Origin of the sequence: Paractinoplanes durhamensis (assembly GCF_016862175.1) — a bacterium.
Taxonomy (GTDB): domain Bacteria; phylum Actinomycetota; class Actinomycetes; order Mycobacteriales; family Micromonosporaceae; genus Actinoplanes; species Actinoplanes durhamensis.
In genome coordinates this window covers 1-114,315 of the sequence record NZ_BOML01000014.1, presented here as the reverse complement: position 1 = coordinate 114,315, position 114,315 = coordinate 1, and the positions used below count along the sequence as shown (strand labels likewise).

The window sequence follows — 114,315 nt, the reverse complement described above, 5'->3', positions numbered from 1 at the left end:
CGGCGGTGAGCTCCGCACGCGCCCTCGCCCACCCCTTGTCGGTGAGATCATGAAAGATCGCCTGACGAGCCCCTTTTCGCCACGTGATCAGCTTCTCGTCACTCAATTGATCACGGTCAGCCTTCTTGATCGTCAATCCATAGCGGTTTTGAAGATCGGGATTGGATGCCTCGGAAACGTGGATCATGAGTGCAATCAAGGCTTGGCGGGCTGATGCGCTGAGGGCGTGTGCCATGGAAAGCATCATGGCCGGTGCGCAGCGATATCGCGAGAGTCAACATGGCAATTGACTGCGCACTCCGAAGCGGGTATTGCTATCTGTCATTCATGATCAGATAGGCCGAAAATCTAGGATGATCGCCGTTAGCTTGTGCATGCGTACGGCCGGCCACACTGTTGCGAGGATCAACAGGCCCTGACCTATGCGGGCCGGTGCTGCTTGATCATGCTGGATTGCGGGCAGCGTGCCGACGTAAGGCGCTGGGTACACCCGGACTTACTGCGTCAGGAGTGGCCTCGGCTACGTCGAGGGTTCACCTCCCGGATCACGCGCCGCTGGGAGCAGCGGCTGCCCGGCCTGGCTCCCTCCGCCTGACCTGATCGAGCGCGCTGTCCGCGAGTAGTCTCCAGCTCGTGTCCAGCAAGTCCGAGCGGCGGGCAGCGAACGCGGTCGTCGCGGAGTATCACGAAGCCGAGCTGGCGAGCCTTGTCGCCCGTGTCGGTGTGGCCGTCGATGGGTTCCGGGCCGGTGAGCTTGATGCCTTCGATGTCGATCGGGTTCTGTTCCAATATTCGCGGGCGGCTAAGGAACTGTGGAAGTTCTGCAATTTGGGCCATGTGGAGATTGCGGCGCGGATGATCCGGGAGCAGCCTCTGCACGACTGGTGGGAGCGTGGGGCTCCGCGGGAGCGGTGACCTCCGAAGGCTGACGTCGGCTATCGGACGAGGCCTATGTCGTAGGCGAGGATTACGGCCTGCACCCGGTTTCGCAGATTCAGTTTGGCCAGGACGCTGCCTACGTGGGTCTTGACCGTCGCGTCCGATACGACCAGTTGTTCGGCGATCTCGGTGTTCGAGAGGCCGGCTGCCACTGCCCGCAGCACCTCGCGTTCGCGGGGAGTCAGCTGGTCGAGGATCGCCTGGACGCGGCCCGCTGAGGGGTCGGGCAGATGGGTGGCGTAGGCATTGAGCAGGCTTCGGGTTATTCGCGGGGAGACGACCGCATCGCCGTTGGCCACTGCTCGGATGGCGCGGGCCAACTCGTCCACCGGGACGTCCTTGAGGACGAAACCGCTCGCGCCGGCCCGTAACGCCGCGAATGCGTACTCGTCGAGGTCGAAGGTGGTCAGGATGAGCACTCGGGCGGCCGGGTCGCTGGCCATTATCCGGCGGGTGGCCTCGATCCCGTCGACCCCGGGCATGCGGACGTCCATGAGGGTCACGTCCGGGCGTAGTTCGGTGGCCAGCCGGACGGCCTCGGCGCCGTCCGGTGCCTCGCCGACGATGTCGATGTCATCGGTCTCCTCGAGAATCATCCGGAACCCGGTGCGGATGAGAGTCTGGTCGTCGACCAGGAGCAGCCGGATCGTCATCGAGCGCGCCCGCCCGCCGCGACCTCGATCGGCAGGGCCAGTTCGGCGCGGACCCGCCATCCGCCACGGGGATCGGGCCCCGCGCTGATGGTGCCGGCGTAGACCGCGGCCCGTTCACGCATACCGGCGAGACCGCTGCCGCCGGGACCGCTGCCGGCGAGGTCATCGTGGGCGAGCCTGGAGGCGGCCGGATCGTGGCCTTGGCCGACGTGCGGTGGGCCCGCTGAGGGCGCTCCGTCGTCGTGCACGTCGACGGTCACCGATCCTGGCTCGTAGGTGATAACGACGCTGACCTGGTGGGGACTCCGGGCGTGTTTCAGCGTGTTGGTCAGGGCCTCCTGCACGATGCGGTAGACCGTCAACTCGGCTCCGGGTGGCATCTCGGTGGGCGCGCCGGTGACGGCCGACGCCACGGTCAAACCGGTCGACCGGACATGTTCGAGCAGCTCGTCGAGCTGGGCGAGGCCGGGCTGCGGGTGGCGGTCGTCGGATGCTTGCAGGACGTTGAGCAGGCCGCGCATCTCGGTCAGGGCCTGGCGGCCGGTGGCCGACACCTGGCGCATCGCCTCGTCGGCCCGCTCCGGTTCGGTGGCCTGTTTGCGGACGGCGCCCTCGGACAGCGTCACCATGACGGCCAGGCTGTGGGCGACCACGTCGTGCATCTCGCGGGCGATGCGGGTCCGTTCGGCGGCCGCGGCGATCACCGCCTGCTGGTCGCGTTCGCGTTCGAGCTGGGCCGCCCGCTCGGTGAGGGCGCGCAGGGCGTCGGCCCGGTGCCGTGCGTTGGCCCCGAGCAGCATTACGGCGGCGATCGGGCCGGCCAACAACACGAACGTGCCGGCCCACGAACCGGTCCCGGCCCACGACCCGATCTCCGGCCAGCGCACGGCGGCCAGCAGGGCACCCACCTCGACCACGCCACCCGCGGCGATCGCCACCCGCATCGGATAGCGGCTCGCCACCGTGTACAGGTAGATCAGCAGGGCCAGGTCGGCCGCCAGCCGCGCCCCGGCCAGCCACTGGCCGAACGCCACGACTACGGCGAAGGCGAAGACCGAGAGCGGAAAGCGCCGCCGCTGGATGAGCGGGCCCGCGAGAAGAACGCTGAACACTACGTACGTTCCGACCCGCGGATTGGCGTGCGTGGCGTGGTAGTAGAGCTGCGGCAGCGTCACGACGGCGACGACCACCGCCAGCGTGACATCGACCGCCGTGGCGTGGCGGCCGGGCGCGGGGGAGCGCGGGCCGTCCGAGAACCAGGCAAGCGTCATAGCGGCCAGCCTAGGCAGGAGGCCACCACCACACCTCCGACCTGATGCCGACCTTCGTCTCATCCTTTAGTCGCAGAACCCCGGCAAGAAGACCATCACGAGGACCGAAGCCCTGAAACCCTGATTTCCGTACGCTCGAATTCATGCCATTCGAAACGAGCCCCGCCTATGATCGCGTACTGGCCGACGACCGGAATTATCACATCGTATTTCTCGTGGTCGGCGGCCTGTTCACCGTACTCCTAATTCTCTTTTCCGTATTTTGCTGGTGGCGATTAAAACGGGCACCGAAACGAACCTTCGAGCGGCGGACCTTTCTCTGGTTCGGAGTCGCGGGCGTGACCTTTAGCCTGTTCATGGTCGTGGCCTTGTGGGCGAACGTGACCAGCGTGGTCAACCCGCGGCAGACCCTTTCCGGAACGAAATTCTCCCCGGTCGGCCAGGCGTGGCTGGATGCCGGCAGCGCCCAGCTCTCACCCGCGCTCCAGCAGGCCATCGACGAGCGTCTGGCGTGGCAGCGCCCCAAGGCCGTCATCTGCGCCATCCTGCTCGTGGCCGTCGTGACGTTGGCCGTGTACCTGTGGCGAGCGCTGATCCGCCGGCCAAGAGGGCGCCTCATGCTGGCGGCCGGCATCCTGTCCGCCGCGGCCTCCGTGCTGCTGATGCTGATGGTCATCGGCAACACGGAGGGAGCGCTGGCCCCGCTCACCCTGACCGTCATCTACGGATGATCTAGCGCTATTGCGCCTCCTGGAGCGTTCGCAGCCGGCCGATCGCCCCGTGGGCGGCGTGGAAGACCTCAGGCCGCGGATGGTCGTACGCTGGACTTTCCATCGACGAAGGAGAATGTATGAAGCGGCGCGGATTCGTCACTTTGCCTGCTCTCGCTCTCGCATCGAGCCAGCTTCCGGCACTCGCGGGCGCAGCCGAGGCGGGCGCAGCCGAGGCGGGCGCAGCCGAGGCAGCCGAGGCCGCCGGGTTCCAGGCCGTTCCGGTCGAGGCTGCCGGGTTCGAAGGACCGTCCGTCGTCGACGGCAATCTGCCGGTCTTCGCCGACCAGCTGTCGGCGGAACTCGAGTTTCCGCTGGCGTGGACCGGACGCCGGCATGGCAGCTTCGGCGCCTGGAAACGGCAGGCCCGGGCAAAGGTCGAGGAGTTGCTGTGGCAGCCCCCGGACCGGAGCCCGTTCGACGTCGAGATCGTCGATGAGCAGGTCCGCGACGGTTACCGGCAGCGCCAGTTGCTGTTCAACGTCACCCGGCACAGTCGGGTGCGGGCGTCGATGCTCGTTCCGGACGGGCCCGGCCCCTTCCCGTCCGCGCTGCTGCTGCACGACCACGGCGCCAAGTTCGACATCGGCAAGGAGAAGCTGATCGAGCCGTGGTACGACGACACCCGCCTGGTGTCGGCGCGTGCCTGGTCGGCGAAATACTTCAGCGGACGGTTCGTCGGCAACGAACTGGCCGCCCGCGGCTATGCGGTTCTCGCCGTGGACGCGCTCGGCTGGGGTGATCGCGGCGGCCTCGCCTATGACGGGCAACAGGCGCTGGCCAGTAACTTCTTCAACCTCGGCTCGTCGCTGGCGGGCCTGGTGGCCCGCGAGGACGCCCGCGCCGCGGCCATGCTGGCCACCCTGCCCGAGGTCGACGAGCGGCGGATCGCGGCGGTCGGCTTCTCCATGGGTGGCTACCGCGCCTGGCAGGTGGCCGCCCTGTCGGACGACATCGCGGCGACGGTCGCAGCGTGCTGGATGACCGGGCTCAAGGAGATGATGGTGCCGGGCAACAACACGCTGCGCGGCCAGTCGGCGTTCTACATGCTTCATCCGGGCCTCTACCGCCACCTCGACATCCCGGACGTCGCCGGCATCGCCGCGCCCCGGCCGATGATGCTGATGGACGGCGCGGACGACCCGCTCTTCACCCCGGCCGGGGTCGGTGTCGCCTACGACAAGATGCGCGCGGTCTGGGACTCGCAGCGCGCCGGCGACCGCCTCAGCACCAAGATCTGGCCCGGCCTGGGCCACGTCTTCGTGCGGGAGATGCAGGACGACGCCTTCGCCTGGCTGGACCGCTGGCTGCAACGCTGACCAGGACACCGGAAATCAGCTCAGGTCAGAAGCGGAACTTGTGCCGGGCGCTGCGCCGATTCACCCAGGCCGGCAGCTCATCCAGCTTGTCGCGCTGGGACAGCTGCCCGTCCGGCTCATGGCCCTGGGTGAAACTTCGCATCGTCACGACAAAACCCTGGACCAGGCGGTCCTCGCGCAGGTCGCGGTACGTGGCCTCGACCATCACGTGGCCGCCGTCGGCCCGCACCAGCGAGCAGAACACCACGCCATCACCGGAGTCGCGGAAGGCCTGACGCAGCTGGGCGCGGTCGCCCGGATCCACCAGGTCGTCGAGGGTGGCCAGCGGCGGAAGGTCGTCGATGCCGAGCAGCTCGCGCAGCGAAGGACTGGCGTACCGGATCCGCCGGTCCTCCTCGATCACCACCATGATGTCCGCGCTCTTGCGGATCACCGCCCGCAGATAGAGATCACTGTCGCGGCGGCCGACCGCCTCCACCAGGCAGATACGGTCGAGCGCGAGCGCCGCCTGACCGGCCAGCACCTCGAGGGTGTCGCGAGTGGCGGTGAGGGTGTCCCGGCGACCCACCAGGATCAGGGCTCCGCCGCCGGGCCGGGCGACCGCGAACGGTTCCAGCCGGAGCGGACAGACCAGGGTGGCGTCGTCCTGGTCCGTGGCCCCGACCCACCAACTGCGGGACGAGACGCCGGGTGGCGTGTCGAGCGCGAGCTGCCGGTCATCTACCGCGAAAACGGCGCTGCGAATGGCTTCCGGCGGCATGAGCTGGGCGATCGCGGCCCGGACGGCCTGATCGACGGCCGGGATGTCGGCGGCGGCGACCAGCGCGGCGCTCGCCTGCCGCAGGCCGCGCTCACGCGCCAAGGCCTGGCTGTTCAGGGTCACCGCGTCGGTCAGTCGCGTGATGGTCAGCAGAAGGGTGATCGCGCCGGCCGCGGCGATCACCACGCCGTCGCCGACCTCGCCGAGGGCCGCCTCGAACAGCAGAACGACCGGCGGCGTGGCCACCGAGATGCCCAGCAGTGCCGTCCAGCGCCCGCGCCACGGGCTCGGCCGCGGCGCTGCGGGCTCGGTCAGCCGGACCATCGACGGATGCAGCGCGGCGGCGCCCCAGGCCAGGTAGAGCACCACGAACCCGGACTCACTGAGCCGGCCGGGCCACAAAGGCTGCACGATGTCACTGACCAGAACACCCACCGCTCCGATGACCAGCAGCACGGCCGAGAGGTTGCGGCCCACGGCCACCAGCATGCGGGCGACAACGGCGAGAAGAAGCAAGGCCCCGATGACGTACGCCGCGGAGACGTCCCCGATCTGGCCCGCGTCACCGGCCACGAGCACCCAGACCACCAGCAGGGCCGAGCACGCGAACGCGAGCAGGTCGATGAGTCGTGCCCGGTCGACGAGAATCGCACCGGCCCGGGTCAGCCGCAGCAGACTCCAGGCGACCAGCACGAACATCACGTAGAAGAAGGCATCGGCCACGTCGGCGCGACCGATGGCGGTCGACACGTCACCGGCGCCGCTCGCCAGGATGGCGCCGGCGAGCAGCAGCCAGGGTCCGATCCGCCGGGGCCGGTGACGCCGGACGCCGTAGACGATGGCGGCCGCGCTCCCGATTCCCAGCACAATCCATTCGGCGGCCCGCAGCACGCCTACTTAGTACCAGCGGCGTCGCTATGTGTCCACGGCCTTATATACGGAGCGCTACCACTTGTCCCATCTGTACCCAATCAGGGTCAGCAAATCGCACCTATAGTGGAGTCGGGTGCGGGGCCCGGCCGTGCCGTTCGATCCATGGTCTTGACTGTTCCGGCAAAGCGCGTAAATGTCGCTCCGTGACCTCTTTCCGCCGTAAGTTGATCAAGTGACCCTTTCCCGACGTTCGTTCATCGGCGTGGCGGCTGCGGCCGGCGCTGTTCTGACCGGCACTCCGGCGCAGGCCTCGTACGGGAAGCCGGTCGTGCGGCCCGCCGCGCTCAAGCCCGGCGACCGGGTCCGGGTGGTCGCGCCGGCCGGGGTGCCCGACACCCGGCTCGCCCGCGGCATCGAGATCCTGAAGAGCTTCGGCCTGGTCGTCGAGGAGGGCGAACACCTCTACGACAAGTACGGCTACCTGGCCGGCACCGACGAAGCCCGGCTCGCCGACCTCAACGCGGCAGTGCGCGATCCGGGCGTACGCGGGATCTTCGCGGCCCGCGGCGGCTACGGCACCCAGCGCATCATCGACGGCCTGGACCTGGCCGCGGTCCGCCGTGACCCGCGGGTGTTCGTGGGTTTCAGCGACCTGACCGTGCTCAGCGGCCGCTTGTGGACCGCCACCCGGCTGGTCAGCTTCTACGGCCCGATGGTCAACTGGACCGACTCGCGAACCGGCCCGGCCGAGGCCGAGTCGCTGCGCCGGGCGGTGATGACCACCGACCCGATCGTGCTGACCCGCGACCCGGCCGAGCCGAGCTCCGCCGTCACGGTCCCCGGCACCGCCACCGGCACGCTGCTGGGTGGCAACCTGACCATGCTCCAGGCCAGTGTGAACACCCCTGACCTGCCCGATCTGCGCGGCGCGATCCTCCTCTTCGAGGACACCGACGAGGGCCCTTACAGCTACGACCGCATGCTGACCCACCTGCGCCGCACCGGTGTGCTGAAGGGGATCGCCGGCGTGGCGATCGGCCAGTTCACCAACGCCCCGGTGACGGCGGGCCAGTGGACGGCGGCACAGGCCGTCCAGGACCGCCTCGGCGACCTGGGCGTTCCGGTGCTGGGCGGCCTGCGCATCGGCCACGGCGTCGGCCAGCTGACGATCCCGCTCGGCACCCGGGCCACCATCGACGTCACCGCCGGCACCCTGACGGTGCAGGCGGGCGTCAAGTAGCGGACCGCCGAGCTCGCTGACCCTGACCGTGATCTACGGCTGAGCGGTGAGGGCGCGCTCGTCCGCCTCGTGGAAGACCAGGCCGTCGTCCGTGCAGTCGATCACCGTGATCTGGCCGGGGTGCAGGTCGTCGAGGAGGATGCGTTCGGCCAGGACGTCCTCCACCTCGCGCTGGATCGTGCGGCGCAGTGGGCGGGCGCCCATCGCCGGGTCGAAACCTCTTGCCGCCAGGTGGCGGCGGGCCTCGGCGGTCACCTCGATGCCCATGCCTCGGTCGCGTAGCCGCAGGTCGAGGCGGGCCAGCAGGACGTCGACGATGGACAGCACATCCGTCTCGGTCAGCCGGGGGAACACCACCGTGTCGTCGATGCGGTTGAGGAACTCCGGGCGGAAGTGCTGCTTCAGCGCGTCGTGGACCTTAGCGGCCATCCGGTCCTCGCCCTCGCCGGCCGTCTGGAAGCCGAGGGACACCGCCTTGGCCGCGTCGCGCGTGCCGAGGTTGGTGGTCAGGATGATGACCGTGTTCTTGAAGTCCACGATCCGGCCCTGGCCGTCGGTCAGCCGGCCGTCCTCCAGGATCTGCAGCAGCGTGTTGAAGACGTCCGGGTGGGCCTTCTCGATCTCGTCGAACAGCACCACCGAGAAAGGCTTGCGGCGCACCTTCTCCGTCAGCTGGCCGCCCTCGTCGTAGCCGACGTAGCCGGGAGGAGCACCGACCAGCCGCGACACCATGTGCCGGTCGTGGAACTCGGACATGTCCAGCTGGATCAGCGCGTCTTCCGAGCCGAACAGGAACTCGGCGAGCGCCTTGGACAGCTCGGTCTTACCGACACCGGACGGACCGGCGAAGATGAACGAGCCGGACGGGCGCTTCGGGTCCTTCAAACCGGCCCGGGTCCGCCGGATCGCACGAGAGACGGCGCGCACCGCCGTTTCCTGGCCGATGATCCGTTTGTGCAGTTCGTCCTCCATGAGCAGGAGCCTCGTCGTCTCCTTCGCGGTCAGCCGCTGCACCGGGATGCCGGTCCAGGTCGCCAGCACCTCGGCGATCTGCTCGCCGCCGATCTCCCGGTCACCGCCCGGCCTGATGTGCGCCCACGCGCCGGCCTCGTCGATCAGGTCGATCGCCTTGTCCGGCAGGAAACGGTCGGCGACATACCGATCGGCCAGGCTCACCGCGGCGGCGAGAGCCTTATCGGTGTACGACACGTGATGGTGCTCCTCGTACCGTTTCCGCAGGCCGCGCAGGATCTCGACGGCCTCGGCCGACGTCGGCTCGCCGATCTGGACCGGCTGGAAACGGCGGGCGAGCGCGGCGTCCTTCTCGAAATACTTGCGATATTCGGCCGTGGTGGTGGCGCCGATCGTCTGCAGCTCGCCGCGGGCCAGCATCGGCTTCAGGATCGAGGCCGCGTCGATCGCGCCCTCGGCCGCGCCCGCGCCGACCAGGCTGTGGATCTCGTCGATGAACAGGATGACGTCGCCGCGGGTGCGGCACTCCTTGACCACCTTCTTGAGGCGCTCCTCGAAGTCGCCCCGGTAGCGGGAACCGGCCACCAGCGACGCCAGGTCGAGCGTGTAGACCTGCTTGGTGCGCAGCGGCTCGGGCACCTCACCGGCCACGATCCGCCGGCACAGCCCGTCGACCACGGCGGTCTTGCCGACGCCGGGCTCGCCGACCAGCACCGGATTGTTCTTCGTGCGGCAGGACAGCACCACCACGATCCGCTCGATCTCCCGGTCCCGCCCGACCACCGGGTCGAGGCGGCCGTCGCGGGCACGCTGGGTGAGATTCTCGCCGTACTGATCAAGCAGGGCCGAACTTGCCGGCGGCCCGGCGGCCAGCGACGGATGCCCGGACAGAAAGGCAAGGACCTTTTCCCGTACGACCCGGGGGTCGGCACCCAGGGTGACCAGGATCTGCGCCGTCGCACTCGCGGTGTCCCGGACCAGCCCGAGCAGGATGTGCTCCGGGCCGATGTGGTGGTGACCCAGTTTGAGCGCTTCGCGCAGGGCCAGCTCGAGAACGTTCTTGGCGGCCGGGTCGAACGGCACGTGCAGCCCCGGCTGCTCGGCGTCCGCGCCGATCTCCGCCTCGACCCGCAGCCGGGCGGCCTCCAGGGTCACCCCGAGCGCGGCCAGCGCCTGGGCGGCCACGCCGTCGGTCTCCCGGATCAGCCCGAGCAGCAGGTGTTCGCAGCCGATGTAGTGATGATCGAGAAGCCGGGCCTCTTCCTGAGCCAGGACGACAACCCGGCGGGCCTGGTCGGTGAACCGTTCGAACACGACACTCACGTCCCTCGCGGCGAGGCCCCACGCACCCCACCCGGTCGGCGCGCGCGGGCGCTCGCAAGGGTGGTGTGCGCTGAGTCAGAGCCTCTTGGCGTCGACGCGGGCCCGCGTGGGGGGCTCGCACGCTCGTGCAGGCGCGGCTGCCCCCTCAAGCTACCCCGAAAGACCCTACGATGGCGGCAGGGAGGTGCCGCCATGACCGACGCCGAACGCCGCCGCCAGGCCAACGACCGTGCCCGCCGGCGTGCCATCCGGGCCCTCGCCGCCCAGCTCGGAGTGCCTTATTCGGTCGCCGCGCGACTGATCGCCGACCCGCACCGAGCCCTCGTGTTCGCCCACCGCGAACAACGTCCGTTCCACGCCCGGGTGCAGGACACCCGGGACGCCGCGGCGCCTCCGCTGGGCCGCGCCGCCCACCTGGTGGCCCGGTTCCCGCGCCTGCACACCGCGGTCGGCCGGCTCTACGACGGCCGCGACCGGCAGACCGTGCTGGCCATGCTGTTCGCGGTGGTCGCGCACGAGTCGCCGGCCCGGCTGCCCGCCGCCGAGGAGCTGGCGTGGGTGGCTGAGCTCGGTGAGGAGACCGCGGTCGACATCACCTGCGCGGCGCTCGACCGGGCCGCCCGGTCGCTGCTCGACGGCGACCCGTGGCGGCTGTGGACCAGGGTCGAGGCCGCCCTGGACGCGAGCGGGCCGATCGCTCTCGGTCAGGAGTTGCGCACGGTGAGTCTCCGGGGGTCGCTGCCGGGTGCCCGGCAGACCCTCGACGCGGTGCTGCTGGCGGCGCATCGCCTCAAAGCGCCGGGGGCGCCGATCACCCTCGGCGGACGCACGGCCACGGTGGTCGGGGCACGCTGGCCGGAGAGCGGACCCCCATGTGCGTACGAGGTACGCGTCGACGGTGACCCACGACTCCACGTCGTCGACCTCGGCCAGGAGCAGCAACCGGCCGGGGTTTAACCCGGTCCTGGTAGCCTCCGCCTTGATCAGAAGCTGAGCTTTGCAGGAGGAATTCGTGTCGGACATCTACGGCGTCCAGATCGCCGATCTGCAGGGCAAGCCGCTCGACCTCGGGCAGTTCCGGGGCAACGCCACCCTGATCGTCAACGTCGCCTCGCGGTGCGGGCTCACCCCGCAGTACGCGGTGCTGGAGCAGATCCACGAGCAGTACGCCGGGCGCGGGTTCAGCGTGGTCGGCGTGCCGTGCAACCAGTTCGGCGGGCAGGAGCCGGGCACCGCCGAGGAGATCGAGGAGTTCTGCAGCACCACCTACGGCGTCACCTTCCCGATGACCGAGAAGGTCGAGGTCAACGGGGACGAGCGGCACCCGCTCTACCAGGCGCTGACCGGCGAGCCCGACGCCGACGGCTACACCGGCGACATCCGGTGGAACTTCGAGAAGTTCCTGATCGGCCCGGACGGCGAGGTGGCCGCCCGGTTCGGCCCGCGGACCGCGCCGGACGCCCCCGAGGTCGTCGCCGCCATCGAAACGGCGCTCACGCGCTGACCCCGCTACCGCCGGCTGAGGTTGCGGTGGGGGTTGCAGAAATCTGCAATCTCGGCCGGCGAGGTTCCGTTCGTCGCATGTGGATGGTGTTCTGAGCGGGTGTGGCCCGGGGGTGGCCGTACCGATTCAGGGGAGCGACATGCGAATGTTCAGGACAGGTCTCGCACTGCTGGCCGCGGCCGTCGTGGGTCTGGCGCTAGTGCCCGGGCCGGCGACCGCCAGTCCGACGGCCTCGCCTTCGCCGTCCAGCACCCCGATCACGATCCCGGCGGGCGCGGTGAGCTGGATCCCCGCCACCTGCGCGACCGGATCGATCGACCCGGTCACCGTGGATCAGAGCCACTACCTGCTGATGACCCACATGACGATCTGCTCGACGTACTACGCGCCCCTCCGGTACGCGCTGGCGGTGTTCCGCCCCGGCCGGACCGCATCGGTCGTGGGGCGCAACCAGCTCCTGGCCTACGCCCCCGCCGGCCCGTCCGATCGGATGGCCGACGTCCGCGTGACGGCATCGGAAACGGTGTTCGGGTTGTGCATCATGCGGGACCTGTCCACCCGGACCGCCTGTGTCCGGGTGGACATCGCCGCCGACGGCACGGCCGTCAGCGCACCGATCGCGCCCGACGACCCCCTGGTCGCCCAGCCGGTGACCTACACCGACGTGGACATCTTTCCGCCGGACAACTACTGCGCGACGTGCGTGGCCTTCCCCTGACGCCGGTGCCGGCCACCCGGCCCGAGTAATGCCGGGCGGCCTCGGCTGCGGTGGTGGGGTTCCCACCGCGTACATCCGGAAAGATCGCCGAAGCCGGCGGCGCCGCAGGAGGCCGTGACCCGACGCTTGATCGCCGCTTTTTGTCGGAGGGGTCCGCTACATTGCGCGCATGACGTCGGGGGAGGTCGCTCTCTTTCGGGAGCTCGTCGCGGCCAGTCGCAACGGGACGGTGGTCGACGGGCCGCGGGTGATCGACGCGGCCGTGCTGCGGCGGGCGATGCTGCACCCGCCCGGGCCGGATGATCATCCGACCGGGCAGCTGCACCTGCAGGGCGTGACCGTCGACGGCGACCTCGACCTGCGCGGCTCCACCCTGGGCGTGCAGCTCACCCTGATCGAGTGCGAGGTGCAGGGCGGCCTCAACCTGCTCGAGGCGTCGCTGCCCGGCCTGCAGCTCGACCGCACCACCGCGGCCTGGGTCGACGCCGCCAACTGCGTGATCACCCTCGAGGTGTGGTTGAAGGAGTCGTCGTTCCGGGCCGGCGTCGACTTCACCGACGCCCGCGTCGGCGGCTCGGTGCACCTCGACGGTTCCACGTTCGGGCCTGACCATCGCACCGACGCCATCTCGGTCATTCCCGCGGGCTGCCCCGTGCGGATGCGGCGGGTGACCATCGGCGGGATGCTGAGCGCGCCGCGGATCGACTGTCAGGGCATGTTCGACCTGGCCAACTCCCGGATCGGCGGTGATTTCGAGCTCGACAGTGCCCGGCTGGCCGCGCCCGGCGCCGAGGGTCCGGTGCCGGGCACCGCGCTGAACGCGCCGGAGCTGCGGGTCGGCGGCTCGATCAGCGCCGACCGGCGGCACGAGCGGGCGCGGCGCTCCATCGTGCACGCGGAGGTTGTTTCCCGGCCGGTCGGCTCCGACCGCACCAATGATGACCTGCTCGACGTTACCGGCCGCCTGTACCTGCCGGGCGTGGTGATCGGCGGGATGGTCGACCTCAGCGCGGGGCGGCTCACCGCCGTCGAGCCGCCTTCTGCATCGCAGCTGGCCGGTGGGCCCAGTGGGGACGCCAAATTTGATCCGGCGGCGATCATCGTGCTCGATCGAGCCGAGATTCGCGGCAATGTGGAGTTCGATGCCGGGTTCACCGCTCGTGGCAGCGTCCGGCTGTCCGGTGCGGAGATCGGTGGTGACCTGCGCTTCGACCGGGCGTCGCTGGGGCGGCCGGGGGAGGCGTATGCGGTGGTCGCCAACGGTGCCGTCGTCCGTGGGCATGTCACCGCGGCGGATGCCACCGTCCTCGGGGAGATCTGCCTGCAGGATGCCCGGATCCAGCACAGCGTTCTCGTGCAGCGGGCCGTCCTGACGACACCCGGCGGCAACGCGCTCAACCTGCACCGGGCCAAGGTCGGCGGCACCATCGACTGCGGCGAGGTGACCGCCCGCGGGTCGCTGCGCCTGGCCGATGTGACCGCCGGGTCGGTGTTCGTGTCCGGTGCCTCGCTCAGCGCGCCCTGCAGCACCGACCAGCGGATCTATCGGTCCGGGGCGCGGGGGTTCGACCCGGTGCTCAACCTGATCGGCGCGGAGATCACCGGCACCGTGCGGGGCAATCCGGCCGGCCGGCCCTTCTCCGCTCAGGGGGTGGTGGCGCTGCGCGGGTCGCGGATCTCCCGGTCGGTGCAGTTCATCCAGGCGACGATCGTCACCGACGAGGGCCTGGCCCTGGATCTGTCCGCGATGAGCTGCTCCGACCTCTACCTTCCCGGCCTCGACGCGATCGGCGGGGTCCGCTTCAGCGACTCGCGGATCGCCGGCGACGCCGACCTGAGTCGCTGCTACCTGCGCTGGAACGCGGCGGCGGTGGAGACCCAGCGTGCCGGTGGGCGGCCGGAGCCCTCGGTCGACGGGGGAGCGGCGGAGATCGGCGGGGACCTGTGGTTCGACGAAGCCCGCACCGAAGGATTGATCCGGCTGCGGCGGACGGTGGTGAGCCGGTCGGTCGGGCTCAAGGACATCGCGATCGGCGCCGAGAACTCGGTGATCGACGAGGCGCCCGCCCCTCGCCGACGCCGTCGCCGCCGGCAGGCCGATGATCCGCCCGACCCCGGCATGCTCGTCCTCGACCTGGCCGGCCTGCGGACCCCCGACCTGGTGGTGGCCCCCGGCCGACCGCTGCGCGGCAACGTCGACATGTCCCGCGCGGTGGTCATCTCGTTCACCGACAACGACAACCTGTGGCGGGCCACCCACCTCGACCTGTACGGCCTCGAATATCAGGTGCACATCGACCTGGACGCTCGCCCCGGCACCGCCGACTGGCACACCCAGATCCGCCGCTTCGAAAGCACGAAGATCCTGCCGCCACCGTCCACCCTGCGCACCGACGTGGCCCTGCCGACCGGCCAGCTCGCCCAGCCCTACCTGCAGCTGGCGGCCATCTACCGGGCGACGGGCGCGGATGCGGTGGCCCGCCGCATCCTTTACGAGATGCGCAAACGCGAGTGGGCGCAGCGGACTGCACCGCCCACGCCGCGTGGCCGCCGCTGGCTGCTGACGGTGGCCGGCTTCCTCTACCGCGTCACGGTGGGCTACGGCTACCGGTTGCAGCTCGCGCTGTACTGGCTGATGGGCCTGTGGCTGACCGGCTTCCTGGTGTTCGGTTTCCTGGTGCCGGCTTCACGCCCGCTCCCGCAGCCGGTAGTCGACGATCGCGGCTACACGAGCGAGTGCGTGGTGCGGCCGGAGGCCGACCCGGTCTCCGACCAACCAGGCTATTGCGGCCGTTACTCACCGGCGCTCTACTCGATGGACCTGTTGATCCCGGTCGTCGACCTCGGCCAGAAGTCGTCATGGCACTACCGCAACGAGGGCTTGCAGCTCGTCGCCGACTTCTTGCAGGTGGCGGGTTGGATTCTCGCCACTGCCGCGGCAACCGCCGCACTCGGTCTCGTCGGCCGGGGCGACACCGAACGCCGCTGAGCACCCACCTGACGCGTCGAGAGGAACCGAAGCCCGATGGACTCCGCCGCCGGCCGTCGCAGGACCGAGTCGCCGTTCGAGGATCTGCCGCCGGGAGTGTCCTGGGTGTCGCGCTTGGACGGCGTCCCGTTCAATTCAGCGATCGCCTGGTCGTGTGACGGCCGATGGCTCGGCTCCTACGGGGTTCGTGGGTGCCGCATCTGGCCGATCGATACGACGTCCGATGTCCATCGCCCCGGGCTGGCGATCGGTGACGACGGAAAGGGGCGCCGGGCCCTGGATTGGTCGCCCACCGATCCGGACTTCTTGGTCCAGGTCGACTCGGACAGGGTGATCGGGTGGCGGGTCGGCGATGACGGCGTCAGCGCCACCCCTACGTGGGCGATCGAGGCCACCACCGCGTACTCGCTGAGCTTCGCACCGGATGGCGAGAGCCTTGCGCTTGTCGGCGGTGACGGCATGCTCCGCCTCTACAGCACGGAAGACGGCAGCCCGGTGTCGGCCCGCCCGCTCAAATTCGTGTCCAAGGCGATGAACTGGTCGCCGACCGGAAATCACATCCATGCCTATCGATTTATGGGACCTGGCGTGCTCATCTCGACCGGTGGTGCGGAGCGGGAGTTGATCGAGCTCGACAAGCCGGACATCCGCACCACCACAGGCGAATGGTCGCCGGACGGCAGTTACCTCGCCGCCGGGGACAACGACCGGACGATCAAGATCTGGAACTCCGACGGTGTCCTGCAGGCGGTGCTGGAGGGGCACGACGACATCATCCTGTCGCTCACGTTCTCGCGCGACGGCCGGCTCATGTATTCGCTGGCCGCAGACGACACGACCCGGTGCTGGCGGACCGACAACTGGAACTGCGTCGCCGTCCTGCGGCTTCGGGCCGGCCTCAACCCCAACGGGAACTGGACCACCCAGGGTCTCGCGCATTCGCCCGCGCGCGGCGTTCTGGCCTGGCGCTCCAACTTCGGGGATTTCGTCGATCTGCTCACTGTCGACCCCGAGCGTCTTCTGGCCGCCGCTTCGTCGTCGCGCACCTACGCGAACGCCAAGGTCCTGCTGGTCGGCGACACCGGCGTCGGGAAGTCCGGGCTGGGCCTGGTGCTCAGCGGCGAGGCATACCGGGCCACCGACTCCACCCATGCCCGGAAGGTGTTCACCTTCGACGAGCGCGAGGTCGAGCTGCCGGACGGCACCGAGCGGCGCGAGATCCTGCTCTGGGACCTGGCCGGACAGCCCGGCTACCGCCTCATCCACCAGCTCCACCTGGCCGAGGCCGCGGCCGCCCTGATCGTCTTCGACGCCCGCAGCGAGGCCGACCCGTTCGGTGCGGTGCGCTACTGGATGCGTGCCCTCCGGCAGTGCCGGGCCAACCTGCCCGGCAGCCCTGCGACACCGGCCATCCTGGTCGCCGCCCGGGTCGATCGCGGCGGCATCCCGGTCAGCCGGGAGCGGGTCGAGGCCCTCCGCGCCGAGCTCGGCATGATCGGCTACTACGAGACCAGCGCCCGCGAGGGCTGGAACGTCGACGAGCTGGCCGAGGCGGTGCGTGCGTCGATCAACTGGGACGAGCTGCCACGGTCGATCTCCAGCGAGCTCTTCGAGACGATCAAACGGTTCCTGATCGAGGAGAAGGACAGCGACCGGGTCCTGGCCTCGGCCGGCGACCTCTTCCGGGACTTCGGCCGGCAGCACCCGTCGCTCGCGGCCGACACCGGCCTGCGGGCCAGTTTCGACACCTGCATCCGGCTCCTCGAAGGGGCCGACCTGGTGCGGCGCTTCAGCTTCGGCGAGTTCGTGCTGCTGCGGCCCGAGCTGCTCGACGCGCACGCCTCCGCGCTCATCGACGCCGCCCGCGGCCAGCCCGACGGCCTCGGCTATCTGTCCTGGGAGGACGCCATCGCCGGCCGGTTCCGGCGCCCGGAAGAGGGGCGGCTCACCGGCTCCGACGAGGAACTGCTGCTCATCGCGACCGTCGAGGAGCTGCTCCGGCACGACCTCGCCCTCCGCGAGATGACCGACGGCAGCGTCGACCTGATCTTCCCCAGCCAGTTCACCAACGAACGCGAGGCCCCGGCCGACACCAAGGCCGACGTCATCCTGCGCTTCGAGGGTTCCGTCTCGACGGTGTACGCCACTCTCGCCGTCCGGTTGTCCCACGTGGCCGCCTACCAGCGCGACGAGATGTGGCGCAACGCCAGCACCTACCGCGCCAAGGTGGGCGGCGTCTGCGGCCTGCGGGTGCGCGAGCCCGAGGACGGCCTGGGGGAGCTGACCGTCTTCTTCGACGACGCCACCAGCGAGGAGACCCGCTTCACCTTCGAGGACTACGTCCAGGCGCACGTCACCGCCCACGCCCTGCCCGGCACGGTCCAGCGCGAACGGGTCTTCACCTGCCCGGGCTGCTCCTACCGCCTCGACGCTGAGCTCGTCCGCCGCAAGCTGAGCCGGGCGGCCGAGTCGATGATCTGCCCCGACTGCGAACAGGAGCGGATCCTGCTGCTCGACCGGGAGGACCGCCTCGGCCAGCAGGCCCGGCAGTCGGTCGAGCAGATGAACGAGAGCGCCGACCAGGGCCGCGACCGGGCGGCGGCCACCGCCACGATCCGGGGCAAGGAGACGACCAGCGACTACGACGTGTTCCTGTCCTTCAACTCGGCGGACCGGCCGGCCGTCAGCGGCATCGCCGAGGGCCTGCGCGTCGCCGGCCTGCTGCCCTGGGTGGACGCGCATGCGCTGGTCGGCGGCGACGAGTGGCAGGCGGAGCTGGCCGCCCAGATCCGCCGGGTGCGCACCGCCGTGGTGATCCTCGGCCGGCACGGCCTGGGCCGCTGGCAGCGCCTGGAGACCGAGGCGATCGTCGACGAGCACACCCGCCGGCCGTCGCTCACGGTCATCCCGGTCCTGTTGGCCGGCACCCCGGCCGACCTGGAGCTGCCGCCGTTCGTGGGCCGCTGGCACGCGGTCGACTTCCGCGAGGCCTGGCCCCCACCCTTCGAACGTCTGGTCCAGGCCATCACCGGACGGCCCCGGCAATGACCGTCTACGGCATGGGCCGGGCCCCTGAATACGAGATCGATCCTTCGGTTGCCTGGCAGGGACGCCTGCCGGCGCCCGGCGGAGCCGAATCCGGGATGGAATGTGCCTGGTCGTGCGACGGCCGACGGATCCTGCTGCGCGGGGACGGTCCCCTGCTTACCGGGGGCGGTTGCGAGGTGTGGGCGGCCGACGGCAGAGACTGGAAGCAGGAGTGGCCCTGGCGGAGCTCCTTCTCCCGGCGGATCCTGTCGGTCGCGTGGTCCCCGACGGATCCGGACGTGTTCGCGGTCCTCCTGCCGGACGTGGTTCAGATGTATCGGCTGTCCGCCGGAGGAGACCCGTCCGCCCGGGATGCCGCCAAGCCCGTCTGGGAATGGAACGTGTGGGGGTTTACGCGCACCGAGGGGCAGCAGCCGCAGGCCTTGACGTTCACGCCGGACGGGCGCCGGATCGCGGTCCTCGACGGAACGAGCACCTTCCGCATGCTGTCCGTCGATGACGGCCGGGAGGGCACGTCGCTGTGGGTCCGGCACCCGGCGACCAGCGTGCGCTGGGCGCCGGTCGGTGACCGGTTCGTGATCCAGGGTGACGACGGCACCTACCTGGGCGGCGGGGATTCCTCCAAGCGGTCCAAGTTGATCTCCACCGCCGGTTCGGCCACGCCCCTCGCCTGGTCCCCGGACGGGAAGATGCTGTGCAGGGCTGACCCGAGAACCCTTCTCCTGCGGATCTGGGACGTGGACGGCCGGCTCCTCGTCGAGTTGGAAGGGATGCTCGCGTCCGGCTCGGTGAGCTTTTCGGCCGACGGGCGGTTCCTCTACGCTCTCGGCGCGTACAGCGTGTGCTGCTGGCGGACCGACACCTGGCAGCGGATCATCGGCGACCTGATCACCACCCCCTCCCGGCTGGACGGCGACCGGCTCGCCGTGTCGCCCGGCGGGTCGCACCTGGCGCTGTGGGATCAGGATCGGCGCGGATTCGACCTGTACGCGGTGGACGCGGACCGGCTGCTGCGCGGCTCCCAGCCCGCCGCCCGCACCTATCGCAACGCCAAGGTGGTGCTGGTCGGCGAGACCGGGGTCGGCAAGTCGGGCCTCGGCCTGGTGCTCAGCAACCAGGCGTACCGGCCGACCGATTCCACCCACGCCCGCCAGGTCTTCACCTTCGAGGAGACCGAGGTGGAGCTGCCCGACGGCGGCGCCGAACGGCGGGAGACCCTGTTGTGGGATATGGCCGGCCAGTCCGGCTACCGGCTGATCCATCAGCTGCACCTGGCCGAGGCGGCCGCCGCCCTGGTCGTCTTCGACGCGCGCAGCGAGACCGACCCGTTCGCCGGCGTCCGATATTGGGCGCGGGCCCTGCGCCAGCAGTCCGCCGCGCCGGCCATGCTCGTCGCGGCCCGCACCGATCGGGGCGGCATCGCGGCCGGCGACAAGCGGATCACCGCGATCTGCGAGGAACTCGGCCTGAGCCGGTACTTCGAGACCAGCGCCCGCGAGGGCTGGCAGATCCCGGAGCTGGCCGAGGCGATGCGGGCCGCGATCGACTGGGATTCGCTGCCGCTCTCGGTGTCCACCGAGCTGTTCGAGACGATCAAGCAGTTCCTGCTGGAGGAGCGGGACGGCCAGCGGATCCTGGCCACCGCCGGCGACCTGTACCGCGACTTCCGGCGGCACCACGCATCGCTGACCGACGGCCCGGAACTGCGGCTGAGTTTCGACGCCTGCGTCCGCCTGCTCGAGCTGCGGGACCTGGTCCGCCGCCTCTCCTTCGGCGGTTTCGTGCTGCTCCGGCCGGAGATGCTGGACTTCTACGCGTCGGCGCTGATCGACGAGGCACGTGCCCAGCCCGACGGTCTCGGCTATCTCGCCGAGCGGCGGGCGCTCGCCGGTGACTTCCCGATGCCGCAGGAAGACCGGCTGCCATCCGACGAGGAGCGGCTGCTGCTCATCGCGGTCGTCGAGGAGATGCTCCGGCACGATCTGGCGCTGCGGGAATCCACCGAGGCCGGCGTCGACCTGGTCTTCCCGTCCCAGTTGACCGCCGACCGCCCGACCGAGGGTGACCCGGACGCGGCCGACGTGGTGTTCCAGTTCGACGGCGCGGTACCCGCCATCTACGCGACGCTCGCCGTGCGGTTGTCCCGTGTCACGGCGTACTCCTCGAAGGAGAAGTGGCGCAACGGCAGCACCTACTGGGCCAAGGCCGGCGGGGTGTGCGGCGTCCGGGTCGTGCAGGCCGAGGAGGGACGCGGCGAGTTGACCGTCTTCTACGACGGCGATGCCAGCGAGGAGACCCGCTTCCTGTTCGAGGACTACGTCCATACCCACCTCATGGCCCGTGCGCTGGACGGATCGGTGCGCCGGGAGCGGCTCTTCACCTGCCCGCGGTGTTCCTACCGGGTCGACCCGGCGGTGGTGCGGCGCCGGCTCGAGCGCGGCGCCATCGACGTGCTGTGCACGGACTGCGAGCAGGTGCGGATCGTGCTGCTGGACCGCAAGGACCGGCTCGCGCACGCGGCCGCGGTGCGGGACATGAACGCGAGCGCCGACGCCGGCCGGGACGCCGCCGCCAACACCGCGACGATCCGCGGCAAGCTGGTCACCCAGGACTACGACGTGTTCCTGTCGTACAACTCGGCCGACCGGGAGGTGGTCGGCGCGGTCGCCGAGCGGCTGCGGGCGGCGGGCGTGCTCGCCTGGATCGACCAGGCCGGGTTCGCCGCCGGGGACCGCTGGCGGGACCTTCTCGAGGAGCAGATCGCCCGGGTCCGGGCGGGCGCGGTCTTCCTCGGCCCGCACGGTCTGGGGCGGTGGCAGAAGCTCGAGGAGCAGGCCCTGATCGACGAGTCCACCCGGCGCGGCCTGCGGATCATCCCGGTGCTGCTGCCCGGGCTGCCGCTGGGCAGCGAACCCCGCGGCTTCCTCGGCCAGTGGCAGGCCGCCGACTTCCGGGTCGCCGAGCCGGACCCGTTCACCCGGCTGCTGGAAGGCATCAAGGAGTAGGCCGGCCCGGTCCGGCGTAGGGTCGAAACATGACATCCGCGATCGATCTGCATGGGGCTCCGCACGTGGAGCGCTACCTCGAGACCAACGGGGAGGACGGGTTCCACTGGCGTAACGGGACCACCATCCTGATCCTCTTCACCACCGGGCGTAAGTCCGGGGAGCAGCGCTCGCATGCGCTGATCTTCCGGGAGTTCGAAGGGGCCTACCTCGTCGTCGCGTCCAAGGGTGGGGCGCCGGAGCCGCCGGCCTGGTTCGTCAACCTCTCCGCCGACCCCAACGTCGAGGTGCAGATCAAGGGCGACCGGTTCAAGGCCACCGCCCGGGTCGCCACCCCGGCGGAGAAACCCGCCATGTGGGCGACGATGACCGAGGCGTGGCCCGACTACGACACCTACCAGACGAAGACCGATCGGGAAATCCCGGTCGTCGTGCTGGAACGTGCCTAGGGTTCAGGAACCGCTGAGCGGTACGACGTCGGGGGCGCCGAGCCGGGCGGCGTCGGCGGTCTCGTCGTCGGGCTGCTCCTGGGAGCTTCGCTCCGCCTTGACCCGCAGGTGGTAACGCTCCACCTCGCGGGCGGTCTGCTCGGAGGTCCAGCCGAGCACGCCGGCCATCAGCGACGCGGCCACCGGTGCCGCGGCGACGCCGCGGTCGAAGGTTTCGATCGAGATCCGGGTACGCCTCGTGAGCATGTCCTCCAGGTGGCGGGCGCCCTCGTGGTCGGCGCCGTAGACGATCTCGGCCCGTAGGTAGTCCTCGGCGCCGTCCAGCGGCCCGGCCAGCGAGGGGTCGGCCCGGATCAGGTCGAGGACCTCGGTGACCAGCGTTCCGTAGCGACCCAGCAGGTGTTCGACGCGGGCGACGTGCAGGCCGGACTCGGTGGCCAGCACACGGCGGCGGTTCCAGAGTGCGGCGAATCCGTCCGCGCCCAGCAGCGGCACGTCGTGGGTGCACGACGGCGGGACCGAGCGGCCCAGCCCGTGCACGCAGGCGTCGACCGCGTCGCGGGCCATCACCCGGTACGTCGTGTATTTGCCGCCGGCCACCACGACCAGGCCGGGAACGGGACTGGCGACCGTGTGCTCCCGGGAGAGTTTCGAGGTCGACTCCGATTCGCCGGAGAGCAGCGGCCGCAGCCCGGCATAGACGCCCTGGACATCGGCCCTCGACAGCGGCGTGGTCAGCACCGTGTTGACGTGTTCGAGCAGGTAGTCGATGTCGGTGCTGGACGCGGCCGGGTGCGCCTTGTCGAGGGTCCAGTCGGTGTCGGTGGTGCCGATGATCCAGTGCCGGCCCCACGGGATGACGAACAGGACGCTCTTCTCGGTCCGCAGGATCAGCCCGGTCCGGGACTGGATGCGGTCCCGCGGCACGACCAGGTGGATGCCCTTGGAGGCGCGCACGTGGAACTGGCCGCGCTCGCCGATCAGGGCCTGGGTGTCGTCGGTCCACACACCCGTCGCATTGATCACCTGCTGGGCGCGTACCTCAAAGGTTTGATCGTGTTCCAGATCGTGCACCCGCACGCCGGTGACGCGCTCGCCTTCCCTCAAAAAGCCGATGACTTGGGTACGCGAGGCGACGTGCGCGCCGTAAGCGGCGGCCGTCCGGGCCAGGAACATGGTGTGCCGCGCGTCGTCCACCTGAGCGTCGTAATACTGCAACGCCCCGACCAGCGCCTCCTTCTTCAGCGCCGGGCATTCGCGCAGCGCCCCCCGGCGGGTCAGGTTGCGATGGTGGGGGAGCCCGCCGCCGAGCGCCATCGTGTCGTAGAGCGTGACGCCGCTGCCCGCGTAGACCCGTTCCCAGCCGTGGTGCAGCAGTGGGTAGAGGAAGCGCACCGGCCGGACCAGGTGCGGCGCGAGCCGGGTCAGCAGCAGGCCCCGCTCCCGCAGCGCCTCCCGGACCAGCCCGAAGTCGAGCATCTCCAGGTAGCGCAGCCCGCCGTGGATCAGCTTGCTGGAGCGGCTCGACGTGCCGGACGCGAAGTCGCGCGCCTCGACCAGGCCGACCGAGAGACCGCGGGTGGTGGCGTCGAGCGCGCAGCCCGCGCCGACGACGCCACCACCGACGACCAGGACGTCGAGCTCGGCGCCGGCCAGCGCGGCCAGCGCCGAGTCACGATAGTGCGGGGAAAGGGCGGTCATCAGTCCACGTCCACCCAGTCGAGCGTGCGCTCGACCGCTTTCTTCCATCGGCCGTAGCCCTCTTCGCGCTGTTCCGCGGTCCAGGACGGCTGCCAGCGCTGCGATTCGTTCCAGTTGTCGCGCAGTTCCTCGGTCGACTTCCAGAAGCCGACCGCGAGCCCGGCCGCGTACGCGGCGCCGAGCGCGGTCGTCTCGGCCACCACCGGCCGGCTGACCGGCACGCCGAGGATGTCGGCCTGAAGTTGCATGCAAAGCGCGTTCTGGGTGATGCCGCCGTCGACCTTGAGCACGTCGAGGGTGACCCCGGAGTCCTGGGCCATCGCGTCGGCGACGTCGCGGGACTGGTAGCAGATCGCTTCGAGGGTGGCCCGGGCGATGTGCGCGTCGGTGTTGAACCGGGACAGCCCGACGATGGCGCCGCGGGCGTCGGAGCGCCAGTAGGGGGCGAACAGCCCGGAGAACGCGGGCACGAAGTAGACGCCGCCGCTGTCCGGCACCGATGCGGCCAGGGCTTCGCTGTCGGCCGCCGTCTTGATGACGTGGAGCTGGTCGCGCAGCCACTGCACGGCCGAGCCGGTCACCGCGACCGAGCCCTCCAGGGCGTAGACCGGGGCGGCGTTGCCGAACTGGTAGCAGACCGTCGTCAACAGGCCGTTCTCCGAGCGGACCAGCTCGGTGCCGGTGTTGAGCAGCATGAAGTTGCCGGTGCCGTAGGTGTTCTTGGCCTCGCCGGGGGCGAAGCACACCTGGCCGAACATGGCGGCCTGCTGGTCGCCGAGGTCACCGGTGAGCGGTACCTCACCGCCGAGCGGCCCGGGCCAGCGGGCCACGCCGTAGGTGTTCGGGTCGGACGACGGCCGGATCTCCGGCAGCATCGACCGCGGGATGTCGAAGAAGCTCAGCAGTTCGTCGTCCCACTGCAGAGATTCAAGATCCATCAGCATCGTACGGCTGGCATTGGTCACGTCGGTGACGTGGTTTCCGCCGTCGACGCCGCCGGTCATGTTCCACAGCAGCCAGCTGTCGGTGTTGCCGAAGATGGCATCGCCGCGCTCGGCCGCCGCCCGCACCCCGTCGACGTTCTCCAGAATCCACTGGATCTTGCCGCCGGAGAAGTAGGTGGCCGGCGGCAGGCCGGCCTTGCGCCGGATCACGTCGCCGCGGCCGTCCCGGTCGAGGGCGGAGGCGATCCGGTCGGTGCGGGTGTCCTGCCAGACGATCGCGTTGTAGTAGGGCCGCCCGGTCTTGCGGTCCCAGACCACCGCGGTCTCCCGCTGGTTGGTGATGCCGAGCGCGGCCAGGTCGCTGGCCTGCAGGTTCGCCTTCTGCATGCCGGTCCGCACCACCGTGGTGGTCCGCTCCAGAATCTCCACGGGGTTGTGCTCGACCCAGCCGGCCTGCGGCAGGATCTGCTCGTGCTCCAGCTGGTGGCGGGCCACCTCGTTGCCGCCGTGATCGAAGATCATGAAGCGGGTGCTGGTCGTGCCCTGGTCGACGGCGCCGACGAAGTCAGCCACGGGTTGCCTCCATAGAATCGCGCGGTGTCGGGATCTCGCCCGGCTCCTGCGGTGCGTCGGACGGCAGGAACCGCCCGATCAGGACCTGGTACAGACCGGCGCCCAGCACGCCACCGATGACCGGCGCGACGATCGGTATCCAGAAATAGAGATAGCCGGTCTGGTCGCGCATCGCACCGCCGTACCCGGTGAGGAAGCTGGCGAGTCGCGGGCCGAAGTCGCGGGCCGGGTTGATCGCGTACCCGGCGTTGGTGCCCCACGCCATCCCGATCGCGACGACGAGCAGGCCGATGACCACCGGCGCCAGGTTGGACAGCGGGGCGGTGTTGGCCGAGTCGGTGATGGCCAGGATCAGGAACAGCAGGATCGCGGTGCCGATGATCTGGTCGCGGAAGGCGCCCCAGTGGCCGACGTCGAGGGTGCCGTTGCCGGGCAGGGTGGAGAACACGCCCTGCGTCTTGATCGTCAGGCCGGGGTCGGCCGCGTGCAGGACCTCGGTGTAGTTCCAGCGCACGATCAGGGCGGCGACGAACGCCCCGAGGAACTGCGCGATCGCGTACGGGGCGACCTTGCGCCACTCGAAGCCCTTGAAGACGGCGAGCGCGACGGTGACCGCCGGGTTGAGGTGCGCGCCGCTGATCCGGGCGGCCACGTAGACGCCGAGCGTCACGCCCAGGCCCCAGGACCAGGCGATGCTGTCGTGGTCGCCGATGCCGGCGCCGGCCACCTGCGCGACGACGCCCACCCCGAAGAGAATGAGGATCATGGTTCCGGCGAACTCGGCGGCCATTTCGCCGACCAGTCCCGGAATCCTGAGACGTTCTGCCATGTGCCCTCCTTGACGAAGTGCCCTCCTTGGCGAATGTCAGGGACGCTAGGTAGCGGTTCGGGCACCGGCAATGACGGCCGTTCGGCATTACCGAACATTGATCACGGTCAGCGTTCGCGTGGTGGCATAGAGTCGGTAACGTGCCCGCAACAGTGCAGTCGATCGAACGGGCGGCCGCGATCCTGCGCTTGCTGGGCGGAGGGTCGCGGCACCTGCCGCTGGGCGAGATCGCCCACTCGCTCGACCTGGCCAAGGGCACCACCCACGGCATCCTGCGCACCCTGCAGCACGTCGGCTTCGTCGAGCAGGACCGCGTCTCCGGGCACTACCAGCTCGGCGCCGGCCTGGTCCGGCCCGGCGCCGGCTACCTCGATCCCAACGAGTTGCGCTCGCACGCGATCAACTGGGCCGACCCGCTCGCCGCCCGCACCGGCGAGGCGGTCCGGGTCGGCACCGTCCTGGACGGACGGGTGCTCGTCGTGCACCACGTGTTCCGGCCCGACGACACCTTCCAGACCCTCGACGTCGGAACGCTGCTGCCGATCCACGCGACGGCGCTCGGCAAGGTGCTCCTCGCGTACCGGTCGGCCGGGGTCGCGCCGCCGGCCGACCTGGACCGATTCACCCGCCGCACCGTCCGCACCCCGCACGGCCTGGCCGCCGAGGTCGTCCGGGTCCGCGACGCCGGCTGGGGCTACGAGGTCGAGGAGATGACACCCGGCAACGCGTCGGTGGCCGCGCCGATCCGCGGCCCCGGCGGCCTGGTCGTCGGCGCCGTCGGCACCAGCGGCCTGGTCGAGCGGATCTGCGACCGCCGCTACCACCCGCACCCGCACCTTGTCGCCCTCGTCCGCGAGACGGCCCGGGCCATCTCCCGGGAACTGGGAGACGGCCGCCACTGATCCTGCCGGGAGAGACCATGACCGAGCGCTACGTCGTCGCCATCGACCAGGGCACCACCTCCACCCGGTGCATCGTCTTCGACCGTCGCGGCCGGCTCGTCTCCCTGGCCCAGCAGGAGCACAAGCAGTATTTTCCGCGGCCGGGCTGGGTCGAGCACGACGCCGCCGAGATCTGGCGCAACGTCGAACGGCTCGCCCCCGATGCCCTGCGCCGGGCCGGCATCACCGAGAGCCAGGTCGCCGCGGTCGGCATCGCCAACCAGCGGGAGACCACCCTGCTCTGGGAACGCGACACCGGCACCCCGGTCGGCCACGCGATCGTCTGGCAGGACACCAGGACCGACCAGCTGGTCCAGGATCTGCTCGGAAAGGAGGGGGCGAAACAGGTCGAGCACGACTCGGCGCTGCCGATGGCCACCTACTTCTCCGGCCCGCGCCTGCGCTGGATGCTCGATCACCACCCCGGGCTGCGCGAACGGGCCGAGCGCGGCGAGATCCTGTTCGGCACGATGGAGACCTGGCTGATCTGGAAGCTCACCGGTGGCCTGCACGTCACCGACGTCACCAACGCCAGCCGGACCATGCTGCTGGACGTGCACAGCCTCGACTGGTCGCCGGCCGCCCTCGCCTTCTTCGGCGTCCCGCGGGCCATGCTGCCCGAGGTGCGGCCGTCGGTCGGCGTCTTCGGGACGGCGGTGGCGGCCTTTCCGGGTGTACGCATCGGGGCCGCGCTCGGCGATCAGCAGGCCGCGCTCTTCGGGCAGACGTGTTTCGCGCCCGGCGAGGCCAAATGCACGTACGGAACCGGAAGTTTCCTGCTGTTGAACACCGGCGGTGAGCTGGTGCGATCGACCCACGGGCTGCTCAGCACGGTCGCCTATCAGATGGAAGGGGGACCACCGGCGTACGCGCTGGAAGGGTCGATCGCGATCACCGGATCGCTCGTGCAGTGGTTTCGCGACCAGCTCGAACTCATCGCCACCGCCCCGGAGATCGAGACCCTGGCCCGCACCGTCGCCGACAACGGCGGCTGCTACATCGTCCCGGCCTTCTCCGGCCTGTACGCCCCGTACTGGCGTAGCGAGGCGCGCGGAGTCATCGTGGGGCTCACGTCGTACATCACCAAGGGTCATCTGGCCCGGGCGGTGCTGGAGGCGACCGCCTGGCAGACCCGCGAGGTCCTGGATGCGATGAACCTCGACTCCGGCCTGGACCTCGCCGTCCTGCGGGTGGACGGCGGGATGACCGCCGACAACCTGCTCATGCAGTTCCTGGCCGACGTGCTCGACGTGCCGGTGGTCCGGCCGCTCGCGGCCGAGACGGTGTCGCTCGGCGCGGCCTACGCGGCCGGCCTGGCGGTGGGTTACTGGCCCGACCTGGAGGGCCTGCGCCAGAACTGGCACCGGGCCGCGCAATGGCTGCCGGCCATGGACCCGGCCGTCCGCACCGCCGAGTACGGCAACTGGCGGCGCGCGGTCGAGCGGACGTTCGACTGGACCCGGCAGTCCTGAGACGCGCGAAAGGCCGCGTCCGCAGGCGGGCGCGGCCTTTCGGGAAGGGCTAGCCCTTGACGCTGCCGGCCAGCAGGCCGCGCACGAAGAAGCGCTGCAGCAGCAGGAACACCGTCACCGGGACGATGATCGAGACGAAGGCACCCGCCGAGAGGAGTTGCCAGGCTGTGCCTCGCGTACCGCTCAGGTTGGCCAGTTGCAGGGTGATCGGTGCTACCTCGTTGCCGCCGCCCGCGAAGACCAGCGCGACCAGCAGGTCGTTCCAGGTCCACAGGAACTGGAAGATGCCGAATGCCGCCAGTGCGGGGGTGAGCAGCGGCAGCATCACTCTGAAGAAGATCGATACATGGCCGGCGCCATCGATCCGGGCCGCCTCGATGAGGGTGGCCGGAATCTCCTGCATGAAGTTGTGCAGCAGGTAGATGGCGAGCGGCAGGGCGAACGTCGAGTGGGCCAGCCACAGCGTCCAGAACGTGCCGGTCAGGTGCACCTTGACGAAGATCTCGAGAATCGGGATCAGGGTGACCTGCAGCGGCACGATCTGCAGCGCGAAGATGGCCAGGAACAGGAAGTTCTTGCCCTTGAAGTTGATCCAGGCGAAGGCGTAGGCGGACAGCGACGCCAGCGCGAGGGGGATCAGCACCGCGGGGATGCAGATCACCAGCGAGTTGATGAAGTAGTCGCCGAGGTTGACGCCGCCGTCCTGGCCGAACACCGCCTTGTAGTTCTCCATCGTGACCTGCGGGTCACTGAAGAACGTCCACCAGCCGGTGCGCTTGATCGCCCGCTCCGGCCGGAACGAGGAGACCAGCAGGCCGAACGTGGGCAGCGTCCACAGGACCGCGATGATGATCGCGGCCAGCGACGCCCACGGCGAGCTGAGCTTCTTCTTGGCGATCGAGGCGGCGGTCTCCGGCTTGGGCTTCAGGTCCGGGCCGGTCGTCAGCGGAGTAACGGTGCTCATCATGCCTCCGACGATTGACGGACCTGGCGGATGTTGTACGCCACGATCGGGACGACCAGGATGAACAGCAGCACCGCGAGCGCGGCACCGAGACCCTGGTTGTCGGCCCGGAACGTCTGGCTGTAGAACTCGTTCGCCACGACGTTGGTCTTGAACTGGCCGCCGGTCATGGTGCGGACGATGTCGAAGACCTTCAGCGTGCCGATACCGATGGTGGTGAGCACGACCACGACGGTCGGGCGCACGCTCGGCAGCGTGATGTTCTTGAACATGGTCCACGGGTTGACGCCATCGAGCCGCGCGGCCTCGATGATGTCGTCCGGGATCGCCTTGATGGCCGCCGAAAGGATGGTCATGGCGAAGCCGGCCTGGATCCAGATCATCACGATGATCAGGAGGAACGTATTGAGTGGTGACTCGATCAGCAGCTGGACCGGCTTACCGCCGAGCCAGACGATGACCTGGTTGATCAGGCCGATCTGCTTCACGTTGCCCTGGTCGGGGCGGTACTCGTACATGAACTTCCAGATGACCGACGCCGCCACGAACGAGATCGACATCGGCAGGAAGATCAATGCCTTGGCGATCGACTCGAACGGGGACCGGTCCACCAGGATGGCGTAGAGGAGGCCGATCGCGGTGGCCACGAATGGCGTCAGGACCACCCAGAACACCGTGTTGCGCAGGACGGTGAGCTCGTCCTTGTCACTGAAGATGGTCTTGTAGTTGTCGAACCCGATGAAGCCCTTGCCGGCCGCGTCGAAGAACGACTCGTAGATGGTGCGCAGGCCCGGGTAGACCAGGCCGACGAGCAGCAGCAGCACGGCGGGCGCGAGGTAGAGATACCCCACCCATTTGTCGCCACGCTTACCGCGGCCGAGCCGGCCGGCGATGAAGAGAATGACGCCCATGATGGCGGCGAACAGCAGGAGTGCCGCGAGCATCTGTAACAGCTTGCCTGGGGTGGTGGAGGCGGCATTGAACACGCGACCCGAACCTCCTTCGTGCTTTCTTTCAGAGGAGAGAGAGGCTAGGGCCGGCCGGGAGATTTCGCCTCCCGACCGGCCCCGATGGAGCTTTTAGATCCTTTTGACTACTTCGGCCAGGCCTTTTCGATGTTGTCCACCGTGGTCTTGGTGTCCTGGCCGGTGATCCAGTTGGTCGCCTGCTTCCAGAACGCGTCCGAACCGACCGCTGCGGGCATCTGGTCGGAACCGTCGAACCGGAACTGCGTGGCGGGGTCGAGCAAGATCGTAGCCGCCAGCTTGTCGATCGGGTTCGTCAAGTTGTTCGGGTCGAGACCCTTGTTGGCGGAGACCCAGCCGCTGGACAGCTTGGCCTTGGTGTTGGCCCAGGTGTCCGAGGACAGGTAGGTCTGGAACGCCTTGACCTCGGGACGGTCCGCGAACGCGACGACGAACTCGCCACCGCCGAGAACCGGCTTGGTGGTGGCGTCCTTGCCGGGCAGGTAGAACGCGAAGACGTCGCCGTCCTCGGCCACCTTGGTCTTCTTGTCGAAGTTGGCCGCGTAGAAGCTGGCCTGGCGGTGCATGAAGCAGGTGCCTTCGGTGATCGGCAGGCCGGCGTCCTGGAACGTCGTGGTGGCGATGCTCTTCACGTCGCCGAGGCCGCCGTTGACGTACTTGTCGTTCTTCAGGTACGCACCGACGGCGTCAAGCGCGGCCGTGGGCTCGGCGCTGTTGAACGCGATCTGGTGGTTGACCCACTTGTCGTACTCCTCCGGCCCGTAAAGGCGGAGCATGAAGTCTTCCATCCAGTCGGTGATCGGCCAGCCCGTGGCGTCGCCGGAGGCGATGCCCGCGCACCACGGCTTGGCACCGGTGGCCGCGATCTTGTCGCTCAGCGCCTTGAGCTCGTCGAGCGTGGTGGGCACCGTGTAGCCGGCGTCCTTGAAGTCGCTCGGCGAATACCACACCAGGGACTTCACCGACGCGCCCAGCGGAGCACCGTAGAACTTGCCGTCGACCGTGGTGTAGGCCTTCCAGTCCTTGCCCCAGAACTTGTCGACATTGGCCGACACCTCGTCCGGCGCCACGACCGCCTTGCCGGTGGCCACGAGCTGCTTGACCAGGCCGGGCTGCGGCACGATCGCGAGGTCCGGCGGGTTGCCGGCCTTGGCGCGGACCAGGATCTGGGTCTCGAAGGACTTGTCACCCTCGTACTTGACCGTGGCACCGGTGCAGGTCTCGAAGGGCTTGTACGAGTTGATGTGCGGAGTGTCCTCTGGGGTGACGATTCCGGTGTAGATGGAGATCGTCTTGCCCTTGATGTCTCCGAACTTGGTGTATGGCGAACAGTCGATCGCCGACGCCGAGGCATCGGTCGACGTGTCGCTGTCGGAGTCGTCGCCGCCGCAAGCAGCCAGGCCGAAAACCAGCCCGGCGCTCAGCGTACCGGCGAGCACGGCCCGAAAACGCGGGCTCGTAGGTTGACCGAACATACCGCTCCCTATGTCAAATCGCGCCTCCGACGTCCGAAGACGTCGCCGTCCGAAGCGCTACTTGGCTCACAGTCAAGAGGTAACCGGGACGTTGCGCAATGATTTCCGCTTGATCGACTCGGTAACGATACGGCAGCGGTGTCCCGATCACCTTAACCGGTTAAGGGAGAACCGCTGGTCACGCCCCCAAAGCCCCGCAACCGACCCTAGTCGCAAAGCGGCCGCCCCGCGCGGATATCTGGGATATCCGGTGGGACGGCCGGTGTGTCTTGCCGAAATCGGGCTTACCCGGCGATTGCCAAGTATTTGTATCCGAGGCGGCCCATCCGCTCGGCATCCAGCACGTGCCGGCCGTCGAGCAGGATCGGCGTGCGCATCAGGCCGACGTACTTGCTCCAGTCGAGTTCCAGGTACTGCGCCCACTCGGTGACCAGCACGACCGCGTCGCAGTCGTCGAAAAGCTGGTCCACCGTCTCGCACAGGTAGGGCGCCAGGTCGGGCTGCTCCCGCTGGAAGCGCTCGCCGGCCACCGGGTCGTGCAGCCGCACCCGGGCACCCCGGGCGAGCAGCAGGCCGGCGATGTCCAGGGCGGGGGAGTCGCGCAGGTCGTCGGTGTTGGGCTTGAACGCGATGCCGAGCAGGCCGATCTTGCGGCCCTTGAGGATGCGCAGCTCGTCCTGGAGGCGCTCGACGGCGATCAGCCGCTGCCGTTCGTTGACCTCGCGGGCGGCCTGCACGATCGGCATCGAGTAGTTGTATTCCGCCGCGGTGGCGATCAGGGCCTTGGTGTCCTTGCCGAAGCAGGAGCCACCCCAGCCGACGCCGGCCTGCAGGAAGCGGGAGCCGATCCGCTGGTCGAGGCCCATGCCCCGGGTGACCTCGGTGATGTCGGCGCCGACCTTGGCGGCCAGCTGGCCGATCTCGTTCGCATAGCTGATCTTGAGGGCGAGGAAGGCGTTCGCCGCGTACTTGATCAGCTCGGCCGAGGCCAGGTCGGTGGAGACCAGCGGGACCGCGCCGATGTCGTCCGGCCGCGGCGAGAAGCTCGGCGCGGTGAACGTCTGGTTGATGATCGGCCGGTAGAGCTGGTTGAGCACCTCGAGGCTGCGCGGATTGTCCGACCCGATCACGATCCGGTCGGGGAAGAGGGTGTCGTGGATGGCATTGCCCTCGCGCAGGAACTCGGGATTCGACGCCACCGAGAATTCGCAGCTCACCGGGCGGTCCTCGCGTTGCGCGAACGACTCCCGCAGAATCGCGTCCACCCAGTTCCCGCTGCCGATCGGCACGGTCGACTTGTTCACCACGACGGTGAAGGTGTGATCGAGATTGCGCGCCACGCTCTCCGCCGCCGAGCGCAGATAACGCAGGTCGGGGCTGCCGTCGGCGGCCGACGGGGTCTGCACCGCGACGAACACCACGTCGGCGCCGGGGACCGCCTCGGCGTAGCTGGTGGTGAAGCTCAAGTTGCCGGCGGCCTCGGCGAGCAGGTCATCCATGCCCGGCTCGTAGATGGGGCAACGGCCCCCGGTGAGCATGTCGACCTTCTGCTGATCCAGATCGACGCAGGTCACCTGGTGTCCGAGGAAGGCGAGGCTGACACCGGTGGTCAGCCCGACATAGCCCGTGCCGACAACACAAACCTTCATGAAACGCTCCTCCGTCACCGGCAGTCGCCGGCGCTTGTTACCCGCCTGCGGGCCTTGGGGACTCGGCGTCGCTGCGGCAATCAAGGGCAGATGATACACAGCGCGGAAAACGCGCAGCGGTGGCTGAAGTGGCGATCTGGTTGACGGAAAGTATTCGCGCCATTTCGTGGCGTTGCTGAACGTTTTAAGCGATTGAGCCGAGTCAATTGACTGCGGTTAGTGCGCGAATTCCGAGTAAATGGCGGGCGGCCGCCGGGGTGGCGTCGGGGCTGCCGGGTGGCCGGGCGGGCGCGGGGGTCGGCGGGCGTGCCTCTATATCCACGATTGTCAACTAAACGTTTCCAGGGCTTGACAGGGATATGTCGGGGACCGGACGCTGCTGGGAGCGCTCCCATGTGCACGTACGTCTATGGAAGGTGCCGGATGAGAAGACTGGCCATCGGGGCAACGGTTGCCGCCCTGTTAGCCGGGGCGGTGGCGGTCGCCCTGGCCCAGCCCAACTCCGCGTCGGCGGCCGCGGCCGACCCGTACAACTGGAAGAACGTCCGGATCGATGGTGGCGGCTTCGTCCCGGCCGTCGTCTTCAACCCGGGCGAGAAGAACCTGATCTACGCCCGCACCGACATCGGTGGCGCCTACCGATGGAACGAGACCGGCCAGAGCTGGACACCGCTGCTCGACTGGGTCGGCCAGAACAACTGGGGTTACAACGGCGTGCTGTCCATCGCCCCCGACCCGGTCGACACCAACCGGGTCTACGCGGCGGTCGGCATGTACACCAACGACTGGGATCCGAACAACGGCGCCATCCTGCGTTCGTCGGACAAGGGCAACACCTGGCAGATCACCACGCTGCCGTTCAAGAACGGCGGCAACATGCCCGGCCGTGGCGTCGGCGAGCGGCTCGCCGTCGACCCGAACAACAACAAGAACGTGTACTTCGCGGCCGAGGGCGGCAACGGTCTCTACCGCAGCACCGACTACGGCGTCACGTTCAGCAAGGTCACCGCGTTCCCGAACGCCGGCAACTACGTGCAGGACGCGGCCGACACCAACAACTACCTCAACCAGAACCAGGGTCTGAGCTGGGTCACCTTCGGTGCCGCCAACCGGATCTTCGTGGGCGTCGGGGACAAGGCCAACCCGGTCTACACCTCCGCCGACGGCGGGACCACCTGGACGAGGATCGCCGGCCAGCCGACCGGCTACCTGGCCCACAAGGGTGTCGTGCAGGGCGACTACCTCTACATCTCCACGAGCGACACCGGTGGCCCGTACGACGGAGCAGCCGGACAAGTCTGGAAATATCAGATCAGTACTGGCACGTGGACGGACATCACGCCAACGCCGGCGGCAGACGCCTACTACGGCTACAGCGGCCTCACGGTGGATCAACAAAAACCCGGCACGCTGATGGTCGCCACCCAGATCTCCTGGTGGCCGGACGCGATCTTCTTCCGCAGCACCGACTACGGCGCCACCTGGACCCGGGCCTGGGACTGGACGAGCTACCCCAGCATGTCCAAGCGCTACACGATCGACATCTCGGCCAACCCGTGGCTGGACTTCAACACCAACCCGCAGCCGCCGGAGGCCACGCCGAAGCTCGGCTGGATGAACGAAACGCTGGCCATCGACCCGTACAACTCCAGCCGGCTGTTCTACGGCACCGGCGCCACCGTCTACAGCTCGTCGAACCTGACCAACTGGGACAGCGGCTCCACCATCACGATCAAACCGCTGGCCAAGGGCCTCGAAGAGACCGCCGTGCTCGACCTGGCCGCCCCGCCGTCCGGTGCGCCGCTGGTCAGCGCGCTCGGTGACATCGGCGGTTTCTACCACGCGTCGCTGGACGCGGTGCAGCCCAACTTCCACGACACCCCGAGCCTGGGCAGCAACACCAGTCTCGACTTCGCCGAACTCACGCCCACGGTGTTCGCGCGGGTCGGAAACGCCGACGCGGCCCCCCACATCGGGATCAGCTCCGACGGCGGGAAAAACTGGTACCAGGGCCAGGAACCGTCCGGGGTGACCGGCGGCGGAACGATCGCGGTCGGTGCCGACGCCGGCTACATGGTCTGGTCGCCGCAGGGAACCGGGGTCTACTACTCGACCACCCGTGGCAGCTCGTGGACCGCATCCAGCGGCCTGCCGGCCGGCGCGATCGTCGAGTCGGACCGGGTCAACCCCAAGACCTTCTATGCGTACGCCGCGGGGAAGTTCTACACCAGCAAGGACGGCGGCGCGACGTTCACCGCGTCGTCGGTGTCGTTGCCCACCACCGGCCGGCTGCACCTCAAGGCCGTTCCGGGCACCGAGGGTGAGGTCTGGGTCGCGGGCGAGAGCGGACTGTTCAAGTCCACCGACTCCGGGTCCACCTTCACCAAGGTCGCCACGGTGACCTCGGGTATCAACGTCGCCTTCGGCAAGGCCGCCCCGGGCCAGAGCCACAAGGCGATCTTCCTGGTCGGCACGGTCGACGGCGTCACCGGCGTCTTCCGCTCCGACGACGCGGCCGGCTCCTGGGTCCGGATCAACGACGACGCGCACCAGTACGGCAACGCCGGTGACGCGCTCGCCGGTGACCCGAACGTCTTCGGCCGCGTCTACCTGGGCACCAACGGCCGCGGGATCTTGTACGCGGACCGTACGACGACCGCAACCACGGCGCCGACGACCAGCCCGACGACGAGCAGCCCGGCTACGACCAGCCCGACGACGAGTCCCACGACGAGTCCGACCACTGGTCCGACGACGGGCCCGACCACGAGCCCGACGCCGGGCACGGCCGGCTGCACCGCCACCTACAAGGTCACCGGTCAGTGGAGCGGTGGCTTCCAGGGTGAGGTGAGCGTCCAGAACACCGGCAGCAGCGCCACCAAGAGCTGGACGGTCGGCTGGACCTTCACCGGCGGCCAGACCGTCTCGCAGGTCTGGAACGGCACCGGCACCCAGTCCGGTACCGCGGTCAAGGTCGTCAACGCCTCCTACAACGGCACGATCGCCGCGAACGGCACCACCACGTTCGGCTTCCTGGCGAGCTCGGTCGGCACCACCAACCCGGTTCCCTCCCCGATCACCTGCTCGGCGACCAGCTGAGCCGCTCCCCAACCCCCACGAAAGGAACTCCCGTGCTCCCACGAGAGAGACGTCTGAGGCGCCTGCGCCGAGGACTCGCCATCGCCGGCACCACCGTCCTCGGTGCCGGCGTGGCCCTGGCGGCGGGTGTCCCCGCACATGCCGCAGCCGGCTGCACCATCGTCTACAAGGTGCAGAGCCAGTGGTCCGGCGGGTTCACCGGCGACATCCAGATCACCAACTCCGGTGACCCGGTCAGCAGCTGGAAGCTCGAGTACGACTTCCCGGACGCGTCGCAGAAGGTGGCGCAGGGCTGGAACGGCACGTACGCCCAGAGCGGCGCGCACGTCACGGTGACCAACGCCAGCTGGAACGGCAGCATCGGCACCAACGCGACCGTCGGTACCGGCTTCAACGGCACGTTCACCTCGGCCAACCCGGTGCCCACCGCGTTCAGCCTGAACGGGACCGCCTGCAACGGCGCCGTCGCGGCGCCGACCGTGGCGATCTCGTCGCCGGCCTCGAACACCCGCTACACCGCGCCGGCCTCGATCCCGATCGCGGCCACCGCCACCGCGGCGACCGGGCAGACGATCAGCAAGGTCGAGTTCTACCACGACGGCCTGCTGCTCAACACCGACACCGCGGCGCCGTACGCGTACACCTGGGCCGGCGTGCCGACCCAGACCGCCGCCTACCACCTGCAGGCGATCGCGTACGACGGCACCGGTGCCAAGAGCAACACGGCCGACGTGCCGGTCTTCGTCGACGCCAGCACCGCGCCGGCGATCGTCGCCGACGCCACCAGCGTCACGGTGGCACCCGGCGCGAGCTCGACCTACAAGCTGGCGCTCTCGTCGGCCCCGACCGCGAACGTCACGGTCGCGGTCGCCCGCAGCGCCGGGGTCACCACGGTGTCGGCCACGCCGGCGTCGCTGACCTTCACGCCGTCGAACTGGAGCACCGGCCAGACCGTCACGGTTGCCGCCACCAGTGCCGCCGCCAGCGGTACGAACGCCACCTTCTCGGCCACCGCGACCGGCTACACGGCCGCCACCGTGGTCGCGAACGTGGTGACCGCGGGTGCGGTCGACGCCCGGTTCACCCAGCTCTACAACGACATCAAGAACTCGGCGAACGGCTACTTCAGCCCCGAGGGCGTGCCCTACCACTCGATCGAGACACTGATCGACGAGGCGCCCGACCAGGGTCACGAGACCACGTCCGAGGCGTTCAGCTACTGGCTGTGGCTGGAGGCCGAGCACGGCTCGACCACCGAGGACTGGGCGCCGTTCAACGCGGCCTGGTCGACGATGGAGAAGTACATCATCCCGTCGCACGCCGACCAGCCCACCAACGCCAACTACAACGCGGCGAAGCCGGCCACCTACGCGGCCGAGTACCCGCTGCCGTCGCAGTACCCGTCGGCCCTCGACACCAGCGTCTCGGTCGGTAGCGACCCGCTGGCCGCCGAGCTGAAGAGCGCCTACGGCACCGACGACATCTACGGCATGCACTGGCTGCTGGACGTCGACAACGTCTACGGCTTCGGGCACTGCGGTGACAAGACCACCCGGGTCGCCTACATCAACACCTTCCAGCGCGGGGCGCAGGAGTCGACGTGGGAGACCGTCCCGCAGCCGTCCTGCGACACGTTCACGGCCGGTGGACCGAACGGCTACCTGGACCTGTTCACCAAGGACTCGAGCTACGCCAAGCAGTGGAAGTACACCAACGCGCCGGACGCGGACTCGCGCGCGGTGCAGGCGGCGTACTGGGCGTACACCTGGGCCACCCAGCAGGGCAAGGCCTCGCAGATCTCCACCGCGGTGGCGAATGCCGCCAAGATGGGTGACTACCTGCGCTACTCCTTCTACGACAAGTACTTCAAGCAGCCCGGTTGCACCTCGACCAGCTGCGCGGCGGGCACCGGCAAGAACGCCTCCAACAACCTGATGTCCTGGTACTACGCCTGGGGTGGCGCGACCGACACCAACGCCGGCTGGGCGTGGCGGATCGGTTCCAGCACCAGCCACTTCGGCTACCAGAACCCGATGGCCGCCTACATCATGTCCAACGTCAGTGCCTTCGCGCCGAAGTCGGCGACCGGCAAGGCGGACTGGCAGACCAGCCTGAACCGGCAGCTCGAGTTCTACCAGTGGCTGCAGTCGTCCGAGGGTGCCATCGCCGGTGGTGCCACCAACAGCTGGAACGGCAACTACTCGGCCCCGCCGTCCGGTACCCCGACGTTCTACGGCCTGTCCTACGTCGAGGCCCCGGTCTACGCCGACCCGCCGTCCAACCAGTGGTTCGGCATGCAGACCTGGTCCCTGGAGCGGCTGGCCGAGTACTACTACACGACCGGTGACGCCAAGGCCAAGTCGGTGCTGGACAAGTGGGTCCCGTGGGCCCTGGCCAACTCCACCATCAGCGCCACCAGCTTCTCCATCCCGTCGGACATGTCCTGGTCCGGCAAGCCCAACACCTGGAACCCGTCCAGCCCGACCGCGAACACCGGCCTGCACGTGACGGTGACCAGCAAGGGTCAGGACCTCGGGGTGGCCGGTTCGTTCGCGAAGCTGCTGACCTACTACGCCGCCAAGTCCGGGGACACCGCGTCGAAGACGGCCGCGAAGAACCTGCTCGACGCGATCTGGACGAAGAAGGACGCGAAGGGCGTCTCGGTCACCGAGACCCGGGCCGACTACAACCGCTTCGACGACGTCTACAACGCCTCCACCGGTCAGGGCCTCTACATCCCGCCGGGCTGGAGCGGCAAGATGCCGAACGGCGACGTGATCGAGCCGGGCAAGTCCTTCCTGGACATCCGCTCCTTCTACAAGAACGACCCGGACTTCCCGAAGGTCCAGGCGTACCTGAACGGCGGGGCGGCCCCGACGTTCAACTACCACCGCTTCTGGGCTCAGGTCGACGTCGCCACCGGCTACGCCGACTTCGCCCGCCTGTTCCCGAACGGCTGAGAGGAGGAACCATGAGAAGAAAGAGACTTATGGCGTACGCGGCGGCCGCACTGATGGCCGTTGCCGGCGGAGCGTTCGCGCTGACGGGAAGCGCCGCAGCCCACGGCACGATGATGACGCCGGGCAGCCGGACATGGCTCTGCTACCAGGACGGCAAGACCGCCACTGGCGAGATCGTGCCGAAGAACGCGGCCTGCGCGGCCGCGATCGCCAAGAGCGGCGTCACCGCGATGTACAACTGGTTCGCCGTGCTCCGGTCCGATGGGGCCGGCCGGGTGTCCGGCTTCCTGCCGGACGGCGAGCTGTGCAGCGGCGGGACCGGTGGGCCGTACGACTTCACCGGTTTCAACCTGGCCCGTACCGACTGGCCCAAGACCCACCTGACGGCGGGTAAGACGATCGAGATCGACTACAACGACTGGGCCAAGCACCCGGGCACGTTCTCGCTCTACATCACCAAGGACGGCTACGACCCGACCAAGCCCCTGGCCTGGAGCGATCTCGAGCCGACGCCGTTCAACCAGTCGACCAACCCGCCCGCCGACGGCGGACCGGGCACCGACACCGGGCACTACTACTGGAACGCCACCCTGCCGTCCGGCAAGAGCGGCAACCACCTGATCTACTCGGTGTGGTCGCGCTCGGACAGCACCGAGACGTTCTACGGCTGCTCGGACGTCGTCTTCGACGGCGGCAACGGTGAGGTGACCGGGGTCGGCGGTACCACCACGACGACACCGCCCACCACCACGCCGACGACGACGCCGACGACCTCCCCGACGACGTCGCCGACCACCTCCACGCCCACGACGTCGCCCACCAGCGCTCCGGCCGGCACCGGCTGTACCGCGATGTACAACGTCACCGGGGCCTGGACCGGCGGCTTCCAGGGCGAGGTGATGGTGCACGCGCTCAGCACACCGATCAGCAAGTGGACGGTGACCTGGACATTCCCCGGGTCGCAGACGGTGACTCAGCTCTGGAGCGGGACGGCCACATCCAGCGGTTCGCTGGTGACGGTCAAGAACGCGAGCTGGAACGGCACGGTCGCCGCGAACAACTACACCACCTTCGGGTTCCTCGGGTCCGGGACCGCACCGGCAACGGTCAACAACCTGACCTGTAGTACCGCGTAACCCGAAAAGAAACCGGGCGGTGGCGCATCTGCGCCACCGCCCGGTCCTTCGACCACCTCTACTTGGCGAGCAGGAACGTCTCCCGCAGGGTGTCGTACGCCGGCTTCGGCTGCAGCTGCTCGTCGAACGGCGTGGCCGAACCCTCGGTGGGGAAGACGCCCGGAACCCAGGAGTACTTGTCGGTGAAGCCCCAGACCGTGTACGAGACACAGTTGCGGACCAGCAGGCACGCCCGCAGCAGCAGGCCGAAACCCTCCGCCTGGGCCTGCACCTCGGTCGAGTCGGCCGGCATGATCATCCGGATGTCGACCTCGGTGAACGCCGTCTTGACGCCGAGCGCGTCGAAGCGGCGCACGTTCTCCAGGACGTCACCGGGCAGGCCGTACTGGATGCCCAGATGCCCCTGCATGCCGAAGCCCTGAACCGGCACGCCCTGCGCCCGCAACGACGTGATCAGCGCGTAGTAGGCGTCGCTCTTCGGGCCGAGCCAGTCGACGTTGTAGTCGTTGAGGAACAGCAGGGCGCTCGGGTCGGCCTGGTGCGCCCAGCGGAACGCGTCCGCGATGTAGCCGGGGCCGAGCGCCCGCAGCCAGATCGTGTCGCGCGGTGTGCCGTCCTCGTTGAAGACCTCGTTGGCCACGTCCCATGCCCAGATCTTGCCCTTGAAGTGCCCGACCTCGTCGAAGATGTGCTTGCGCAGCAGGGCTTTCAGCTGCGCGGGGGTGAAGTTGGCCTCGGTCAGCCAGGACGGGTTCTGGCTGTGCCAGACCAGCGTGTGCCCGCGGACGGCCTGGCCGTTCTTGCGGGCGAACCGGATCAGGTCGTCGGCCGGCCCCCAGTTGTAGGTGCCCTGGGTGGGCTCGACCTCGGCCCACTTCATCACGTTCTCCGGCGTGACGGTGTCGAACTCGCGGGCGACCGCGGCCGCGTACGGCGCGTCGTTGGCGAGTGCCGTCATGTCCACGGCGGTGCCGATCTTGGTGCCGGTCCCGCGCGCCGCCGCGCGCAGTCCGGTGTCGGTGGCGGTGGCCGCCCCGGTGGGCAGCACGGTCACGGTAAGAGCGGTGAGCGTGGCGAGAGCGGCCGCGCCCAGTCCGGTCCTAATTGAACTCATTTGGCGTTCCTCTCGGGCAGTGGATCCGAAAGTTCCGAGAACTTGCGGAAAGCTTCGTGCCCGCGGGCGCCCACGTCAATGGCGTAAATCCATTGAAGATCCACTCGCTGCGAGGGTTGACGACATAGATCGACCCCTCTACGTTACGAATGTTCGGCTGACATGTTTCCGAAACTTCCGTCCGTCCTCCCGGGAGGTTCCACGTGTCCCGCTCCCTTTTGCGCTGCCTGGCCGCCGCCGTCACGGTGGCCGGCGCCCTGACCGTCACGCCCTCCGCCGCCCTCGCCCACGGCGGTCCCACCCCCGTCGTGGTCGACACCGCCCGCGGCCACGGCAACGTCGTCAGCTTCACGTTCGACGACGGCCCCAACCCGCCCGACACCCTGCACCTCCTCGCGGTGCTGCGGAAGAACCACGTGAAGGCGGTCTTCTGCCTGGTCGGTGACCAGGTCAAGGCCCACCCCGAGGTGGTCCGCCGGATCGCCGCCGAGGGGCACACCCTCTGCAACCACTCGCTGCACCACGACAACCTGAGCCTGCTGACCCCCGAGCAGGTCACGGCCGACCTCACCGAGACCAGCACGCTCATCCACCAGGCCGTCCCGTGGGCGAACATCGCCTACTTCCGGGCGCCGTACGGCTCGTGGGGCCAGTCCCCGCAGATCGCCGCCGACCTCGGCATGCAGCCGCTCGGCTGGCGCTTCGACATCGAGGACTGGGTGCCGCCCGGCGCCGACGTCCTCGCCCAGCGGATCCGCGACCGCCTCACCCCCGGCGCGGTGATCCTCATGCACGACGGCGGCGGCGACCGCAGCCAGACCGTCGACGCCGTCGCCCAGGTCATTCCCGAGCTGCGCGCCCAGGGCTGGCGCCTGACCCTGCCGCTGCGCCGCGGCTGATTGCGGAGGCTCCGATGTCCACCACCCGCCGCGAACTTCTCGCCCTCGCCTCCGGGGCGGCGGTCGGCGCCGCCACGTCCGGCGCCGTCCCGGCCCTCGCGCACGACTCCGGCCCGGACGGCTGGGTCGCCACCTGGGCGGCCGTCCCCACCACCATCCCCAGCCGCGGCACGCCGACCGTCCTCGACCGGCAGACCGTGCGGTCCGTCGTGCACTGCTCCACCGGCGGCGACGAGCTGCGGATCCGGCTGACCAACGAGTTCGGCGAGACCGCGCTGCGGATCGGGGCCGTGCACGTGGCCCTGCGGTCCGGCGACGGCGCCTCGACCGCCACCGTGCCCGGCTCCGACCGCCGGGTCACCTTCTCCGGCCACGGCGCCGCGACGATCCCGGCCGGGGCGCCGCTGGTCAGCGATCCGGTCCGGCTTCGCCTGCCGGCCGGGGGAGACCTGGCGATCAGCGTCTTCTTCCCGGAGCGTACGACCGTGACGACGCTCGCCGCGTTCTCCTACCAGGACAACGTCATCGCGAACGGTGACGTCACCGCCGCGCGGACCGTCACCGCGACCGCGACCCTGCAGCAGGATCTGTTCCTCTCCGGGGTCGCCGTGCGTAAGCGTGGCGGCGGCGCGATCGTCACCCTCGGCGACTCGATCACCAACGGCGCCAACACCGTCGCCAACCTCAACCACCGCTGGCCCGACCTGCTCGCCGCCCGGCTGCGCTCCGCCGGGCGGGACCTCGGGATCGCCAATCTGGGCGTCTCCGGCAACCGGCTCCTGCACGACCCGAACCCGCCGGCCGGCAGCAACGCCGAGACGTTCGCCAACTACTTCGGCGTCAACGGGCTGCGCCGCTTCGACCGGGACGTGCTCGCCCAGCCGGGCCGCCGGTTCCTGATCGTGCTGCTCGGGGTCAACGACCTCGGCCACCCGGGGACGGTCGCGCCGCCGGCCGAGGTGGTCAGCGCGGACGACCTGATCGCCGGGCACCGGCAGCTGATCGCCCGCGCGCACGAGGGTGGCCTGGCCGCGTTCGGCGGGACGGTCCTGCCGTTCAAGAACGACACCCTCGGGTTCTACACGCCGGAAAATGAGGCCAAGCGGCAGCAGCTCAACCGGTGGATCCGGAGCAGCGGCGAGTACGACGGGGTGATCGACTTCGACAAGGCGATGGGCGACCCGGCCGACCCGATCGCCCTCCACCCGGCCTACGACTCCGGCGACCACCTGCACCCGAACGACGCCGGCATGGCCGTGATGGCCGCCGCCGTGCCACTGCGGCTGTTCCGGTGAGCGTGCCGCGAGTGACCCGCCGGACCCTGCTGGCCGGTGCCGCGGCGGCGCCCCTGCTCGCCGCGGTGCCGTCGTCGGCCGCGCACGCCGGCGCCACCGTCCCCGACCAGACCGGCGGCTACGTGCGCACCCGCAACGGGCCGGGCCGGTTCGCGCTGGCCGGCGCGCCGGTCCGGGTGTCCGACGACGACTTCCCGGGCGTGCTGCGGGTCGCCGAGGATCTGCGCGGCGACCTGGCCAAGGTGTTCGGCACCGAGGTCGCCGACAACCAGGATCCGATCATCGTCGGGACGATCGGCCGGAGCCCGCTGATCGATCGGATCGTCGCGCGCGGAAAGCTCGACGTGACCGCCATCCGGGGGAAATGGGAGACGACGATCGAGCAGATCGTCGACAACCCGCTCCCCGGCGTCGAGCGGGCCTTCGTCATCGCCGGCAGCGACCAGCGCGGCACCATTTACGGCGCCTACGACCTGTCGCGGAACATCGGCGTCTCGCCCTGGCATTTCTGGGACGACGTGCCGGTCGCCCACCGGGACGAGCTGTACGTTCTGCCCGGGCGGCACACCCAGGGCACCCCGGCGGTGAAATACCGCGGGTTCTTCATCAACGACGAGAACCCGGCCACCGGCACCTGGGCGCCGGAATACTTCGGGCCCGGCAAGGCCCCCGGCTATCCGGGCGGGCTCAACGCCGCCTATTTCGCCAAGGTCTTCGAGACCATGCTGCGGCTCAAGGCCAACTATCTGTGGCCGGCCGTGTGGGGGCGGGCATTTGCCGAGGACGACCCGGCGAATCACGCGACCGCCACCCGCTACGGCGTCGTCATGGGAACCTCGCACGAGGCGCCGATGATGCGCGGGATCGAGGAATGGAACCGGCACCCGGCCGGCACCGGCGAGTGGAGCTTCCGCCGCAATCCCGACGCGATCAAGGCGTACTGGCGGTTCGGCGCCGAACGGATGCGGGACCAGGACATCGAGGGTGTCATCACGCTCGGCATGCGCGGCAACGGCGACGTGTCGCTGCCGGACGGCGACGGCATCGACCTGATGAGCTCGATCATCGACAACCAGCGGGCGATCCTGCAGGACACCGGGCTGATCGGCCGGCCCCAGGTGCAGACCCTCTACAAGGAGGTGCAGCGCTACTGGGATGCCGGCTACCGGCCGCCGGACGACGTGACCGTGGTGTTCTGCGACGACAACTGGGGCAACATGCGCAAGCTGCCCGACCCGTCGCTGCCCGCGCGCAGTGGCGGCTACGGCATGTATTACCACTTCGACTACGTCGGGGACGGCCGCAACTACAAGTGGGCGGACACCGCCAATCTCACGAATGTCTGGGAGCAGCTTCATCTCGCGTACACCAGCGGGGTTGATCGCCTTTGGGTGGTCAACGCCGGCGATCTGAAGAACGAGGAACTGCCCACCCAGTTCTTCCTCGACTACGCGTGGAATCCGGCCGCGTGGCCGGTGTCGGAGCTGGCGGAGTGGACGCGGCAGTACGCGGCGCAGAATTTCGGGGCCGCGCTCGCGCCGGCGATCGCGGCGCTGCTCGAGGAGTACGGGCATTTGCAGTCCCGCCGCAAGCCGGAACTCCTCAACCGGCGGATCACCGTCAACCCGGCCAAGGACGTGACCACCGATCCGACCGCCATCGTCTACGACGACAAGGCCACGCCGTTCAGCCTCACCGATTACGGCGAGATGGACCGGGTCACCGGCGACTGGCTCGCCCTGGCCGCCCGGGCGTCGCGGTTGCGGGCGACCGTTCCGGCCGCCTGGCAGGACGCGTTCTATCAGCTCGTCTATTACGCGCTGAAGGACACGGCGGTCATCTACGACCTGCGCCGGGCCGAATTCACCAACATCCGCTACGCGGCCGAGGGGCGGGCCGGCACGAATGCGCTGGCCGATCGGGCCGAGGCGTTGTTCGCCGAGGACCAGGCGATGAGCGCCTACTACAACACCGTCCTGGCCGGCGGTAAGTGGCACAACTGGCAGCTGCAACCGAAGATCGGGTACGGGAACGTGGCTCGCTACGGCCCGAACGCGCCCTGGCAGCAGCCCGAGCTGAACAATGTGGCACTGCCCGACGAGATCTACCCCTACCTGCAGCGGATCACCGTGCCGGCCGGGTCGTCGCTCGGGGTGGCGCTGGACGGCGGCGGATCCGCGCTGCCGGCCTTCAGCCCGTGGCAGAGCCAGTCCACGCAGTACATCGACGTCTACAACCGGGGGACGACCCCGTTCCGCTACACGATCGACAGCGGCGCGCCGTGGCTGTCCGTGACCCACGCCCGCGGGACCGTCACCGATCAGGTCCGGGCGCTGGTCACGGTGGACTGGCGGCGCGCGCCCAAGGGCGTACGGTCCGTGCCGATCACCGTCACCGGGGCCGGCACCACGGTCGTCGTGCAGGCACCCGTCGACAACCCCACGCTCAAGCCGGCCGGTTTCCTGGAGGCCAACGGGTACGTCGCGATCGAGGCCGGCCACTACCGCCGGAAGACCGGGAACTGGCAGCTGCTGCCGGGGATCGGCAAGACCGGCGACGGGCTGCGATCCGTCGACGGGACCGGGCGCCTCGACTACACGGTGACCCTGACCAGCAGCGGACCGGTCACGGTGACCGCCTACCTGTCGCCGCGCAACAACACCCGGCCCACCGACGGCCTCAAGTACGCCGTCTCGATCGACGGCGCCGCGCCGCAGACGGTCAACGTGACCCGGGCGACCGGCGCCAACGACACCACGATGAACCGGCAGTGGGCGCGGAACACCTCCGACAACATCAACCGCACCACCACCACGCACACGGTCGCCGCCCCCGGGACGCACACGCTGACCTTCTGGGCCGTCGACCCGACCGTCATCGTCCAGCGTCTCGTCGTCGACACCGGCGGCGTCAAGGACAGCTACCTCGGTCCGCCCGAGAGCCGGAGGGTCTGACATGCGCCGACGCGCACTTCTCGCGGCCGGCGGCGCGGCGGTCCCGGCCGCGCTGATCGGCCGGCCCGCGGCCGCCCACGGGGCGAAGCGCTGGGTGCACACCTGGGTGGCGATGCCGCAGCTCACCGAGCCGGGCAACCTGCCGCCGGCACCGTTCACCCAGACGTCGGCGGTGCTCGCCGACACCACGCTGCGGCAGACCGTGCACCTCACCGTCGGCGGCCCGCGGGTGCGGGTCCGCTTCTCCAACGCGTTCGGCGGGGCTGCCCTGCCACTCACCGCGGCCGTGATCGGCCGCCCCACGGACGGGCGTGCCGGGGTTCCTGGGGTGGTCCCCGGCAGCCTCCGTCCACTCACCTTCGGCGGCCGGACCGGCGTGGTCGTGCCGGTCGGCGCGCAGGTGGTCGCCGACCCGGTCGACCTGCCGGTGCAGGCCGGCGAGAACCTGTCGATCACCGTCTACCTCGCCGCCGGGCAGGCGAGCCTCAACCTCACCTCGCACCCGGGTTCGCGCACCACGTCGTACCTCATCAAGGGTGATCTTCATGCCTCGCCGGAACTCCCCGGCGCGGTCGGGGTCGACCACTGGTATCTGATCAGTGGGGTCGAGGTCCTGGCCGGCGTCCCGGCCCTGGCGATCGTGGGGGACTCGCTCACCGACGGGCGGGGGTCGACGACCAACGGCAACGACCGGTGGCCCGACCAGCTGTTCGCCCGGCGGCCGCGGATCGCGGTGCTCAACCAGGCGGCCGGCGGCAACCGGATCCTCAACGACGGCCTCGGGCCGAACGTCCTCGCCCGGCTCGACCGGGACGTGCTCGCCACCGGCGGCGTCGACCGGATGCTGCTGTTCGAGGGGGTCAACGACATCGGCACGGCGGCCGCCGGCGTCGCCGCCCAGAAGCAGGTGGTCGACGACCTGCTGTTCGCGTTCGAGCAGGTCGCGGCCCGGGCGCGGGCCCGCGACATCACCGTCTACGGAGCGACGATCACCCCGTTCGGCGGCAACACCGGCTACGACGACCCGGCCGGGCTGCGCGAGGAGTCACGGCAGGCGGTGAACGCCGCGATCCGCCGCGGCCGGCTGTTCGACGAGATCGCCGACTTCGACGTGGCGGCCCGCGACCCGGCCGTGCCGCGGCAGCTCAATCCCGCCTACGACGTCGGCGACCACCTGCACTTCAACCCGACCGGCTACGCCGCCCTGGCCGCGGCGGTGCCACTGCGCTGGCTGTCGGCCTGACCGCCTGGTGCCCGGGCCGCCGCTTCGTCAGGAGGCGGCGAGTCCGGGCACCGCGGCGCTGAGATCCGGGACGCCGCAGGCCGCGCCGAGCAGCTTGGCGTACTCGGCGAGGATCTTCCGGGCGGCCTCGAGGTCCTGGCGCAGGAGCGGTTCATGCTCCCAGGCGCGCTCATGCTCCACCGGGGACGCACCCTCGGCGCGGGTCGCCTCCCATGCGCTCAGTTCGGGGTGCCAGTAGGACAGCACCGGCCGTAGGGCCCGGTTCAGCATCGCGACGGTGAGGAAACCGAAGCTGTACTGGCCGTCCGGCTTGGGCTCGGCCACCTGCGGCCCGTACTTGCGCAGCACGTCGCGAGACCCCGCGAAGAGGGTGTAATAGCTGCTCAGGGCTTCCCGCAGGATGCCGCCCTGCAACGGCACCACCGATACCCGGGTGATCAGCTCGACATACAGCTCCCAGGCCGCCTCCCGCTCGGCGACGGACGGCTTCCAGGTGCCCTTGACCGAGATGAACTTCAGGTCGACCCCGACCTCAACCGACTCCGGTGCGCGCATGCCAGCCCCCTCCAGGCGTTCGAAGCTACTCGAAGCGCGCCGTGTCGCCGGCGCCCACTCGCAGTATCTCCGGTTCGCCGTCGGACAGGTCGATCACGGTGGTCGGTTCGACGCCGCACCCCTCGCCCGAGTCGACGACCGCGTCCACCTGATGGTCGAGGGCTTCCTTGATCTCCCAGCCCATCGTCATCGGCTCGTCCTGGCCCGGCAGCAGCAGGGTGCTCGACACCAGCGGCTCACCCAACTCGGCCAGCAGCGCCTGGGTCACCACGTGCTCCGGGATGCGTACGCCCACGGTCTTCTTCTTGGGGTGAAGCAGCCGCCGCGGCACCTCCCTGGTGGCCGGCAGGATGAACGTGTACGGCCCCGGCGTCGACGCCTTGACCAGCCGGAACGACGCGTTGTTGAGCTGCACGAACTGCCCGATCTGGGCGAAGTCCCGGCACATCAGCGTGAAGTGGTGGCGGTCGTCGAGGTGCCGGATCTCCCGGATCCGGTCGAGCCCGTCCTTGTTGCCCATCCGGCAGCCGAGCGCGAAACACGAGTCGGTCGGATAGGCGATCAGCCCGTCCTCCCGAAGGACATCCACCACCTGCCGGATCGAACGGGCCTGCGGGTTGTCCGGGTGCACGTCGAAATACTTCGCCACTCCCGCCAGCCTAGGCCAAGCCGCGATCACCCGACCGGCCATCCCCCAGGTGAGTGCCGGCCGGGCGGCTTCGGGTTCGCGCCCGCACCGCGTGGATGACGCTCGCCATGTCCTCGCCGCCGCGGCCCAGCTCCTCGGTCTCGGCGTAGAGCTCGCGGCAGACGTCGAGCAGCGGTGCGGCCAGCCCGTGCTGCCGCGCCGCCTCGACGACGAGCCGGTTGTTGTAGTGCACGTCGCGGATGGCGGCCTGCACCGCGAAATCCTCCTCGACGATCTTGCCGGCCTTGCCGCGGGACACGAACGACGCCATCGGCCCGGCGTCGAGCACCTCCTTGAGCAGCGCCGGGTCGAGCCCGACCCCCTGCGCGAAGTGGAACGCCTCGGCCAGCCCGGTGACCATGCTGATCAGGAACGTGTTGACGGCCAGCTTCATCAGCAGGCCCTGCGGCACCGGCCCGCAGTCGACGACCTCCCGGCACATCGGGGCCAGCAGCGGCCGGACCCGGTCCCGGTCGTCCTCCTCCCCGGCCAGCATCGCGACGAGCTGACCGGCCTCGGCCGGCCCGCGCGACCCGGAGACCGGCGCCTCGACGTAGCGCCCGCCGGCCGCCCGGATCCGCTCACCGAGCCCGGCCGAGTATTCGGGCGCGGTCGTGCCCATATGCACCACCGTGCAGCCGGCCACCTCGGGCCCGATCACCACCGCGTCGATGGCCGCCGCGTTGGCCAGCATCAGAAAAACGACGTCGGCCTGCGCGAAGACCTCGCCCGGACGGCTCGCGCTACGCGCACCCGGAAGCTCCGCTCCGGACCGCGTCCAGACGACCAGTTCGTTGCCGGCCGCGACAAGGTTCGCCGCCATCGGCCGCCCCATCACCCCAAGCCCCAGAAACCCCAGCACCATGCTCTTCACGGTAGGTCCTCGTCAGCCGCGGGCGTGGGAGACGGGTGCGCCGTTCAGGAAGGCGCCTGCTCGCGCCGCGGTGTCCGCGCCTGAGGTGATCGCGCCGTCCATCCAGCCCATCCAGCGGCGGGAGAGGTCGCCGCCGGCGAAGAAGAGCGGGCCGGGATGGTCGGCCAGGGTCTGGAGGGCGCCGAGCTGGCCGGGGGCGGCCGCGCACCAGGTGCCGAGGGCGTGCGGGTCGGCGGTCCAGTCGTGCCAGAACTGCTCGCCGAGCTCGGCGTCCGGGTAGCGGGCTTCGAGGCCGGCCGCGGTTGCTTCCCGTTGGCCGGCCGCGGGGCCCCGGCGGAGATCGAAGGCGGCGACCGCGCCGTCCACCGCATACGTCTCGATCAGCGACGGCCAGCTCGTGGACGTCGTGCCCGCGGGGATGCCCGACACCCGGGTCCAGATCTTCGCGGCCCGGCCGACGTGCGGGTCCGGCAGCGGCATGCCGGCCGGGAAGGCGATGCCGGCCAGGCAGTTCACCGGAACCGCCACCACCGCGGCGCGCGCCGAGTGCGATGCGCCGGTCGTGGTGGTGACCGTGCCGTCCGCGGCGATCGAGGCGACCGCCTGCCCGAGCGCGACGGTGTCGCCCAGCTCGGCGGCGATCGCCTTGGCCAGCGTGTCGGTGCCGCCGGCGACCCGGTGCGACTCGTTCTCGAAGGCCGCCCGGGCCGAGCCGAACCCGGCGAACTCATGCAGCAGATGCAGCGCGCTGTACTCGGTTTCGTCCGCGCCCATCAGCGCAAACGCCGAGGCCAGCAGCTGCGCGCGAGCGTCCGGATCGGAGCAGATCGCGTCGAGGTAGGCGGCGAACGACACGTCGAGGTCGCCCGCCGCCCGATGCCAGCCGGGGTCGTCGAAGTCGAGACGCCCGGCGTCGACGTCCATCCGATCAAGAACCGGCCCGGCCGCCGCCGAGATCTCGCCCCCGTGGTGGGCGGCCGGTGGCTGGGTGGTGGTCAGGCCGTAGCGGGTCAGCTCGGTGGTCAAGGCGGTGTGCGACTCCGGGGACAGCCATTCCGCGCCGAGGTCGACCCGGACGCCGGCCGCCGGGAACGGCGCGGTCCAGGTGCGGCCGCCGACCCGGTCGCGGGCTTCGAGCAGCACCACGTCCAGCCCGGCCGCGCGCAGCTCCCGTGCCGCCACCAGTCCGGCCAGGCCGGCTCCGACCACGACGACGTCCATGCAAGCCTCCGCTATATGGTACGGGCATACCAGTGAGCCATACCGTACGACGGAGGTCCTGATCTTGGCCAGCGTGCGCCGCGCCTCGCGGAACAAGAACGACATCCTGATGAAGGCGGGCGACGTGGTCGCCGCCCGCGGTTTCGAGAACACCCGGTTCTCCGACGTGGCCGGGCACGCGGGCACCTCGGTCAGCACGTTGCAGTACCTGTTCGGCAATCGCGAGGACCTGGTCGTGCAGGCGTTGCGCGCGCGAAGCGCGTACCTCCTGGAGGAAGCCCGGCGGCGTTCCGCCGAGATCGCCGACCCCCTGGAACGGCTGCGCTGGGTGGCCGGTCACCTGGCCGCGCACGACGGCGAGCCGGAGGCGGCCCGCGCCGAGTGGATGCTCTGGGTGGAATATTGGCGGACCGCCCTGCGTGACGAGGAGCTGGCCGCCGAGTCGATCGTCGCCTACGACGGCTGGCTGCAGTTGGTCCGCGACGCGGTCGAGGCCGCGGTGCGGGCCGGCCTCATCAATCCGCCCGCCGACCTCGACCGGGTGGCCCAGGGCGCCTGCGCGATCGCCGACGGCCTCGGCATCCAGATCGCGCTGCGCCGCCCGGGGGTCGACTGGGAGCGGGCGGGGGAGATCACCCGGGCCTGGCTGGCCGCCGCCCTGGACTGCCCGGAGATCAACCTGACCGACCGTTAAGGTCGGAGGCATGAGGGAAAGCTACTTCGAGCGGGTCGGCGAGCACAGCTACAAGCCCACCGCCCACGTCGGCGGCGCCTGGCGCACCGACGAGCAGCATTTCAGCCCGCTCGGCGGCCTGATCGCGCACGCGATCGACCGGCACCGGTCCGACGGCCTCGTCCTGGCCCGGATCAGCTACGACATCCTCGGCAAGATCGCCTTGGACGAGTGCGAGATCACCGTCGAGACGATCCGTCCGGGCCGCACCATCGAGTTGCTCGAAGCGACCGTCACCATCGCCGGCCGCGCGGTGACCCGGGCCCGGGCATGGTTCCTGGCCGCCCACGACACCACCGCGGTGGCGGGCACGCCGATCGACCGGCTGCCCCCGCCGGAGTCGGTCGAACCGTGGCCGATGGCCGAGCTGTGGACCGGCGGCTACATCGCGTCGATCGAGGTGCGGCGGCCGGCCGATGCGGTGCCCGGCCGCACGTCGGCCTGGATCACCAGCGAGCTCGACCTGGTGGCGGGGGAGCCGGTCGGCCCGCTCGCCACCTACCTGGCGCTGGTCGACACGGCCAACGGCATCGCGGTGCGGCAGGAGCCGACCGAGTGGATGTTCCCCAACGTCGACCTGACCGTCCACCTGCACCGGCAGCCCGAGGGTCGCTGGACCGGCCTGGACACGTCGGTGACGTTCGGCCCGACCGGCCAGGGTCTGACCAGCACGATCCTGCACGACGTCCACGGCCCGGTCGGCTCCGCCCAGCAGATCCTCACCGTCCGGCCGCTGGGTTAGGCGAGCCGCCGGCCGGTGCGGAGCTCGAACACGGCGCCGACCGTGTACCGGAAGTCGTCGGCGGCGGCGTGCTGCGTCGCGGCCGCGGCCGCCCGGACCCGCGCGATGTGCTCGCGGAGGTATAGCTCTTCGAGCACCGTCAGGTCGACGGCTCGGCATTCCTGGACGAAGCGGTCCATGGCGTTCTGCTGGAGGCGCGGAATCGGCCGGGACAACGCGTCCACGTAGACGTCGGTCCGCGAGCCGATCGTCCCGGTCGCGTAGCTGCCGACCGCCAACTCGAGGACCAGCCAGGCGCTCGACTCGTTCTTCGTGTGGTCGCCCCGGTATTCGATGTCCCCGAACTCGCGCCAGAACGGCATCAGCGCGTAGACGAACTCGCGGTTGTCGATAGCGGTCTGGGCGAACGCGGACTTCCGCAGCTGCCGCCCGGTGTCCGACTCGGCGGGCATGGCCAGGTCCCGGCCGGGCGGGAGGCCGTCCTGGGTCGGCGGCCGGCCCTCCGGCGGCCACGGCAGGGACGGCACGACCGGGACGTCGGTGCCGTCCTCGACCCGGATCCGGAGCTGGGTCGGCGCGGCGGTCAGATCCCACTCCACCCGGAACGCCTGCCACAGCCGCCGGCCGTCCTCCGGCTCCAGCTGGCTCATCCAGAGCAGTGCGAGTTGCCGCCAGTTGACCGCCACCGGCTCGCCGACCAGCGAGGTGACGTCGACCGGGCCGTCGCTGAGCAGCACCGCGAAGCTCACCAGGTTGGCCGAGAACGCCGCCTGCCGCTGGGCGACGGTGCGCCGATCCGGCTCGTACTCGGCGAAGGTCCAGCGCGGATGCGGGTAGCCGGCCTCCGGCAGCAGCTCCATGACGAGATCGCGGCACTGCGCCCGCTCCTCCGCGGTCAGCCCGGCGATCATGCCCTGGCCGAACTCCCACAGCGGGGCCCGCCGGGTCAGGGTGGTGAACGACGTCAGGGCGTGGAAGTAGCCGGCGTCGAGGGTGGCGGTCCGGCGCAGCCGGGCCCGGTCCTCGGCCAGGTCCACCAGGGCCGTGATGATCTGCCGGGCGGCCAGGAACTCGCCGAAGGTGGCGTGCAGGAACTCGAAGCTGCGCTGCGCGCCACCGGTGTCCTGGCTGGCCTTCGACTCGTGCACGAAGAAGAACCGGCCGACCAGCAGCTGTCCGGCGGTCAGCGGCCGGTGTGCGGCCGGCCGGGGCGTCCGGTCCTCGATGCTGAGCAGGTGCCGGAGGTCGTCCTCCAGCTCCGGCTCGAGGATCACGTCGCGGCCGCGGTTGTGCATGGCCACCGCCACCGCGCCGAGCCGCCGCCACTCGGTGGCCACCGCGGTGTCCCGGTCCTCGCCGAGCTTGTCCACCTCGCGCACGAAGAAATCCTGGAACAGCCGCTCGTACAGTTCGATCCGGCGCAGCGTGCCACCGCTGCGCTGCAGCTGGTTCTCGCGGCCGTCGTAGAGGGCCAGCATCAGCAGCAGGAGGGGCTGGCCGGCCAGCTCGCGATGGGCCAGCGCCACCCGGGCCGGGAGCGGTCGCAGGCCTCGGGCGGCCAGCCCGGCCGCGTTCTTGGCGTTCCACACCGCCAGCCAGTCGGCGACCTGCTCGTCGCTGAACGGGTCGAGCCGTACGACGGTGGTGCCGGTGGGGAAGCGGGCCCGGTCGGCGACCACGGTCCGGCTGGTCACCACCACGGCCAGCGGGCGGCCGAGCTCGGCCTCCCGTTCCTGGAACTCCTGCAGCTGTTCCAGGTAGTCGGCCCAGTTCTGGCCGGTGGCCTGCAGCAGCTCGTCGAAGCCGTCCATCATCACCACCGGCAGCGCGTCGCCCGCCCGGCGGACCAGCTCGGGCCAGCGGACCTGCTCGCCGAGCATCAGGTAGAGGCCCTCCTCGATCTGCCGCTGCACCGGCGAGTCGGCGCGCACGTTGCGCAGCTCGACGCGTACCGGAAGAAAGCCGGCGCCGGACAGCCGGGCCGCCAGCACCCGGGTGAGCACCGACTTGCCCGACCCCGGGTGGCCGAGCACGACGATCGGGCCCTCGCCGGCGCCGGGCCCGGTGAGCGCGGCGAACAGGAAGTCCTGGACGTCGGCGGTCGGCGTGCCGTGCTCGGCCCACCAGCCGTCGACGGCCGGTAGCGAGGTCGGGGTGGTCGACACGACCGTCCCGGCCGGTTCGCGATAGCCCTCGCGCAGCGTCGGCAGCACCAGGTCACCGGCCGCGCCGGCGTTGCTGAGGATCGGTTTCTCCAGCCGGGCCTGGTATCGCCGGACGAGCCCGGCCGGTACCTCGTCCACCGGCTCCCGCCGATCGCCCAGGGCGTCGATGGCCGTGCGGATCAGCTCTCGGGTGGCCTGCGCGTCGATCATCGCCGACCACAGCCGGAACTCCGGGATCTCGGCGGCCAGCCGCCGGTACGACTCCTCGTACCGCCGCATCGCGCGTTTGGCGACGGCCGGGCCCTTGATTGCGGGCAGCTCGCGCTCGAAGGCCTTCAGGCCGTCGAGAAAGAGCGCGGTGCGCCCTGTGCAGTCGAGGAAGTAGCGGTGCAGTTCCGCCCGGACGTCCTCGAAGGGCACGGTCGGCTCCGGGTAGGGCGGCGGGCGATCCAGCAGGCCGGCGATCATGCCGGCGTAGGAATCGGCGAGCGGGCCACCCGCGGCGATGGCTGCCTGTTCGGCCCTGGTCAGCTCGGCCGAGGCGAGGTCGTGACCACGGTGCTTGAACCAGTCGTCGAGGGCCTCGTCGAAGGAGATGATCACCAGGACGCTGTGCGCGGCGAGGATCCGGTCGGTCCGGTCGAACCGGCCCAGCCCGCGCACCCGCTCCTGCCAGGAACCGACCAGGCGGTGTCCCCACCGCATCAGTTGATCCCGCAGCGCGAAGTAGTCGACGGTGCCCTTGCTGGCCACCGTCGCCGTCCCGGCGGCTATCCCGGCCAGTGAGCCGAGTCGATCGACGATCTCCGAATCCCCGTCGAGCAGGCGGACCGCGTCGGCGAAGGACATCCCCCGGGACCTCATGCGGCGGACGGTAACACCTGGCACGAAGCGTGGCGGGAGCGCCGGAGCAGGACCATGCTGGGGTTGTGGAAACTGAACTCTTCATCGGTGGTAAGTGGGTCCCCGCGTCCTCGGGGAATCGTTTCGATGTGCTCGACCCGGCGACCGGCGACGTCATCGCCACCGTCGCGGACGGCAGTGAGGCCGACGCGGTCGCGGCGGTCGACGCGGCGGCGGAGGCGGCTGCGGCCTGGGCGGCGACGCCTCCGCGGGTCCGCGGTGAGCATCTGCGCCGGGCGTTCGAGCTGATGAGTGCGCGCGCCGACGAGTTGGCCAGGCTGATCTCGCTGGAGAACGGCAAGGCCCTGGTCGACGCGAAGGGCGAGGTGACGTACGCGGCCGAGTTCTTCCGGTGGTTCGCCGAGGAGGCCGTCCGCGGCGAGGGCATCGTGAACACCGCGCCGAGCGGGGCCAACCGGATCCTGGTGGTGCGGCAGCCGGTCGGGGTGTGCGTACTCGTCACGCCCTGGAATTTTCCGGCGGCGATGGCCACCCGCAAGATCGGGCCGGCGCTTGCCGCAGGCTGCACCGTCGTCCTCAAGCCGGCCAGCGACACCCCGTTGACCGCCCTCGCCATGGCGGCGATCCTGGCCGAGGCGGGCGTGCCCGCGGGCGTCGTCAACGTGCTGCCGTCGCGCAGTTCGGGCAAGGTCGTCTCGAAGATGCTGGCCGACCCGCGGGTGCGCAAGGTGTCGTTCACCGGGTCGACCGAGGTCGGCCGGATCCTGCTCGCCCAGGCCGCGGAAAATGTCATCAACACGTCGATGGAGCTGGGCGGCAACGCGCCGTTCCTGGTGTTCGCGGACGCCGACCTCGACGCGGCGCTGGACGGCGCGATGATCGCCAAGATGCGCAACGGCGGCGAGGCGTGCACCGCGGCCAACCGGTTCTACGTCGAGGCCTCGGTCGCCGATGAATTCTCGCGGCGGCTGGCCGAGCGGATGGCCGGCCTGCGGGTCGGCCCGGGCACCGACGCGAACACCCAGGTCGGGCCGCTGGTCAACGAGGACACCGTGGCCAAGGTGGACAGTCTCGTCCGCGACGCGGTGACCGCGGGGGCGACGGCCGTCACCGGCGGCACCCGGCCGGACGGGCCGGGTTTCTACTACCCGCCGACCGTGCTGACCGGCATCGCGGGCGACGCGCCGATCCTCAAGGAGGAGATCTTCGGGCCGGTCGCCCCGATCGTCACCTTCACCAGCGAGGACGAGGCGGTCCGCTACGCCAACGACACCGAGTTCGGCCTGGTCGCCTACGTCTTCACCCAGGATCTGGCTCGCGGCCTGCGGGTGAGCGAGGCGATCGAGGCCGGCATGGTCGGCCTCAACCGTGGCCTGGTCAGCGACCCGGCCGCGCCGTTCGGCGGGGTCAAGCAGTCGGGCATCGGGCGCGAGGGCGGCCACGAGGGTCTCCTCGAATACCTGGAGTCGAAATACATCGCGGTCAACTGGTAACTCGCTGAGAGATAGGCCGGAGGCATTGCCTCCGGCCTTTTTCATACTGCTATTGTGCTAGCAACCTAGTGGAATGGTGGTTACGGATGATCGAGTTCCATCTGGAAGCCCGGTCGGGCGTCGCGCCCTACATGCAGCTCATCCAGCAGGTCCGGCACGCGATGCGGCTCGGCCTGCTCAAGGAGGGCGACAAGCTGCCCACCGTCAAGGACGTGGTGGCGCGAGTCGCGATCAACCCGAACACGGTGCTGAAGGCCTACCGCGAATTGGAGTACGAGGGGCTGGTCCAGCCCCGGCCCGGCCTCGGCACCTTCGTCACCCGCACGCTCGGCAGCGAGGACGACCGCGCCGCCCACGAGCCGCTGCGCCGCGACCTCGAGGGCTGGCTCGCCAAGGCCCGGGACGCGGGCCTCGACGACGAGAGCATCGAGGCGCTGTTCGTGAACACATTTCGCCATTTTTCGGCAGAGCGAGCGGCTCGGAGAGGATGACGATGACCAGCGCCGCGATAACCAAGAATCTGACTAAGAGGTACGGGCGGAAGACCGCCCTCGCCGACTGTTCCCTGGACATCCCGGCCGGCCACGTCGTCGGCCTGGTCGGGCCGAACGGGGCCGGCAAGTCCACCCTGCTCCAGCTGATCTGCGGGCAGCTCGCGCCGACCGCGGGCAGCCTCACGGTGCTGGACGGCCCGCCGGTCACCGGCTCGCCGCGGATCGGGTTCGTCGCCCAGGACACCCCGGTCTACGGCAACCTGTCGATCGAGGACCATCTTCGCCTCGGCCGGCACCTCAACCCCTCATGGGACGACGATCTGGCGCGGGAGCGGATCGAGCGGCTCGACCTCGACCCGAAGCAGAAGGCCGGCAAGCTCTCCGGCGGCCAGCGCGCCCAGCTCGCCCTGACCCTCGCCATCGCCAAGCGGCCCGAGCTGCTGCTTCTCGACGAGCCGGTGGCCGCGCTCGACCCGCTCGCCCGCCGTGAGTTCCTGCAGGGCCTCATGGAGTACGTCGCCGAGACCGGCACCAGCGTGGTCATGTCCTCACACCTGGTCGCCGACCTCGAACGCGTCTGCGACTACCTGATCGTGCTGGTCAAGTCCAAGGTCCGAGTCACCGGGGAGGTCGAGGAACTCCTCGCCTCCCACCACCGCGTCACGGGGGCGCGGGTGGACCCGGAGAAGCTCGGTCCCGGCCGCACCGTGGTGCAGGCCCGGCACACCGACGTGCAGTCCAGCCTCGTGGTGCGCAGCACCGCGCCGATCGAGGACCCGGCGTTCACCGTCGACGGCATCGACCTGGAGGACCTCGTCCTGGCATACATGTCCGAGGCCGGCAACGGCCGCGATCGCATCCTGGAGAAGCAGCGATGATCTGGCTCACGTGGCGTCAGTTCCGCACCCAGGCCGCAGTCGGCCTGGCCCTGGTGATCGCGGTCGCCGCGGTCTACCTGAGCACCCGGTCGACCCTGCTCGACATCGCCCGGGACACCGGCTACGCGGCCTGCACCGCCGACTGCGGAAAGCTCGCCCAGCAGTTCGTGCAGACCGCGCGTACCGGGTACCTCGGGCAGCTCTACCAGGCCGGTGCCCTCCTGTTGATACTGCTCCCGGCCCTGATCGGGCTGTTCTGGGGGGCGCCGCTGGTCTCCCGCGAGCTGGAGAGCGGCACCCACCGGCTGGTCTGGAACCAGTCGATCAGCCGCAACCGCTGGCTCGGCGTGAAGCTCGGCGGCATCGGCCTGGCCACCGCCGCGGTCGCCGGCCTGTCCAGCTGGGCGATCACCGCGTGGGCCAGCCCGCTCGACGAGGTCGACGGCTGGGTGGTCCCGCTGACCTACGCGGCCCGCGGCATCGTGCCGGCGGGCTACGCCGTCCTCGGGTTCGTCGTCGGGGTGACCATCGGCATGCTGTTGCGCCGGACGGTGGCGGCGATGGCGGTGACCCTGGTGGTCGTCATCGCCGCGATGGTCGGCGGCGTCTTCTTCCGTGAGCAGTTGGTCGCGCACAGTACGTACCAGGAGGCGCTCCCGGCCGACTGGGACGGCGGCATCAGCCTCAGCCCGGACGACCCGAATCACGCGATCCGGCTCGAGGTCGGGCCGCCGGAGGTGGCCACCTGGGTTCTCACCAACAAGATCCTCAACTCGGCCGGCGCCGAGTACCGCGGGCCGTACGACCCCGACTATTGCGGGCCGAACGCCACCAAGGGCGGTAGCGGGCCGAAGGGGTGCCGGGACTGGCTGACTTCGCAGAATCTGCACCAAAAGGTCACGTACATCGCGAACGACAAGTTCTGGGCCCTGCAGTGGCGGGAAACCGGGGTCCTGCTGGTAGCTTCGTCGCTCCTGGCGATCTTCTGCTTCTGGTGGATTCGGCGCCGGGTGGCGTAGCGTGCGAGGGCACTGTGGGTAACCGGCTGACGTAACTGCTCGGGAGATGAACTATTTTTCTCCCCAGCGCCGTACCCCTTGTCGGGCGTGGTGCAGACTGCCCGATACTGGGTCGACGTTGGCCGGACCACACAGGTCGGGAACCACCTGAGAGGAATTCTCGGAAATGCGCAAGAAGCTGCTGGCGCTCATGACGGTCGGGCTGCTGGCGACAGTCACCATTACAGCGTGTGACGACTCGGACCAATCGAGTGATACGAGTAGTGGCAGCGACAGCAGCGGTGCCAGTTCGGGCAAGGCGCGCGTCGGCGTGATCATGCCCGACACCAAGAGCTCCCAGCGCTGGAGCACGGACGATCCGAAGTTCCTCAAGGCGGCGTTCGACGCGGCCAACGTCCCGGTCGAGATCCAGAACGCCCAGGGTGACCGGGCGAACTTCGTGAAGATCGGCACCGACATGCTCAACGGGGGCGTGAAGGTGCTGATCATCGCGAACCTCGACGCCGACTCCGGCAAGGCCGTCATCGACCTCGCCAAGGAGAAGAAGATCCCGGTCATCGACTACGACCGGCTCACCCTCAACGGCGGCGCCGACTACTACGTCAGCTTCGACAACGAGGCGGTCGGCCGCTACCAGGCGTACGGGCTGATCAGCTGCCTCAGCGAGAAGAAGGTGAAGAACCCGATCATCGCGGAGCTCAACGGCTCGTCCACCGACAACAACTCGGCGCTGTTCAAGGACGGCTACGACGGTCAGCTCGACGTCAAGTACGACAGCGCCGAGTACACCAAGGGCCCCGACCAGTTCGTCCCCGACTGGGACAGCGAGGAGGCCGGCAAGATCTTCGAGCAGATGCTGGCGCAGCAGCCGAAGATCGGCGGGGTGCTCGCCGCCAACGACGGCCTCGGCAACGCGGTCATCCAGGTACTCCGCAAGAAGGGGCTCAGCGGCAAGGTTCCGGTCACCGGCCAGGACGCCACCCTGCAGGGCCTGCAGAACCTCCTGACCGGCGAGCAGTGCGTGACGATCTACAAGAAGGTGCAGCGGGAGGCGGAGGCCGCGGCCGGCCTCGCCGTGAAGCTGTTCAAGGGCGACAAGCCGACCACACCCGGCCAGATCAAGGACCCGGAGTCGGGCGGCTACGTCCCCTTCGTGAGCCTGGAGCCGGTGCAGATCGACAAGTTCAAGGTCAAGGACGTGGTGGCGGACGGCTTCGTCACGAAGAAGCAGCTCTGCACCGGCAAGTACGCCAAGCTGTGCAACACGTACGGCGTGGGCGTGGCCCCGAGCGCGAGCGCCGACACCGACGACAAGTGACAGCGGTGTGACCGGAGGCCAGGCGGCTATCCGCCTGGCCGCCACCTCGTCGGCCACGCCGTCCGCCTCCACCTCCGCGTCGGCCTCGTCGTCCACCGGGGAGATCCCGGACGAGACCGCCGGGCCCTACCCCGGCGACGGCTCGAACGGACCGAACGTTCTCACCGAGAGCGGCATCGTCCGCAGCGACATCACGTCCAGCTTCGGCGACGCGAGCGGCAAGGCCGAGGGCGTCCCGATGACGCTGACCCTGACGATCAAGGACCTGGCCGACGCCGGCGCCGCCTACGCCGGCGTCGCGGTGTACGTCTGGCACTGCACCCGCTCCGGCGAGTACTCGATGTACTCCACCGGCATCACCGGCGAGAACTACCTGCGCGGGGTGCAGATCGCCGACAGCGCCGGGCAGGTGACGTTCACCAGCATCTTCCCGGCCTGCTACTCCGGCCGGTGGCCGCACATCCACTTCGAGGTCTACCCGGACCAGGCGAGCATCACCAGCGCGTCGAACGCCATCGCCACGTCCCAGGTCGCGATGCCGAAGAGCGACTGCGACACGGTGTACGCCACCACCGGTTACTCGGCCTCGGTCAGCAACCTGGCGCAGGTGTCGCTCGCCTCCGACAACGTCTTCGGCGACGACTCCGGCGTCCTGCAGTTGGCCACCGTGACCGGGGACGTGACCAAGGGCTACGCCGTGTCGCTGACCGCGGGCGTGGACACCACGACCACGCCGACCGGCGGCAACGCGCCGGCCGGCGGCGACGGCGCACCCAGCGGCGCGCCGCCGAGCCGCTAGTTATTCGGCGGCCAGGAGCTCCCGGACGCGGGGGAGGACCACGGTGCCGTACAGCTCGATGGCCTTCATCATCGCCTCGTGCGGCAGCGTGCCCGCCGAGTACTTCATGTCGAAGCGCTGGATGCCCAGGTCCTTGACGGTCTGGGCGATCTTCTGGGCGACCGTCTCGGGGGAGCCGGCGTGCCAGGCGCCCTCGTGGATGTCGGCCTCGAACCGGTCGCGGGTCAGCGGCGGCCAACCACGCTCGCGGCCGATCCGGTTCATCATCACCCGCACGTGCGGCCACAGCAGCTCGGCCGCCTCCTCGTCGGTCTCCGCGACGAAACCGGGGCAGTGCGCGGCGACCGGCAGGTCCTCGGGCTTGCCGAGCTCCTTCAGGGCGCGGTGGTACAGCTCGACATACGGCGCGAAGCGGGCCGGGGCGCCGCCGATGATGGCCAGGACCAGCGGGAAACCGTACGACGCGGCGCGGATCACCGACTCCGGGCTGCCACCCACCCCGATCCAGGTGGGGATGCGGCCCTTCTCGGTCTTCGGGTAGACCTGCTGGTCCTTCAGCGCCGCCCGGACCGTGCCCGCCCAGGTCACCGGCCCCTCGGTCAGCAGCTCCGCCATCAGCTCGGCCTTCTCCTCGAAGAGCCGGTCGTAGTCGGTCAGCTCGAAGCCGAACAGCGGGAACGACTCGGTGAACGACCCGCGGCCGAGGGTGATCTCGGCGCGGCCGCCGGAGACGGCGTCGAGGGTGGCGAAGCGCTCGAAGACCCGCACCGGGTCGTCCGAGCTGAGCACGGTGACCGCGGTGCCCAGCGTCATCGTCGAGGTGCGCGCGGCGATCGCGGCCAGCACGATCTCCGGCGCCGAGACGGCGAAGTCGTCGCGGTGGTGCTCACCGACGCTGAACGCGTCGACGCCGACCTTCTCGGCCAGCACCGCCTGATCGACCAGGTTGCGGATGACCTGGGCATAGGGAAGCCGCTTGCCGTCACTGCCGGTGGTGACGTCGCCGAAGGTGTCAAGTCCGAATATCACAAGATCAACCTTACCGGCCGCCTTTCAGGCGGCGGCCCATCTCCCGGGCGATCTCCTTCTGGGCGTCCCGCGCGGCCAGGACCTGCCTCTTGTCGTACGACTTGAGGCCGCGGGCCATGCCCAGCTCGACCTTTGCCCAGCCGTTGTTGAAATACATCGACAACGGCACCAGGGTCAGGCCGTTGCCGTCGCGCAGCTGGCCCAGGATCTTGGCGATCTCGACGCGGTGCAGGAGCAGCTTGCGGGTGCGGCGGGGCACGTGGTTGGTCCAGCTGCCGTAGCCGTACTCGGCGATGTGCAATCCGTACAGCATGATCTCGCCCTCGTGCTCCTGCGCGAACGCGTCGACCAGCGACGCGCGGCCCTCGCGCAGCGACTTCACCTCGGTGCCGGCCAGCACGAGACCCGCCTCGTAGGTCTTGAGGATCTCGTAGTCGTGCCGCGCCTTCTTGTTCGACGCGATCAGCTTCCGGCCGGTCTCTTTCGCCACGGTTCCGAGGTTACGGGACCGGCCTGCGCATCGAGTACGTGACGCTGCTCAGCCGGTGCGGCTCGTTGTGCACGTGGATGGCGGCCCGGTCGTAGGCCTGCCAGCCCGCGGCGCCGGCCCGGTTGAGGTGCCGGAGATCGTCGAAGCGCTCATCGGTGCCCCAGCGCAGCACGCCGCCCGGATGATGGAAAGTGGCTGTCCAGTCCATGAAGCGGTCCGTGCCGAGGGTGCCCGCCGCGCGGTACTCCAGCCGCGCAAATTCCCAATTGGTCACCCGATTGATTATGCCGTCACCCGCGCGGGTGTGCTGTCCGGAACCGGCCATTCACTGTGGACCCGCCGAACCCTGAGAAGACCCTGAGTTGTCGGATATCAGGGTTGGGCCATAAGACCCTCCCGGCATAGCCTTCGCGCGACGGGTGCGGTCTTCGGGGGGAGACAGAGATGGGTACGGGTGGGATAGCGCGACTGGTCTGCGGGCGATGGTCCAAATGGATCGTTCTTGGCCTGTGGGTCGTGGTGCTCGTGCTGGCGGTGCCGCTGGCCGGAAAGCTGACCGGCGTCGAGAAGAACGACAACTCCGCCTGGCTGCCCAGCGGCGCCGAGGCGACCCAGGTTGCCGACCTGCAGAAACAGTTCTCGCCGGACGACATCGCGCCGGCCATCATCGTCTACGAGCGCAGCGGCGGCATCACCGCCGCCGATCAGGCGAAGGCCACCGCCGACGCAGCCGCGTTCGCCAAGGTGCCCGGCGTGTCCGGGCAGATCACCGGGCCGATCCCGGCGGAGGACAAGGCCGCCCTGTCCACCATCGTGCCGATCAAGATCGATGCGAATGGCTGGGAGAAGATCGCCACCGTCGTCGACGACCTCAAGGCGGCGGCCGGGCCGGGGAGAGCGGGCTGTCGGTCTACCTGACCGGGCCGGCCGGCAACGCGGCGGACTCGGCCGGGGCGTTCGAGGGTATCGACGGGACCCTGCTCTACACGACCCTGATCGTGGTGGCGGTGATCCTGCTCATCACGTACCGAAGCCCGATTCTGTGGTTGTTCCCGATCCTCACCGCGGGCTTCGCGCTGACCAGCGCGCAGGCGGTCATCTACCTGCTCGCCAAGAACGGCGGGCTGGTGGTCAACGGGCAGAGCGCCGGCATCCTCACGGTGCTGGTGTTCGGCGCGGGCACCGACTACGCGCTGCTGCTGGTCGCCCGATATCGCGAAGAGCTGCGCCGGCACGAGGACCGGCACGAGGCGATGATGTTCGCCCTGCACCGGTCCGGCCCGGCGATCATCGCGAGCGCCGCCACCGTCGCGATCGGCATGTCCTGCCTCACCCTCGCCGACCTCAACTCGACAAGCGGCCTCGGCCCGGTCGCCGCGCTCGGCATCGTGGTCGGCCTGGCCGCCATGGTGACGCTGCTGCCCGCTCTGCTGGTGATCTGCGGCCGGTGGCTGTTCTGGCCGGTGAAGCCGCGCTTCGGCACGGCCGAGCCGACCGCCACCGGCTTCTGGGCGCGGCTCGGCGGCCGGATCGCCAAGCGGCCGCGGATCGTCTGGATCGGCACCGCCGTCGCGCTCGGCGTGATGGCGATCGGCCTGGTGCAGCTCAAGGCGGACGGCCTGTCCACGGCCGACAGCTTCACCACCAAGCAGCCGTCGGTCACCGGTGAGGAGGCGCTCGCCCGGCACTTCCCGGCCGGCGGCGGCCAGCCGGTCACCGTGATCGCCAAGGCCGATCAGGCCGACCAGGTGCGGTCGGTGTTCGCCGGGGTGAAGGGGATCAGTGCGGTCGCCGACCCGGTCGCCAAGAACGGCCTGGTCCAGCTGGACGGCACGCTCACCGACGCCCCCGACAGCAAGGCCGCGCAGGCCACCGTGGACCGGGTGCGCGCTGCCGTGCACGCGGTGCCCGGCGCGGACGCCAAGGTGGGTGGAGCGTCCGCGATGCTGGTCGACATCAACGTCGCCAACCGGCACGACAACCGGCTGATCATCCCGCTGGTGCTGCTGGTCGTGCTGGTCATCCTCGGGCTGCTGCTGCGGGCGATCGTGGCGCCGGTGATCCTGATCGGCACCGTGGTGCTGTCCTTCGCCGCGGCGCTCGGGGTCAGCGCGCTGGTGTTCCGGCACGTGTTCGGCTGGCCCGGCGAGGACACGTCGTTCCCGCTGTTCGTCTTCGTGTTCCTGGTCGCGCTGGGCATCGACTACAACATCTTCCTGATGACCCGGGTGCGCGAGGAGGCGGCCACGCACGGCACCCGGCGCGGCGCGCTGATCGGCCTCGGTGCCACCGGCGGTGTGATCACCTCGGCCGGCATCGTGCTGGCCGGCACGTTCGCGGCGCTGGCCAGCCTGCCGCTGGTGGCGTTCGCGGAGATCGGGTTCGCGGTGGCGTTCGGTGTCCTGCTCGACACGCTGATCGTCCGGTCGGTGCTGGTGACGGCGCTCAACCTGGACATCGGCCGGTGGATGTGGTGGCCCAGCAAGCTGACGCACGTCCCGGACGAAGTGGGCGACCGGGAGCCGGAGACGCCGGTGTCGTCGGAGCCCGAGCTCACCCACTGAACCTTTTCGACGTGGCCAGGGCCGCAGCGCCCGGCGCCGGTCATCGCGCCGGAACCGCAGGCCCGATGCCCGGTTGAAAAAGGTTCATCGACCGCCGACGGCGGGCCGCCATCGCGGCCCGCCGTCCGGGTCACTTGACGGCGAGCTCGCCCAGCTCGGACCAGTCGTCCTGGTCGACCGACTGGCTGACGATCTTCGGGGTGGCCACCAGGTACTGCGGGAGGTCCTGCTGCGCCTGCTTGAAGTGCGCCGACCCGACGTGGGCCGCACCGGCGTCGCCGTCGCGGAACGCCTCCACCAGCACGTACTCGTGGGGGTTGTCGAGGCTGCGCGACCAGTCGAACCAGAGGCAGCCGGCTTCGCCGCGGGTGGCCCGGGTGAACGGGCCGGCGAGCTCCGCCCACGCCTCGGCATGCTCGGGCTTGATCAGGAACTTTGCGGTAATGAAGATCATCGCGGTCCGCCTTTCGCGCTGCCGGAAATCGGCTGGATATCTGGTTCATCTTCCCTCCCCTCCGGGGTGAGCGCGGCGCGGCGGGCGCGGCGCGGCGGGCGCGGTGGGGTGGGCGTGGCGCGGTGAGCGCGGCGGGGTGGACGCGGCGCGGCGGGGTGAGCGCGGCGGGGTGAGCGCGGCGCGGTGCGCTCAGCCGTGCGCGTCGGCGGCGTGGCCGGCCAGGCCGAAGAACTCGCCGATCAGGTCGGCGGTGTTCACCTTGGTGCTGGTCCGGCCGAGGACGGCGGGGGCCTTGTGCGGGCCGGGGATGGTGTGGCCGCCGCCGTGCACGGTGAGCAGGGTGACCGGCGGGCGGCCGTCCTGCCGGTAGTCGGTGCGCTCGGTGTCGCCGGTCCGGGTGCCGGCCGGCTCGGCGGTGATGCCGTTGCGGGCCGCGAAGTAGGCAGCGGTTTCCGGCATCGACAGGGTGCGGCCGCCGACCTTGAACAGCGCCCGCGCCCACCAGCTCATCTCGCCGCCGCGGTAGCTGACGATCGGGTCCCTGGTGCCGTGGATGAGCAGGACCGGCATCGGCGCGTAGCCCGATTCGGCCAGCAGGAAGTTGCCGGGCGCCGGCATGGTCGCGGCGAGCACCGTCGCGCCGGCGATCAGGGCCGGCGTCTCGTGGGCCAGGCGCATCACCATCTGGCCGCCGTTGGAGTAGCCGACCGCGAAGACCCGGGCCGCGCCGAGCCTGTCGATCACCGCGCGGACGAAGCCGACGTCGTCGATGTCGTCCCGGCGGGCCGGGAACGCGCTCTGCCGGCGGGCGTCGTTCCAGTTGCCCCGGTAGCCGTCCAGGTAGACGACCGCGGCGGTGCCGGCGGTGGCGAGGGCGTCGAACATCCCGCCGGTGAAGGCACGGTGCTTGCGCCCGTTCTGCTTCGACCCGTGGAACACCAGGATCAGGTCGGTCTTCTCACCCGGTGTCCCGACCACGGTGAAGGTGCGGGTCCGGCCGCCCACCTCGACGCTGTCGCTCGTCATCTGGTCCTCCTCGAAAACGGATAGCTCATCCATTTCAAGCTAACATAAGCGGATGAGCTATCCGGTTATGCTGTGGGCATGACCACCGCCCCGCTGCGCAAGGACGCCGCCCGCAACTGGCACCGCATCGTCGAGGTGGGCCGGCGGATGGTCGACGAGGGCACGCCGATCCAGCTCAACGACGTCGCGCGGGCGGCCGAGGTCGGGGTGGCCACCGTCTACCGGCACTTCCCGACCCCGGAGGCGCTGCTGGAGACCCTCGCGGTCGACGGCCTCGAAGCCCTCGTCGAGCGCGCTTTCGCCGCCGGCGACCCGTGGCCCGCGTTGCGCGACCTCCTGTACGCCGGGGTCGACGCCCAGATCACCGACCGGGCCCTGGCGCCGGTGTTCGCCGCGCCGGTCGACGCGCTGCCCCGCACCACCGAACTGAAGCGGCGGCTGGTCGGGCGGTTCGGCGAGTTGCTCGGCCGGGCGCACGCGGCCGGCGCCGTCGACCCGGCGGTGACCGCCGCCGACCTGATGCCGCTGATGTGCGGGGTGATCTTCGCGGCCGGGGTGCACCCCGCGGCCACCACCGCGGAACGGGCGGCGACCGCCCGCCACTACCTGACCGTCCTGCTGGAGGGGATCAGGCGGCGGTCGTGATCGTGGCCGGGTTCCACTGCGGGGAGCGGATGATCATCTTGCTGATCTCGGCGGCGTCGACCGGGCGGGTGTAGAGGTAGCCCTGGGCAGCATCGCAACCCAACTCGCGCAGCTTCGCCAGGGTCGGCTCGTCCTCGACGCCCTCGGCGATCGCCCGCAGCTGCAGTGCGTGGGCCAGGGCGATCATCGCGTGCACGACACCCTCACGGGCCGGGTCCTCGGTGATGCCGGAGACGAAGCTGCGGTCTATCTTCAGGGCGTCCCAGTGCCGGTCGGCCAGCCGGGAGACCGACGAGTAGCCGGTGCCGAAGTCGTCGACGGCCACCGCCACCCCGTGCCGGCGCAGCTCGGCCAGGGTGCCGGTCATCACCGAGTCGTCCACCAGGGCGGTCTCGGTGACCTCGAGGATCAGGGCCGACGCCGGGGCGTCGTGCGCCTCCAGCGCGGCCAGCACCACCTTGACCAGGCGGCTGTCGGTGAGCTGCCGGGGGGACACGTTGACCGCGACGGTGGGGCGCCAGCCGAACTCGGTCTCCCACTTGTCCTGGGCGGTCAGCACCTGGTCGAGGACCTGCTCGAACAGGATGCCGATCAGGCCGACCGTCTCGGCGTGCGGCACGAAGTCGTCCGGGGAGAGCAGGCCGCGGGACGGGTGCTGCCAGCGGACCAGCGCCTCGAGGGCGTACAGGCCGCCGCCGGCCAGGTCGATCTCCGGGTGGTAGACGCAGATCAGCTCGTCGTTGGCCAGAGCGTGCCGCAGCTCGGCGTCCAGGCGCAGGCGGGCACTCGCCTCGGCCGCGTACCGGTCGTCGAACCGCTCGGCGCGCCCGCGCCCGCTGCTCTTCGCCCGGTACATCGCGGCGTCCGCGTCGCGCAGCAGCGCGGCCGGTTCGGCCTTGAAGTCGTCGGTGGTGCGCACGCCGACCGAGACCGACGGGTAGACCTCGACCCCGTCGATGTCGATCGGGTCGGTGAACGAGGTGACCAGGCGCTCGGCGACCCGGTCGGTGGCCTCGTCGGTGGCGTCCGGCATGAGGATCACGAACTCGTCGCCGCCGAGCCGGGCCACCACGTCGCGGTCGTCGCGGACCGACGCGGAGATCCGCTGGGCGATCGTGATGAGCATCCGGTCGCCGGCCGCGTGGCCGAGGCTGTCGTTGACGTCCTTGAACCGGTCCAGGTCGCAGAAGAGCAGGGCGACCTTGCTGCTGCCGTCGGCCGGCAGCTCGGCCAGCGCGAAGGTCAGCCGGCGGATCAGCTCGGTGCGGTTGGGCAGGCCGGTCAGCCCGTCCCGGGTGGCCCGCCGGCCCATGTCCTTGAGCGGGCGGCGGATGCGGACGGCGGCCAGCGTGCCGGAGATCAGCACGGCGATCGAGACCAGCCGGTGCGGGCCGTGCGTGGTGACCGCGGCGTACGCGTCCAGGGCCAGCACGCCGGCGATCACCACCAGGTAGCGGCGGACGCTGAGGATGTTGGTGGAGACGTGCAGCGGGACGTTGAGCTGCGGCATCTGCGGGTGCAGGGCGGCCGCGCCGAGCAGCAGCGGCATCAGCATCCAGCCCAGGTCCATCCAGCCGCCGGCCTGGTAGCTGCCGTTGAGGCTGGCGGTGGCGTAGTAGGCGTCCGGGACGAACCAGCACACCATGCCGGCCACCAGCAGCCGGGCCGGCCACTTGCGCATCTCCATGCTGAGGCCGGCGCGCAGGGCGCCGAACAGCACGATCAGGGTGCCGACCGGGGTGACCACGGCGACCAGGATGGCGAGGGTGGTGCCGCCGTCCTTGAGGATCGGGCTGATGATGTGGATCCAGTACTGCAGGGCGAGCGGGACGGTCAAAACGCCCGCTTCGAGCATGCTGTCCCGGCCGGCGTGGTGACTCAGCCGGACCACGGCGGCCGCGGCGAGCAGGTGCGCGGCGATGTAGAGGATGTCGGCCACCGAGGGGAACGGCGCATCCGCGTTGAACAGGTCGTACCCGGCGAAGATGATGTCGCCGGCGGCGGACAGCGACAGCGCGACGGCCAGCATGGTCCAGGCCGGCTTGTTGCGCGGCCGGTTCCGGTGCACGCCGATCAGCGCCGCGATCGCGCCGCTGGTGTTGACCACCGGGAAGATCCAGTTGGTCACCTGGTTCTGGGGCAACAGGATGTAGGCGACCGCCACGACCGTGCCGGCCAGCAGGAACCACAACCACACCCGGCTGGGGCGTGCCGCGGTGAGCTGGTCACCTGGTGATGCGGGCATGAAGGATCTCCAGTCCGATCCGGCGGCTGAACCGGATAGCTCGGGACCTGATGGAGATCGGCGACGGCGGCCCTGATCTGACGAATTCGGGCCGCCGTCGTTGTCGGGTCAGGAGATGGCGGCCGACACGTACGGGTACCAGCGGTCGGCGATCTTCACGTTGCCGGCGTCGTTCGGGTGTACGCCGTCGTAGGTGTCGGTGGCCGTGCTGAAGCCGGTCCACTGGTCGATCACCGTGATGGGGGAGGCGGTCGTGGTCTGGCCGGCCGCCCAGGCCGGAATCGCCGCGTTCAGGGCGACCACCCGGGCCGCGCACTCGGTGCAGGTGCTCGGGTTCATCGGGATGATCTGGGCGACGCCGATCTTCATCCGCGGGTTGGAGGCGCGCATCTGGGTGACCATCCGGGTGTACGCGGCGAGGACCGTGTCGGTGGACAGGCTCGACCAGACGTCGTTGGTGCCGAAGTGCATGATCACGACGTCCGGGGTGGTCGCGGCCAGCCAGCCGACGAGCAGGTCCTGGTTGGCGACGTTGGTGGCCAGGTAGCCGCCGTGGCCCTCGTTCTCGCCGTCGTAGGTGAAGCCGCAGCCCTGGCCGGGCAGGGTGCCGACGAAGTCGACCTTGGCGGCCGGGAGCTTCTGCCAGAGCAGGGCCCGCCAGCAGCCGGGGGAGCCGGTGATCGAGTCACCCAGCGCCATCACCTTGACCGGGGTGCCGGCCGGCGGGGTCGTCGTGGGCGGCGCGGTCGTCGGCTGGGTGGTGGGGGTCGAGGTCGGGGTGGTGGTGGCCGGGGTGGTCGTCGGGGCGGTGGTGGTGACCGCGCCGGTGCAGGTCACCCCGTTGAAGGTGAACGAGGTGGGCACGGGGTTGCTGCCGGTCCACGAGCCGTTGAAGCCGAACGATGCGGTGCCGCCGGTGGCGATCACCGGGTTCCAGGCGGCGTTCTTGACGGTGACCGCAGCGCCGGACTGGGTCACCGAGCCGTTCCACAGCTGGGTGATGGTCTGGCCGGCGGCGAAGCTGAACGCCAGCGTCCAGCCGTTGGTCGCGTCGCCGAGGTTGGTGACGTCGACCGCGGCGCCGAAGCCACCCGGCCACTGGCTGGAGACGGTGTATTTCACCTGGCAGCCGGCGGCGGCGTCGGCCCGGCTCGCGGTGATCACCGCGACCGAGGCCAGGGCGGTGGCCGTGGCGGTGAGCAGAGCGAATGTTCGTCGGTGCATGGGGTTCCTTCCCGGAGGACGCGGGATATGGGTGGGGAACGGGAGCCTTGACGAACGTGGTGGCACGCCTCAGTCTGGGAGCGCTCCCAATCCATGACTGTAAATCTAAGGGGCCTTACGTGGCCAGCAGGAAGAAGATTGCCGCCGCCCTCGCCGTCGCCACCGTCGGCGCGGGGCTCCTGGCGGTCGCGGCGCGCGCGGATGCGGCCGCGGGCTGCCAGGTCAAATACACCGTGAGCAGTACGTGGCCGGGTGGGTTCGGCGTCGCCGTGGACGTCACCAACCTCGGCGACGCGATCAACGGCTGGACGCTGACCTTCGCCTTCCCCGGCGACCAGACCATCTCCCAGCTCTGGAACGGGGTGGTCACCCAGTCCGGGGCGACCGTGTCGGTGACGGACGCCGGCTACAACGCGGCGCTCGGCACCAACGCGACGACCAGCTTCGGCTTCAACGGCACCGGCGCGTCGGCCACGCCCGCGTCGTTCAGCCTCAACGGCACCGCGTGCACCGGTGGTACTACGCCCACGAGTCCCACCACCAGCACGCCGACCACCGCCCCGCCGACCACCGCCCCGACGACCGTTCCGCCTACGACCACCCCTCCGCCGGCCGGAGGGACCTCTACGGTCAACGGCAAGCAGGTCGAAAAACTCGACCGCGGCGTGATCAGCGTGCACTCCGGCAGCGGGAACCTGGTCAGCTGGCGGCTGCTCGGCACCGACCCGAGCGGAGTGGCGTTCAACGTCTATCGCGGCACCACCAAGCTGACCGCGAGCCCGCTGACGACGTCGACGAATTACCTCGACTCGGGGGCGGCCGCAGGTCAGACGTACACCGTCAAGCCGGTTTTGAATGGGGTTGAGCAGGCCGCGGAGGGTCCGGCTCTCAACTTCGCCAACGGCTATCTCGACGTGCCGATCCAGAACCCGAACAGCGCGCTGTACGTCGCCAACGACGCCAGCACCGGGGACCTCGACGGCGACGGCAAGCTCGACATCGTTCTCAAATGGGACCCGACGAACTCCAAGGACAACTCGCAGTCCGGGGTCACCGACCCGGTCTACATCGACGGCTACAAACTCGACGGGACCCGCCTCTGGCGGATCAATCTCGGACGCAACATCCGGGCGGGCGCGCATTACACCCAGTTCCAGGTGTACGACTACGACGGCGACGGCGATGCCGAAGTGGCGATGAAGACCGCCGACGCGACCGTGGACGGGGTCGGCACGGTGATCGGCGACGCGAACGCCGACTACCGCAACTCGTCCGGCTACATCCTGACCGGCCCGGAGTTCCTGACGATGTTCGACGGCCGCACCGGGGCCGCCGTGTCGACCGTCAACTACGAGCCGGCCCGCGGAACGGTGTCCAGCTGGGGTGACTCGTACGGCAATCGGGTTGATCGGTTCCTGGCCGGCACGGCCTATCTCGACGGCAGCCGGCCCAGCCTGGTGATGGCGCGCGGCTACTACACCCGCTCGGTGATCGTGGCCTGGGACTTCCGCAACGGTGCGCTGACCCGCCGCTGGACGTTCGACTCCACCACGAGCGGCAACAGCGCGTACGCCGGACAGGGCAACCACCAGCTGTCCATCGCGGACGTCGACCAGGACGGCAAGGACGAGATCATCTACGGCTCGATGGCGATCGACGACAACGGCGGCAAGCTGTGGAACACCGGCAACGGCCACGGCGACACCATGCACGTCGGTGACCTCGACCCGTCCCGGCCGGGCCTGGAGGAGTTCAAGGTCGACGAGGACGGCACGAAGCCTTCCTCGTGGTTCGCCGACGCCAAGACCGGCCAGATCATCTGGTCCACGCCGGCCAACGGCGACAACGGCCGCGGCGTCTCGGCCGACATCTGGGCCGGCAGCCCGGGCGCCGAGTCCTGGTCCTCCGCGGTCGACGGGGTGCGCAGTCCGTCCGGCGCGGTGGTGTCCAGCCGTAAGCCCGGGTCGACCAACTTCGTGGTCTGGTGGGACGGCGACGCGACCCGGGAGCTGCTCGACGGGACGCACATCGACAAGTACGGGACGTCGAGCGACACCCGGTTGCTGACCGCCGCCGACGTGCACTCCAACAACAGCACGAAGTCGACGCCGTCGCTCTCCGGCGACCTGTTGGGGGACTGGCGCGAAGAGGTGATCTGGCCGACCACCGCCAACAACGCCCTGCGGATCTACTCGACGCCGACGGCCACCGACCGGCGGGTCGTGACGCTGCTGCACGACGTCCAGTACCGCGAGGCGATCGCCTGGCAGAACACCGCCTACAACCAGCCGCCGCATCCCTCTTTCGCTATTCAGTAGCGGTTCTTGCGGCAGGCGTCCCCTAGAGTGGTTGCAGATCGCAACCACTCTAGGGGAAGAGGGACGATGCTTACGCAGGTCGCTGACGGCGTGCTGGTGCATCAGAGCGCGTTTCTGCAGAGCAATGCCGTTGTCGTGCGCGGGGATGGTGGCGTGCTGCTGGTCGATGCCGGGCTTCAGGATGACGAGCTGGCTTGCCTTGCCGGTGACCTGAGTGCGGCGGGGTCGGTCGTGGTGGCCGGGTTCTCCACTCATCCGGACTGGGACCATCTGCTCTGGGACGGGCGGCTCGGGGATGTTCCGCGCTACGGCACGGCCCGCTGTGCGGCTGCCGTTGCGGAGTTGCTGTCCGATCCGGACATCAAGGCCCGGGTCACCGAGCACCTGGAACCGGCCGGGATCGCCGATCGGGTCTCGCTGGATCTGTTCGGGCTGATCACTGGGCTGCCTCCGGGGGCGGAGAGCGTTCCCTGGGGTGGGCCTGCCGTTCGCATCCTTGAGCATCGGGCGCATGCGCCGGGGCACGCGGCGCTGTTCGTCGAGGAGAGCGGGGTTCTTCTTGCCGGGGACATGCTCTCCGACGTGCTGATCCCGATGCTCGATCTCGACGGGACCGCTGATCCGATCGAGGACTACCTCGCCGCGCTGCGGCTTCTCGAGAGCATGGCGGACGGTGCGCACGTCGTCGTGCCGGGGCACGGGTCGGTGGGGGGCGCCGGGCAGGTACGTGCGCGGATCGCGCTGGACCGGGCCTACGTGCTTGCCCTTCGGGACGGCGAGACTCCCGATGACCCGCGGATCGGGGCGGCGGCCGCGCCTGGCTGGGAGTGGGTCAGCGGTATTCACGACGGGCAGGCCGGGCGGCTCGCCGGCCGTTAACCGGGCGGGCTGAGCAGGGCCGGGGCGCCCAGGTTTCGGATTGAGGCGTCCAGGACCTGGGCGGTGTGGGCCAGGGCTATCTGGCCGCCCTGGCGTTGGGCTGCGGCTGCGATTTGCATCAGGCAGCCCGGGTTTGCCGTGACCAGCAGTGATGCGCCGGTGGCCAGGACGTTTTTGGCCTTCAGGTCGCCCAGGGCGGCGGCCGGCTCCGGGTTCAGGACGTTCCAGATGCCGGCCGAACCGCAGCAGATCTCCGGGTCGGTGATCTCGCGCAGGGTCAGGGCGGGGATGTCGCGCAGCAGTGATCGGGGCTGGGTGCGGATGCCCTGGGCGTGACCAAGATGGCAGGCGTCGTGATAGGCGACCGTCAGGTCCAGGGGGTGGCGCTTCGCCACCGGGCCCAGCTCGTGCAGCAGCTCGGCCAGGTCGCGGACCTTCGCGGTGAACGCCGCCGCCCGCCCCGCATACGCCGGGTCGTCGGCCAGCAGGGCGTCGTACTCCTTCAGGGACGAACCGCAGCCGGCCGCGTTGACCACGAAGTAGTCCATGCCGGTCGACTCGAACGTGTCGATCAGTTTGCGGGCGAAGCGCTGCGCCTCCGCCCGGCGGCCGTTGTGCACGCTCAGGGCGCCGCAACAACCCTGCGACGGCGGGATCAGCACCTCGCAGCCCTCGGCCGCGAGGACCCGTACGGTCGCGGAATTGACGTCGGGGAAGAACGCGCTCTGCACGCAACCGGTGAGCATGCCCACGACGGCCCGTTGTTGACCCTTCGCCGCGACGCGGCGCGGCGGGCGCGGCACGCTGCGCAGCCGCGGGGCCAGCGATTCCAGGGTCGCGAGCGTGGGGGCCAAACGCTGCAGGAGGCCGCTGCGGGCCACGAGTTTTTGCAGGCCGGAGCTTTGGTACGCCCGTAGCGGGACGCGCAGCAGCCGAAGCCGGCGGGGGTACGGGAACAGGGCGAAGATCGCCGAGCGCAGCGCCTTCTCCCTTGGCGTGCGGGGGTGGCGGCGCTCGATCTGGGCCCGGGTGTCCTCGATCAGGCGGTCGTATTGCACGCCGGACGGACACGCCGTCACGCACGACATGCAGCCCAGGCAATTGTCGAAGTGTTCCACCATGGAGTCGCTCAGCGGCTCGCCGTTGACGCCCTCGTTCATCAAGTAGATGCGGCCTCGCGGGGAATCCGCCTCGGCGCCCCACAGCACGTACGTCGGGCAGGTGGGCAGGCAGAAACCGCAGTGCACGCAGTCGGCGATCAGGTCCTTCGCCGGCGGGTGGTCGTCGTCGAACGCGGGGGCGCCGGAGACCGGGCCGAGCACGTCGCGTGGGGGCTCGCCGGTGCCCCAGGTCGCGTCGACCATCTAGATGCCTCCCACGAAACGGCCGGGTGCGAAACGGTGGTCCGGGTCGAACTGGTTCTTCACCCGGCGCATCAGCGACAAGCCGGGCACCGGGCCCCACATGTCCAGGATGTCGCGTATCTCGGGTGGGGCGGTGAGGACGACCGCGTGGCCGCCGAGGCGTACGCAGGTCGCGCGCAACCGCTCCACCTCGGTGATGCCGGCCGCAGCCGCGGAGAGCAGGCCGGTGCCGGCTGAACCTCGTACGAAATCAGGGCCTTGTGCCAGCGTCGGCACCGCCGACAGCGGCACGGAGAGCTTGACCCCGATCTCACCCGGCGCCCACGGATCTTCACCCCACCACGCGGGCGCTTCGTCGGAGATGTCCCCGCCGAGCAGTTTTCCCACCAGACCAGCCCTTTCCCGTACGCCTTCGGCCGTGCCCTCGAGCAGCACCGCGAGCTCGCCGGACGCCGAGTCGATCTCGACCGCCGCGGGAGCCACCGCCGCGGCCCGCACCTTGGCGGCGTCGGCGGGCGGCGCGGACGTGCGCACGAACAACGCGTGCTGCGGCTTGGGGTGCAGCCGGAACGCGCACTCGGTGATCAACCCGAGCGTGCCGTAGGAGCCGGTGTAGAGCTTGCCCAGGTCGTACCCGGCGACGTTCTTCACGACCTTGCCCCCGGCCTTGGCGATCTTCCCGTCGGCCCGGACCACGGTGATCCCGATGAGCAGGTCGCGCACGCCGCCGTAATGCAGCCGTCGCGGCCCGCTGGTCCCGGTCGCGACCGTCCCGCCGATGGTGGCCCCCGCGGGCCCGTCCAGGGCGAGGAGCTGATCGCCCAGGTCGAGGGAGCGCAGCGGGGTGCCGGCCCGGACGATGGTGATCAGGTCGCCGGCCGCGTGTTCGACGACGCCGGTCAGGTTGCTCGTGTCGATGATCAGGTCGAGGGAACGCGGCGGGGGACCCCAGTCGATCTTGGTGCCGGCGCCCCGGACCACGACGGTCAGGCCCCGGGTGGCGGCCAGCAGCTCGGCCGCCTCCGCCGTCGTGCGTGGCGCGGCGACCAGGCGGGCCTGGACGCCGCCGATCACGTCCTCGTCGCCGGCCGGGCGGGTCAGGTCGGGCATCAGAAGACCTCCGCGCCGTCCCGGTCGGCGGTCTCGCCGGCCCGGTGCTTGCCGGGGCGTTCGCCGCACAGCCGTGGCGTCGGATAGATCTTGCCGGGGTTGGCGATGCCGTCCGGGTCGAAGGCGCAGCGCAGCAGCTGCATGGTGTCGAGGTCGTCGTCGGTGAACATCCGCGGCATGTATTTCGCCTTGTCGGCGCCGACGCCGTGCTCGCCGGTGATCGAGCCGCCGTACTCGATGCACAGGTCGATGATCGCGCCGGACGTGTTCTCGGCCCGCTCGGCCTCGCCCGGCACCGCGTCGTCGAACAGCACCAGCGGGTGAAGGTTGCCGTCGCCGGCATGAAAGACATTTGCCACGCGTACGCCGTTGCCGGTGGCCAGGTCGTCGATGCGGCGCAGCACCTCGCCCAGGGCCGTTCGCGGGATCACGCCGTCCTGGACGATGTAGTCGGGGCTGATCCGGCCGACCGCGGCGAACGCCGACTTGCGGCCCTTCCAGAACAGTGCCCGCTCGGCGTCGTCGGCGGCGATCCGGATCTCGAACGCGCCGTTCGCCTCGCAGAGCCGGTTGACCTCGTCGAACTGCGCGGCCACCTCGGCGGCCGGGCCGTCCAGCTCGACGATCAGCACCGCGTCGGCGCCGGGTGGATAGCCGCACGCGACGGCGGCCTCGGCGGCCTCGATCGCGAGGGCGTCCATCATCTCGATCGCGGCCGGCACCACCCCGGCCGCGATGATCGCGCTGGTGGCGGCGCCGGCCCGGTCGATGCCGTGGAACGCTGCCAGGAGGGTGCGGACGGTCTCCGGCAGCCTGGTCAGCCGCACGGTGACCTCGGTGGCGACGCCGAGCGTGCCCTCCGAGCCGACGAACGCGCCGATCAGGTCGTAGCCGGGCGGTTCCAGGGCCTTCCCGCCGAGCTTGACCGTCTCGCCGTCGGGAGTGACCACCTCCAGGCCGGTCACATGGTTGACGGTGAAGCCGTATTTCAGGCAGTGCGCGCCGCCGGAATTCTCCGCGACGTTGCCGCCGATCGAGCAGATCTGCTGGCTGGAGGGGTCGGGCGCGTAGTAGTAGCCGTCCGGGGTCGACGCCCTGGTCAGCTGCAGGTTGATCACGCCGGGCTGGACCACCGCCCGCTCGTCGGCGGCGGAGATCTCCCGGATCTCGCGCATCTGGGCGGTCACGATCAGCACCCCGTCGGCGTGCGGGAGGGCGCCGCCGGACAGGCCGGTGCCGGAGCCGCGGGCCACGAACGGGACCCGCTCGTCGGCGCAGGCGCGGACCGTCGCGGCGACCTCGGCGGTGGTGCGGGCCAGCACGACCACGGCCGGGATGACCTTGTGGTGGGCGAGGCCGTCGCACTCGTACGTCCGCAGCTCCTGCCGGTCGGTGATCACCCGTTCCGGGCCCAGCTCACGCCGGAGCCGTTCTTCGATCTTGGTCACCGCGGCCTCCTAGCGTCTCTATCAACCTAATCGCTGACGGTCCGCCGGTCATCAGGTCACGCTGCGTACGCCAGTCGGCGATGCTTCGATCTTCTGCAAGGATGGCCCGATGTTTGTGACCGGGAGAGTCGCTCGCACCGCCGTCACCGCCCTCTGCGCCCTCGCGGTGGCCGCCGGCTGCAGCTCCGACGACGGCGAGAAGCCGGACACGTCGAACATCTCCGTGACCACCATGCGGGGCGCGCTGTTGCAGGCCGCCGAGATCGGCCCGACCTGGGCGGCGCCCGAGGAGAGCGCCGACCCCAACCAGCTGGTCAGCATCTGCGGCGGCACCACCGCGCCGCCCGAGGTGCCGCCGGGCGGGCAGGTCGTCGCGTCGCCGCTGGCCGACGAGGGGGAGAAGGGGGCGCAGACGCTCGAGCAGATCGCCCTCGTCTACGGCGACAAGTCGGGCGCCGACGCGGCCCTGGCCGGGCTGAAGGCGATCGCCGACGGCTGCCCGGCCAACCTGTCGGTGGCCGCCGTCGACAACGACACGCGCAACGAGCCCGCCTACACCGAGACCGTCCGGGTGCAGCCCCTCGAGGACGAGACCTGGAGCGGGTTCACGGTGATCCGGCACAAGGAGTACGAGAAGACGCACCCGGGCACCGCCGACGTCGCGGTGACGATCGTGCAGCGGGTGAACGTGGTGCTCGTCGACGCGTACGCGATCTATCAGCTGAGCAACGCGAGCAGCGGATCCCAGTTCGACGCGGACTGGAAGAAACTGGTTGGCACGGTCGTGCAGCGCGTGGGATAGACAGCCGCCGTGCGTTCGTCTAATGTTCGGCATGCGCCGTTGCGAGTTCTTCCCCCGTGGAATTCGCAGCGGCGCCCTTATTTGCCCATGTGCACGGGCAGACTGTTGTAGCCCCGGATCGTGAGGCTGTTCCGCCTCTCCGGCGCACCATCCAGGCGTACACCAGGGAAGCGGGACATGACCGCCGGAAAAGCCACCTGGGCCTCCAGCCGCGCCAGCGGCGCGCCGAGGCAGTAGTGGATGCCGCCGCCGAAGGACAGCGGAGCGTTGTCCTTCCTGGACAGATCGAGCCGTTCCGGCTGGTCGAAGCGTTCCGGATCGCGGTTGCCGGCCCCCAGGTAGGCGACCACCCGGTCACCCGGCTCCAGCCGCACCCCGCCGATCGTGGTCTCCTCCCACGCCACCCGGGCGATCAGCTGCACCGGTGAGTCGAACCGCAGCAGCTCCTCGGCCGCGGCGACCGGGTCGGCGAGCAGTGCAGGGACCTGGCCGGGGTTGCCGAGCAGCGCGACCAGGCCGTTCGCCAGGAGGTTGGTGGTGGTCTCGAAACCGGCCCCGAACAGCAGCGCCGCCATCGTCAGCAGCTCGTCCTCGGTCAGCCGGTCGCCCTCCTCCTCGGCCGCGACCAGCGCGCTGAGCAGGTCGTCCTGCGGATTCTTGCGACGCTCGGCGGCCAGGCCGGCCAGGTAGGCGCGCATCGTCTCGGCGGCCGGGTCGGCCTTCGCGATCACCTCCGGCGTGATCGTGTCGAGCAGCTGCGACCAGTCCCGCACCAGGGTCTGGAACTGGGCGCGGTCCGGCTCCGGCACCCCGAGCAGCTCGCCGATCACGTTCACCGGCAGCGGGAAGGCGAACGCCTCGATGAAGTCGGCCTCGCCGTCCACCCGGTCGAGCAGATCGTCGACCATCCGCTCGATGGCCGGCCGCAGCGCGACGACCCGGCGGGGCGTGAAAGCTGAGCTGACGAGCCGCCGCAGCCGGGTGTGATCGGGCGGGTTGATCGCCAGGATGCTGGTGAACAGCAGATGCAGGGCCGGGTGCTGCTCCCAGTCGGGCAGGCCGAGGAAGGCCAGCATGTTCGACGGCATGTGCCCCAGCCGGGCGTCCCGGGCCACCGCCGCGCAGTCCGCGTGCCTGGTCACCACCAGGGCATTGTCGTCGGCGCGGACCACCGGGGAGATCTCCCGCAGGCGCCGGTATCGAGGGTACGGATCGTCGCGGCCGACCAGCGTGGTCAGCTCACCGAGCAGGGCAGAGACCTCAGGTCCATCCACAATGTCCACCACCTGGCCGAGCTTACCCAGAAGGGGGGTTGAGCCGGGAGAACGCTTCCCATAGGCTCAACCCGGTCTCATCAACCACAGTTTATGACGCCCTACATCGGGGGATGTGCATGAACGCGGGGTCGCGCGTTCCTGCTCATGGGCGTCACAATGAACCACCTTTTTCGAATATCACCGGGAGGAGGGCGTGATGGGCGCCTTCTCCATCGCCGAAAAGCTCGATCACCTGTTCCGCCAGGTCCGCGCCGCGGGCCAGGCGGAGCCGAGCTACATGGCGGTTTCCGAGGCCATCCGCGCGCAGCAGGGTGTGCCGATCTCACACACCTACATCTGGCAGCTGCGCACCGGCCGGCGGGACAACCCGACGGTCGCGCACCTGACCGCCCTGGCCACCTACTTCGGTGTCCCGGTCGCCTATTTCCTGGACGACGAGCAGACCCGCCGGGTCGACGCCCAGCTCGAGCTGCTGCGCACCATCCGCGACGCCGGCGTCACCGAGATCGCGCTGCGCGCGGCCGACGTGTCACCGCGCGGCCGGGAGACGATCAGCGAGCTGATCCGGAAGGTCTGGGAGTCCGAGCAGCGGCCGTGACCGGCCCGTGCCGGTAGGCGCGGCTCACCCGGCTCAGCCAGGCCACCTCGTCCGCCATCTCCGGCCCCACCCCGGCGAAGGCGGCCGGGTGCTCGGCCGCCGCCAGCCCGTCGGCGCGGCGGCGCAGCGCCTGCACGATCGCCGCCGCCTCGGCGTCGGCCGGGTCCGGCGAGTGCGGCGGCGTCTCCGGCAGGTAGGGGCGCAGCGCCAGCATCCCGTCCCGGATCTCGATCACCCGCCGGTAGAGGCGCAGCTGCACGTCGTCGACGCCGGCCAGCTCGAACACCGCCCGGCGCGGCGAGAAGAGAATGACCTCGGGGAACGCGTCCCGCATCGCCTTCCAGAGCGGCCGCAGCACGAGCAGCGACCAGTATGCGCCGATGATGTCCCGGGACCGGCGGGCGGCCGGCACGCACGCCCCGGCCACCGCGATCAGGATGCCGCCGCCCTGCAGGTGCATCGCGTACCGCTTGAACTCGGCGAAGTCGATGTGCGCGAGCCCGGTGCCGCGCGCGACGATCAGCCCGGTCTTGATCGCCGCGTAGAGCGCGACCAGCGCGCAGCCGGTGGCGATCGCGCGCAGCCCGAGGCGGGGGAGACCGGCCGGGGCGTCCGGGGCGACCGCCCAGAACATCCGGGCCGTGGTGACCAGCACCGCGCCCAGAAAACCTTCGAGCACGATCCAGTACGCGACGGTCAGCGCCGACAGGTCCCCGGTCAGCGTGACGTCGTCGGTCAGTGCCGCCAGCACGAGCAGCGCGGCGAGCACGGCGGCGGTCAGCGCGAGATGCCACCGCTGGGTGCCCCGGCCGGTCAGCAACGACAGAAAACGCAGCAGGAAGTACGCCGTGAGCACGCCGAGCAGGTTGGGCAGGATCGCCGGGTGCGGCAGCAGCACGACCGTCTTGATCAGGGCGAGGAGGACGACGACCGCCCAGAACGCGCGCTGCCGGGGATCGCGCCAGAGGGTCGGCACCCGCGCCACCACCACGCCCCAGAGCAGGCCGAGCAGCGTGACGCTCAGGATCATTGCTTACTCGACGAAGCCGAAGGCGTCGGCGACCCGGGCGAGGGTGGTGTGCGGGCGCGGCGACGGGCGGCCGCGGATCAGCGAGGCCATCATCTCGGCCTCCCGCTCCTGGGCGGTGGTGTAGTTGACCCGGCCCAGCACCCGGCGCACGGTGGCCGGGTCGATGTCGGGGAAGAGCTGGGCGGCCGAGCCGTTGATGCCGGTATGACCGCTCAGGATGTGCGCGAGCTCGTGCAGCACGATGTGCTCGGCGTGCAGCGGCGACGTGCCCGGATCGTAGAAGACGTGGTCGGCCTGATCGGTGGCGATCCACAGCCCGCAGGGTGCCTCGGCGCTCAGCCCGGGGACCGGCCGGCGGATCAGCGGGCGCCCGCGGCGGGCGGCCACCTCGCCGCAGAATGCATCGAGGTCGAAGGGCACGGGGACCCGGATGCCTCGCAGGCGCTGTTCGCTCCGCTGCCGCAAACCCTTCATCGCCGCCAGGTTACCCGGGGTTCCGTTTGCGCGGAACTGCGCGAAGAGAGCGCTTCCCGAACATGGAGCGGCGCAGGCCTGTGGAAAACCCCACCTACAGGTTAACTATTCGGCCAATGTCTGCTTAGCCTTACGAATCTCGGGGCAGAAACCAGTTCAGCCGCGGAATCGAAACCGGAGGTGGCTGGCATGAGCAAATTCGTGTACGACTTCGCCGAGGGCAACAGGGACATGAAGGATCTGCTCGGCGGCAAGGGCGCGAACCTCGCCGAGATGACCAACCTCGGCCTGCCCGTGCCCGGCGGATTCACCATCACCACCGAAGCCTGCCAGTGCTACCTCGCCCAGGGCCACCACGCCGACGGTCTCGCCACCGAGATCGACGCCCACCTGGCCGCTCTCGAGACCACCATGGGCCGCGAGCTCGGCGACCCGGCCGACCCGCTGCTCGTGTCGGTCCGTTCCGGCGCCAAGTTCTCCATGCCCGGCATGATGGAGACCGTCCTCAACGTCGGCCTCAACGACGAATCGGTGGACGGGCTGTCCCGGCAGGCCGGCGGCAACGACCGGTTCGCCTGGGACTCCTACCGGCGGCTCATCCAGATGTTCGGCAAGACCGTCTGCGACGTGCCCGGCGAGGAGTTCGAGGAAGCGCTGCACAAGGCGAAGGTCGACAAGGGCGTCACGGACGACGTCCAGCTCGACGCCGACGACCTGCGCGCGGTCGTCACCGCGTACAAGAAGGTCTTCGCCAAGCACACCGGCCACGACTTCCCGCAGGACCCGCGCGAGCAGCTCGACCTCGCCGTCGAGGCGGTCTTCCGCTCGTGGAACGCCGACCGGGCCGTCCTCTACCGCCGCCAGGAACGCATCCCGGCCGATCTCGGCACCGCGGTCAACGTGGTCGCCATGGTCTTCGGCAACCTCGGCCCCGACTCCGGCACCGGCGTCGCGTTCACCCGCGACCCGGCCACCGGCGAGAGCGGCGTCTACGGCGACTACCTGCAGAACGCGCAGGGCGAGGACGTCGTCGCCGGCATCCGCAACACCCTTGCCCTGGCCGACCTGGAAAAGATCGACAAGAAGTCGTACGACGAGCTGCTCGGGATCATGACCAAGCTCGAAGGGCACTACCACGACCTGTGCGACATCGAGTTCACCATCGAGCGCGGCAAGCTGTGGATGCTGCAGACCCGGGTCGGCAAGCGCACCGCCGCGGCCGCCTTCACCATCGCCGCGCACCTCGTCGACGAAGGCATGATCGACCTCGACGAGGCGCTCACCCGGGTCAGCGGCGCCCAGCTCGCGCAGCTGATGTTCCCGCGCTTCGACCTCGCCGCCGACCCGGCCCCGCTCACCCGCGGCGTCGGCGCCTCGCCCGGAGCGGCCGTCGGCGAGGTGGTCTTCTCCGCCGCCGACGCGGTCGCCGCGGCCGCCGCCGGCAGGCAGGTCATTCTCGTGCGCCGGGAGACCAACCCCGACGACCTGGCCGGCATGATCGCGGCGCAGGGCATCCTGACCTCCCGCGGCGGCAAGACCTCGCATGCGGCCGTCGTCGCCCGCGGCATGGGCAAGACCTGCGTGTGCGGCGCCGACGAGCTGGAGATCGGGCGCGACCAGTTCACCGCCGGCGGCCAGGTCGTCCGGGAAGGTGACGTGATCTCCATCGACGGCACCACCGGCCGGGTCTACCTCGGCGAGGTGCCGGTGCGGCCGTCCGAAGTGGTGCAGTACTTCGAGGGCGATCTCGACCCGGCGCTCGCCAACGAGCCGCTCGTCGCCGGCGTCCACCTGCTCATGACGCACGCCGACGACAAAGCCGCGTTGAAGGTACGCACCAACGCCGACACCGGGCCCGACGCCGCACGCGCGCGCCGGTTCGGGGCACAGGGCATCGGGCTGTGCCGCACCGAGCACATGTTCCTCGGCGACCGGCGGGAACTCGTCGAACGCCTGATCCTCGCGCACACCAAGACCGAGCGCGACGATGCGCTCGCCGCGCTGCAGCCGTTGCAGCGGGCCGACTTCCTGGACATCTTCCGGGAGATGAACGGGCTGCCGGTCACCGTGCGGCTCATCGACCCGCCGTTGCACGAGTTCCTGCCCTCGCTCGAAGAACTGGCCGTGCAGGTCGCGGTGGCCAAGGCGCGCGGCGAGGAATCCGAGCGGGACGAGCGGATGCTCGCGGCGGTGCGGCGCATGCACGAGTCGAACCCGATGCTCGGCCTGCGCGGCGTACGGCTCGGCCTGGTCATCCCCGGCCTCTTCGCGATGCAGGTGCGGGCCATCGCCGAGGCGGCGGTCGCGCTGGCCGCCGAGGGCGGCAACCCCCGGCCGGAGATCATGGTGCCGCTGGTCGGCGCGGTCCAGGAGCTGGAGACCGTACGCACCGAGGCCGAGAAGATCATCGCCGAGGTGGTCGGTGACTCCGGCGTCACGGTGCTGATCGGCACCATGATCGAGGTACCGCGGGCGGCGCTGACCGCCGGGCAGATCGCCGAGGCCGCCGAGTTCTTCTCCTTCGGCACCAACGACCTGACCCAGATGGGCTGGGGTTTCTCCCGCGACGACGTCGAGGGCGCGTTCTTCTGGCGCTACCTGGAGCTGGGCATCTTCGGCATCAGCCCGTTCGAGTCGATCGACCGGGACGGCGTCGGCCGGCTCGTCCGGATCGCCACCGAGGAGGGCCGGGCCGCCCGCCCCGGTCTGAAGCTGGGCGTCTGCGGCGAGCACGGTGGCGACCCGGAGTCGGTGCACTTCTTCCACGAGGTCGGCCTGGACTACGTGTCCTGCTCACCGTTCCGGGTGCCGGTCGCCCGGCTCGAGGCCGGCCGCGCCGCGGTCGAGTCGGCCGGCTCCGACCATCGCTGACGGATTGCTGACCCGAGCCCTCCGGGGGATGTTCTCCCCGGAGGGCTCAATTTTGTCGGTGGGTGGGGCTAGCGTCGGCGTGACAGCTCGACACAGCCAAAGGAGTCTGCGATGGCGTCCCAGCTCAACCCCTACCTGACCTTCAACGGAAACGCCCGCGAGGCGATGGAGTTCTACCGGTCGGTCTTCGGCGGCGACCTGACCATCAACACGTTCGGTGACTTCGGCGCGCCCGACCCGGCGCTCGCCGACAAGGTCATGCACGCGGCCCTCAAGACCCCCCAGGGCTACATCCTGTTCGCCTCCGACACCGCGCCCGGCATGGGCACCGCCAAGGCCGGCGACGCGATGACGGTGAGCCTCAGCGGCGACCCGGGCGAGGGCCTCGAAGAGGCGTGGGAGAAGCTCGCCGACGGCGGCACCGTCACCATGCCCTTCGAGAAGCAGATGTGGGGCGACCTCTACGGCCAGCTGATCGACAGGTTCGGCATCCCCTGGATGGTCGACGTGGTCGCCCCGCAGTAATCCACGGCTCAGGGTGTGGGGGTGTTCTGGTCGTGGATCAGAAGCCAGTCGCCCCCGCACCGGGCGAACGTCAGGCCGAGCAGGTAGCGCGAGGTGTAGGGCTTGCCGTTCGCGTCGACGTCGTCGTAGTCGACGGCGAACAGCGCAATGCCGGTGTCGCCCTGTTCGCTGCTCCGCAGCTGGGTCAGGTGCCAGCTCCAGTCCGGGTCGCTGAACCAGTCGCGGTGCAGGTCGCCGACCGCCGTGCGGCCCTCGACCAGCCGGCCGTCGAGCAGCACCAGTGACACGTCCTCGTGCACGGTTTTCAGATAGGTGTCCAGGTCACGATCGGTGACAGCGGCCAGATGCCGGTCGACCGCCGTTGCGAAATCCACGATGTATTGCCCTTCGTCCCCCGAGTTGAGGCCGCAGCATCTCACCCTGCCGGTCTTCGCGCATCCGAATTCGGGGGCCGGCCAGGGAAGCTTTCGGCGCCGGGCCGGGGAGACGAAAACTCCGGGGCGACGGGAGTCGCACCCGGAGGTTCGCGCTTTTCAGCTGTTTCTCGCATGCCGACACGTGCTGACACCGCCGGTCACGGCCGAGCGAACGACGGCGCTCGCGGTGCTGACAACGATCCAGAGCTGAGAGTCTCTCCTGATCGGAGGCTCGGACCTGGGTGGTTCGGGCTCCTTCTCGGGCTCGGGCTGCAGACTCGACCCAGCACCTCGAAAGTAGCTGCGGGCCACTGGCCGCAGAAGGCTGACCTGCCGGAATCACCCTCTCGGGCCACGGCTCTCCCTCTTTGGTGCGGGCTCCCTCGTCGGCGCGGGCCGGACGGCCCTGTTCCGGCCGGGGCGGCCGGGCCGAGGCTGGGAGGCATGAGCGTGGACCGGGCCGGGGATGCTGACCTGGCCTTTCTCGCGATCGATCGGGGGCCGGTTCCGGAACAGCTGGGCGTGGTGCTCGTGCTGGAACCGGGGCTCACCGTCGAGGCGTGCGCGGATCTGCTCGCCGCGCGGACCGCGGGGGTGCCCCGGCTGCGGCAGCGGTTGGTCCGTCCGCGGTTCGGGGGTGGACCGGCGGTGTGGGCCGGCGACACCGGGTTCGACGTGCGGCGGCACCTCAGCACGGCCGCATGTCCGTCGCCCGGTGACGAGCGGGCGCTGCTCGACGCGGCGATGCCGTATCTGCTTGCTCCCCTGCCGCGGGACCGGCCGCTCTGGCGGGCCGTGCTGCTCACCGGCATCTCTGGCGGCGGATCGGCGCTGGTCCTGGTCGCTCACCACGCGCTCAGCGACGGCATGGGTGGTCTGGCCGCCCTCGCTCGCCTCGTCGACGGTGCCGATGTTCCGGTGGGGCGCACCGTCGAGTCGGCGGCCGGCACTTTCGGGCCGGCCGGGGGAGGTGCGCCGCGGCGGATCGGTCGGCTGCGGGCCGCTATGCGGGCGAGCCGGGTCGCGCGGGTCGCGCCTTCCTCGCTGCTGGCGCCCACCGGTGGGCGGCGCCGGGCGGTCGTGGTCCGGATTCCGCTGGATGCGTTGCGGGTGGTCGCGCATCGGCACGGGGCCGGCGTCAACACCGTTCTGCTCGTGGTGGTGGCCGATGCGCTGCGGGGGCTGCTCGGTGAGCGGGGCGAGACGGTCGGGGCGGTGTCGATCGCGGTTCCGGTCGGGGTGGCGCGGACGGACGGTGGCACGGCCGGGAATGCCGGTAGTCCGCTGGTGGTGGCGGTGCCGGCCGGGGCTGATCGGATCTCGCGGGTCGCGGGCGAAGTTCGGCGGCGGCGTGCTGATGCGGACGGGCCGCCGCCTGTCGCCGTACTCGGGAAATGGTTTCGGGGGTTTGCCGCTGCTGGGGGTTATCGCTGGTACATGCGGCGGCAGCGGCGGATGCACACGCTCGTCAGCAACGTTCGCGGGCCGGTGGATGCCGTGTCGGTCGGCGGTGTCCGGGTGCGCGGGATGATGCCGATGTCGGTGGGTGGGTCGACCAATCTGACCGTCACCTTCGTTGCGCTCTCCTATGGTGGCGAACTTGTCGTCACCGTCGTCGCCGACCCTGATCGGTGCCCGGACCTCGACCGGCTCGGTGTGCTGCTGGGCGACCTTCTCGGGACCAAAGGTCCGTCCTGACGGGACTCTGCGCCCTGCCGCCTTCCGGCACGTCGGCGAAGGCTCAAGGGAGACGCAAAGGAGCGGGTCATGAGAGTCAATCCGGTCATCGTCGGCGCCGACGGCACCGACCACAGCAAGGCGGCGGTGCGGTGGGCCGCGCGCGAGGCGCGCCGGCTCGGACTGCCGCTTCGGGTCACCCACGCCTTCGACTGGGAGTGGCGCGAGGCCCGCTACGACATGAGTAACGACTACCTCGACGCGGCCCGCAAGATGGCCGAGGGGATCACCGCCAACGCCGTCTACGAGGCGCACTCGGTGGACCGCGACCTGCAGGTCGAAGGTGACCCGGTGGTCGGCAGCCCGGCGCCGCGGCTGCTGGCCGACAGTGAGTCGGCCGAGCTGGTGGTGCTGGGCAGCCGCGGGCGCGGCGGGTTCGGAAGTCTGCTGCTCGGCTCGGTCAGCCAGCGGGTGGCCACCCACGCCAAGTGCTCGGTGGTCGTGATCCGCGGGCGCGGTGCCGAGGCCGCCGGGCCGATCGTCGTCGGTGTCGACGACTCGCCGGCCGCCGAGACGGTGCTGGCGACGGCGTTCGATCTGGCCGCCGGGCGGGGGAGCGCGCTGCGGGTGGTGCACGCCTACCTGCCGCCGGTTCCGCTGTGGGTCAGCGGGCTCGCCGCCGTCGACGTTCCGGCGCCGGCGATGGACGAAGAGGAACAGGCCCGGCTCACCGAGCAGCTGGCGCCGTGGCGCGACAAATACCCGCTGGTGCCGGTCGAGGTGGTCCTCACCCACGAGAGCATCGCGTCCGAGCTGGTCGCGGCGTCCGCCAAGGCCCAGCTCGTGATCGTCGGCAGCCGCGGCCGCGGCATGATCACCGGCACGCTGCTCGGCTCCACCGGCCTGCAACTGCTGCACCACGCCGAGTGCCCGGTCTACATCGTCCGGCACCCGTCGGACCACCGGAGCTGATTCCCCGGAGCGGTCCGGGCCCGCTGCGGGCGGGCCCGGACCCGTTCTTCCGTCCCCGTAATGACGAGCCCCAGGGCGCCGCGGTGATAGGCGGTGGTTTCTGTGGGCGGAGAGGGCGACCATGTCGAACTCCAGCCATCCGGCCGGCCGTGGTGTGGTGCGGCAACTGACCGTCGAGGAAGTCTGGCACGCGCTGTCGCACGCGTCGTTCGCCGTGCTCAGCCACGTCACGCCGGGCGGTGAGCCACGGTCCAGCGGCGTCGTCTACACGATGTCCGGCGGGCGGATGTACGTGGTGGTCGCCAAGGACAGCTGGAAGGCACGGCACATCGCCGCCAACGGTTCGGTGGCGGTGACCGTGCCGATCCGGCGGGGCGGTGTCATGTCGCTGCTGGTGCACATCCCGCCGGCCACGGTGAGTTTTCCCGCGGTCGCAGCCGTGCATCCGGGCAGCGCGCTGGCCGATCGGCCGGAGCTGGCCCGCCTCGCTCCGCCGGAGCGGCGCGCCGAGTTCGCGGTCGTGGAGATCACGCCGGCCGGCCACTTCGTGACGTACGGCGTCGGCATCCCGCTGCTGCGGATGCGCGACCAGGCGGCGTCCCGGGCCCGCGTGCCGTTGGTGCGGTCATGAAGCCCGCGGCCTGGCAGGCCATCGGCGGGGCTGTCTTGGCAGCCGCGGTGGCATGTTCCCCACCGGCTCGGCGGCGCTATCTGACCTACGGCGCCACCGCCGAGGAAGCCGCCCGCGATCTGCCCGGCGACGAGCTGATGCCCGCGCCCGCCCTGCTCTCCACCCGGGCCGTGACGATCACGGCCGCGCCCGCGACGGTCTGGCCCTGGCTGGTGCAGATGGGCAGCGGGCGGGCCGGCGCCTACTCGTACGACTGGATCGAGAACCTTCGTGGGCTCGACATGCACAGTGCCGACGACATCCTGCCCGAATATCAGCACCTGGCGGTCGGGGACGTTCTGCCGGTCGGGCAGGCGGTGCCGGGCATGCGGGTGGAGCTCTGTGACCCGGAGCGGGCACTGGTGTTTCGCTCGACTGCCGGTGACTGGGTCTGGAGTCTTCACCTGAGCAGCTACTGGCTGGGCACGCGGCTTCTCAGCCGGAACCGGATCGCGATGCCGGACGGCTGGCTGCGGCGTACCGCAAATCGGGTCGTCATGGAACCGGGCAGCCTCGTCATGGAGCGGCGGATGCTGCTGGGCATCAAGTCACGGGCCGAATGGAACGCACCGGGGGCGGATTCACTTCTCGTGTGACACGCATCCTGGAAGACCGTCAATGGACAGGAGTAGCGATGACCAGGTCAGTGGACCTCTTTCAGCCTGGCGACGGGCCCGAAGTCCCAGCTGCGACGATCGGCGACGGCCGCGGCCGCCCGGGCTACGTCGACGAAGGTTCCATCGTTCGGCCGTCCCGGCAGGTGCTTGCCGACTGCGTCCGGGCGGCGACCTTGGCGCCCTCGCTGCACAACAGCCAGCCCTGGCGGTTCCGGATCGACGAGCCCGTCACCGACGTGTACGCCGACCAGGTGCGCCGCCTGCAGGTCATCGATCCGATGGGCCGGGAGCAGCTGATCAGCGTCGGCGCCGCGGTGTTCACGCTGCGGCTCGCGATCCGGCAGGCCGGCTACCGCAGTGAGCTGGCGCTGTTCCCGGAGCCGGGGCGGCCCGATCTGGTCGCGCGGGTGACGGCGGCTCAGCCGGCCTCGTCGAATCCGGCGGTGGAGGCGCTCTTCGCGGCGATCCCGCATCGGCACACGAACCGGTGGCCGTTCGCGCAGACCGCGATTCCGGCCGACGCCCTCGGGCACCTCGCCGAAGCCGCACGCCGGGAAGGGGCGACCCTGACCGTGGCCGGGGCGACCGCCCGGGACGCGATTCTGGGGCTGGCCCAGGAGGCGGACCGGCGGCTGCACGAGCTGCCCGGATATCAACAGGAGCTGGCCCGCTGGACCGGGGCGGTGCGCGGCGACGGTGTGCCGTCCCGGGCGGCCGGGCCGTGGGACGCGCTGGAGTCGATGCCGGTGCGCGATTTCGGGGAGTTGTCGGGGATGCCGCGGCGGAGCGAGAAGTTCGAGCCGTACCCGACGCTGCTGGTTCTTGCCACGCACAGTGACGAACCGGCCGACTGGGTGCGCGCCGGGCAGGCGCTCCAGCGGGCGCTGCTGACCGCCACCTGGCTCAACCTGGCCACCACCCCGATCAGCCAACCGGTCGAGGTTCCCGCGGTCCGGCAGGTGCTTGCCGCCCCGGAGGCCGGCCGCTTCGCGCAGATGGTGCTGCGAGTCGGATACGGGCGCCGGGTCGCGGCCGCGTCTCCTCGTCGCGCGCTCTCCGAAGTACTCGGTCCGGCTCCTCGCCCGCAGACGCAGCCGAGGTGACGGCCATGCGCGTGCGGGACATCATGAGCAGTCCGGTGCACACCGTGACGCAGACCGCGTCGGTGGACAGCGCCGCCCAGCTGATCACCGTGAAGGCGGTGACGGCGCTGCCGGTCCTGGACGCCGGCGGCGCCCTGGTCGGTATGGTCAGCGAGAGCGATCTGCTGTGGCACCGGGTGCCGGTCGATCCGACCGCGCACATCCGGCGGCGCCCGGAGGCCGACCCGGCCGACCGGCCGGGCCTGGTCGTCGAGGTCATGTCGCTCGACCCGATCACCACCCGGCCGGACGCCGACGTCGCCGACGTGGCCGAGACGATGCTGGCGCACGATGTGCGCAGTATGCCGGTGGTCGAGGACGGCGCGGTGGTCGGCATCGTCAGCCGCCGCGACATCCTCCGGGCCATGGTGCGCGGCGACGGGGTGCTGACCGCCGAGGTGCAGCACCGGCTCGATGAGTACGCCGGCAACCGCCGGCGCTGGACGGCCGTGGCCGAGGCGGGTGTCGTGCAGGTCAGCGGGGTCTTCGAGGACGACACCGAGCAGGGGATAGTGCTGGTGCTGGCCCGGACGGTGCCCGGTGTCGTGGCCGTCAAGATCGGCTGAGGTGGTCCCGGACGATCTGGACCGGGCAGTCCGCGTGGTGCAGCAGTTGCAGGCCGACCGAGCCGAGCAGGGTGCCGGCGATCGTGCCGTGCCCGCGCGAGCCGACTATGACCAGCTCGGCGTTGTGCGAGCCACTGACCAGCGCTTCAGCGGCAGCCGTCGTCGTCCGCACCGTCTCGACCCGGACTTCGGGATATTTGGTGCGCCATGGCGTCAGCACGTCGTCGGGACCGGCCCCGCCCGAACGCAGCACGATCAGTCCGCCGCCGCGCCGGGCGGCGGCGTCGAAGGCGGCGTCGAGGACCTCACCGGCGGCCGGCGAGTCGTCCACGCCGGCGATGACCGGGCCGTCCGGGGTCTCCCGGCCGCGCACGACGACGACCGGGCACGGCGCGTGGGTGGCCATCCGGTGGCTCACCGAGCCGAGCATCAGGCCGGCGAAGCCGCCGCGGCCCCGGTTTCCCACCACCAGCAGCTCCGCGTCCCGGGCCGCATCGAGGAGCTGGGGGACGGCGTGCCCGATGGTGGTGGCGGACGTGACCGGGAGGCCCGGGGCGGTGGTGCGGGCGAGGTCCTCGGCCGCGGTGGTGACCGCCTCGGCGAGGGAATGGGCCATGTCGACGAAGTCGGGATAGCCGCGCCAGTCCCAGTCGAAGGCGTACACGATCCGCAGGCCGGTGTCCCGGCGCCGGGCCTCGGCGGCGGCCCATTCGACCGCCGCCATGCTCTGCCCGGTGCCGTCCGTGCCGACGAGGATGGTCATGTCTTCGAGCATGGAACGCGGCCGGCCGGGTCGGTCAGGGCGGCAGGTCCTGCCTGGGCGGGACGGAAGTCCCTGCCGTTCGTGGCGCGCAGTGACAAGCATGACGGTGGGAGGCGATGAGGATGTTTTTCCTGATCATTTTCAGCGCGATCGTGATCACGGTGCTGGCGATAAGCGCGTGGACCTGGCCGGAGCTGGCCCAGGAGGCGCAGGACGCCAAGAAGGAGCCGAAGCCGGAGGCGGATGCGAAGTCGAAGTCAGAACCGGAAGCGGCCCCGCCGAGCCTGGAGGGCGTTCTGGTCACCCAGTTGATGGCCGGGCAGATCAGCGCCGGGCAGTACCGCCGCGCCGTCGAAGGGCTCGCCGCCCGTGACGACGACCGGCACCCCATGGCTGTCCCGCCGGAAAACGCGTAGGACCAAAGGCCCGGCCCGACCGGTCCATGGGCGGTGCCGGGCCGCACCGTACGCGCCTAGCGTTCGGGTATGGGTAGCGAAGCAGTCCGGCCCGTGGTGGTCGGTGTCGACGGTTCCCGCAGCACGCCCGCCACGGTGGACCTGGCCGTCGCGGAAGCGATCCGGCATCGGGCGCCGCTCCGGATAGTGCACGTGTGGCCGGGCCGGTACACGGGGGTCTTCAAGGGCCGCACCGCGGTGCCGACCCCGGCCGACGCGAAACGGTTGCTGGAGGTGACCGCCCGCCGGGCGGAACTGGCCGCACCGGATCTGCCGATCACCACCGAGCTCCGCGAGGGCGGCGCCGCGAACGTCCTGGCCCAGTGCTCGGAAGAGGCGGAGCTGCTGGTGGTCGGGCACCGGGACAACCCGTTCACCCGGCCCAGCTGGGGCTCCACCGCCGCCTACCTCGCCCACCACAGCGCCTCGCCGCTGCTGGTCAACCGGGGCGTCGCGCACGACGGCCCGGTCGTTGTCGCTTCATCGGCCCGGCGGTCCGGTTCCGCCACCCTGGGGTACGCGTTCACCGAGGCCGCCCTCCGCGGCTCCCGCCTGGTGGCCGTGCACATGTGGGCCCGCCCCGGCGGCGCCGACGGCGCCGTCCCGGTGGTCCGGGCCGGCGGTTACGCGGCCGAGCGCGGCGAGGCCGCCCATCGGTTGCGGGAGGCCCTGGAGCGGTGGTCCGGCCAGTTCCCGGACGTCCCGGTCGAGCAGCTCCTGGTGTCCGATCTGGATCTTCCCTACACGATCGAGCGGGCCTCGGTGCGCAGCCGGCTGCTGGTCGCCGGCATCGGCGAGACCGGCCGCTTCTCCGAGCTGCTCTACGGCTCGGTCGGCCCGGTCCCGGTCGGCCTGCGTTCATCGACCTGCCCGGCGCTGCTGGTCCCGGCGGGCTGGCCGGTCCACCCCGATGGCGGGCACGCCCGGGTCGGTGCCCGCTTCTCCTGAACGAAAGGCGGCCCGGCGTAAGCCGGGCCGCCTCTCTATGGGCAAGAACGTCAGATGAGTACGTCGTCGACGGCGCGCCGCCGCGTCGGGTGCCCGGGCGTGCCGTAACCGAAACGGATCACGATCTGCGGCTGCCCGGTGCGGCCGAGCGCCCGGCGCAGCATCTCGCACGCCGCCGGCACCTCGATCGGCTGGCTGATCATCGAGGTGTCCAGCCCGGCCGCGGTCGCGGTGAGCAGCACCTTCTGCATGGCGACACCGGCCGCGGTCTGGTCGACCGGCCGGTCACCGGGCACCCCGAGGACGCCGATCAGCGGCTCCGGCTCGTAGTCGTGCCCGGGGGTGCGCCGCCGGTCGGCGAACAGCCGCTGCGGCAGCACGTCCTGCGGTTCGGCGAACGGCGCACCGGCGGTGACCGGAACCCCGTCCGGTGCCGTGTCGGCGTGCGTCCACCCGGCCAGTTCGGCCTGGTAGCGCTCGTCGCGCCGGAGAACCCGGTCGGCGCTCTGCGCGATCTCGCTGAACGCGGCGATGGCGGTCGTGCCGACCAGCAGGTCGAGCCAGGCCCCTTCGAGCCGGGCCGCCTCGATGAGGGCGGCCCGCACCGCGGTCGGGACCGGCGCCGGCCAGAACGGCCCGCGGTTGCTGTAGCGGCGGCCGATCGCTCCGTGCAGCTCCGCCTCGCCCGGGGTGGCCGGCCGGGCGCGGCCCGGCATGAGCCGGGCCACCAGGTTCCGGTCGGCCGGGTCGGGATGCAGCGCGACCAGGGCGTGCTGCCCGGCCGCGGCGAGCGCGAGCCGGGCATTGAGGGCGGCCGCGCCGCAGGCGATCCGGGCCGCCCAGCCACCCCGGCCGGTGGCGAGCCGCCGGGCCGGGTCGACGCGGACCTCGACGGCGCCGTCGCGCAGCCCGAACAGCCAGGGCTGGATATTGTGCATGGACGGCGCCTGGATACCGGCCTCGGCCGCTAACCGCAGGGCGGCTTCGCCGTACGCCGAGCCGATCATGATGGTTGTCGGGCAGTGCATGGCGAAGCCTTCCTGAGGCCGGAACGAGCTAGGGCAGGAGCACCAACCGGGCCGCGACCCGGCCGGCCAGGACGTCCTCGATGGACTCGTTGACCTGTTCGAGGCGGCGGGTCTCGTAGATGACCCGGGTGCGGCCGGCCGCGTGCAGCCGGAACACCTCGGCCAGGTCGGCGCGGGTGCCGACGATCGAGCCGATCACCCGGATGCCCTTGAGCACGGTCTGGAAGATCGGCAGCGACATCGCGTTGTCGGCGGGCAGCGACACCAGCACCAGGCGGCCGCCGCGGCGCAGCGACGCGTGCGCCTGCTCGAGCACCCTCGGGTGGGCGGCCAGCACCACGGCCACGTCGGCGCCGCCGAGCTTCTCGATCTCGGCGACCGGGTCGCTGGTGGCCGCGTTGACCACGTGCGCCGCGCCCAGCTCCTTGGCCAGGGCCAGCTTCTCCTCGGTCACGTCGACCGCGACGGTCTCGCCGCCGAAGATCTGCGCGTACTGCTGGGCCAGGTGCCCGAGCCCGCCGATGCCGAAGATCGCCACCCGGTCGCCGGGGGCCACCCCACCGACCTTGACGGCCTTGTAGGTGGTGACGCCGGCGCAGGTCAGCGGGGCCGCGGCGGCCGGTTCGATGCCGTCCGGCACGGCCACGGCGTAGCGGGCGTCGGCGACCACGTACTCGGCGTGCCCGCCGTCGATCGAGTAGCCGGTGTTCTGCTGCGCCTCGCAGAGCGTCTCCCAGCCGGAGACGCAGTACTCGCAGGCGCCGCAAGCCGTGCCGAGCCACGGGATGGCGACCCGGTCGCCGACCCGGTGCGCGGTAACACCCGGGCCGACCCGGGACACGATGCCGACGCCCTCGTGGCCGGGAATGAACGGCGGATTCGGCTTGACCGGCCATTCGCCGCGGGCGGCATGGATGTCGGTGTGGCAGAGGCCGCTCGCCTCGATGCGTACCTGAATCTGGTTCTCGCCGGGCTCGGGGATGGGCACCTCCTTGACCACGAGAGGTGCGGTGAAGCTGGTGACGACGGCTGCACGCATGGCGTGACCCCTTTCTGCGCTGCGTACAGCGTCTGCCGGGGTGATTGCGCGCGGGCAGGGCCGTTGGACCGTCAACGGGCGGCGGAAGCCCCTCCGGCGGGCACCTATTGACAAGTGTGAAACTGCCGGGCAATGTCTTGTTAACGTTCACATCCGGGTGACTCCCCAGCAGCGGCCAGCCGATCTGGCGCTGTTCGCCTGCACCCGAAAGGCACCCCATGCGCTTGAAATCCCCCTCCTGGCGCAAGGCGCTCGCAGTCGGCGCCGCCACCGTCCTCGCCGCCGTGGCCTTCTTCGCCGCGACCGGCACCGCCAGTGCCGCCGGCACCGGCCCCTGCGACATCTACGCCAGCGGCGGCACCCCCTGCGTCGCCGCGCACAGCACCACCCGGGCCCTGTTCGGCGCCTACTCTGGCTCGCTCTACCAGGTGAAACGCTGGTCGGACAGTGCGACCACGAACATCGGCGTGCTCAGCGCCGGCGGCTACGCCAACGCGGCCACCCAGGACTCGTTCTGCTCCGGCACGTACTGCACGATCGTCAAGATCTACGACCAGACGACCCGGCACAACGACCTGACGATCGCGCCCGGCGGCGGCGCCAACCCGACCGCCGACCAGGGCTCGAACGCGGCGGCGCTGCCGGTCACCGCGGGCGGGCACAAGGTGTACGGCGTGTACATCTCGGCCGGCAACGGCTACCGCAACAACGCGACCAACGGCATCGCCACCGGCAGCTCGCCCGAGGGCCTCTACATGGTCACCGAGGGCACGCACGTCAACAACCGCTGCTGCTTCGACTACGGCAACGCCGAGACCAGCAACAACGACACCGGCAACGGTGACATGGACGCCATCTACTTCGGCACCCTGTGCTGGTTCACGCCGTGTGCCAACACCTCTACCCCGAAGGTGATGGCCGACCTGGAGAACGGCCTGTTCGCCGGCGGGAACGGCTCGAACACCGCGAACACCGGCCGCAACAGCGCCTTCGTCACCGCGGTCGTGAAGAACAACGGCACGTCGACGTACGCCATCAAGGACGGCAACGCCCAGTCGGGCAGCCTCGCCACCCGCTACAACGGTGCCCTGCCCACCCAGTCGGGCTACAACCCGATGACCAAGCAGGGCGCGATCATCCTCGGCATCGGCGGCGACAACAGCAACGGCTCGGTCGGCTCGTTCTTCGAGGGCGTGATGACCAGCGGTTACCCGACCGACGCCACCGAGAACTCGGTGCAGGCCAACATCGTGGCGGTCGGCTACTCCAAGAGCGTCACCTTCCCGGTGAGCGGCTCGACGTACCGGCTGACCAACCTGCAGAGCGGCAAGCTGCTCGACGCGGTCAACTGCGGCACCGCCGACGGTACCGCGATCGACCAGTGGCAGAACCTCAGCAACTCCTGCCAGCAGTGGAAGTTCACCAACGTCGGCGCCAACAAGTGGACGATCACCAACGCCAACGCGAACAAGGTGCTCGACGCGGTCAACTGCGGCCTGGCGCTCGGGACGGCGGTCGACCTGTGGTCGTCGCTGGGCAACCTGTGCCAGCAGTGGGCGGTCATTCCGGCCGGCAACGGCCGCTACGAGCTGGTCGTGGAGAACAGCGGCATGGTCCTGGACAACCAGAACTGCGGCACCGCCAACGGCACCAAGGCGCAGCTGTGGATGTGGCTGAACAACACCTGCCAGTTGTGGTCCTTCTCGTCCTGACCGGTAGCCGAGGGTCCGCCCGGTCGCCCGGGCGGGCCCGCTATCCGGCCAGGGCGTGGTCCTCGGCTGCGCTGCGGGTGCGGTGGAAGCCCCAGGCGACCAGGGCGCCGGCCACCGCGGCCAGGGCGAGGGCGGAGACGGTGACCGCCAGCTGGAACTGGGCGGTCTGGTGGGCGCTCCACTCCGGGGTGGTCAGGGTGCCGGTGACCAGGGTGGCCAGGACGGTGCCGGTGGCGGCGATGCTGACGCCGGTGGCGACCTCGGAGGCGGTGTCGACCAGGGCCGCGCCGATCGAGGTGCGGTTCTCCGGCAGGCCGCGCATCACGTTGGTGCCGGCGACCACGCCGTTGACCCGGATGCCGGCCGCGACCAGGACGAGGGCGACCGCGATCCAGACGTAGCCGAAGCGGTGCAGCAGGCCGTAGACGGTCAGCCCGGCCACCACCGAGGACGCGCTGAGCCAAGCGGCACGGTCGAGGCCGGCCCACGCGACGAACCGGTTGACGAACGGGCCGCCGGCGATCAGGACGATGACCTGCGGGAGCATGCCGGCCGCGGCGAGCGCCGGGGACCAGCCCCAGTCGAGCTGCAGCTCCAGGGTCACCAGGTAGCCCATGCCGGCGATGGCCAGGCCGGTGGCGATCTTGTAGGCCAGGCCGCTGGCGACCAGCGGGCGGGCGATGAGCTTCAGGTCGAGGAGCGGGTAGCGGGCCGAGCGCTCGCGCAGCACGAACAGGACGGCGGCCGCGACGGCCGCGGCGGTGGCCGCCCACGGCGCCCACGAGCCGGTGCCCTCGTTCACGAACAGGGTGGGGGCGACCAGGGCGAGCACGATCGTCGTCGTGCCGAGCAGCGCGCCGGCGATGTCGATCGGGTCGCGGTGCAGATCGGCCGGGTCGTCGGCGGCGATGCCGGAGCGCACCCCGAGGAACGCGAGCACCGCGATCGGCACGTTGACCAGCAGCAGGACCTGCCAGGGGGCGACCGCGAGCACGAAACCGCCGGTCGTCGGCCCGATCGCGAGCCCGATCAGGCCGACCGTGGAGATCAGGTTGATCGCGCGCAGGCGCAGGCCGTCCGCCGCGAACAGCCGGAAGGCGAGCGCGATCGACCCGGGCGTGGTCATCGCGGCGGCGACGCCCATCAGCGCCCGGACCGCGATCAGCTGCTCGGCGGTGGTGACGAACGCGGTGGCCATGCTGGCCGCGCCGAGCAGCACCAGGCCGATCAGCATGATCCGGCGGCGGCCGACCCGGTCGGCGAGGGTGCCGAACGCCAGCATCAGGCCGCCGAACACCACCGAGTACGCCCCGGTCACCCACTGCAGGGCGACCGTCGAGGCGTGCAGCTCACGGCCGATGGTGGGCAGCGCGACGTTGAGGATCGAGTTGTCGAGCATCTCGAACAGGAACACGGCCGACAGGCCGGCGAGGGCCATCCAGGCCTCGCGCAGCGATCGGGGTTGCGGAGTCGTCATGGGCACAAGCTTAGAGTGCACTCTAGAAATTGCGCCAGCTATAAAAATGTGGCGGGATAGACTCCGGGAATGGCTCAACCCGGACTTCGTGACCTGAAGAAGGCGCGCACGCGGCGCCTGATCGCCGAGACCGCGGCCCGGCTGTTCGCCGAGCGGGGCTACGAGCAGGTGGCGGTCAGCGAGATCGCGCGCGCGGCGGAGGTGGCCGAGCAGACGCTCTACAACTACTTCCCGACCAAGGAACAGCTGGTCACCGACCGGGAGCAGCAGATACAGGAGCAGCTGGGCGAGCTGATCCGCACCCGGCCGGCCGGGCTGAGCCCGGCCGAGGCGATCCGCGACTTCGTGCTGGAGACGGTGTCGGCGATCCGCGACATGCCGGCCGAGAACGCCCGCGGCAACCTCGGCTACCTGGCCGCGATCAGCCCGGCGGTCAACCGGCTCGCCCTGGACATGACCGACCGGCTGGCCACCGCCCTGGCCGCCGCGATCGCCGACACCACCCCGGTCGCCCCGGAGATCGCCCGCCTGCAGGGCATCGCGCTGGCCGGCGTCTTCCAGATCGTCATCCGCGAGTCCGGCCGGCGCACCAAGGCGGGGCAGAGCCCGGCGGAGATCTCCGCCGGGCTCTACCCCGAGATCGAGCACGTGCTCAGCGAGCTGGATCGCTGGCTGAGCAGCTGACGCCGGTCAGCTCGACAGGGTCGCCGTGTAGAGCAGGCGGTTCGGCGAGCCGCTGCCCGCGCTGGTCACCACGCCGGTGGTGGCCGCGTTGACGATCGCCGCGTTCACCGTGGTCACCGACGCACCCGGGTGGGCGGCGAGGTAGAGCGCGGCGGCGCCGGCCACGTGCGGCGAGGAGAACGAGGTGCCACTTCCGGTGTACGTCGCGGTGTTGCTGGTCCGCCAGTCCGAGGTGATCGAGACGCCCGGGGCGAACAGGTCCAGCACCGAACCGTAGTTGGACCAGGAGGCCTTGGCGTCGGTGCTGCTGGTCGCGCCGACCGTCAGCGCCTCGGTGACCCGGGCCGGGGAGCTGGTGCTCGCGTTGACCCCGGAGTTGCCGGCCGCGATCGCGTAGGGGATGCCGGCCGTGATCGACCGGCGCACCGCGGCGTCGAGGGTGGTGCTGGTGCCCCCGCCGAGGCTGAGGTTGGCGACCGAGTAGCCGGCCCGCGCGTTGGCGGTGACCCAGTCGATGCCGGCGATCACCCCGGCGGTGGTGCCGGAACCGTTGTTGTCGAGCACCCGCACGCCGACGATGTTCGCGCTCTTGGCGACGCCGTACGTGCTGCCGGCCGCGACCCCGGCCACGAACGTGCCGTGCCCGTTGCCGTCCTGCGCCACGTTGTCGCCGTCGACCGCGTCGTAGCCGTAACCGGCCCGCCCGCCGAAGTCCTGGTGGGTGACGGTGATGCCGGTGTCCACCACGTAGACGGTGACGCCGCTGCTCGGCCCGTACGTGTAGGTGTCGCTCAGCGGCAGGGCGCGCTGGTCGGACCGGTCCAGGCCCCACGGCGCGGAGCTCTGGGTGTCGGCGATCCGGACGGTCTGGTCGGCCTCGACGCCGGCCACCGACGGGTCGGCGGCGAGCCGGGCCGCCTGCCGTGCGGTCAGCCGGGCGGCGTAGCCCTCGACGGCGTGCCCGAACACCCGGGTGACGCTGCCGCCGTAGTGCCGGGTGAGCTGGTCGGCGCGGGGGAGCGCGCCGTCCTTGAGCACCACCAGGTAGCTGCCGGCGACGGCGTCCGGGCTGCCGGCGTGCAGGACGGTGCCGGTCGGGTCGGCGGCGAAGGCCGGTGCCGAGACGGTGAGGGCGAGGGCCGCACCGGCGGCAACCGCGGCGGCGAGAGGGGAGCGCATGGGTCCTCCAGGGGTGTCTGCCGACGTCGTATTGACGTCTGCAAATGAACCTAGGAGGCGATGTTTGATTGACGGTCAACTATCCATCAGGGACCTGTGAGCAGATTGCTACGGGAGTTTTATCCCGGCTTGCGGGCGGTCGCAGTCCAGATGTTGATGTCCGAGCGGGCCGGGATCTCCGCGCCCGGCTCCGGCCGCCACTCGCTGGCCGGGGTGACACCCGGCTCGACCAGCTCCAGGCCGTCGAAGAGATCGGTGAACTCGTCCTTCGGGCGGGTCCACACGTCGGACTTGCCCTCCTCGATCAGCTGCTGGTAGAGCCGCTGCTGCTCGGGGGTGCCGAAATCCGAGGTGGCGTGGGTGGCGACCAGGAAACTGCCCGGCGGCAGCGCGGCCATCAGCTCCTGGACGATCGGCTTGGCGGCGCCGTTCCCGTGCACGAAGTGCAGCACCGCGATCAGCATCAGGCCGACCGGCCGGGTCAGGTCGAGGGTCTGACCGACGACCGGATCGGCCAGGATGGACGCCGGATCATGGAGATCGGCTTCGATGTACGCCGTACGTCCCGCATCGCTGCTGGTGAGCAACGCTCGCGCGTGGACCATCACCATCGGATCGTTGTCGACGTAGACGACCCGCGACTCCGGGGCGATGCGCTGCGCGACCTCGTGGGTGTTGTCGGCGGTCGGCAGGCCGGTGCCGATGTCGAGGAACTGCCGGATGCCGGCCTCGCCCGCGAGGAACGTGGTGGCCCGGCGCAGCAGCGCACGGTTGGCGAGCGCGCCCAGCCGAACCTTGGGGAACAATGCCTCGAGCTGGTCGCCGGACTCCCGGTCGGCCGCGAAGTTGTCCTTGCCGCCGAGCCAGTAGTTGTACCGCCGGGCCGGGTGCGCCACCGTCGTGTCGAGTTCGTCCACGGCGTGATCATAGTCATCGAAACACCGATGCCCCCGGCCGCGGGGCCGGGGGCATCGTCGAGGTCAGCCGTTGACCTGGTCGCGCCAGGCGACCCAATCACGAAGTTCACTGAAGTCGTAGTCCGGGCCGCCGGTGCCGACGGTGAACATGGTGACGCCCAGATCCAGCAGCGCCTGGCCCTTGTCGGCCGGCTTGCCGCCGACGCCGGCCGAGATCTCGATCTCCGACGGGTCGCGGCCCACGGTGGCGCAGTGCTCGCGGAGGATGCCGGTCTTGCGCTCGACCGTCTCGGCGTCGCCGAAGCTGTGCCAGATGTCGGCGTGCTTGGCCACCAGCTTCAGCGTCTTCTTCTCGCCGCCCCCGCCGATCAGCGTGGGGATCTTGCGGGTCGGCGCCGGGTTGAGCTTCGACAGCCGCGACTCGATCCGCGGAAGGTCCTCGGCCAGCTTGTCGAGGCGCCCACCGGCGGTGCCGAACTCGTACCCGTACTCGTCGTAGTCCTTCTCGAACCAGCCGGAGCCGATGCCGAGGATGAGCCGGCCGCCGCCGATGTGGTCGACGGTGCGGGCCATGTCGGCGAGCAACTCCGGGTTGCGGTAGCTGTTGCAGGTGACCAGGGCGCCGATCTCGGCCCGGGTGGTCTGCTCGGCCCAGGCGGCGAGCATCGTCCAGCACTCGAAGTGCAGGCCGTCCGGCTCGCCGTAGAGCGGATAGAAGTGGTCCCAGTTGAACAGGATGTCCGCACCGATGTCCTCCGCCTCGGCGGCGGCACGGCGGATGGTCGCGTAGTCGGCGTGCTGCGGCTGGATCTGCACACCGATCCGGACAGGCCTCGAAGTCATGATCTACAGCCTAGTTCGGCGGTCCGGGCTCGCGCGGTCGGTTGGGCGGGTCGCCCTTTCGGTAATCGATAAGGCGGTTGCCTGTCGAATAGGAGTCGCGCCGATCAATTGTCTCTGATTCGTACTGCCAATGGCTAGGAGATGCTAGATCGGTCGGCTACCGAATTCCTTCCGGCGCGCGGTTGGCGTCAAGTTGACCTGGAAGTAGTTTGATCAACACGCTTTGTTGCGCCATTCCGGAAAGGTATCCCGAATGCGCGAGATCAACTATCCGTGTCAGACTCCCGTCGGGGACTGATAATGGGGAGGTCTTGCGTGCGCAAGTGGGGGAAAATAGTAATTCTTGCTGCCGGTCGGGGGAGCTAGTGGACCGCGTCGATGGGTTGATCATCACGGCGCTGCCGGAAGAGCTGGAAGCGGCCCGCCGGGCCGGCAACGGGGTCCGTGAGTGGCGGGAGTGCGACTCCGGGGCCCGGATGCCCTACCTGATCGGGCAGCTCGCGGCCGAGGCGGGTGGCACGCTCACGATCGCGCTCGCCCGGCCGGCCCGGATGGGGGGCACCGCCCTCGCCCCGGTCCTGACCTCGCTGATCAGCAAGCTGAACCCGATCTGCGTGGCGATGTGCGGCGTGTGCGCGGGCCGCCCGGGCGACGCGGTTCTCGGTGACGTGATCGTGGCGCAGCGCGCCTACCAGTACGACGAGGGCAAGTGGAACGGTGCCGAGTTCTGGGGCGACCACGACAAGTTCCGGCTGACCGGTGCCTGGCTGCGGGCCGCCCAGGACTTCCGGCCGGAGGGGCTGCCCAGCTACGGGCGGGCCTCGGCCGGGCAGGCCGGGGTCTGGTTCATGGAACGGCTGTATCGCGGCGAGGATCCGCGCCGGCATCCGGCGTTCGATCGCTACTTTTCGCGGGACGACTGGCCGGGCGGGGTCGCCGGGCTGGTCGCGGACGGCCTGGTCGCGCCGGACGGTGCCGGGTGGGTGCTCACCGAGGCGGGCTGGCGGCACATCGCCCGGCTGCGGGCCGAGGACGTGCACGGGCCGGCGACTCTCCCGTTCAAGGTGCTAGCCGGGGCGATGGCCAGCGGCAGCGCGGTCGTCGAGTGGGACGGGATCTGGGACGAACTGCGGCGGATGGGCGAACGCAAGATCGTCGGGATGGAGATGGAGGCGGCCACCGTGGCGGCGGCGGCCGACGAGCTCGGCGTGCCGCACTGGCTGGTCGCCAAGGGCGTGATGGATCACGCGGGGGCCGATCGGGACGACCGGTTCAAGGAGTTCGCCGCCCGGGCCTCGGCCGAAGTGCTCTTCGCGCTTCTCGGTCGTCTGCTGCCGGCCAGGCCGCCGGAGCGCCCCGCCGGGAAGCTTCCCGGGGCGGTGCGGCTCGACGTCGTCCACCGGCTCGTCGACGACTGGGTGAAGCTGGCCGACCTGGCCGAGGTACCCCGGTACGACCGGGCCCGCTTCCCGGCCGGCGACGAGCCGCGGCGGGTGCTCGACTGGCTGGAGGAGCGCGGCCGGCTCGCCGAGCTGCCGGAGCTGCTCGACAAGATCGACCGGCCCGACCTCGCTACCCTGACCGGCCGATATCTGCCGGGGACTGCCACCGGCCGGTGATCACGCAGGTCACGCCCGGGTACTGCACGTTGATGAACAGGTGCTCGCCGTCGGGGGTGAAGGCGGCGCCGGCCAGCTCGCTCGCGCCGGTCGGGCCCGGTGACGGGAAGTCCTCCGGGCTCCAGAAGTGCAGGTCGAGCGGGGCGATCACCTTGGCCAGGTTGGCGATCGTGCCGGACGGGGTGAGGATGCGCAGCCAGTTGTCGCCGCCGTCCTCGTCCTCGCCGTCGCCGTCCTCGGCCAGCAGCAGCGTGCCGTCGGGGGCGACGGCGACGGTGTCCGGCTGGTTCAGGGTGCGCGGGTTGGGGGACTCGAAGAGCAGCTTCAGCTTGCCGGTGTCGTGGCCGGTCGGCACGTACCGCCAGACCTGGCCGTTCTCGCCGTCGCCGGCCTCGCTCGCCACGAACGTCACGCCGCCGTCGGCCCAGGCCGAGCCCTCCAGGCCGAGGAACCGGCAGCCACCCTTGGCCCGGCCCTGGGAGTAGACCGAGCCGGGGTTGTCCTCGGCATCCGTCGGGTCGGGCTCGTCGATGTCGACCCAGTGCGCGTCGAGGACCTCGCCGACCCGCTGGCCGGTCGCGGTGTCGTACTCCTTCTCGCCGGTGATCGCCAGCATCTGCAGCTTGCCGCCGGCCGCCAGCTGCCCGGGGCGGCGCGGGACGAACCGGTAGAAGCCGTCGCCGGGGTCGCCGTTGTCCTCGGTCATGTAGACGATGCCGGTCTTCGGGTCGACCGGGGCGGTCTCGTGCTCGAAACGGCCCATCGCCGTCAGCGGGACCGGCTGGACCGGGCCGCCGGCGGCGGCGGGGATCTCGAAGACGTACCCGTGCGGTTTCTCGAAGCCGGCGCCGGTGCCCTCGGTGGTCTCCTCGCAGGACAGCCATGAACCCCAGGGGGTGGCGGCGCCGCCGCAGTTGGAGAGGGTTCCGTTGAGGGCCAGGAAGCTCTCCAGCAGGCGGCCCGAGCCGAGGTCGTACAGCGACGAGGTGACCCCGGCCGGGCCCGTACGGTCGTAGGCGTTGGTGCTGCTCAGGGCGCGGCGCGCGATGCCGGGGGTGTCGCTGTCGATCTCGTGGTTGCGGATCACCCGGACCCGGCCGTGGCCGACCGGGAAGACCGCCTGGCCGTCGTGGCAACCCGGAGTCGGCAGGCCGTCGCTCATCCGGCTGCCGGCCGCCCCGAAGGTCCGATAGGTGAACCCGGCGGGCAGGGCCAGCTCCTTGCCGGCCGCCTTCAGGGGGCCGTAGCCATCGCGAAAAGAGCCGCCGGAACGACCCACGGCGCCGGCGGGGACGGCCAGGACACCACTGGCCAGAGCGCCGCCGACGAGGCCGCCGGCGGCGAGAACGTCACGTCTCTTCAAAGTCATGGTCGTCAGGCTCGACCCGATCCGGTTCACGGCGCCGCGCTCGCGGGGTGAACATTCAACGGTTCACCGGTAACCGGCAAGGGTCTCGGCCAGCGCTTGCGGGAGCGGCGTCGCCCGTACCCCAAGCTTCTCGTTGATCTTGTTGCTCGCCACCAGGAACGGCTCCTCGAACAGGTAGCGCATCTCGGCCAGCTCCGGCATGGCCATCCGGATCAGCAGGCCGGCACCTGCCGCACCCGGGCCTTCTCCCGGCCGGCCAGCCGGAACGCGATCGCGGCGAGCTCACCAGGCGTGCGCCGGTCGCCCGGGCGGCGGCGAGCACGCCCGCCTGCAACCCCGGGAACTCCTGGGTCCAGCGGTCGTAGGCCGGGTTGAGGGTCTGGTAAACCACGGCTGCGCCGCGGGCAACCCGTGCGGTGAAGGCTTGGTCGCTGGCGTCGCCGCCGATTACTTTGACCCCTTGGGGTACGGGTGCCGCACCCGACCGGTTGACCACGGTGACCTGTTCGGGTGCCGCTCGGTGCAGGCGGTCATGCTGCCGCTCCCGCCCGGACAGCCGGCGTGGAGGTGGCCGGGGTTCGGCGGAAGAGCAGGAGCGCGGCGAAGGCGAGCAGCCACACGCTGAACAGGACGTACCCGATGAAGTTGAGGAAGTCGACGCCGGGGACGCCGAGCGGGGAGGCGACGCCGGTGGCGATCAGGATCGCCGAGACCCCGCCCAGGGCCGGGAACCACCAGCCGGTGAACGCGCGGCCGAGGGCGGCCAGGACGAGCAGCGTCCAGGCGGCGGTCAGTGCGTAGCCGAACGTCTCGCCGATCAGGGTGCCGAGCACGTGGTGCGCGGTTTCGAAGGCGTCCCGGTCGCCGCGGTCGGCGTACCCGGGAACCAGGATTGCCCAGCGGGACAGGCCCACCACCTGCACCACCGCGGCCGCGATGCCGACCGGAACAGCGATCCGCATCGGCCGGTTCGCCGACAGCCGGCCGACGCCGAGGGCGATCGGGGCGAACAGCGCGGCCGAGGCGGCGAGCACGATGAACCAGGTGACGACCGCGCTCTCGTTGGCGATGAACGAGGTCAGGATGGTGTCGGTCGGCTCCTTGAGGATGTCGGGGTAATGGAAGACGCTGCCCAGGGCGGTGAAGGCGACGTTCGTCAGGACGGCGGCGGTGATCAGCAGGGCGGCGGTCAGCTTGCGGTTCATCGAAATTCCTTTCCGGGGGTACGGGCACAGCCCGCGATGCGGGAGACGAGGTCGTTGTCGGGGTGGTCGGCGAGGTGTTCGCGGGCGAGCACGTCGACCCGGTCGAGGTCGCCGGCCAGGAACGCGTCGGCGATCGCGACCGTCTGCCTGGCCCGCGGCGTCACTGCCTCGGATCGGGCCCTGCTGAGCAGCCGCAACGCGGTTTCCACCAGGGCGGCGGGGTCGTTTTCCTCGGTCATGGGGGCACTCTCGCCGCGATGGCTGACGCGCGGCTGACGCTGCCGACCTACGCTGCGTCAGTGCTGACGGTTGCGCTGCTGGGACCCCTTTCGGTGCGCCGTGGCGGCGTTCCGCTGGCCGTGCCGGGCGGGAAGACCACCGAGGTGCTGATCCGGCTCGCCCTGGAGGCCGGGCGGCCGGTGCGCGCCGCCGTGCTCATCGACGACCTGTGGGACGGCGCGGCCACCCCGAACGCGTTGCAGGCCAAGGTGTCCAAGCTGCGCCGGGTGCTCGGCGACCCGGACCTGGTGAGCGGCGACGCGCTCGGCTACACGCTGCACGTCGACCCGGCGGCGGTGGATGCCCTGGAGGCGTTGCGGCAGGCCGGACTGGCCCGGCCGTCGTCGGCGGATCTCTTCCGGGGCGACGAGATCCTGCCGGATGCCGGCGACGGCGCCTGGCTCGGGCCGTGGCGGGCGCGGCTCGCCGACGCCCGGCTGCGGCTCGCCGAGGCACACCTCGCCGCCCGGCTCGACGGCGGCGCGGCGGGGGAGCTGGTCGGGGAGCTGTCGGCGCTGGTCGAGGCCCACCCGCTGCGCGAAGGGCTGTGGCGGCTGCTGATCACCGCCCTCTATCGGGACGGGCGGCAGGGCGACGCCCTCGACGCGTACCGGCGGGCCCGGGCCGGCCTGGCCGCGGAGCTGGGCGTCGATCCCGGCCCGGAGCTGCGCGAACTCGAACGGCGCATCCTCGTGCAGGACGCCGCCCTCGCCCCGGTCACCGGCAACCTGCCGGCGCTGACCGCCTCGCTCGTCGGCCGCGACGCCGACCTGGCCGCGGTGGGTGAACTGCTGTCGGCCGGCCGGCTCGTCACCGTCGTCGGGCCGGCCGGGGTCGGCAAGACCCGGCTCGCGATCGAGGTCGCCCGGGAGCCCGGTGGGTGGCTGGTCCGGCTCGAATCGGCCGGGTCGCTGTGGCCGACCGCGGGGGAGGCGTTCGGGATGGCCGAGGCGACCCCGGCCATGGTCCTCGACCGGCTGCGCGGGCTGCACGCCCTGGTGGTGCTGGACAACTGCGAACACCTGGTCGACGAGCTCGGGCCGGTGGTGCAACGCATCCTGGCCGCCGCGCCCGGGGTCACCCTGCTCGCGACCAGTCAGGTTCCGCTGGGGCTGGACGGCGAGATGACGTACACCCTGGAACCCTTGCCCTTCCCCGCCGCCGCCACCCTCTTCCGGCAGCGGGCGGGGCGGCATCGCCGCATCGCCGCCGACGAGGACGTCACCGACGTGATCCGCAGGCTGGACGGGCTGCCGCTCGCCATCGAGCTCGCCGCGGCCCGGACGAAAGCGCTGTCGGTGCCGGAGATCGCGCGGCGGCTCGACGACCGGTTCACCGTGCTGCGCGATCCGCACGGGCGGCGGCCGGCCCGGCAGCGCACCCTGCACGCGGCGATCGGCTGGAGCTACGAGCTGCTGTTCCCGGACGATCAGCGCGGGCTGTGGGCGCTGTCGGTCTTCGCCGGGGGTGCGCCGCTGGACGCGGCCGAGCAGGTCATGGGCGCGCTCGACGTGCCACCGGCCGCGGCTCTCGACGTGTTCGACCGCCTGGTGGATCGGTCGCTGGCGTTCGCCGACGTCACCGGCGGTGTCCGTTACCGGCTGCTGGACAGCGTCCGTGCCTTCGGGCGGGAACGCCTCGGCGAAGCCGGTCTGACCGACGTCGCCGCGGCGGCGCACGCCCACTGGTACGGCGAAGCGGCCGTGCGTGCCGCCGCCGGCCTGCGGGGTGCCGCTCAGGCCGAGCATCTGGCGTTCGCGCGTAGCTCGCGGGCCGACATCGACGCGGCCCTGGCCTGGGCACAGGACCATGACCCGCTGCTGGCGCTGCGGATCGTCAACGGGCTCGGCTGGGCATGGATCTTCCTCGGCGCGGGCCGGGACGCCGCGGCCCGGAGCCGATCGGTCCTCGCGTCGGCGGGTTCTCTTGCCGCGGACCACGACCGGGCCGACGCTCTGCTGTTCGCCGGGTGGTTCGAGGCCTCCGGTGGGGACCTCGACCGGGCCTTTGCCGACGTGGCCGCCGCCCGGGCCGTCGCGCCGCTGCCCCGGACTCTCCTCTTTCAGGCCTTCCTGCACAGTCAGCAAGGACGGCCGGTCGAGGCGCTCGCTGCGCTGGCCGAGTTCCGGTCGGTCGCCGACGGGTGGGAGGCCGGTGCCGCCCGGCTCCTCGAAGCTTGGGCGCTCACCGCGCTCGGTGAGGTCGGGCGGGCCGGGGCCGCCTGCACCGAAGCCCTTGCTCTGCTTACCCCGCTCGGGGACGCCTGGGCCCTCGCGCACGCCGAGGCGCTGCTGGGCGGGCTGGCCCAGGCCTCGCATCAGTACGACGTCGCCGTCGCACATCTTTCCCGGGCCGCGGACGCCGCCCACCGGCTGGGATTCGCCGCCGCCGAGGCGCTTCATTTGGCGAACCTGGGGCGGGCGCAGCAGCAGAGCGGGGCGATGGCGGCGGCACTCGACACCCTCGACCGGGCGGCTGTCACCGCGCAGACGGTGGGGGAGTTGCGCGGGGCCGCGTTCGCCCGGACCCGGCGGGCCCGGGTGCTGCGGGCGCTCGGTCGCCTCGACGAGTGCCGGGCCGAGCTGCGGCTGGCCCGGCACTGGTACGCGACGGCCGGTGGTGGGGACGGTGATCTTCTCTCCGCTCAGATGGTCGCCTCGCTCGACGACGACCTGGTGGCGCTGTCGGAGGTCCTCACGGCCGCCCGGGCTGCCGGTGATCATGAGGTGGAGTTGCTCGCCCTGGACGCACTGGTTCGCGTCCACGCCGCCGCGGGCGACGCCTCGACGGCTGAGGCCCGGGCCGCGGAGGCCGAAATGGTGCTTCCCGCCGTCGCCCATCTGGTGTCTCCGGCGGACCGCGAACCGCCACGCTGAATTGGCGCGCAAAGCGTCGGCAAAATTGTCAATAATCTGGTCGCCGGAAGCGGGGTCGTGGGCATGCGTGCAGGTCGCGACCCGCTCAATCGTTTACCGTTCAATTTTGGTGCATTCTTCGGTCCATTTCATGTGGGCCGCTGCCGACGCGTACACAATAGTTTTCCGTGCAATTCTTCTTTTGCCTTTTCTGGTGTGTATCCGCAGGTCAGCACAGCTCGTGCACAGGAAACATCCCGGCGGGTTATGTAGTCGGCGCTATGCACATCGGCACTTGCGTGGGCGGCCGAATGGAATATTGTCGGTCACATTCACCCCCATGAATCTCTGGGGTGGAATCCATCCTCATGCACCGGAAAGGCTGTCCACGTGCGAACGAGATCCGCTCTCATCGCCGCCGGGGTGACCCTCGCGCTCGTTGCCGGGGGCGCGACCGCCGGCGCCTCCTACGCCGCTACCCCCGCCGCCGCGGTCGCCGACACGACCCCCGCCATCGTCGCCGCCACCAACGCGTTCCTCGCCACCCTCACCACCGCGCAGAAGACGTCCGTGCAGTTCGCCTGGACCAACACCACCCAGAAGAAGCGCTGGTCCAACCTGCCGCAGGGGCTCTACACCCGGGCCGGCCTGATGTGGGGCAACCTCACCACCGCGCAGCAGAACGCGTGGCTCGCGGTCATGCAGGTCACCCTCAGCCCTGAGGGCTACACCCGGGTCCGGCAGGAGTGGGCGGCCGACGACCAGCTCGCCAGCGGCGGCGGCCTGCAGTACGGCCAGCAGTACTACTGGATCGCGCTCATCGGCACCCCCTCGGCGACCACCCCCTGGCAGTGGCAGTGGGGTGGCCACCACGTCACCGTCAACGCCACCGTTTCCGGCAGCTCGGTCGCGCTCTACCCCAGCTTCATCGGGGCGCAGCCGGCGTCCTACACCAGCAGCGGCGCCACGGTGAAGCCGCTCGGCGACATCTGGACCTCGGCGTACGCCCTGCTCAGCTCGTTGACCACGGCGCAGAAGTCGGCCGCGGTGCTCGGCAGCACCTACATCGATCTGCTCTACGGTCCGGGTCAGGACAGCCGGGCGCCCGCCTTTGAGGGCATTCCCGGCTCGTCGCTCACTGCCGCCCAGAAGACGGCGCTGCTCACCCTGATCAGCAAATACGGCAACCTGGCCAACGCCGAGGACGCCGCGTCCCGCCTGACGGAGATCTCGGCAACCCTCGACCAGACCTATTTCGCCTGGTACGGGCCGACCACCAACGCCGGCAACGCCTACTTCCGGGTCACCGGCCCGCGGGTGATCATCGAGTACTCGCCGCAGGCGATGGGTGGCACCGCCGCCAACCACATCCACGGCATCTACCGCGACCCGCAGAACGACTACGGGGCAGCGATCACCGGATGACGCTCACGGCCCCGGGCCGTCCGTGGAGGGCGCCAGTCCTGCTCCTGGCGCCCTTCGCGGCGACGGCCCTCACCCTGCTGCTGTCCGGCGCTCCCGCGTGGGCGCTCCCGCTCGACACCTCCCGCCAGACCTCTTCCGTGACCGTCTCGGCGCGAGCGCATCGGCTCGACACCTCCCGCCAGACCTCCAACGTCACTGTCTCGGCGTTGGCGCATCCGCTCGACGTGTCCCGGCAGGCCTCCGGCGTCATTGTCTCGGCGCGGGCGCATCGGCTCGGTGTCTCCCGGCAGGCCTCCAACGTCATCGTTTCGGCGTTGGCGCATCGGCTCGACGTGTCCCGGCAGGCCTCCTACGTGACCGTCTCGGCGTTGGCGCATCCGCTCGATATCTCCCGGCAGACCTCGTATGTCACCGTCGCGGCCGACGCCGTGACCGTCGAGGTCGACCTGGCGGCCGGCGTCCTGGTCGCACCCGACTTCATCGCCGCTCTCGACTCCGACGGGGACAAGAATTTCAGCGAGACCGAGGGCCGGGCGTACGCCACTGCGATGCTCGCGCAGCTGACCCTGCGGGTGGACGACGTCGCGGTGCCGCTCACGCTGTCGTCGGTGGAGTTGCCCACGTTCGTGCAGACCCGGGCCGGCTACGGCATCCTGCACGTCACCGCCTCGGCCCCGCTGGCTTCGGCGGCCGGCGACCACCGGCTGTTCTACCGCAACGACTTCACCCCGTTGAAGCCGCAGTTCGAGTCGGCCGTCCTGACCCCGAAGAAGTCGACGATCACGGTCGGCGTGCAACACCGCGACGAGGACCAGCGGCAGGTGGAGACGGTGTTCACCGTGCACGGCGACACGGCACCGGTCGCCTCGGCCCCCGCGGCCGCCGACGACGGCTGGGGCGTCGAGCGCCTGCTGTCGATGCTGGCGGACCCGTCCCGCTCGGTCTGGCTGACGGTCGGCGCGCTCGGGCTCGCCATGCTGCTGGGTGCCTTCCACGCGCTGACTCCCGGCCACGGCAAGACCATGATGGCGGCCTACCTGGTCGGCAGCGGCGGCCGGCTGCGGGACGCCCTCGCCCTGGGTGCCTCGGTGACGGTCACGCACACGTCGTCGGTGCTGGCGATCGGCGCGGTAGCGCTGCTGGCAAGCCGTTTCGCCCTGCCGGACGTGCTGGTCCCGGCCTTGGAGTTGATCTCCGGCGCCTTGGTCCTGGCCCTGGGCTTGCGCCTGCTGTGGCAGCGCCGCGCAGCCCTCCCATGGATGCCCGCCACCCACCACAACCACAGTCACGACCACGCCCACCCGCACGCCCACAGCGCCGACCACGGCCGCAGCGCCGCAACTGATCGCAGCGTCGGCACTGACCACAGGCATGACCACGGCCACGGCTTTGACCGCGGCGCCGACCATGACCGCGACGCCGGGACTGATCGCAGCGCCGGCACTGACCACAGGTATGACCAGGACCATGGCCTTGACCACATGCATGACCACGGCCACGGCACTGACCACAGGCATGACCACGGCCACGGCATTGACCACGGCCTGGCGGCCCGGCGGGCGGGTCTCGGCGCCGTCGTGGCGCTCGGCATCTCCGGCGGCCTGGTGCCCTGCCCGGAAGCCCTCGGCGTGATGATCCTGGCGGTCGGCCTCGGCCACATCGCCGTCGGCATGCTCCTGATCGTCTCGTTCAGCCTGGGCCTGGCCGCGGTCCTGATCGGCATCGGCATCCTGCTGGTCCGAGCCCGCAGCTTCGCCTCCCGCACCGGCCGCCTCCCCACCCGATGGGCGACCTGCCTGCCGCCGATCAGCGCTGCGGTGGTGGTCCTCCTCGGCGCCGGCCTGATCGTCCGCACCTTGAGCGGCAGTTCGTGACGGCGCCGGGGCCAGGCCAAGAAAGGTCGCGCGGCTCGTCCGGCCATTGGCCTGGTGCCGGGCAATGGCACCAGGCCAGCCGGTACCTGGCACCGCGGGTCAAGCTGGCACCGCGGGCTAGCTGTGCCTCTCCGGGCCGAGCTGGCACTGCGGGCCGAGCTTGGCACCACGGGCCGTGCTGGCACTCTGGGCGAGCTGTGCCCCTATGGGCCGAGCTTGGCACTGCGAGCCAAGCTGGCACCCCGGGTCAGGCTGGCACCCTGGGTCAGGCTGGCACCCTGGGTCAGGCTGGCACCCTGGG

At 70.5% G+C, this 114,315-nt stretch carries 93 protein-coding genes and 1 pseudogene (1 of these 94 only partly in view); 50 read left to right on the top strand and 44 right to left on the bottom strand.

The genetic code is table 11. The features are described 5' to 3' along the window. On the bottom strand, positions 1 to 235 hold the beginning of the coding sequence (locus Adu01nite_RS08975; protein ID WP_203726092.1) for a hypothetical protein. It extends 377 nt beyond the left edge of the window; 235 of the gene's 612 nt are visible here — the first part of the coding sequence; the start codon lies at positions 233 to 235; its stop codon lies beyond the left edge, outside the window. A 398-nt stretch (positions 236 to 633) separates the two neighbouring features. Here Adu01nite_RS08975 and Adu01nite_RS08970 point away from each other — a divergent pair, with 398 nt between their 5' ends. After that, on the top strand, positions 634 to 915 hold the full coding sequence (locus tag Adu01nite_RS08970; protein ID WP_203726091.1) for a hypothetical protein: 282 nt from the start codon (positions 634 to 636) through the stop codon (positions 913 to 915). A gap of 20 nt (positions 916 to 935) precedes the next feature. Here the strand turns inward: Adu01nite_RS08970 and Adu01nite_RS08965 are convergent, their stop codons facing one another. Together Adu01nite_RS08965 and Adu01nite_RS08960 are read right to left on the bottom strand one after the other, a co-directional pair. Continuing rightward, positions 936 to 1,592: a response regulator gene (locus Adu01nite_RS08965; protein WP_203726090.1), complete on the bottom strand. Its 657-nt coding sequence runs from the start codon at positions 1,590 to 1,592 to the stop codon at positions 936 to 938. Continuing rightward, positions 1,589 to 2,863: a sensor histidine kinase gene (locus tag Adu01nite_RS08960; RefSeq protein WP_203726089.1), complete on the bottom strand. Its 1,275-nt coding sequence runs from the start codon at positions 2,861 to 2,863 to the stop codon at positions 1,589 to 1,591. The genes Adu01nite_RS08965 and Adu01nite_RS08960 overlap by 4 nt, the downstream gene beginning before the upstream one ends. Positions 2,864 to 3,006: 143 nt before the next feature. On the opposite strand from Adu01nite_RS08960, the gene Adu01nite_RS08955 reads away from it, so the two are divergent. After that, a complete protein-coding gene (locus tag Adu01nite_RS08955) occupies positions 3,007 to 3,594 on the top strand; it encodes a hypothetical protein (RefSeq protein WP_203726088.1) in 588 nt (195 codons plus the stop codon). A 119-nt stretch (positions 3,595 to 3,713) separates the two neighbouring features. Next, complete coding sequence (locus Adu01nite_RS08950; protein ID WP_203726087.1) at positions 3,714 to 4,952, top strand: dienelactone hydrolase family protein; 1,239 nt, start codon at positions 3,714 to 3,716, stop codon at positions 4,950 to 4,952. A gap of 25 nt (positions 4,953 to 4,977) precedes the next feature. On the opposite strand, the gene Adu01nite_RS08945 is transcribed toward Adu01nite_RS08950, so the two are convergent. Continuing rightward, positions 4,978 to 6,603, bottom strand: coding sequence for a PAS domain-containing protein (locus tag Adu01nite_RS08945; RefSeq protein WP_203726086.1), 1,626 nt, complete (start codon positions 6,601 to 6,603; stop codon positions 4,978 to 4,980). Positions 6,604 to 6,871: 268 nt separating this feature from the next. Here Adu01nite_RS08945 and Adu01nite_RS08940 point away from each other — a divergent pair, with 268 nt between their 5' ends. Continuing rightward, positions 6,872 to 7,825, top strand: coding sequence for a S66 peptidase family protein (locus Adu01nite_RS08940; protein ID WP_239132251.1), 954 nt, complete (start codon positions 6,872 to 6,874; stop codon positions 7,823 to 7,825). Between the two features lie 33 nt (positions 7,826 to 7,858). On the opposite strand, the gene Adu01nite_RS08935 is transcribed toward Adu01nite_RS08940, so the two are convergent. After that, positions 7,859 to 10,111, bottom strand: coding sequence for an ATP-dependent Clp protease ATP-binding subunit (locus tag Adu01nite_RS08935; RefSeq protein WP_203726084.1), 2,253 nt, complete (start codon positions 10,109 to 10,111; stop codon positions 7,859 to 7,861). A 201-nt stretch (positions 10,112 to 10,312) separates the two neighbouring features. Here Adu01nite_RS08935 and Adu01nite_RS08930 point away from each other — a divergent pair, with 201 nt between their 5' ends. The 7 genes from Adu01nite_RS08930 (at position 10,313) to Adu01nite_RS08900 (ending at position 21,833) form a co-directional block, all read left to right on the top strand. Further along, positions 10,313 to 11,077: a hypothetical protein gene (locus Adu01nite_RS08930; protein ID WP_203726083.1), complete on the top strand. Its 765-nt coding sequence runs from the start codon at positions 10,313 to 10,315 to the stop codon at positions 11,075 to 11,077. A gap of 55 nt (positions 11,078 to 11,132) precedes the next feature. Beyond that, positions 11,133 to 11,624: a glutathione peroxidase gene (locus Adu01nite_RS08925; RefSeq protein ID WP_203726082.1), complete on the top strand. Its 492-nt coding sequence runs from the start codon at positions 11,133 to 11,135 to the stop codon at positions 11,622 to 11,624. A gap of 139 nt (positions 11,625 to 11,763) precedes the next feature. Next, positions 11,764 to 12,342, top strand: coding sequence for a hypothetical protein (locus tag Adu01nite_RS08920; RefSeq protein WP_203726081.1), 579 nt, complete (start codon positions 11,764 to 11,766; stop codon positions 12,340 to 12,342). 169 nt (positions 12,343 to 12,511) lie between these two features. Further along, a complete protein-coding gene (locus Adu01nite_RS08915; protein ID WP_203726080.1) occupies positions 12,512 to 15,331 on the top strand; it encodes a hypothetical protein in 2,820 nt (939 codons plus the stop codon). 36 nt (positions 15,332 to 15,367) lie between these two features. Further along, positions 15,368 to 18,379, top strand: a complete 3,012-nt coding sequence (locus Adu01nite_RS08910; protein ID WP_203726079.1) for a TIR domain-containing protein — start codon at positions 15,368 to 15,370, stop codon at positions 18,377 to 18,379. A gap of 278 nt (positions 18,380 to 18,657) precedes the next feature. Continuing rightward, positions 18,658 to 21,384 (top strand): TIR domain-containing protein, encoded by a 2,727-nt coding sequence (locus tag Adu01nite_RS08905; RefSeq protein WP_203726078.1) that lies wholly within the window; start codon positions 18,658 to 18,660, stop codon positions 21,382 to 21,384. A gap of 29 nt (positions 21,385 to 21,413) precedes the next feature. Next, positions 21,414 to 21,833 (top strand): nitroreductase family deazaflavin-dependent oxidoreductase, encoded by a 420-nt coding sequence (locus tag Adu01nite_RS08900; protein ID WP_203726077.1) that lies wholly within the window; start codon positions 21,414 to 21,416, stop codon positions 21,831 to 21,833. A gap of 3 nt (positions 21,834 to 21,836) precedes the next feature. Here the strand turns inward: Adu01nite_RS08900 and Adu01nite_RS08895 are convergent, their stop codons facing one another. The 3 genes from Adu01nite_RS08895 to Adu01nite_RS08885 are packed head-to-tail and all read right to left on the bottom strand — an operon-like array spanning position 21,837 to position 25,880. Continuing rightward, positions 21,837 to 23,534, bottom strand: a complete 1,698-nt coding sequence (locus tag Adu01nite_RS08895) for a glycerol-3-phosphate dehydrogenase/oxidase (protein WP_438871072.1) — start codon at positions 23,532 to 23,534, stop codon at positions 21,837 to 21,839. Beyond that, positions 23,534 to 25,051 (bottom strand): glycerol kinase GlpK, encoded by a 1,518-nt coding sequence (gene glpK / locus Adu01nite_RS08890; protein WP_203726076.1) that lies wholly within the window; start codon positions 25,049 to 25,051, stop codon positions 23,534 to 23,536. The genes Adu01nite_RS08895 and glpK (Adu01nite_RS08890) overlap by 1 nt, the downstream gene beginning before the upstream one ends. Next, complete coding sequence (locus Adu01nite_RS08885; protein ID WP_203726075.1) at positions 25,044 to 25,880, bottom strand: MIP/aquaporin family protein; 837 nt, start codon at positions 25,878 to 25,880, stop codon at positions 25,044 to 25,046. Before Adu01nite_RS08885 ends, glpK (Adu01nite_RS08890) begins: the two co-directional genes overlap by 8 nt. A 140-nt stretch (positions 25,881 to 26,020) precedes the next feature. Here Adu01nite_RS08885 and Adu01nite_RS08880 point away from each other — a divergent pair, with 140 nt between their 5' ends. Next, on the top strand, positions 26,021 to 26,782 hold the full coding sequence (locus tag Adu01nite_RS08880) for an IclR family transcriptional regulator (RefSeq protein WP_203726074.1): 762 nt from the start codon (positions 26,021 to 26,023) through the stop codon (positions 26,780 to 26,782). A 17-nt stretch (positions 26,783 to 26,799) separates the two neighbouring features. Then, on the top strand, positions 26,800 to 28,293 hold the full coding sequence (glpK, locus tag Adu01nite_RS08875; RefSeq protein ID WP_203726073.1) for a glycerol kinase GlpK: 1,494 nt from the start codon (positions 26,800 to 26,802) through the stop codon (positions 28,291 to 28,293). Positions 28,294 to 28,342: 49 nt separating this feature from the next. On the opposite strand, the gene Adu01nite_RS08870 is transcribed toward glpK (Adu01nite_RS08875), so the two are convergent. The 4 genes from Adu01nite_RS08870 to Adu01nite_RS08855 all read right to left on the bottom strand — a co-directional run bounded on the left by Adu01nite_RS08870 (position 28,343) and on the right by Adu01nite_RS08855 (position 33,367). Next, positions 28,343 to 29,257, bottom strand: coding sequence for a carbohydrate ABC transporter permease (locus tag Adu01nite_RS08870; protein WP_203726102.1), 915 nt, complete (start codon positions 29,255 to 29,257; stop codon positions 28,343 to 28,345). Next, positions 29,257 to 30,201 carry a carbohydrate ABC transporter permease gene (locus tag Adu01nite_RS08865; protein WP_203726072.1) on the bottom strand — a complete coding sequence of 315 codons (945 nt, stop codon included), beginning with the start codon at positions 30,199 to 30,201 and terminating at the stop codon, positions 29,257 to 29,259. The genes Adu01nite_RS08870 and Adu01nite_RS08865 overlap by 1 nt, the downstream gene beginning before the upstream one ends. A 149-nt stretch (positions 30,202 to 30,350) precedes the next feature. Then, positions 30,351 to 31,718, bottom strand: coding sequence for an ABC transporter substrate-binding protein (locus tag Adu01nite_RS08860; RefSeq protein WP_203726071.1), 1,368 nt, complete (start codon positions 31,716 to 31,718; stop codon positions 30,351 to 30,353). 284 nt (positions 31,719 to 32,002) lie between these two features. Beyond that, positions 32,003 to 33,367 (bottom strand): UDP-glucose dehydrogenase family protein, encoded by a 1,365-nt coding sequence (locus tag Adu01nite_RS08855; RefSeq protein WP_203726070.1) that lies wholly within the window; start codon positions 33,365 to 33,367, stop codon positions 32,003 to 32,005. 423 nt (positions 33,368 to 33,790) lie between these two features. Between Adu01nite_RS08855 and Adu01nite_RS08850 the strand changes: the two genes are divergently transcribed. Genes Adu01nite_RS08850 through Adu01nite_RS08840 form a run of 3 tightly spaced genes read left to right on the top strand, consistent with a single transcriptional unit; the run spans position 33,791 to position 40,562 of the window. After that, positions 33,791 to 36,466, top strand: a complete 2,676-nt coding sequence (locus Adu01nite_RS08850; RefSeq protein WP_203726069.1) for a cellulose binding domain-containing protein — start codon at positions 33,791 to 33,793, stop codon at positions 36,464 to 36,466. Positions 36,467 to 36,498: 32 nt separating this feature from the next. Continuing rightward, positions 36,499 to 39,426 (top strand): glycoside hydrolase family 48 protein, encoded by a 2,928-nt coding sequence (locus tag Adu01nite_RS08845; RefSeq protein ID WP_239132246.1) that lies wholly within the window; start codon positions 36,499 to 36,501, stop codon positions 39,424 to 39,426. A gap of 11 nt (positions 39,427 to 39,437) precedes the next feature. After that, a complete protein-coding gene (locus Adu01nite_RS08840; protein ID WP_203726068.1) occupies positions 39,438 to 40,562 on the top strand; it encodes a lytic polysaccharide monooxygenase auxiliary activity family 9 protein in 1,125 nt (374 codons plus the stop codon). A 58-nt stretch (positions 40,563 to 40,620) separates the two neighbouring features. On the opposite strand, the gene Adu01nite_RS08835 is transcribed toward Adu01nite_RS08840, so the two are convergent. Further along, the gene (locus Adu01nite_RS08835) at positions 40,621 to 41,676 is read right to left on the bottom strand and encodes an endo-1,4-beta-xylanase (RefSeq protein ID WP_203726067.1); all 1,056 of its coding nucleotides are present in this window, start codon (positions 41,674 to 41,676) and stop codon (positions 40,621 to 40,623) included. Positions 41,677 to 41,879: 203 nt separating this feature from the next. Between Adu01nite_RS08835 and Adu01nite_RS08830 the strand changes: the two genes are divergently transcribed. Genes Adu01nite_RS08830 through Adu01nite_RS08815 form a run of 4 tightly spaced genes read left to right on the top strand, consistent with a single transcriptional unit; the run spans position 41,880 to position 48,067 of the window. Beyond that, positions 41,880 to 42,575, top strand: coding sequence for a polysaccharide deacetylase family protein (locus Adu01nite_RS08830; RefSeq protein ID WP_239132245.1), 696 nt, complete (start codon positions 41,880 to 41,882; stop codon positions 42,573 to 42,575). Positions 42,576 to 42,589: 14 nt separating this feature from the next. After that, a complete protein-coding gene (locus tag Adu01nite_RS08825; RefSeq protein WP_203726066.1) occupies positions 42,590 to 43,870 on the top strand; it encodes an SGNH/GDSL hydrolase family protein in 1,281 nt (426 codons plus the stop codon). A gap of 11 nt (positions 43,871 to 43,881) precedes the next feature. Continuing rightward, complete coding sequence (locus tag Adu01nite_RS08820; protein WP_203726065.1) at positions 43,882 to 46,824, top strand: glycosyl hydrolase 115 family protein; 2,943 nt, start codon at positions 43,882 to 43,884, stop codon at positions 46,822 to 46,824. 1 nt (position 46,825) lies between these two features. Next, on the top strand, positions 46,826 to 48,067 hold the full coding sequence (locus Adu01nite_RS08815; RefSeq protein WP_203726064.1) for an SGNH/GDSL hydrolase family protein: 1,242 nt from the start codon (positions 46,826 to 46,828) through the stop codon (positions 48,065 to 48,067). 27 nt (positions 48,068 to 48,094) lie between these two features. Here Adu01nite_RS08815 and Adu01nite_RS08810 read toward each other — a convergent pair whose 3' ends face one another. From Adu01nite_RS08810 to Adu01nite_RS48415, 4 genes are read right to left on the bottom strand one after another with little or no spacing between them, the layout of a single operon-like run. Then, positions 48,095 to 48,622 carry a hypothetical protein gene (locus Adu01nite_RS08810; RefSeq protein WP_203726063.1) on the bottom strand — a complete coding sequence of 176 codons (528 nt, stop codon included), beginning with the start codon at positions 48,620 to 48,622 and terminating at the stop codon, positions 48,095 to 48,097. Positions 48,623 to 48,647: 25 nt separating this feature from the next. After that, positions 48,648 to 49,271, bottom strand: a complete 624-nt coding sequence (locus Adu01nite_RS08805) for an L-threonylcarbamoyladenylate synthase (protein ID WP_203726062.1) — start codon at positions 49,269 to 49,271, stop codon at positions 48,648 to 48,650. A 10-nt stretch (positions 49,272 to 49,281) separates the two neighbouring features. Further along, a complete protein-coding gene (locus Adu01nite_RS08800) occupies positions 49,282 to 50,175 on the bottom strand; it encodes an NAD(P)-dependent oxidoreductase (protein ID WP_203726061.1) in 894 nt (297 codons plus the stop codon). A 21-nt stretch (positions 50,176 to 50,196) separates the two neighbouring features. Then, positions 50,197 to 51,405, bottom strand: coding sequence for a flavin monoamine oxidase family protein (locus tag Adu01nite_RS48415; RefSeq protein WP_275414628.1), 1,209 nt, complete (start codon positions 51,403 to 51,405; stop codon positions 50,197 to 50,199). Positions 51,406 to 51,478: 73 nt separating this feature from the next. Between Adu01nite_RS48415 and Adu01nite_RS08790 the strand changes: the two genes are divergently transcribed. Then, positions 51,479 to 52,099: a TetR/AcrR family transcriptional regulator gene (locus Adu01nite_RS08790; RefSeq protein ID WP_203726059.1), complete on the top strand. Its 621-nt coding sequence runs from the start codon at positions 51,479 to 51,481 to the stop codon at positions 52,097 to 52,099. 10 nt (positions 52,100 to 52,109) lie between these two features. Further along, positions 52,110 to 52,880, top strand: a complete 771-nt coding sequence (locus Adu01nite_RS08785) for a thioesterase family protein (RefSeq protein WP_203726058.1) — start codon at positions 52,110 to 52,112, stop codon at positions 52,878 to 52,880. Here the strand turns inward: Adu01nite_RS08785 and Adu01nite_RS08780 are convergent. After that, positions 52,877 to 55,909 carry an NACHT domain-containing protein gene (locus tag Adu01nite_RS08780; RefSeq protein ID WP_203726057.1) on the bottom strand — a complete coding sequence of 1,011 codons (3,033 nt, stop codon included), beginning with the start codon at positions 55,907 to 55,909 and terminating at the stop codon, positions 52,877 to 52,879. The two genes, Adu01nite_RS08785 and Adu01nite_RS08780, sit on opposite strands and share 4 nt — an antisense overlap. A gap of 65 nt (positions 55,910 to 55,974) precedes the next feature. On the opposite strand from Adu01nite_RS08780, the gene Adu01nite_RS08775 reads away from it, so the two are divergent. From Adu01nite_RS08775 to Adu01nite_RS08760, 4 genes are all read left to right on the top strand, one after another. Continuing rightward, positions 55,975 to 57,402 carry an NAD-dependent succinate-semialdehyde dehydrogenase gene (locus Adu01nite_RS08775; RefSeq protein ID WP_203726056.1) on the top strand — a complete coding sequence of 476 codons (1,428 nt, stop codon included), beginning with the start codon at positions 55,975 to 55,977 and terminating at the stop codon, positions 57,400 to 57,402. Between the two features lie 86 nt (positions 57,403 to 57,488). Further along, positions 57,489 to 57,893 (top strand): GntR family transcriptional regulator, encoded by a 405-nt coding sequence (locus Adu01nite_RS08770; RefSeq protein WP_203726055.1) that lies wholly within the window; start codon positions 57,489 to 57,491, stop codon positions 57,891 to 57,893. 2 nt (positions 57,894 to 57,895) lie between these two features. Next, positions 57,896 to 58,774 (top strand): ABC transporter ATP-binding protein, encoded by an 879-nt coding sequence (locus Adu01nite_RS08765; protein WP_203726054.1) that lies wholly within the window; start codon positions 57,896 to 57,898, stop codon positions 58,772 to 58,774. Then, the gene (locus Adu01nite_RS08760; RefSeq protein WP_203726053.1) at positions 58,771 to 59,793 is read left to right on the top strand and encodes an ABC-2 membrane transporter-related protein; all 1,023 of its coding nucleotides are present in this window, start codon (positions 58,771 to 58,773) and stop codon (positions 59,791 to 59,793) included. The genes Adu01nite_RS08765 and Adu01nite_RS08760 overlap by 4 nt, the downstream gene beginning before the upstream one ends. A 51-nt stretch (positions 59,794 to 59,844) precedes the next feature. On the opposite strand, the gene Adu01nite_RS47660 is transcribed toward Adu01nite_RS08760, so the two are convergent. Continuing rightward, entirely contained in the window at positions 59,845 to 60,111 is a 267-nt protein-coding gene (locus Adu01nite_RS47660) for a hypothetical protein (RefSeq protein WP_239132244.1), read from the bottom strand. Here Adu01nite_RS47660 and Adu01nite_RS08755 point away from each other — a divergent pair. Both Adu01nite_RS08755 and Adu01nite_RS08750 read left to right on the top strand, forming a co-directional pair. Continuing rightward, on the top strand, positions 60,110 to 61,111 hold the full coding sequence (locus tag Adu01nite_RS08755; RefSeq protein WP_239132243.1) for a sugar ABC transporter substrate-binding protein: 1,002 nt from the start codon (positions 60,110 to 60,112) through the stop codon (positions 61,109 to 61,111). The genes Adu01nite_RS47660 and Adu01nite_RS08755 overlap by 2 nt on opposite strands. Before the next feature lie 7 nt (positions 61,112 to 61,118). Beyond that, positions 61,119 to 61,910: a dioxygenase family protein gene (locus tag Adu01nite_RS08750; RefSeq protein WP_203726051.1), complete on the top strand. Its 792-nt coding sequence runs from the start codon at positions 61,119 to 61,121 to the stop codon at positions 61,908 to 61,910. Here Adu01nite_RS08750 and Adu01nite_RS08745 read toward each other — a convergent pair whose 3' ends face one another. The 3 genes from Adu01nite_RS08745 to Adu01nite_RS08735 are packed head-to-tail and all read right to left on the bottom strand — an operon-like array spanning position 61,911 to position 63,703. Further along, on the bottom strand, positions 61,911 to 62,939 hold the full coding sequence (locus Adu01nite_RS08745; protein ID WP_203726050.1) for an LLM class flavin-dependent oxidoreductase: 1,029 nt from the start codon (positions 62,937 to 62,939) through the stop codon (positions 61,911 to 61,913). A 10-nt stretch (positions 62,940 to 62,949) separates the two neighbouring features. Then, the gene (gene smpB / locus Adu01nite_RS08740; protein WP_203726049.1) at positions 62,950 to 63,429 is read right to left on the bottom strand and encodes an SsrA-binding protein SmpB; all 480 of its coding nucleotides are present in this window, start codon (positions 63,427 to 63,429) and stop codon (positions 62,950 to 62,952) included. 10 nt (positions 63,430 to 63,439) lie between these two features. Continuing rightward, the gene (locus tag Adu01nite_RS08735; protein WP_203726048.1) at positions 63,440 to 63,703 is read right to left on the bottom strand and encodes a hypothetical protein; all 264 of its coding nucleotides are present in this window, start codon (positions 63,701 to 63,703) and stop codon (positions 63,440 to 63,442) included. 170 nt (positions 63,704 to 63,873) lie between these two features. On the opposite strand from Adu01nite_RS08735, the pseudogene Adu01nite_RS08730 reads away from it, so the two are divergent. Further along, positions 63,874 to 65,993, top strand: a pseudogene (locus tag Adu01nite_RS08730) (MMPL family transporter). A gap of 130 nt (positions 65,994 to 66,123) precedes the next feature. On the opposite strand, the gene Adu01nite_RS08725 reads toward Adu01nite_RS08730, so the two are convergent. Together Adu01nite_RS08725 and Adu01nite_RS08720 are read right to left on the bottom strand one after the other, a co-directional pair. Continuing rightward, entirely contained in the window at positions 66,124 to 66,447 is a 324-nt protein-coding gene (locus Adu01nite_RS08725; protein ID WP_203726047.1) for a putative quinol monooxygenase, read from the bottom strand. Positions 66,448 to 66,636: 189 nt separating this feature from the next. Beyond that, complete coding sequence (locus Adu01nite_RS08720; RefSeq protein WP_203726046.1) at positions 66,637 to 67,473, bottom strand: CE1 family esterase; 837 nt, start codon at positions 67,471 to 67,473, stop codon at positions 66,637 to 66,639. Between the two features lie 78 nt (positions 67,474 to 67,551). Between Adu01nite_RS08720 and Adu01nite_RS08715 the strand changes: the two genes are divergently transcribed. Next, a complete protein-coding gene (locus Adu01nite_RS08715) occupies positions 67,552 to 68,118 on the top strand; it encodes a TetR/AcrR family transcriptional regulator (RefSeq protein WP_239132242.1) in 567 nt (188 codons plus the stop codon). Here the strand turns inward: Adu01nite_RS08715 and Adu01nite_RS08710 are convergent. Together Adu01nite_RS08710 and Adu01nite_RS08705 are read right to left on the bottom strand one after the other, a co-directional pair. Next, positions 68,102 to 70,363 carry a putative bifunctional diguanylate cyclase/phosphodiesterase gene (locus tag Adu01nite_RS08710; RefSeq protein ID WP_203726044.1) on the bottom strand — a complete coding sequence of 754 codons (2,262 nt, stop codon included), beginning with the start codon at positions 70,361 to 70,363 and terminating at the stop codon, positions 68,102 to 68,104. The two genes, Adu01nite_RS08715 and Adu01nite_RS08710, sit on opposite strands and share 17 nt — an antisense overlap. 108 nt (positions 70,364 to 70,471) lie before the next feature. Further along, a complete protein-coding gene (locus Adu01nite_RS08705) occupies positions 70,472 to 71,587 on the bottom strand; it encodes a cellulose binding domain-containing protein (RefSeq protein ID WP_203726043.1) in 1,116 nt (371 codons plus the stop codon). 119 nt (positions 71,588 to 71,706) lie between these two features. Between Adu01nite_RS08705 and Adu01nite_RS08700 the strand changes: the two genes are divergently transcribed. Further along, a complete protein-coding gene (locus Adu01nite_RS08700) occupies positions 71,707 to 73,905 on the top strand; it encodes a rhamnogalacturonan lyase family protein (RefSeq protein ID WP_203726042.1) in 2,199 nt (732 codons plus the stop codon). A gap of 66 nt (positions 73,906 to 73,971) precedes the next feature. Continuing rightward, positions 73,972 to 74,784 (top strand): MBL fold metallo-hydrolase, encoded by an 813-nt coding sequence (locus Adu01nite_RS08695; RefSeq protein ID WP_203726041.1) that lies wholly within the window; start codon positions 73,972 to 73,974, stop codon positions 74,782 to 74,784. Here the strand turns inward: Adu01nite_RS08695 and Adu01nite_RS08690 are convergent. Genes Adu01nite_RS08690 through Adu01nite_RS08680 form a run of 3 tightly spaced genes read right to left on the bottom strand, consistent with a single transcriptional unit; the run spans position 74,781 to position 78,706 of the window. After that, positions 74,781 to 76,148 carry a (Fe-S)-binding protein gene (locus Adu01nite_RS08690; RefSeq protein WP_203726040.1) on the bottom strand — a complete coding sequence of 456 codons (1,368 nt, stop codon included), beginning with the start codon at positions 76,146 to 76,148 and terminating at the stop codon, positions 74,781 to 74,783. The two genes, Adu01nite_RS08695 and Adu01nite_RS08690, sit on opposite strands and share 4 nt — an antisense overlap. After that, on the bottom strand, positions 76,149 to 77,258 hold the full coding sequence (locus Adu01nite_RS08685) for an FAD-binding oxidoreductase (protein ID WP_203726039.1): 1,110 nt from the start codon (positions 77,256 to 77,258) through the stop codon (positions 76,149 to 76,151). Continuing rightward, the gene (locus Adu01nite_RS08680) at positions 77,258 to 78,706 is read right to left on the bottom strand and encodes an FAD-linked oxidase C-terminal domain-containing protein (RefSeq protein ID WP_203726038.1); all 1,449 of its coding nucleotides are present in this window, start codon (positions 78,704 to 78,706) and stop codon (positions 77,258 to 77,260) included. Before Adu01nite_RS08680 ends, Adu01nite_RS08685 begins: the two co-directional genes overlap by 1 nt. Positions 78,707 to 78,815: 109 nt before the next feature. Between Adu01nite_RS08680 and Adu01nite_RS08675 the strand changes: the two genes are divergently transcribed. Next, positions 78,816 to 79,508, top strand: coding sequence for a hypothetical protein (locus tag Adu01nite_RS08675; RefSeq protein ID WP_203726037.1), 693 nt, complete (start codon positions 78,816 to 78,818; stop codon positions 79,506 to 79,508). A gap of 77 nt (positions 79,509 to 79,585) precedes the next feature. On the opposite strand, the gene Adu01nite_RS08670 is transcribed toward Adu01nite_RS08675, so the two are convergent. Then, entirely contained in the window at positions 79,586 to 80,794 is a 1,209-nt protein-coding gene (locus tag Adu01nite_RS08670; protein ID WP_203726036.1) for a cytochrome P450, read from the bottom strand. A 187-nt stretch (positions 80,795 to 80,981) separates the two neighbouring features. On the opposite strand from Adu01nite_RS08670, the gene Adu01nite_RS08665 reads away from it, so the two are divergent. Then, entirely contained in the window at positions 80,982 to 81,383 is a 402-nt protein-coding gene (locus tag Adu01nite_RS08665; protein WP_203726035.1) for a helix-turn-helix domain-containing protein, read from the top strand. On the opposite strand, the gene Adu01nite_RS08660 is transcribed toward Adu01nite_RS08665, so the two are convergent. Beyond that, entirely contained in the window at positions 81,337 to 82,413 is a 1,077-nt protein-coding gene (locus Adu01nite_RS08660; protein WP_203726034.1) for an MAB_1171c family putative transporter, read from the bottom strand. The two genes, Adu01nite_RS08665 and Adu01nite_RS08660, sit on opposite strands and share 47 nt — an antisense overlap. Positions 82,414 to 82,416: 3 nt before the next feature. Continuing rightward, positions 82,417 to 82,887 carry a hypothetical protein gene (locus Adu01nite_RS08655; RefSeq protein ID WP_239132241.1) on the bottom strand — a complete coding sequence of 157 codons (471 nt, stop codon included), beginning with the start codon at positions 82,885 to 82,887 and terminating at the stop codon, positions 82,417 to 82,419. A 189-nt stretch (positions 82,888 to 83,076) separates the two neighbouring features. Between Adu01nite_RS08655 and ppdK the strand changes: the two genes are divergently transcribed. Both ppdK and Adu01nite_RS08645 read left to right on the top strand, forming a co-directional pair. Further along, the gene (gene ppdK / locus Adu01nite_RS08650; protein WP_203726033.1) at positions 83,077 to 85,758 is read left to right on the top strand and encodes a pyruvate, phosphate dikinase; all 2,682 of its coding nucleotides are present in this window, start codon (positions 83,077 to 83,079) and stop codon (positions 85,756 to 85,758) included. A gap of 111 nt (positions 85,759 to 85,869) precedes the next feature. After that, on the top strand, positions 85,870 to 86,283 hold the full coding sequence (locus tag Adu01nite_RS08645) for a VOC family protein (protein WP_203726032.1): 414 nt from the start codon (positions 85,870 to 85,872) through the stop codon (positions 86,281 to 86,283). 8 nt (positions 86,284 to 86,291) lie between these two features. Here Adu01nite_RS08645 and Adu01nite_RS08640 read toward each other — a convergent pair whose 3' ends face one another. After that, positions 86,292 to 86,657, bottom strand: a complete 366-nt coding sequence (locus tag Adu01nite_RS08640; RefSeq protein WP_203726031.1) for a YybH family protein — start codon at positions 86,655 to 86,657, stop codon at positions 86,292 to 86,294. A gap of 486 nt (positions 86,658 to 87,143) precedes the next feature. Here Adu01nite_RS08640 and Adu01nite_RS08635 point away from each other — a divergent pair, with 486 nt between their 5' ends. The 6 genes from Adu01nite_RS08635 (at position 87,144) to Adu01nite_RS08610 (ending at position 92,343) form a co-directional block, all read left to right on the top strand. Continuing rightward, the gene (locus Adu01nite_RS08635) at positions 87,144 to 88,397 is read left to right on the top strand and encodes a wax ester/triacylglycerol synthase domain-containing protein (RefSeq protein WP_203726030.1); all 1,254 of its coding nucleotides are present in this window, start codon (positions 87,144 to 87,146) and stop codon (positions 88,395 to 88,397) included. A gap of 69 nt (positions 88,398 to 88,466) precedes the next feature. Beyond that, the gene (locus Adu01nite_RS08630) at positions 88,467 to 89,348 is read left to right on the top strand and encodes a universal stress protein (protein ID WP_203726029.1); all 882 of its coding nucleotides are present in this window, start codon (positions 88,467 to 88,469) and stop codon (positions 89,346 to 89,348) included. A gap of 121 nt (positions 89,349 to 89,469) precedes the next feature. Further along, on the top strand, positions 89,470 to 89,979 hold the full coding sequence (locus Adu01nite_RS08625; protein WP_203726028.1) for a pyridoxamine 5'-phosphate oxidase family protein: 510 nt from the start codon (positions 89,470 to 89,472) through the stop codon (positions 89,977 to 89,979). Continuing rightward, positions 89,976 to 90,614: an SRPBCC family protein gene (locus Adu01nite_RS08620; RefSeq protein WP_203726027.1), complete on the top strand. Its 639-nt coding sequence runs from the start codon at positions 89,976 to 89,978 to the stop codon at positions 90,612 to 90,614. The genes Adu01nite_RS08625 and Adu01nite_RS08620 overlap by 4 nt, the downstream gene beginning before the upstream one ends. 38 nt (positions 90,615 to 90,652) lie before the next feature. Continuing rightward, positions 90,653 to 91,738: an Acg family FMN-binding oxidoreductase gene (locus Adu01nite_RS08615; RefSeq protein ID WP_203726026.1), complete on the top strand. Its 1,086-nt coding sequence runs from the start codon at positions 90,653 to 90,655 to the stop codon at positions 91,736 to 91,738. A 5-nt stretch (positions 91,739 to 91,743) separates the two neighbouring features. After that, positions 91,744 to 92,343, top strand: a complete 600-nt coding sequence (locus tag Adu01nite_RS08610; RefSeq protein ID WP_203726025.1) for a CBS domain-containing protein — start codon at positions 91,744 to 91,746, stop codon at positions 92,341 to 92,343. On the opposite strand, the gene Adu01nite_RS08605 is transcribed toward Adu01nite_RS08610, so the two are convergent. Further along, positions 92,330 to 93,106, bottom strand: coding sequence for a universal stress protein (locus tag Adu01nite_RS08605; protein ID WP_203726024.1), 777 nt, complete (start codon positions 93,104 to 93,106; stop codon positions 92,330 to 92,332). The two genes, Adu01nite_RS08610 and Adu01nite_RS08605, sit on opposite strands and share 14 nt — an antisense overlap. 116 nt (positions 93,107 to 93,222) lie before the next feature. Here Adu01nite_RS08605 and Adu01nite_RS08600 point away from each other — a divergent pair, with 116 nt between their 5' ends. After that, positions 93,223 to 93,522, top strand: coding sequence for a hypothetical protein (locus Adu01nite_RS08600; RefSeq protein WP_203726023.1), 300 nt, complete (start codon positions 93,223 to 93,225; stop codon positions 93,520 to 93,522). A 69-nt stretch (positions 93,523 to 93,591) separates the two neighbouring features. Next, positions 93,592 to 94,509: a universal stress protein gene (locus tag Adu01nite_RS08595; protein WP_203726022.1), complete on the top strand. Its 918-nt coding sequence runs from the start codon at positions 93,592 to 93,594 to the stop codon at positions 94,507 to 94,509. Between the two features lie 50 nt (positions 94,510 to 94,559). On the opposite strand, the gene Adu01nite_RS08590 is transcribed toward Adu01nite_RS08595, so the two are convergent. Beyond that, positions 94,560 to 95,537: an Acg family FMN-binding oxidoreductase gene (locus Adu01nite_RS08590; RefSeq protein ID WP_239132240.1), complete on the bottom strand. Its 978-nt coding sequence runs from the start codon at positions 95,535 to 95,537 to the stop codon at positions 94,560 to 94,562. 28 nt (positions 95,538 to 95,565) lie between these two features. Continuing rightward, complete coding sequence (gene adhP / locus Adu01nite_RS08585) at positions 95,566 to 96,576, bottom strand: alcohol dehydrogenase AdhP (RefSeq protein WP_203726021.1); 1,011 nt, start codon at positions 96,574 to 96,576, stop codon at positions 95,566 to 95,568. A gap of 218 nt (positions 96,577 to 96,794) precedes the next feature. Between adhP and Adu01nite_RS08580 the strand changes: the two genes are divergently transcribed. Then, positions 96,795 to 98,288: an arabinofuranosidase catalytic domain-containing protein gene (locus Adu01nite_RS08580; RefSeq protein ID WP_203726020.1), complete on the top strand. Its 1,494-nt coding sequence runs from the start codon at positions 96,795 to 96,797 to the stop codon at positions 98,286 to 98,288. A gap of 40 nt (positions 98,289 to 98,328) precedes the next feature. Here the strand turns inward: Adu01nite_RS08580 and Adu01nite_RS08575 are convergent, their stop codons facing one another. Further along, entirely contained in the window at positions 98,329 to 99,765 is a 1,437-nt protein-coding gene (locus Adu01nite_RS08575; RefSeq protein ID WP_239132239.1) for an MFS transporter, read from the bottom strand. A gap of 69 nt (positions 99,766 to 99,834) precedes the next feature. Between Adu01nite_RS08575 and Adu01nite_RS08570 the strand changes: the two genes are divergently transcribed. Further along, positions 99,835 to 100,449 (top strand): TetR/AcrR family transcriptional regulator, encoded by a 615-nt coding sequence (locus Adu01nite_RS08570; RefSeq protein WP_203726019.1) that lies wholly within the window; start codon positions 99,835 to 99,837, stop codon positions 100,447 to 100,449. Between the two features lie 6 nt (positions 100,450 to 100,455). Here Adu01nite_RS08570 and Adu01nite_RS08565 read toward each other — a convergent pair whose 3' ends face one another. From Adu01nite_RS08565 to Adu01nite_RS08555, 3 genes are all read right to left on the bottom strand, one after another. Then, positions 100,456 to 101,418, bottom strand: coding sequence for a S8 family peptidase (locus Adu01nite_RS08565; protein WP_379136162.1), 963 nt, complete (start codon positions 101,416 to 101,418; stop codon positions 100,456 to 100,458). A gap of 329 nt (positions 101,419 to 101,747) precedes the next feature. Continuing rightward, positions 101,748 to 102,545, bottom strand: a complete 798-nt coding sequence (locus Adu01nite_RS08560) for an SAM-dependent methyltransferase (RefSeq protein ID WP_203726017.1) — start codon at positions 102,543 to 102,545, stop codon at positions 101,748 to 101,750. A 63-nt stretch (positions 102,546 to 102,608) separates the two neighbouring features. Then, on the bottom strand, positions 102,609 to 103,388 hold the full coding sequence (locus Adu01nite_RS08555; protein WP_203726016.1) for an LLM class F420-dependent oxidoreductase: 780 nt from the start codon (positions 103,386 to 103,388) through the stop codon (positions 102,609 to 102,611). A gap of 365 nt (positions 103,389 to 103,753) precedes the next feature. Between Adu01nite_RS08555 and Adu01nite_RS08550 the strand changes: the two genes are divergently transcribed. Further along, positions 103,754 to 105,007: a hypothetical protein gene (locus Adu01nite_RS08550; protein ID WP_203726015.1), complete on the top strand. Its 1,254-nt coding sequence runs from the start codon at positions 103,754 to 103,756 to the stop codon at positions 105,005 to 105,007. On the opposite strand, the gene Adu01nite_RS08545 is transcribed toward Adu01nite_RS08550, so the two are convergent. From Adu01nite_RS08545 to Adu01nite_RS08530, 4 genes are all read right to left on the bottom strand, one after another. After that, positions 104,961 to 106,376, bottom strand: coding sequence for an alkaline phosphatase PhoX (locus tag Adu01nite_RS08545; protein ID WP_203726014.1), 1,416 nt, complete (start codon positions 106,374 to 106,376; stop codon positions 104,961 to 104,963). The two genes, Adu01nite_RS08550 and Adu01nite_RS08545, sit on opposite strands and share 47 nt — an antisense overlap. Before the next feature lie 63 nt (positions 106,377 to 106,439). Beyond that, positions 106,440 to 106,583 carry a hypothetical protein gene (locus Adu01nite_RS08540; RefSeq protein WP_203726013.1) on the bottom strand — a complete coding sequence of 48 codons (144 nt, stop codon included), beginning with the start codon at positions 106,581 to 106,583 and terminating at the stop codon, positions 106,440 to 106,442. A gap of 323 nt (positions 106,584 to 106,906) precedes the next feature. Then, entirely contained in the window at positions 106,907 to 107,581 is a 675-nt protein-coding gene (locus Adu01nite_RS08535; protein WP_203726012.1) for a DUF4386 family protein, read from the bottom strand. After that, positions 107,578 to 107,820, bottom strand: coding sequence for a hypothetical protein (locus Adu01nite_RS08530; RefSeq protein ID WP_203726011.1), 243 nt, complete (start codon positions 107,818 to 107,820; stop codon positions 107,578 to 107,580). The genes Adu01nite_RS08535 and Adu01nite_RS08530 overlap by 4 nt, the downstream gene beginning before the upstream one ends. A gap of 18 nt (positions 107,821 to 107,838) precedes the next feature. Between Adu01nite_RS08530 and Adu01nite_RS08525 the strand changes: the two genes are divergently transcribed. The 3 genes from Adu01nite_RS08525 (at position 107,839) to Adu01nite_RS08515 (ending at position 114,014) form a co-directional block, all read left to right on the top strand. Continuing rightward, complete coding sequence (locus tag Adu01nite_RS08525; protein WP_203726010.1) at positions 107,839 to 110,736, top strand: ATP-binding protein; 2,898 nt, start codon at positions 107,839 to 107,841, stop codon at positions 110,734 to 110,736. A gap of 369 nt (positions 110,737 to 111,105) precedes the next feature. After that, positions 111,106 to 112,140, top strand: coding sequence for a DUF3500 domain-containing protein (locus Adu01nite_RS08520; RefSeq protein ID WP_203726009.1), 1,035 nt, complete (start codon positions 111,106 to 111,108; stop codon positions 112,138 to 112,140). After that, the gene (locus tag Adu01nite_RS08515) at positions 112,137 to 114,014 is read left to right on the top strand and encodes a HoxN/HupN/NixA family nickel/cobalt transporter (protein ID WP_203726008.1); all 1,878 of its coding nucleotides are present in this window, start codon (positions 112,137 to 112,139) and stop codon (positions 114,012 to 114,014) included. Before Adu01nite_RS08520 ends, Adu01nite_RS08515 begins: the two co-directional genes overlap by 4 nt. Positions 114,015 to 114,315 lie beyond the last annotated feature (301 nt).

What these genes read in the sequence shown, in the direction of transcription:
- Adu01nite_RS08965 (WP_203726090.1), bottom strand. Translation starts at nt 1,592, where the DNA reads ATGACGATCCGGCTGCTCCTGGTCGACGACCAGACTCTCATCCGCACC.
- Adu01nite_RS08960 (WP_203726089.1), bottom strand. Translation starts at nt 2,863, where the DNA reads ATGACGCTTGCCTGGTTCTCGGACGGCCCGCGCTCCCCCGCGCCCGGC.
- Adu01nite_RS08955 (WP_203726088.1), top strand. Translation starts at nt 3,007, where the DNA reads ATGCCATTCGAAACGAGCCCCGCCTATGATCGCGTACTGGCCGACGAC.
- Adu01nite_RS08950 (WP_203726087.1), top strand. Translation starts at nt 3,714, where the DNA reads ATGAAGCGGCGCGGATTCGTCACTTTGCCTGCTCTCGCTCTCGCATCG.
- Adu01nite_RS08930 (WP_203726083.1), top strand. Translation starts at nt 10,313, where the DNA reads ATGACCGACGCCGAACGCCGCCGCCAGGCCAACGACCGTGCCCGCCGG.
- Adu01nite_RS08920 (WP_203726081.1), top strand. Translation starts at nt 11,764, where the DNA reads ATGCGAATGTTCAGGACAGGTCTCGCACTGCTGGCCGCGGCCGTCGTG.
- Adu01nite_RS08915 (WP_203726080.1), top strand. Translation starts at nt 12,512, where the DNA reads ATGACGTCGGGGGAGGTCGCTCTCTTTCGGGAGCTCGTCGCGGCCAGT.
- Adu01nite_RS08910 (WP_203726079.1), top strand. Translation starts at nt 15,368, where the DNA reads ATGGACTCCGCCGCCGGCCGTCGCAGGACCGAGTCGCCGTTCGAGGAT.
- Adu01nite_RS08900 (WP_203726077.1), top strand. Translation starts at nt 21,414, where the DNA reads ATGACATCCGCGATCGATCTGCATGGGGCTCCGCACGTGGAGCGCTAC.
- Adu01nite_RS08895 (WP_438871072.1), bottom strand. Translation starts at nt 23,534, where the DNA reads ATGACCGCCCTTTCCCCGCACTATCGTGACTCGGCGCTGGCCGCGCTG.
- Adu01nite_RS08885 (WP_203726075.1), bottom strand. Translation starts at nt 25,880, where the DNA reads ATGGCAGAACGTCTCAGGATTCCGGGACTGGTCGGCGAAATGGCCGCC.
- glpK (WP_203726073.1), top strand. Translation starts at nt 26,800, where the DNA reads ATGACCGAGCGCTACGTCGTCGCCATCGACCAGGGCACCACCTCCACC.
- Adu01nite_RS08870 (WP_203726102.1), bottom strand. Translation starts at nt 29,257, where the DNA reads ATGAGCACCGTTACTCCGCTGACGACCGGCCCGGACCTGAAGCCCAAG.
- Adu01nite_RS08865 (WP_203726072.1), bottom strand. Translation starts at nt 30,201, where the DNA reads ATGCTCGCGGCACTCCTGCTGTTCGCCGCCATCATGGGCGTCATTCTC.
- Adu01nite_RS08860 (WP_203726071.1), bottom strand. Translation starts at nt 31,718, where the DNA reads ATGTTCGGTCAACCTACGAGCCCGCGTTTTCGGGCCGTGCTCGCCGGT.
- Adu01nite_RS08855 (WP_203726070.1), bottom strand. Translation starts at nt 33,367, where the DNA reads ATGAAGGTTTGTGTTGTCGGCACGGGCTATGTCGGGCTGACCACCGGT.
- Adu01nite_RS08850 (WP_203726069.1), top strand. Translation starts at nt 33,791, where the DNA reads ATGAGAAGACTGGCCATCGGGGCAACGGTTGCCGCCCTGTTAGCCGGG.
- Adu01nite_RS08840 (WP_203726068.1), top strand. Translation starts at nt 39,438, where the DNA reads ATGAGAAGAAAGAGACTTATGGCGTACGCGGCGGCCGCACTGATGGCC.
- Adu01nite_RS08835 (WP_203726067.1), bottom strand. Translation starts at nt 41,676, where the DNA reads ATGAGTTCAATTAGGACCGGACTGGGCGCGGCCGCTCTCGCCACGCTC.
- Adu01nite_RS08825 (WP_203726066.1), top strand. Translation starts at nt 42,590, where the DNA reads ATGTCCACCACCCGCCGCGAACTTCTCGCCCTCGCCTCCGGGGCGGCG.
- Adu01nite_RS08815 (WP_203726064.1), top strand. Translation starts at nt 46,826, where the DNA reads ATGCGCCGACGCGCACTTCTCGCGGCCGGCGGCGCGGCGGTCCCGGCC.
- Adu01nite_RS08810 (WP_203726063.1), bottom strand. Translation starts at nt 48,622, where the DNA reads ATGCGCGCACCGGAGTCGGTTGAGGTCGGGGTCGACCTGAAGTTCATC.
- Adu01nite_RS08800 (WP_203726061.1), bottom strand. Translation starts at nt 50,175, where the DNA reads ATGGTGCTGGGGTTTCTGGGGCTTGGGGTGATGGGGCGGCCGATGGCG.
- Adu01nite_RS48415 (WP_275414628.1), bottom strand. Translation starts at nt 51,405, where the DNA reads ATGGACGTCGTCGTGGTCGGAGCCGGCCTGGCCGGACTGGTGGCGGCA.
- Adu01nite_RS08785 (WP_203726058.1), top strand. Translation starts at nt 52,110, where the DNA reads ATGAGGGAAAGCTACTTCGAGCGGGTCGGCGAGCACAGCTACAAGCCC.
- Adu01nite_RS08780 (WP_203726057.1), bottom strand. Translation starts at nt 55,909, where the DNA reads ATGAGGTCCCGGGGGATGTCCTTCGCCGACGCGGTCCGCCTGCTCGAC.
- Adu01nite_RS08770 (WP_203726055.1), top strand. Translation starts at nt 57,489, where the DNA reads ATGATCGAGTTCCATCTGGAAGCCCGGTCGGGCGTCGCGCCCTACATG.
- Adu01nite_RS08765 (WP_203726054.1), top strand. Translation starts at nt 57,896, where the DNA reads ATGACCAGCGCCGCGATAACCAAGAATCTGACTAAGAGGTACGGGCGG.
- Adu01nite_RS08760 (WP_203726053.1), top strand. Translation starts at nt 58,771, where the DNA reads ATGATCTGGCTCACGTGGCGTCAGTTCCGCACCCAGGCCGCAGTCGGC.
- Adu01nite_RS08755 (WP_239132243.1), top strand. Translation starts at nt 60,110, where the DNA reads ATGCCCGACACCAAGAGCTCCCAGCGCTGGAGCACGGACGATCCGAAG.
- Adu01nite_RS47660 (WP_239132244.1), bottom strand. Translation starts at nt 60,111, where the DNA reads ATGATCACGCCGACGCGCGCCTTGCCCGAACTGGCACCGCTGCTGTCG.
- Adu01nite_RS08725 (WP_203726047.1), bottom strand. Translation starts at nt 66,447, where the DNA reads ATGATCTTCATTACCGCAAAGTTCCTGATCAAGCCCGAGCATGCCGAG.
- Adu01nite_RS08720 (WP_203726046.1), bottom strand. Translation starts at nt 67,473, where the DNA reads ATGACGAGCGACAGCGTCGAGGTGGGCGGCCGGACCCGCACCTTCACC.
- Adu01nite_RS08715 (WP_239132242.1), top strand. Translation starts at nt 67,552, where the DNA reads ATGACCACCGCCCCGCTGCGCAAGGACGCCGCCCGCAACTGGCACCGC.
- Adu01nite_RS08710 (WP_203726044.1), bottom strand. Translation starts at nt 70,363, where the DNA reads ATGCCCGCATCACCAGGTGACCAGCTCACCGCGGCACGCCCCAGCCGG.
- Adu01nite_RS08705 (WP_203726043.1), bottom strand. Translation starts at nt 71,587, where the DNA reads ATGCACCGACGAACATTCGCTCTGCTCACCGCCACGGCCACCGCCCTG.
- Adu01nite_RS08695 (WP_203726041.1), top strand. Translation starts at nt 73,972, where the DNA reads ATGCTTACGCAGGTCGCTGACGGCGTGCTGGTGCATCAGAGCGCGTTT.
- Adu01nite_RS08690 (WP_203726040.1), bottom strand. Translation starts at nt 76,148, where the DNA reads ATGGTCGACGCGACCTGGGGCACCGGCGAGCCCCCACGCGACGTGCTC.
- Adu01nite_RS08685 (WP_203726039.1), bottom strand. Translation starts at nt 77,258, where the DNA reads ATGCCCGACCTGACCCGCCCGGCCGGCGACGAGGACGTGATCGGCGGC.
- Adu01nite_RS08675 (WP_203726037.1), top strand. Translation starts at nt 78,816, where the DNA reads ATGTTTGTGACCGGGAGAGTCGCTCGCACCGCCGTCACCGCCCTCTGC.
- Adu01nite_RS08665 (WP_203726035.1), top strand. Translation starts at nt 80,982, where the DNA reads ATGGGCGCCTTCTCCATCGCCGAAAAGCTCGATCACCTGTTCCGCCAG.
- Adu01nite_RS08660 (WP_203726034.1), bottom strand. Translation starts at nt 82,413, where the DNA reads ATGATCCTGAGCGTCACGCTGCTCGGCCTGCTCTGGGGCGTGGTGGTG.
- Adu01nite_RS08655 (WP_239132241.1), bottom strand. Translation starts at nt 82,887, where the DNA reads ATGAAGGGTTTGCGGCAGCGGAGCGAACAGCGCCTGCGAGGCATCCGG.
- ppdK (WP_203726033.1), top strand. Translation starts at nt 83,077, where the DNA reads ATGAGCAAATTCGTGTACGACTTCGCCGAGGGCAACAGGGACATGAAG.
- Adu01nite_RS08645 (WP_203726032.1), top strand. Translation starts at nt 85,870, where the DNA reads ATGGCGTCCCAGCTCAACCCCTACCTGACCTTCAACGGAAACGCCCGC.
- Adu01nite_RS08635 (WP_203726030.1), top strand. Translation starts at nt 87,144, where the DNA reads ATGAGCGTGGACCGGGCCGGGGATGCTGACCTGGCCTTTCTCGCGATC.
- Adu01nite_RS08630 (WP_203726029.1), top strand. Translation starts at nt 88,467, where the DNA reads ATGAGAGTCAATCCGGTCATCGTCGGCGCCGACGGCACCGACCACAGC.
- Adu01nite_RS08625 (WP_203726028.1), top strand. Translation starts at nt 89,470, where the DNA reads ATGTCGAACTCCAGCCATCCGGCCGGCCGTGGTGTGGTGCGGCAACTG.
- Adu01nite_RS08620 (WP_203726027.1), top strand. Translation starts at nt 89,976, where the DNA reads ATGAAGCCCGCGGCCTGGCAGGCCATCGGCGGGGCTGTCTTGGCAGCC.
- Adu01nite_RS08615 (WP_203726026.1), top strand. Translation starts at nt 90,653, where the DNA reads ATGACCAGGTCAGTGGACCTCTTTCAGCCTGGCGACGGGCCCGAAGTC.
- Adu01nite_RS08610 (WP_203726025.1), top strand. Translation starts at nt 91,744, where the DNA reads ATGCGCGTGCGGGACATCATGAGCAGTCCGGTGCACACCGTGACGCAG.
- Adu01nite_RS08605 (WP_203726024.1), bottom strand. Translation starts at nt 93,106, where the DNA reads ATGACCATCCTCGTCGGCACGGACGGCACCGGGCAGAGCATGGCGGCG.
- Adu01nite_RS08600 (WP_203726023.1), top strand. Translation starts at nt 93,223, where the DNA reads ATGAGGATGTTTTTCCTGATCATTTTCAGCGCGATCGTGATCACGGTG.
- Adu01nite_RS08595 (WP_203726022.1), top strand. Translation starts at nt 93,592, where the DNA reads ATGGGTAGCGAAGCAGTCCGGCCCGTGGTGGTCGGTGTCGACGGTTCC.
- Adu01nite_RS08590 (WP_239132240.1), bottom strand. Translation starts at nt 95,537, where the DNA reads ATGCACTGCCCGACAACCATCATGATCGGCTCGGCGTACGGCGAAGCC.
- adhP (WP_203726021.1), bottom strand. Translation starts at nt 96,576, where the DNA reads ATGCGTGCAGCCGTCGTCACCAGCTTCACCGCACCTCTCGTGGTCAAG.
- Adu01nite_RS08580 (WP_203726020.1), top strand. Translation starts at nt 96,795, where the DNA reads ATGCGCTTGAAATCCCCCTCCTGGCGCAAGGCGCTCGCAGTCGGCGCC.
- Adu01nite_RS08575 (WP_239132239.1), bottom strand. Translation starts at nt 99,765, where the DNA reads ATGACGACTCCGCAACCCCGATCGCTGCGCGAGGCCTGGATGGCCCTC.
- Adu01nite_RS08570 (WP_203726019.1), top strand. Translation starts at nt 99,835, where the DNA reads ATGGCTCAACCCGGACTTCGTGACCTGAAGAAGGCGCGCACGCGGCGC.
- Adu01nite_RS08555 (WP_203726016.1), bottom strand. Translation starts at nt 103,388, where the DNA reads ATGACTTCGAGGCCTGTCCGGATCGGTGTGCAGATCCAGCCGCAGCAC.
- Adu01nite_RS08545 (WP_203726014.1), bottom strand. Translation starts at nt 106,376, where the DNA reads ATGACTTTGAAGAGACGTGACGTTCTCGCCGCCGGCGGCCTCGTCGGC.
- Adu01nite_RS08540 (WP_203726013.1), bottom strand. Translation starts at nt 106,583, where the DNA reads ATGGCCATGCCGGAGCTGGCCGAGATGCGCTACCTGTTCGAGGAGCCG.
- Adu01nite_RS08535 (WP_203726012.1), bottom strand. Translation starts at nt 107,581, where the DNA reads ATGAACCGCAAGCTGACCGCCGCCCTGCTGATCACCGCCGCCGTCCTG.
- Adu01nite_RS08530 (WP_203726011.1), bottom strand. Translation starts at nt 107,820, where the DNA reads ATGACCGAGGAAAACGACCCCGCCGCCCTGGTGGAAACCGCGTTGCGG.
- Adu01nite_RS08525 (WP_203726010.1), top strand. Translation starts at nt 107,839, where the DNA reads ATGGCTGACGCGCGGCTGACGCTGCCGACCTACGCTGCGTCAGTGCTG.
- Adu01nite_RS08515 (WP_203726008.1), top strand. Translation starts at nt 112,137, where the DNA reads ATGACGCTCACGGCCCCGGGCCGTCCGTGGAGGGCGCCAGTCCTGCTC.